Here is a 113302-nt window from a genome sequence, read left to right on the forward strand (position 1 = left end):
TTCACCCGCACCGTCCGCCGTGTCGTCCTTGCACAACTGGTCCATCAGCACATGCAGCATGCGCCCACAGGCTTTGGTCGAAGAGATCTTGCCGAAGGCATGGGCATCGCCGCCCAGGTGCTTGCACACATCAGGGCGCGACAGCGACAACGAGGCATGTTCAATGAGGCCGAAGGGGGTGATTTCGATAGAGCCCACAGAGTCCATCAACAGCATCTCGCCGGGCGCCAATTGCAGGGTCTGGCCGTTCTGCACGATCTGCGAGTAACCACTGCGCTGGCTGACGAGGAAACAATCCTGGTCATTATCGTGGTCGGCGTGGTGCGCCGGGCGCTTGATCAGCCCGGCATTGGTGCGCAGGATCGCCAGGCCACGCGGCAATTTGTTGATCTCGCCGATAAACAGCGAGCGGTTGAACGCCAGTTCAGTGTCGAAATGACCGCACGCGGCGCGCAGCTCGTGGTTCCAGCTGTCCAGCCCGTCGTGTGCATGCTGTGGGATGCTCATGGGGTGCCTCCGCAATGGTTTTTTTTGTTGTTCTGCTGCAATAGTTAACATGTTATCTATATGCACGCAACAACTACCTGTTTGCCATTACGAAAGCACTATTGATGCCAATCAGAGGTTCGATAACACCCGCTGCAAGCCGGCCATCGTCGCCAGTAAATGCCCGCGCTGCACCGGGCTCAGCGCGATGTAACGCCGAAACGCCGGCAGCCGATTGACCACCTCGCTGCCGCCCATATGCTCCAGGCGCAGGCACCATTGCTGGTCGTGCAGTTCGATACGCAGGCGCTTGAAATCCAGCGGCATCAGCGCCTGGAACAATGCGTCGTCGGCCAGCAAGCACGCCTGTAACTCACGGGCCAGCGCCGGGTTGCCGGAGCGGCGGCGCACGCAAACGCCCCGGCGTCGAATCGCGCCGCCATGGTGCACCTCGAAGCTCGCCGTGCCCGCTGTCGACGCGGGCACGCGCAGTACAAATTCGGTCATCACCATGTGCATCAACAACTGCGATTCGGCGCGCTCGACAATCTCCAGCGTCACCTCTCCCACACACACTTTTACCTGTGTAGCGGACAGCCGCTCGACGTTCGCCAGCCCCAAATTACGCCGCAGATGCTCCAGGGTCACGCCCGGCCGATACCCCGCCGGAGCACGATCAGCGCGAAACAGCTCAAACAGTTTTTGCCGCAAAGTCGCCATAACCATCATCTGGGAGCCCCGGTTCGTTGCTGAATTCCTTGGCCAGCACCTCCTCCACGGAGGCCGGCTTGAAGGGGTTGACCTTCTGCACCACCAGGGTCCAGAACAACGCATACGCTGCGGTGATGGCGAGCATCACGCCAAATGGCACGTAGATATCGGCCGGGTTCATGCCCGGTGGCGTGATGAACCACATGCCCAAAAGGATGCCGATACTCGACACGATCTGCGGCAGCGGGAACCACGGCGAACGGTAGGCCCGTGGCAAATCCGGCCGGCGAATACGCAGGATCACCACCGACACCGTCACCAGCAAATAGGCAAAGCTCCACGCACACACCGCCGCCAGCACCAGGTGCATGATGTTGTCGGTGTTGCCGCCCAGGTACAACGCGTGCAGGCAGGGAATCAGCATTGCCACCAGGATGCACAGCAGCGGCGTCTTGAAGCGCGGGTGCAGGTAGGTGAAGACCTTGGGCAACGCGCCGTCCACCGCCATGCCATAGAGAATGCGTGGCACGCCTGCCATCAGGGTGTTGATGGTTGCGGCGCCGGCAAACAGAAAACCGATGCCCAGCCACATCGGGCCGATCTGCCCCATCACCTGCTCGGCGAACTTGGGGATCGCCATGGGCGTGTCCAGCAAGTGCACGCCGGAAGCGGCGTCCAACACGACGTTTTCGACTTGGCGCTTCATCGCCGCGCCATAGATGAACATGCACGTGGCCACGCCCACCAGCCCGAGCATCATCGCGCGCGGCATGACCTTGGCCGACTGGCGCAGGTCCGGCGCCAGCGGCGTGACGAACTCACAGCCGACAAACATGAACATCGCCATGCCCACCAGCGACAGCACGGTAATCAGGTCGGTGCCCACCAGTGATGCACCGAACCAGCCGTCCAGTTGCACCGCCGGCGCGGCAATCAGGCCCAGCACGCCAAACACCATCAGCGTGGTCCACATGCCGAAGGTGAGGATAATCTCCGCCCGGCCAAACGCGCTGACGCCAAAGGCATTCAGCACACCGAAGACAATCACAAAGCCCACGCCAAGCAGCCACGAACCGCCGGCCGACTCAGCCAGGGTATTGAGGTGTTCGAAGTTCACCAGGGCCATCACCCCGGCCAGGATGGTCTCGGCGGTGCCGGCAAACACATGCACGATCAGGTAGGCCGACAAGGTGCCGGTGATCGCAAAAAACCGGCCCATGCCGCAGTTGATGTAGTCGTACACCGAACCGGTGGTGGGCAGGATAGAAGCGGCTTCGGCGAACGTGGTGGCCTGGGCCAGCATCATCACCACGGCGATCAGCATCGCCAGGGCAAATGCGCTGCCGCCGATGCCAAACCCCATGGTGGCGGTGAGTATCACCGGGCTGGCCATGATCAGGCCAATGGTGCTGGCCAACGCGGTGGGGAAACCTACCGTGCCCCGGTTGAGGTGCGCGGTGAGTCGGTCGTTGATCGACATGGTGGGGTCCTCGAAAGCGGTTTTTTTTAATGTGTCGGCACTGTGCGCCCCACCCGAGTTGATCGTCTTGCCCCTGTCTGCCGCCGGTTTTGTTGCTCCCTGCCACGGCGAACCGCCTGGCGGCCAGGGTCAATTCCCTGGCACGCAAATGAAAGACTTGGGCGCCCACCGCTCGCCCTAATGCGCCCTCACTCTTAACCAAGATGGGGACAATAACAATGGAGCACACACTGAAAAATCGCCGCCTGCGCCAAGCGGTCGGCCTGGGCATGGCATTGCTGGTCTGTAAGGTTCAGGCGATCGAGCTGTATGCCGATGCCGACACCAAAGTCACCGGCAACTTCCTCGCCGTGTACGGGATGTTCAACAGCCCGAAAAACTACGATGGGCGTAGCGGCGGCTCGACCTGGCGCGAGGCGTTCATCAAGTACGGCCTGAGTGTCGAACACAGCCTGGGCAGTTTTGGCGGCGTGTACGGTACGGCCAACCTGGTGAGTTCCGGCACCTGGGGCGATGGTGATGCGTCCGGGGTCACCAACGGCACAGAGCGCACCACCAAGTTTGACGAAGCCTTCGCCGGCTGGCGCTCCGGCGACCTGTTCCCAGGGTTGGGCAAGGACGGCGTAGACCTGTCGTTCGGCCGGCAGATCATCATGCTGGGCGATGGTTTCATCATCAACGACGACGGCCCCAACCTCGGCAAGGGTGTGGGCGACGGTGAGTTCAATCGCGGCGGCGCCTACTACATCGCCGCACGCCATGCCTTCGACCAGACGGCGGTGATCCGCCTGGGCGGCAAGGACGGCGTGCATGGCAGCCTGATGTGGATAAAATCCGACAACCCGGCACAGGCCATGACTGAAATGGCCGCCGGCACCCTGGAATACAGCGCCGCACCGGGTACCCTGGGCCTGACCTACATTCACGGGATCGACGTGGATGAGCGCTTCGCTACCGACCTGCAGCGCCAGCGCAAAGGCATGAACCTCTACAGCCTGCGCGGCGCCGGCAATGCCGGCATCGACAGCGCGCACTTTGCCTTTGAACTGGCACGCCAGGACCGTCGCGACGCCCAGGAAAATGCCGGGTACGCCGAAGCCGGCTACACCTTCACTGACCTGCCGTGGTCACCGGACCTCACCTACCGATATGCGCGATATTCAAAAAACTGGGACGCCATGTTCTCAGGCTTCAATCGCGGCTACGGCACCTGGGTTCAAGGCGAGGTGGCGGGCAACTATTCCGGCCCGTACAACAGCAACACGGCGGTGCAGCACGTGGCGCTCAAGGTCAAGCCGCTGGACAACCTCACCCTTGGCGCGCTGTTCTTCGACTACAGCACGGTCAGCACCCGCGGCCAGTTGAACCTGGATGGCCGCGAGCTGGACCTGTATGCCGAATGGGCCGTCAACGAACACCTGATCATCACGCCGCTGCTCGGCCTCTACAAACCCAACAAGGATGCAGAGACCGGCGGCAACCAGGTCGGCGGCGACGGCACCAACGTCTACAGTCAGTTGGTGGTCGCCGTACCGTTCTGAATCGCCTCGGGCGCGCAGGGACGCAGCGCCCGAACCTCGGCATAGGCGCCTTGATGATAGAGCAACGGTGCGCGGCCGAAGTCATCGAAGGCCACCACCTTGCCGATCATGATCCAGTGGTCGCCGCCGTCCACCTGCTGGTACTTCTCGCAGTGAAACCGCGCCGAGCAATCGGCAAAGACCGGCGAGCCACCCTCCCCCGGCTCGTATTCGATCAAGGCGAAGCGGTCTTCACGCGGGCGCGCAAAGTTATTGGACAAGTGCACCTGATCCGCCGCCAATACATTCACTGCAAAGTGACTGGCTTCCTCAAACACTTCATGGCTGTTGGAGCGTTTGTCGATGCTCCACAGCACCAGCGGCGGATCGAGTGACACCGAGTTGAAACTGTTGGCGGTCACGCCCACCTTGCGCCCGGAGGCAGTGGCGGCGGTGACCACGGTCACGCCGGTGGCGAAGTTGCCCAGGGCGCGGCGAAAGGCCCGTGGGTCGAAAAGGCTGCTGTCAGACATGCAAGACTCCCGGGCGACCGCGCACGGTCACCCTGATGGTTATTGTGGAAGAACCCGTCACACCATGCTCGGGTCAGGTTCAAGGCCCATCAGCTCACGGCCGAGGATCTGCGCGCAGACATCGTAGTCGGTGTAGGCATGAGCGCCGGTCATATGGGAATCGCGGAACAGGCGCTGCATCTCGTTGTGTTCGAACCAGGCATTGCCACCTGCGGCAGCGAACAGGCGATCCACGGCTTCGATGCACATTTTGGTCGCGTAGGCCTGGTTAGTGCGCCAGAACGCCAGCGTCTCGCGGCTCGGGTAACGGTGCGCGGCGCTGTGCTCGGCGTGCTCCTGCCAGGTTTTTTCGAGGAATGCGCGGGCTGCCGCCACCTGGTGGGTGGACTCGGCCAGGCGCATCAGCGCAGGGGTAGCCGCGCCCACGGCGGCGCCGGTGTAGGCGCGCACGCGGGTTTTGGTTTTTTCGCGAAAGACCTCCAGCATGCGTTCGGCCACGCCCAGGCTCACGGTCGAGAAGCCGCTGGCGAAATACGGCCGGTACGGTGCGTAAAAGATCTTGCTGTCGGGATAGAGACCAAAGCCTGCGGACTTGCCTTCCATCATGTCCTTGGCCTTCTGGATCCGGTGTTCGGGCACCCAGGCGTTGTCGATGATCAAGGTCTTGGTGCCACTGCCTTTCATGCCGGCGGCGTACCAGTCGTCACGGATCTGGTAGTCACTGCGCGGCAACACGGCAAAGCAATAATCCTGGGTGCCTTCGGTGTTCTGCCGACGACAGCCGACAATCGCCCACTCGCCATGGTCGCAGCCGCTGCTCCAACCCATTTCACCGCTCAAATGCACACCGCCATCGCCCTCCACCACTCGCCCGAACGGCGCAATACTGCTGCTGGCCGTGGCATCCGGGTTGGCGCCCCAGATTTCCTGCTGCAAGGTTGCCGAGAACAACGCCAACTGGTGACTGTGGGTGCACAACAAGCTCATGGCCCAGGCGGTGCTGGCGCAACTGCCGGCGAGCAAGGCAATGCAGTCGGCGAACTCCGGCAGCGACAGCTCCAGGCCACCAAAGGCCTTGGGTTGAAAGGCACGGTGCAGGCCAATGCTTTTGAGCCAGGCGATGTTTTCATCCGGGACCTGGCGCTGCTGTTCGGCGCGCGCGGCATTCGCGGCGATGGCGGGCAGGAGGGGCTTGAGGTCTTCGAGGAGCGGGTTTGGCTTTTTCATGGACGGCCCTGCTTATTATTGGAGGTCCGGCAGGTGCGCCACGTACAGGCACGGCGCCGGATGCAGGGCCAGTATCGAACGCATTGCACGGGCGCAAAATGCACATTCGGCAGGCAAGGTTGTACTTTTCATAGACGTGGCAGGCACAGACATAAGGCGCGGCAGGCACAGTCAAGCGCTGCCTTCGCGCGTTGGCTACCCTCGGGTTTTCCTTTGTGAACTGCCAGGAACCTGCCATGAGCGATATCCCGCTGCTGCCCCAAGTCGAAGCCTTTTTGCGTCGCCAGCATGGGCTGTTTATTGACGGCGCCACCGTGCACAGCCATGCCAGCCAGACGTTGACAGTGACCAACCCTGCGACCGGCCAGGTGATCGCCGAGTTCGCCGATGCGGACCTTGCGGATATCGACGCAGCCGTGGCCTCCGCCAACCGAGGGTTCCAACGATGGTCCCAGGCCGCACCGGCCACACGCGGCAACGTGCTGCTGAAACTCGCTGACCTGCTGGAACACAATCGCGAAGAACTGGCGCAGATCGAAACCTGCCAGTCGGGCAAAATCATCCAGATTTCCCGCGCGTTCGAGGTCGACCAGGCCGCGCACTTCCTGCGCTATTACGCTGGCTGGGCCACCAAGATCAGCGGCCAGACCCTCACACCGTCGTTGCCCTCCTTCAACGGCGAGCGCTACACCGCATTTACCCTGCGCGAGCCGGTGGGCGTGGTGGTCGGTATCGTGCCGTGGAATTTCTCGACCATGATCGCCATCTGGAAACTCGCTTCAGCGCTGGTGACCGGTTGCAGCATCATCATCAAACCCAGCGAATTCACCCCGTTGACCATCCTGCGCATCGCCGAACTGGCCATTGACGCCGGGCTACCGGCGGGCGTGCTCAATGTGCTGACCGGCGGCGGGCACGTCGGCAAAGGCCTGGTGGAACACCCCGGCACCCACAAAGTGTCGTTCACAGGTTCCGTACCCACCGGTATCGCCGTGGGTCGCAGCGCCATGGGCGCCGGCCTGACCCGCGCGACCCTGGAACTGGGCGGCAAAAACGCCGCCGGTTTCTTGCGTGACATGGACGCGGACAAGGCGGTGGACGGGATTATCGAGGCAGGCTTTTTGCACTCCGGGCAAATCTGCGCGGCGGCCGAACGCTTCTTCGTGCACCGCTCGCAGATGGACGCCGTGTTGGAGAAGCTCAGCCAGCGCCTCAGCCGACTGACGATTGGCTCGCCCCTGGACGAACGCACCGAATTCGGCCCGGTAACCCACCAGCAACACCAGCAGAAACTGCTCGGCTACTTCAAGCAGGCCCGCGCCGAAAACAACACGATCATTCACGGCGGCAAGCTCATCGACCGGCCCGGCTGCTACGTCGAGCCCACCGTGATCCTGGCCAACAGCGTCAACGACACCCTGCTCAACGAAGAAACCTTCGGCCCCATCGCCACCTTCCTGCCCTACGACAGCGAAGACGAACTGCTCGCGCTGATGAACAACAGCCCCTACGGGTTGAGTGCCAGCCTGTGGACCCACGACCTCGGCAAGGCATTGCGCATGATACCGGCCATTAACGCGGGCACCGTGTGGGTGAATATGCACACCCTGCTCGACCCGGCTGTGCCGTTCGGGGGCAATCGTTCTTCGGGGGTTGGACGGGAGTTCGGCAGCGCGTTTATCGAGGATTACACCGAACTTAAGTCAGTGATGATTCGGTATTGAGGCTGCTTGGCATCGCCACCTGCGCCTCAATATCGATCAACCACTCCGACGCCGACAACCGATTGACGATAATCCACGAAGACGGCGGCGGGTTGCGTGGGAAACGCTGGCACGGGGCTTGCGCTATCGGCTCCTGCCGATCGCGAGCGTGCTAGGCGATATACAGCCGCAGCATGATCATATGGGCAAGCTCGCCGCCGAGCGCGGCCAACACCTTTTCGCTATTGTCCAACGCGGTGGCGGTTTGCTCAGCGATGCCAGGCCCGACGGTTCGCACTTCGGCGATGTATTACGACCCGATGCCTGCCCAACGTTTTTCGGCCCACTGCTTGCCGAGGGCCAGCATGGCGTACTCGTCCTCGACTGTGCCGCTGACAAGCACTGATCAACGTGCGCCGTCAGGGGTAAATGAGGCATTACATCGGGCGTGTTCGCTAGGCTGGAGTTAATGCCCCATCGCCAGGTTATAGGGCGAAAACCCCGCAAAATTCCACCTCAACGCCAATGCCGCCGGGCGGCGCACCACCTGCTCCACGGTCACCGTCCACAACCGCTGCGCGCCCTCAAACGCCGCCACTTCGGGGCCGCCGAGAATCAGCGAAGTGCGCCCGGCCACCTGCATCACGTCGCCCGATTCGAAATCGATAAACAACAACCCCGCCACCGGGTTCGCCAAAAGGTTGCCCAAGGTATTGAAGAATAGATTGCCGGCGAAGTCAGGGATGGTCAGCACGTTGCCGTCGACACGCACAAAACCGGTATTGCCGCCGCGATGGGAGACGTCCACCGAACGTTGGCCTTCCACGTCCACAAAGCTTGCGACGAAGAAGGTGTCGGCGTTGCGGATCATGGCCCGCGCCGTATCGTCCAGACTGTTGGAGCACTCGGCCAGGGTGCCGGGTTTGCGCGCAATCGCATCGATCGGGCGCAGTTGGATGTACTTGGGGCAGTTTCCGAACGTGTGCACGACGTCGACCGAGAAACCCTCCCGATCGAGGCGGTCGATGCAGCCATTTATACGGTTGCGACGCCGGGTGTTGAGGTCAATGCCCAGCAGGCCCACCGACGCGCCACTGAGTATTGCAGGCAACGCCGGGTCACCCTTGGACGGCATGCTGTCGACCTGTAACGCCTGCGGATTCGGTGAATGGGCAAACCCCGGCGCGCCTTCCAGCAGTGTCGCCCACGGGATGCCCTGTTCGTCCACCACACCGAGCACCAGATAAGGCAGCAACGGATAAAAATCCCGATGCTGCTCCGGCAAATGATCACGGATCACCTTGGGCCCGACCACTGCCATGCGCTCGGCAACGCCGGCACTTTCCTGCATCTGCCGTTCGCCGGCATGCCAGGGGGACTGTTCGATCAGGTTCATCGCGATCACCTCATAGTCGATGTGCAGAGGCTAAGCCCAGCCACCCATCGAGAGAATACCCACGCCAGGCAATCCACTATTACGCCAACTGAAATGCCGGATGTTCACGCAGCGCTTCCACGCAGTGGTCGACAAAACTGCGCACGCGCATCGGCGCATTGCGGCCCTCGCGGTAGACCACGTGCACCGGCAACGGCGGCCCTTCAAAAGCTGGCAACACGCGGCGCAATTGGCCGCTCACCAGATGTTCATGAACCGAGTAGCTCAGGCAGCGTATCAATCCTGCACCGTGCACGGCCGCATTGATCGCCCCTTGTACTGTGGCGCAACTCAAGCGCGCGTGCGCCTTGAGTGAATAACCTTGAAAGGCCCAGGGGTGCATCGGCTCACCATTAGTGGCGAGGTAGCCGGGGCTGGCGCAGAGGATAGGCCGCACCCGCCCCACCAACCGGGCGATCAGCGACGAGCTGGGCAGCTCGCCCACCAGCACCGCCACGTCCAGCCCCTCTTCGTGCAGGTTGGGGTAATAGTCGTGATAGTGGGCGACGAGGCGCACGCCAGGGTAACGGTCCATGTAAGCCGCCAACACCGGCGCCATCACATAGTGGCTGAACAGCAACGGCAAAAATACCTGCAGATTACCCTGGGGCTGCACATGCAAGCCTTTGGCCGAGGCCTCGGCGGCGTCCACGGCGGCCAGTAGGCGCACGCAGTCGGTCATGTAGGCGTTGCCCGCATCGGTCAGGCTCACACCCCGCGTAGTGCGCAGCAGCAGCGGCACGTGCAGGCGGGCTTCCAGGCGGGCAATGGCGCGTATCAAGGTTGGAGCGGAGACTTGCGCATAACGCGCCGCCGAAGCCAGGCTGGGTTGCCCGGCCAACGCCGCAAACAGTTGCATGTCGCGATACCGTTCCATCAGCCGCGCCGCTTCATCGCCGGGTTCAGGGCCGTGTCCTGCCCGAGGCGTTGGGTGAGGAAGTCGACAAAGGTGTGGATCTTGGCCGGTACGCGGCCGCTCTTGTGAAACACCACCTGGATCGGCAGCGGCGCCGGTTCAAAATCCGCCAACACTATCTCCAGCTCCCCCGCCGCCACCGAAGCCGCGACCTGGTAGGACAGCACCCGCGTCACGCCCCAGCCCAGCCGCGCCAGGTTAATCGCGGCATTGTTCGCCGTGACCACCAAACGCGGTTCGATCGGCACTGTCAGCGGGTGACCCGCGTCGACAAACCGCCACTCACTCACCAACTGGCTGGAGGACGAGGTGACGACCTTCGCTTCGCGCAGTTGCTCAGGCCGCGACGGGCGCCCGTGCTGGTCGAGATAACCGGGCGCGGCGCACACCACTCGGCGCACTTCGCCGACCTTGATCGCCTGCTGCCCCGATTCCTGCAAATGGCCGATGCGTACGGCCACGTCGACGCCTTCATCGGTCATGTTGACCACGCGGTCGACCAGCAAGGCGTTGATATTCACCTGGGGAAAGCGGTCCAGGTAATCGCCAAGCACCGGTGCCACATACAGCTCGCCGAATAGCACCGGCGCGGTCACCGTCAAGTGCCCACAGGGGATGGAATAACTGCCCGCCGCGGCTTCTTCAGCTTCATCCAATTCGGCGAGGATACGCCTGCAATCTTCCAGGTAACGCTGGCCGGCCTCGGTCAAGTGCAGGCTGCGGGTAGTGCGTGCCAGCAGTTGGGTGCCGATGCGTTGTTCCATGGCGGCGATGGCCCGGGTCACGCTCGGCGGCGAGGTGTTCAAGCGGCGCGCAGCAGCGGCGAAGCCCTCCTCCTCGGCCACCGCGAGAAACACCTGCATTTCATGAAATCGGTCCATCGGCGTTCACTCTAATAGGCACAGGGTGTTCACATTACTGTGATTGCAGGCCAACGGCCGTGCGCGGCATGCCCACAAAGCCCGGCAATGCTTCAATGCTGGCAAGCCAAGCGCGCACTTGAGGGTAGTCGGCCAGTGACACATTGCCTTCCGGCGCATGGGCCACGTAAGTGTAAAAGGCGATATCGGCAATGCTCGGTTGTTCGCTGGCCAGGAAGCGACTTTGGCTCAGTTGCTGCTCCACCAACTTCAACAGGGCGTGAGAGCGGTTGATCGCGGTGACGGTATCAACATCGGCGCCAAACACCACGGCCAGTCGCGCCGCAGCCGGCCCGGCGTGAAGTTGCCCGGCGGCGGCCGACAGCCAACGCTGCACGCATGCTTGGTCGACAGGATCGGTCGGCAGCCACTGGCCGTTGCCATAGGTGTTCGCCAGGTAGATCAGGATCGCATTCGAATCGGCCAATACCGTGCCATTGTCGTCAATCACAGGCACCTGGCCAAAGCTGTTGAGGGTGGCGATAAAGTCTGGGGATTTTTGGGCGCCCTGCTTGAGGTCCACCAGGATAAATTCCGTGGGCAGGCCCAACAGCGACAACATCAGCTCAACCCGATGAGAGTGGCCGGACAGCGGAAAACCATAAAGTTTGATCGCAGACTGGGACATGCAAGACTCCAAAGGTGGGGGTGTCGGTGCCAGGGATGGTCTACCGCTGCCCCGAACAATGGAATCACCAGGATTTACAATCCAGTATTTCACCGAATGAAACAATCATTCGCCGAACAATTCCACGATCAGATCGAACACCGTGGTCTTCACTGCACTGTCCAGCTCGGTCCAGGCCAACCCTGTACTGGCCTGGAAGCCGCCCAGCTGCAGATGCCGCGACACGCAATTGGCGGGCAACGCCCGCGCCGCCTGCTGCGGCAACACCCCAATGCCCAACCCGGCGGACACCAGCGCGAGCATGGTGGTGAACTCACCCAGTTCGCTGGCGATAGCCAGCGTGATGCCCAGGGCCTGGATAAACTCGTCATAGAACCCCGGCGCGTAACGTCGCGCCAGAATGTAAACCGGCAGATTGAGCAGGTCGCCAGGCCGGATGAAATCCTGGGCCGCCAGTGGGTGATCAATTGGCAACGCCACGCAAAAATGCTCATGCAACACCGCGCGGGTCTGCACGCCGGGGTGGGCGGCCGGCAAGCGCATCAGGCCGAAATCCAGCTGGCCGTTCTTCAAGGCAGCCGCTTGATCAGGGCCGGCCATGTCCTTGAGCTCCAGTTCGATACGCGGATAGCGCTGGTGTACTGCGCGGATCAACTCGGGCAATAACTGTGGCAACACCGACGACACAAATCCCAAGCGCACCCGCCCGATTTCACCACGGTTGGACGCCCGTGCCGTATCGGCCGCCCGAGCGGCCTGGTGCAAGGTGGCCTGGGCTTCCGGCAGAAACACCCGGCCGGCGTCGGTCAGCGTCACCGAGTGGCGGTTGCGATCCAGCAGGCGTACGCCGAGACCGCTTTCCAGTAGCTTTATTTGCATGCTCAGCGCTGGCTGCACGATCGACAACTGTGCCGCCGCCCGCCCGAAATGCAGCTCCTGGGCCAGCACCACAAACGCGCGCAAGTGCTTGAGCTCCATCCGCCCCCCTTGGTTATCACCAATATTGATCAGCCGATCATAAATGAACATTGGACCTACACCCTACACTGGGATGAAGTAAGCGCCATTGGACTCAACGCTTATCACCATACGCACGCCAGGAGAGACAACCCCATGCAAAACGTTTTGGAAACGTTCCGCCTCGACGGTCGACTCGCTCTGATCACCGGTTCCAGTGCCGGTATCGGCCTGGCCATCGCTCGCGGCCTGGCCCAGGCCGGGGCGCGAGTGGTGCTCAATGGGCGCAACCGCAGCACTTTGCGCGATGCGGCCGCAATGCTGACGCTGGAAGGCCTGGAGGTGCATACACAGGCGTTTGATGTGACCGACAGCGCGGCCATCCAGGCCGCCGTCGCCGATATCGAAGAGCGCCTTGGCCCGCTGGACATCCTCGTAAACAACGCCGGCATGCAACGCCGTGGGCCGCTGGAAGACTACAGCGAGCAACACTGGCGCGAGCTGATCAGCACCAACCTCGACAGCGCTTTCCTGGTGGGCCAGGCCGTGGCACGGGCGATGATCCCGCGCAAACGTGGGCGCATCATTAATATCTGCTCGGTGCAAAGTGAACTGGGCCGTCCGGGCATCGCACCGTATGCGGCGAGCAAAGGCGCACTGAAAATGCTGACCAAGGGCATGGCCATCGATTGGGGCCCCCATGGGTTGACGGTCAACGGCATTGGCCCCGGCTATTTCAAGACCGAGCTGAATGCAAACCTGGTGGCCAACCCCGAATTCAGCGACTGGCTGGTGCAGCGCACGCCGAGCCGCCGCTGGGGTGACGTGGCCGAACTGGCCGGCGCCGCCGTCTTCCTCGCCAGTGACGCGGCCAGCTTCGTCAATGGCCACATCCTGTATGTCGACGGTGGCATCACCGCCTCGCTGTAAACCGGAGAACCTTATGCACGCTATCGTCTGTCACGCCTCGAAAGACCTGCGGGTCGATCCCCAGGATGAACCGCAAGCCCTCGCGCCCGATCAACTGCGCGTACGCATAGCCCGTGGTGGTATCTGCGGTTCGGATTTGCATTATTACCAGCACGGCGGCTTCGGCAGCGTGCGCCTGCGCGAGCCGATGGTGCTCGGCCATGAAGTGTCGGCGGTGATCGACGCGGTGGGCAGTGACGTCGGTTCGTTCAAGGTCGGTCAACGCATTGCCGTTTCACCATCGCGCCCTTGCGGCGGTTGCCGGTATTGCCATCAAGGCCTGCCCAACCATTGCCTGAACATGCGCTTCTACGGCAGCGCCATGCCCTTCCCGCATATCCAGGGCGCGTTTCGCCAAAGCCTGGTGATCGAGACGCATCAGGCCCATCGCCTGGCCGACCACGTCAGCCTCGCCGAAGGTGCGTTGGCCGAGCCGTTGTCCGTGGGTTTGCATGCGATCCAACGCGCCGGCACGGTGTTCGGCAAACGCATACTGGTGACCGGCTGCGGTCCGATCGGCAACCTGCTGATCGGCAGCCTGCGCGCCGCCGGTGCCGCTGAGATCGTCGCCGTGGACCTGTCCGCCAGCGCCCTCGCCTGCGCCGAAAAAATGGGCGCCACGCGCCTGCACAACCTGGCCGACAGCACCGATGCACTCAAGCGCTACACCGCTGAAAAAGGTTACTTCGACGTGATGTTCGAAGTCTCCGGCAGTGCCCAGGCCCTGCGCAATGGCCTGGAATGCATCGCCCCACGCGGTGTGCTGGTGACGGTCGGGCTGGGTGGCGATGTGTCGCTGCCGCTGAATGTGCTGGTCAGTCGCGAGATTGAATTGCGCGGCACCTTCCGCTTCCACAGCGAATTCGCCCAGGCGGTGGACTTGCTCAACCGCCACATCGTGGATGTGCGCCCGGTGATCTCCCACACCGTGCCGTTTGGCGACGCGGTGCAGGCATTTGAGTTGGCGGCGGATAAGACCCAGGCGATGAAAGTGGTGCTGGACTTTGGTGTGCCGGACTTGGGCTGACCGTCAGCGTTCTTCCAATCGGTCGCGCAAAAACCGGTGGCTCCTGGAGAACAGCCGCCGGTAGGTGAGCAGTACCGCACCGACCGTGCCCAGCGCCGACGACGCGGCGATCAAGAACATGATGACGATCTGGTAGCGCACCGCATCCACCGGGCTCTCCCCCGCCAGCACCTGGCCAGTCATCATGCCCGGCAAGCTGACGATGCCCACCACGGTCATCTGGTTCAGCGTCGGGATCATCCCGGCGCGCACCGCCTGGCGGATGGCTTCCTGCGCCGCTTCCCAACGCGAACCGCCCAGGGCCAGGATCATCTCGATGGTGTTGCGCCCCGAGGTCAGCTCCTGAGTCATGCGCTCGATCCCCAAGGACACACCGGTCAGGGTATTGCCGAGGATCATCCCCAAAATCGGGATCGCATATTGCGGCTCGTACCACGGGTGGATCCGGATCACCGCAAACAAACCCACCGCCGTCACCAGCCAGGAACTGCCCCACACCGAGAGGATGCTGTCGACCCGCTGCCCGCGATAGGTCCTGCGCCCACGCCCCGCCGCCGACAGCCCGGCAATCAAGGTCATCGCACACATCAGTGGCAGCACCACATACCAGTACGCGAACTCGAATACCCAACCCAGCAAGTAACCGATGGCCAACAGTTGCACCACCGTGCGCACCGCCGCCCAGAGCAATTGGCGACCGAGGCCCAGGCGCAACAGCAATGACAGCGCGCCGTTAATCAGAATCAGCGAGGCGGCGATGCCCATGTCCAGCGCGGTGAGGTTTTGATAGTTCATGGTTGGGCCGCTCCACTCAGGACACCGGCATTCATGTGCAGGTGGATGGCGCTCATGCGTTGGGCCTGGTCCAGGTCGTGGGACACCCAGATATAGGCGCGGGCGTTATCGGCGGCATACCAGGCGGTGATCAGCGCTTCGACATCACGCGAGGATGTCGGGTCGAGTGCGGCAGTCGGTTCGTCCAGCAACAGCACTTCGGGGTTCAGTTGCAAGGTCCGAATCAGTGAGACCACCTGGGACTCACCGCCTGACAAGTCACCGGCAATCTTGGCCAGGAAGTCCGGTGTTTTACCGGCGTGCCCCAGCAGTGTGGTGACCGCCGCCAGATCAAAGCTGCGCTTGCGCAACGTCTTGAGGCTGAAGGGGAAACGCAGGTTGTCTTCCACCGTGCCCTCGATCAGCGCGGGGCGTTGTGAGAGGTAGCTGATGTGGCTGCGATAGTGGGGAATCTGCGCGTCGGCGATGGGCTGGCCGTTCCACAGGACCTGCCCGCGGGTCGGCGCATCCAGCAATGCCAGCGCACGCAGGAACACGCTTTTACCGGAACCCGAGGAGCCGGTGATGGACACGCGGTCGGCGCGGTTCAAGCAGAAGTCCGTCGGTTGCAGCAACGCCACTTGGCGGCGCTCGTCCCTGCGCGTAAGGCCGCGGGTTTCTATCAGTGCGCTCATGAACGCGGGGTTCCTCTTAAACCGTGTTGGGTGCAATGGTGAGGCACGCGCAGGAAGATTTCATGAAAAAATTCAAACTATCGCCACCCCTGTCGTTCACACGTTCACGTGCAACGTAAAACAGGAGGCGACATGCAATACCGTCAACTGGGCCATTCGGGCCTGCTGGTATCCGAAATCATCCTCGGCACCGTACCGTTTGGGGGGCGCGCCGAGTTTGCAAAATGCGGCGCGGTGGACGTGCCCCAGGCCAAGCGCATGTTCGACATCGCGTTTGACGCCGGGGTGAATATGGTCGACACCGCCGACCTGTATTCCCACGGGCTGGCCGAGGAAGTCGTCGGTAAAGCCTTGGGTGACAAACGTCACGACATCCTGCTGGCCACCAAGGGCCGCAGCCCCGTGGACAAAAACCCGAACAACTCCGGCTCATCGCGTTACCACCTGATCCGCGCCTGCGAAGCCAGTCTGAAGCGGCTGGGCACCGATCATATCGACCTCTACCAGCTGCATAACTGGGACGGCGTGACGCCCATCGAGGAAACCCTCGAAGCACTGCGCCTGTTAGTGGGCTCCGGGAAAATCCGCTACTTCGGCACCAGCAACTTCACCGCCTGGCAGATGATGAAAACCCTGGGCAAAGCCGAGCTGCACGGCATGCTCAAACCCATCACCCAGCAGATTTACTACACCCCGGAATCTCGCGAAGCCGAGTACGAATTGCTGCCGATGGCGCTGGACCAGTCCATCGGCACCCTGGTGTGGGGCCCGATGGGCGAAGGCCTGCTGACCGGCTCGACCCGGCGCGGGCACAAGCCGCCGGCCAACACCCGGCAGGGCAGCGACTGGCCGGAACCCTATGTGCATGACCCGGAACGTGCGCTGGATATCATCGAGACCCTTGCCGCCGTGGGCGATGAGCTGGGTGTGTCGGTGGCGCGCACCTGCCTGGCCTGGCTCAAGGATCGCCCGGGGATCACCTCGCTGATCGTCGGCGCCCGCACCGAAGCGCACCTGCGCGACAACCTGGCGGCGACCGAACTGAAACTTACCGAGGCACAAACTTCGCGCATCGAGGCGGTCACGCGCCGACAGCCGCTGTATCCGTACTGGCATCGATTCACCGCCGGGATTGATCGCTTTGATCCAGCGGAGCAGCCCTTCCTGGCGGAACATCAAAAGACCATGGATGCCAGAAAAGATAAGTAAAAGGTCACGCAAATCCCAATGTGGGAGCGCGCTTGCCCGCGATAGCGGTGGATCAGCTAGTGAATCTGGTGACTGACACTGCGCAATCGCGGGCAAGCCCGCTCCCACAGTTTTGAATTGCACTGAACAGCAATCCTGCCTATATTTCCCGCCTGGCGCTCTCTACGCCACCTTCCGCGGAAAGGGCTGCGCCCAAGATACTCAAGCACTACCTCATTTCTACGACTCCCAACCTTAAAGCGGAAAAGGTTTGTACAAGGAGATCGTATGTCGCCACGCCCCGCATCCTCGACCCATCACGGCCGTATCAACCTTGAGCAGCAGCGCAAGCGCGCCAAGGAGCTATTGGCGCAGCTGAAAAGCCAGGACCCCAGTGCCACCTTGTCGCAAGCCCAATGGCAGGTTGCCAGACAGCTCGGTTTCAGCAGCTGGCCCAAGCTCAAGGCCCATGTCGACGCCCTCGATTTCGCCGCCCGCCACCCAACGTTCGATGCCTGCGATGAAGCCCACACCACCCACTGGCGCTGTGGCAGTGACATTGCCCACAGCCTGCAACTGGCGGGGTTCAAAGGCCAGTTCCGGATGCTCACCGATCCGTTGTGCATGGGGCCGGTTCGCGACCTGCCCAGCGAAGATTTCCGCGCCCTGCGCAGTGCCTTTATCAGCCAGGCCTTTGCGCTGGACTGCGTTGATGTCGCGCGCCGCGTTGACGATGAATATAACCAACTGGACACCTTGGCCAGCGCCGACCACAGCGTGCTGTGGTGCGAGGCGGATGCCTACGATCAGCTGTTTCTGATCCGCGCGCTGGCCGGTCTTGAGCAGGCACCGCACAGGCTGGAGCTGATTGAGGTCGACCGTATTCCCGGGGTCGAGCGCTTTATCGGCATCGGCCAACTGGCACCCGATGTCCTGGCATGGCTATGGCCGCAGCGACGGGTGATCAATGATGCAGCAGTGCAGTTGGCCCAACAGGCCTGGGCGGCTTACTGCGACAGTTCACCGGTCAAGCTCGCGGAACTGGCGCACAACACGCATGCGTCGCTGCCCTTTCTCGCGCCAGCGCTACTGCGCCAGTTACAGGAGTTGCCAGGTATTCTGGATGGCCTGTCACTCACCGAGCGCCTGTCGCTAAGGTACATCGCCGAGGTTGGACCGGTGCCCTTCGGCAGGGTATTCGCCGAGCTGATGGCCAAACGCGAGCCGCTGCCGTTCCTGGGCGACATGATGTTCCATGCCCTGCTGCGGCCATTAATCGATGGGCCGAACCCCTTGCTGATCGAATCCGAAACCGACCGCGAATGGCCACGCCGCGAGCTGGTGTTGACGCCTTTGGGCGCTCGGGTTCTGGACGGTGATGCCTATTGGCTGGACCACGCCAGCCATGAGCGTTGGGTCGGTGGTGTGTGCCTCAAGCCCGGCCAACCGCATTGGACTTTGGGCAGCGATTGCCACCCCGTCTGGCGTGACTGACCCCAGTTTACCGCTTGGGCGATAACCCGACGGCGCACGCCACCACCGCCGGGTCGCCCAAAGGGATCGCCCGCGGTGCCACCGAGGGTGGCTGGGTCCGGCTGTCGACGGCGCGCAGTATCGGGCGCTCAACGGTCGGCAGACTATGGTCGGGGTCGACAATCTCCATGCAACGGCGCAGCGAGTTGAAGTCCGGCGACTGCGACAGCGACAGGTGCAACGTCTGGCTCACCGATACCGACACCACCGAACTCTGTGCGCATTGCCCGTCATAGATCAGCGTGTGGCGAATCAGCGGATTGTCATGGCAATACTTCAACAGGTTGACTTGCCTGGATCGCACCAGCGCTGTGTTGATGATCAACAAGTCGAACGCCACGCAACCTGAGCGCGTCAACGCCTGCAACTCCTCGAACGAACTCAAGGGGGCGATACGGTGATAGCCCAGCTGGTTGAGCATTTTCTCGATCTTGATCCGTTGCAACAAGTCTGCATCAGCAATCAGAAGGCGTAACGCTTTATTGGACATAGGGTAAACCTGACAGTTGGGCATCAGCGTCGATCATTCAACGCTGAACACGGTAACCGTCAGCGGGAAACCTGACTTTAAGGCGATTCTGAAACGGTCACCGGGTGCACCGGCCAACTTTTAAGAATCGCCTGAAAGCCCTCGCATCACCTCGCCCCTACCATGGCCTGCGTCCTCTTACGCTTCCATGGAATTCGTCTGTGCTCATGTTTTTACTCAGAATGGTGCTGATTGCCTGCGGGCTGCTGGTCCTCGCGCCGCCGCCTGCCAGCGCGGCACTGAAGATCGAAGGCACGCGCTTGATCTATTTCGGCCAGGACAAGGCTGCCAGCATCAACGTGGTCAACCAGGCGTCGCGCGAGGTGGTGGTGCAAACCTGGATCACCGGCGATGACGACTCAACCGGCGGCGCGGTGCCGTTTGCCGCCACCGAGCCGCTGGTGCAACTGGGCGCAGGGGAGCATCACCCACTGCGCATCCTGTATGCCGGCGAAGGCTTGCCCACCGATCGCGAATCGCTGTTCTGGCTCAACATCATGGAGATTCCGCTCAAGCCGGAAGACCCCAACAGCGTGCAGTTCGCAATTCGCCAACGGCTCAAGCTGTTCTATCGGCCGCCCACGCTCAAGGGCGGCTCGGCCGAGGCGGTGCAGCAGTTGGTCTGGAGCAGCAAGGACGGGCACACCATCACGGTCCGCAACCCCAGCGCGTTTCACCTGTCGCTGGTGAACGTACAGACCGACAGCGTGACGCTCAGTGACTACCTGCTGCTCAAGCCTCAAGAGAGCAAAACCCTGACCGCACCGAGCGCCTTGCCCAAGGGCACCACCCTCCATTTCACCGAAATCACCGATATCGGCTTGCAGGCCCGCCATAGCGCGGCGCTCAAGTGATAGATCGCGGGGTATTTACACCTATGTCACTCACCAAACGCTGCTTACCAATACTGCTGTGGATCTGCGCGGCCCTGCCCGCCACCAGCCATGCGCTGGCTTGCCGTGAGGACGGCACCGGCTCGATCATCACCCAGGAAGCGCTGGGCACCGCGCTGGCCGTCGCCGCCGATGCCCCCAACGGCAGTATTATCTGGGAGTCGGGCCCACGCTCGACCAATGTGATCTGCAAGGACGACTACAGCGTCGGCCGCGAAGAGGTGTATTTCTATGTCAACCCGGCCGGCGTGAGTATCGGCACGGGCATTCGTGTTGGCATTCGCTATAACAATCAGCCGATTACCCAAAGCACTGGCAAGGTCGGCACCGGGTTCTTTTCCGACCGGGGCTGCACCTCCAACTGCGTCGGTTGGGACAAGGCGCGCTTTACCCTCAACTTCAGTGTCTTCATCGAGAAGTACGACCCCACGCCACCGAGTGGCCAAGCCAGTACGTTGACCTCGTACCGCGTATTCCAACTGGACGGCGTGCGCGGGCTCAACTCAAGGCCCAACAGCAACTTCAACTACGTGGTCACCGGCATGAACGGCATCCGCCTCGTGCCTTGCACCCCCGAACTGACCATCACCCCCAACGTGGTCAAATTCCCCACACCGTCGCGCAAGGCGTCGATCGGTGAAGTCGCCAGCAGCGCGAACTTCAGTTTGAACCTGCGCAAGGGCTGCGACACGCCCTACACCGTCAGCGCACGCTTCGCCAGCACATCGGGGGGCGGCAGCGTGATCAACGGTTTGCTGGTGCCGGATAACAACAATTCGGTGGGCATCTCGTTGTCCCGCGCCGAGAGCGAGCAGCCATTGCCGTTCAACGATTGGTTCACCCTGCAGCAACTGATGGGGCTGGGCCAGAGCCACGATGAATTCCGCGCCGACCTGAAATGGCGCACCCTGCCAAAACCCGGCGCGTTCGACGCCGCCGTGGTGGTGGATATGTATTACAAGTAGATGATTTTTAAGGATCGTCTTATGCCACGCGCAACGGCCCGCGCTTAAAGTCTGCCGATGCGATTGAAAAGTTATCTGCTCCAGATCAACCCCGTCCTCTCCCGACCCGAAGCAGCCAGAAGGCTGCTTCGTATTTTTGCGACCGTGTTGCTCGTCGGCATCCTGAGCGGGGTCTATACCTTTCTGCTGTCCACCTTCAACAACGACATTTCCCAGCGCCGCGGCTACATGAGCAGCGCCATCGCCGAAGCCCATACCTTTTTCACCAACCGCCAGGCCTTGCTTGAAAGCCTGAGCCTGTCGGCGGTGCGCAAGCAGTCCAGGCTTTACCCTTCCTCGCAGGAAGAACAACACCTGGAGCTGGGCAATACGCCCGGCAACCAGTGGAGTATCTGGCTGACCGCGCGCATGCGCGACTACCTCAAAGCCAAGCAACTCAACCTGCTCTATGTGAGCCCCGACCCCATCCCGCAGGTGACGCGGCTGTACGACGCGACCGCACAGGTATTGCCGATTTCCAAGTGCATGCTCAACCGCCTCAAGGCCCTGCAACACAGCGACCCGGCCACGCTCAACGAGCTGTGGCTGAGCGACAACACCGAACACCACTCGCACCTGTACATCTTCATCCGCCTGGACGACCGCGATGCCAATTCCGGCTGGCTCGGCCTTGAGATGGAGAGCCGCGAGGTGTCCTCGACCCTCAGCGACCAGAGCGCCGGGGAGTTCATGATGCTCAACTCCCAAGGCATGCTGGTCTTTACCAACAGCCCTGATACCCCACTGAGCCGGCAACACCTCAAGCCCGACGAAGAGAGCTTCTTCGGTTTCGTCGGCAGCGGGCTCTTGCCCGACCACCTGGTAATTCGCAAGCACTTGAAGTCTTCGGAGTGGCAACTGATGTACTCCATCGACCTGCGCGCGGTGGTCACCGGCTTATGGAAACAGCTGCTCGGTTCGCTGTTGTTCTGTCTGTTCAGCCTGATGCTGATCGGGTTGGTGATGCGCCGTGTCGACCAGCGTTTTATCATTCCCTCGATCCATCGCATCCAGGCGCTGATCGAAAGCGAGGCATTCGGCCGTGATGTGATCCAGACCGCGCCCGTCGCCCTCTGCGTACTGCGCCGCACCGACGGCCAGGTGGTGCTGGAAAACACCCTGGCCCAGCAGTGGCTGGGCAACGGCCCGGAGCGCGAAGCATTGCGCGCCGGCTGGATCGAACAAGCCTTTGCCAACGGCCCGTCCGAACGCAGTGACTACTTTGAAACCATCGACGGCCGCCACCTGTACCTGAGCAGTGCGCCGACCCGCTATAAAGGCGAGGACGTGCTGTTTTGCGCGTTCAGCGATATCAGCGCGCGCAAGCAAGTTGAGGCGGCGCTTGAAGAAGCGCGGCATTCGGCAGATGCCGCCAACGCCGCAAAGACGTTATTCCTGGCGACCATGAGCCATGAAATCCGCACGCCGCTGTATGGCGTACTGGGCACCTTGGAACTGCTGGCGCGCACCCAACTCGACAGCCAACAGAAAGACTACCTGCATGCCATCGAAGGCTCGTCCTCGACCTTGCTGCAATTGATCTGCGATGTGCTGGATGTGTCGAAGATCGAGGCCGGGCAACTGGCACTCGAGTTGAGCGAATTTTCACCGCTGGACCTGGTGCACGAAATCATCCAGGGCTATGCCGCAGCCGCCCAAGGCAAGGGCCTGCAACTGTATGCCTGCTTCGACCCGAAGTTGCCGGAACGGCTGATCGGCGACGTGACGCGCATCCGCCAGATTCTCAACAACCTGCTCAACAATGCAGTGAAATTCACCGACTACGGGCGCGTGGTGCTGCGGGTCAAAGTGCTTGGCCGCGACGGCGAACGCTCCAGCCTGCTGTGGCAAGTCTCGGACACCGGCAAAGGCATCGCCCAGGAAGACCAGGCGATGATTTTCGAGCCGTTTTACCAGAGTGAAGGCAACACCAACGTGGTCGCCGGCACCGGCCTGGGCCTGCCGATCTGCCAGCGTCTTACGGAATTGATGAACGGCAATATCCGTATGGTCAGCGAACTCGGCCTGGGCAGCAGCTTCAGCCTGATCCTGCCGCTGGAAGAAGCGCCCACCACGCCGATGACCCCGTTGCTGGCCGAGACCATTTACGTGGCCTCGCCGATCCCGGAGTTGGCGAATTCCGTCAGCGGCTGGTTGCGCCGCTGGGGCGCGCGGGCCCAGACCGGCCTGCCGACGCTGCCGGACAACCATCTGCTGCTGCAAGTGCATCCCGGCAGTGTCGACCCGTTGCTGGTGCCCGAGTGGCCGGGGCCGGTGATTCACGTGAGCAGCAACACCTGTACCGCCGTGGAAGCCGAAGCCGGCGCCTGGCACGTCAACCTCAACCATCTGGGTGCGATTCATCAGGCGGTGAGCCAGGCGCAGGGGTTGTGGGTGGCCCGTGCCGATGAACAAACGCGCCAGCGCGACCTGAATAAACTCAACCTGCACCTGCTGGTGGCTGAAGACAACATCATCAACCAGTTGATATTGCGTGACCAACTCGAAGAACTCGGCTGCACCGTGGAGCTGGCGGCCGATGGTCAGGAAGCGTTGCAGCTGTACACCGCCGGCAACTTCGACGTGGTGTTGACAGATGTGAACATGCCCCACATCAACGGCTATGAACTGGCGCGCGAACTGCGCCGCCTGGGCTCACCGTTGCCGATTATCGGGGCCACCGCCAACGCCATGCGCGGCGAGGCCGACCTGTGCCTGGCCGCCGGCATGAACCACTGCCTGGTCAAACCCTTTGCGTTGCGGGCTCTATTCAACTCCCTGGCGCCTTATGCACGGAACACTCATGAAGCCTCTTAGTATTTTGATTGTTGAGGACCATCCCCTGCAGCACATCTATCTGCAGCACTTGCTCAGTGAGTTGGGGGATTTCATGCTCGAAACCGCCGAAGACGGCAAAGAAGCGCTGGAGCGACTGCGCCAGCGCGATTTCGACCTGGTTCTGACCGACCTGCTGATGCCCGGCATGGACGGCGTGCAGTTTATTCAGTGCCTGGCCAGCCTGCGCTGCAAACCAGCGCTGGCGATCATGAGTGCGGCGTCGCGGCGCATGTTGATGGCGGCAAGCCTGGTGGCGAAAAACCTCGACGTAGAAGTAATCGGGCTGATCTCCAAACCGGTCGCTGCCGATGCCTTGCGCAGCCTGGTGGAACAGCTCAGGAACAAGGTGCGCAAGCCCTCCCCCGAATTGCCCGAACACATGGACATCGACCGTCACACGCTGGTGCAGGCCATGAGCAGCGGCCAGTTCCAGGCCTGGTTCCAACCGAAAAAATCCTTGGCCAACGGCCGAATCGTCGCCGCCGAAGCCCTGGTGCGCTGGATGCATCCGGAGCAAGGCGTGATGCTGCCTGCCGCGTTCCTGCCGGCGATCAAGGCATTTGAACTGGAGGAACGCCTGTTGTGGCTAGTGCTCAAACAGGCCATCCACGCCCAAGAGCATTGGCGCCAGCGCGGCTATGAAATCCCGGTATCCATCAACCTGCCCACCCACCTGCTCAACAGTCACGACCTGGCTGACCGTTTACTGGAGTTCGTGCTGCACCACGATGGCATCCCGGGAATGATCTGTTTCGAATTGATGGAGTGCTCGGTGCCGCAGGACATCAGTAATTTCTATGCCGGTGCATGCCGCCTGCGCATCAAGGGCTTCGGCCTGTCCCAGGATGATTTCGGCAAGGGCTACAGCTCGTACCTGAACCTGGTGTCCACGCCGTTTACCGAGCTCAAGATCGACCAGGCGCTGGTCCAGGGCAGTCACGACAACGAAGGCATCGCCCAGGCATTGGCGAGCATCATCGCGCTGGGCCGCAAACTCGGCCTGACCGTGGTCGCCGAAGGCGTGGAGACACCCCAGCAATTAGCCCTGCTGCGCAAAATCGACTGCAACCAGGTACAGGGTTTCCTGATTTCCCATGCGGTCTCTTCGGACCAATTTCAGCAATTACTGAACAATGATGGCCCCGCGACATCTCACTAGCTGGTGGCCACGGATTATCTGTTCCATAGTAAGGAGTAAGCTCCATCCAGTGCCGATTTATCCTGCGCCTGCGGAAACCCCTGATGAAGCACAACAACGCGATCCTCGAAGCCTTTACCCGCAGCTCATTGCGCCTGAACAAAGGCTTGATGGTGCTGATTGGGATCGCGTTGCTGCTGGTCCTCACCAATTACTGGTCACTGCAACGGGGGATCGAAACGCGCTACGGCGCTACGCGTTTTCACTTCGCGCGGCTGATGGAAAACCTGCAGGAGCAAGAGTCGTACCTCAGGAGCCTGACGCATCCGGGGATCCAGGCCGAACTGCTGCGTGCCACCAACGTTCAGGTCAGCCTGAAAAGCCGCATGGTCGACAACCGCCGTACGCTCTATGAAGGCCAGAAGTATTCGTTTTCAGTGCCGTTCAGCGTCAAGTTCGATGAGCAGCAAGTCAGCGCCGCCGCCAGGCCGCAGATCTTTGCCCTGGGCGCGCACCTGACCAGCTACTACAGCGCCTTCTGGTCCTCGTCACCGTACGAGGCGCCGCAGACCTTTTTGCTCAATCGGCAGACGAACTACACCATCACCATTCCATCCGTGGGTTACCAGCGGCGGGAAAGTACCGAGGAAACCGGCAACCTGGTGGCGGTGGTCAACGCGGTGCAAAACACCCTGGAGCAAACGCCGCAACCGTTGGAGCAGGATCGCGTGTATTGGCAGGCAGGTCCTGAACCCGAACACTTGCTGGCGTACATCGGCCTGCCACTCGATGGCCAGAGCCAGGTGGTGATCGGTACCTTGCTCGACCTGGCCCTGGCCGACGATGTGCAGCGTGCCCTCGACCACTCGGCGTTTGATCGCTTCACGCTGATTGCCCCCGACGGCACGCGGTTGATCGGGCCAGAAACCGGAGCGCCACTCAGCGATGGTATGCACATCACCGCGAATGGCTTCGAATTCAAGATAACCCAAGCAGGTGACCAGCCCTGGAGCGCGGTCTATGGACTTAACTACTCGCACTTCTTCCACTCCGCGTTGTGGCCGCTGAGCACCCTGGCCCTACTCTTTGCCAGCCTGATTGGCCTGGGCTGGGCCGGCAGCCGCTGGTATCGGCGCCAGGTCATCACCCCGGCGCGCCTGGCCCACGAACACATTGCCGAAAGCGTGGCGTTCAGCCGCGTGATCATCGACACCGCGCCCACCGGCTTATGCGTGGTGCGACGCAGCGACGGCAAAGTGTTGATCGAAAACCAGCGTGCCCAACAATGGCCGGGCACCGCACGCCTGGTGGCAGCCATGGCCGGTGCCCACGACAGCGCCGAAAGTGGCGAGACGCACCTGGAAATCGAAGGCCGGCACCTGCAAATCGGCTTTGTGTCGACCCGCTATCAGGCCGAGAACGTGCGCCTGTATGCGTTCAACGACATCACCCGACATATCGAAGATGCCCAGGCGCTGGAAGAAGCGCGCCACGCCGCCGATGCGGCCAACAAGGCCAAGACACTGTTCCTGGCGACCATGAGCCATGAAATCCGCACGCCCCTGTATGGCGTGCTCGGCACCCTGGAATTGCTCGGCCTCACCGACTTGGACGCGCACCAGAAAACCTACCTGCACACCATCCAGCGGTCGTCCGGCACGCTGTTTCAACTGATCAGCGATGTGCTGGATGTGTCGAAAATCGAGTCCGGGCAAATGGCGATAGAAGCCGTGGATTTCTGCCCGCTGGACCTGCTCGAAGACACCCTTCACACCTACGCGGCCTCCGCCCAGCGCAAGGGTTTGCAACTGTACAGTTGCATCGACCCGCAGTTGCCGGACTGCGTGATGGGCGACCCGATGCGCATCCGCCAGATCCTCAATAACCTGGTGAGCAACGCCATCAAGTTCACGGATGTCGGGCGCGTGGTGATCCGCGCCAGGGTCATGGAGTTTGATGCCGACAACGTTGACCTGGAATGGCAAGTCACCGACTCCGGCGTCGGCATTCCCGAGGTGCAGCAAGCCAAGCTGTTCGATCTTTTCTACCAGGCACCGGACACCGCGAGCGAAGGCGGCGCCGGGCTGGGCCTGCCGATTTGCCGGTGGCTGGCGCAAATGATGGACGGCGAAATCCGCGTGGTCAGCGAGCCAGGCCTGGGCAGCAGCTTTACCCTGAAAATGCGCCTGCCACGGTGTTGCGGCACGCTGACCAACCTGCCGCAGATCGACCCGAGCCCGACGCCGGTGTATGTGCAGGCACCGGTGCGCGAATTGGCGCAGTCGATGAGTGACTGGCTGAACCGCCTGGGCATTGCGGCCGCTCTGGCAGCGACCAGTCATGAAAAGGACAGCCGCCAGGCGGTGCTGGTGGACCTGTTGCCCAACGAGTCCGCCAAACCATGGGCCGGTCAACGTGTGCTCTGCCTGCCGGGCGCGCACAGCCCGCCACTGCACACGGCGCAAGGCTGGGTGGTGGATCTGCACGACATACGCAGCATCGCCGCCACCGTATCACTGGCGCAGCACGGCAAGCATGAGCAACCTGCGGCAGCACGCCCCCAAAGCGCCGGGCAGTTGGGGCTGCGCATCCTGGTGGCCGAGGACAACCCGGTCAACCAGGCAATCATCAAGGAACAGCTGGAAGCGCTCGGTTGCTCGGTGAGCCTGGCCGCCAACGGCGAACAGGCGCTGCAACTGTGGCAACCGCAGGCCTTCGACCTGGTGCTGACCGACGTGAATATGCCGCTGATGAATGGCTATGAACTGGCCAGGACCTTGCGCGAGCATGACCCGCAATTGCCGATTATTGGCGTGACCGCCAATGCGATGCGCGAGGAAGGTGTGCGTTGCCTGGCAGTGGGTATGAATGCCTGGATCGTCAAACCCTTGAGCCTGCAAACCCTGCGCGGCCAGTTGGTCAAGCTGTGCAAGGTCAAGCCGCCGATCGAGCCCGTCGCGGCGGTATTCGACGACAGCGTGCAGCTGTCGGACAAGATGCGCCCGCTGTTCATCAGCAGCGTGCAGCATGACTTGCAGCGCATCGGCGTGGCGCTGGCGCAGCGTGATGCCCACGGCCTCGGCCAATTGCTGCATTCGACCGCGGGCGCCCTGGGCGCAGTGCAGGCGCTGAGCCTGGCCCAGGCCTGCATCGAATTGGAAAGCGCGCTTAACCGCGGCAGCCTCGACACTACGCTTGAGCTCAAGGTGAAGGCTGTGATGCAGCGTCTGTCGGCCGTTCTGGAGACTCTCCAGCCCGGGCACTCTTCACTTACTTGAACTGGCACTACGGACGGCCCTTTATGAAAAAATTCAACGTAGTAATCGCGGACGATCACCCGATCGTGTTGCTTGGCGTTCGCGAACTGGTGGAGCGCGACACGCGCTTTCAAGTCGTCGGCGAGGCCGTGTGTTCGGCCGGCCTGATCGAGCTGTTGCAGCGCCAGGGCGCCGACATTGTGATCACCGATTACAACATGCCGGGCGACTCGCCATACGGCGATGGCCTGAAGCTGGTGGAATACCTCAAACGGCATTTCCCGCAGGTACAGATCCTGATCCTGACGATGATTTCCAACCACCTGATCCTCACTCGCCTGCAGGAGCTGGGTGTGGTCGGCATCATCCAGAAAAGCCAGTTGCACACCGAGATTCAATTGGCGCTCAAGGCGATTGCGCAGCAGAGCGCCTATCGCAGCCTGGAACCGCCCAAGACCTCAGTGATCGAGACCCTGACGGCCATCGACGAGCGCTTCACCAGCTTGTCGCCCAAAGAGTTCGAGATCCTGCGCTTATTTATTTCCGGCATGAGCGTGAGTGATATTGCGCGCAGTCAGAACCGAAGTTCCAAGACCATCAGTGCGCAAAAAATATCGGCCATGCGCAAACTTGAAGTGAGCAGCGACCAGGACCTTCTTGCCTATTGCCTGGCGCGTAACATTTTCAACTAACCACTCACTTGCAAGCCATTCCTGGACAATGGCTTCGCCCTTTATTTGCTGGCCTCCCGCCCCTTCAAAAGCGCAACTAACCTACCCGCCTCCGCGCTTATAAGAATCGTCTTATTCGCTCCCGCCGCCTCGCCGCTTACTCTTTCCTCGCAGTTCAACAACCGCATTTTCCAACTAACACTAACGGACATCATCATGAAGAAGTTTTCCCTGGCTGTTATCGCCTCGGCCATTATCGCCGCTTCCGGCAGTGCCTTTGCCGATGATCCTGCACCGACGCCAACCCTGGGCGGCAGCGGTAAAATCACCTTCACCGGCGTGATCAACAACGACGCGTGCTCGGTCGACGGCGCCAACTCCGACCGCACCATTTCGGTGGACATGGGCAACGTGTCGATCAAAGACATGGGCACCGCGGAAAACCCAACTGCCGGTCGCGTCACTGCCAAAGACTTCAACCTGAACGTCAACTGCAACCAGGGCACCAAAGTCGCGATGATCTTTGACGCCAACAACGGCGGTTCGGGCCTGGTCACCGGCAAAAAAGTTCTGGCCCTGAACCCAGGTTCGGCTACCGCGCAAAACGTGGGTATCGCCCTGCTCGACAGCAATGGCGGCCTGATCGACCTCAGCTCGCCAAGCACCGCGCGCATTGAAAGCACCATGCACGGCGCCGGCACCGCAGGCGGCGACGCCACCCTGAGCTTCGCAGCCGCCTACGTCACTACCGCTGCAGCCAACGCATCCACCGCCGGTCGCGGTGACGCGACCCTGCCGTTCATCCTGCAATACGAATAACTCGGCGCCCCGAGCACCGAACGTGCGAGGCCATACGGCCTCGCCATTCTTCTTTGACTACACCGGATAACCCTCATGCTGCCTCGTTCTATCGCCGCATGCCTGGGGCTGCTGGGCATGCTTATGGCTACCCAGGCCGCCGCCAGCATTTCACTGAATGCCACCCGTATCGTATTCGATGGCGACCACAAGGAAGCCAACATCACCGTGCGCAACGGTAACCAGGATGTGTTGATTCAATCCTGGGTCGACATGAACGATTCCAGCGGCAGCCGTGCACCATTTGCCGTCACCCCGCCACTGGCGCGGGTATTCGCCAAGGAACAACAACTGCTGCGCATTCTGTACGAAGGCACCGGCATGCCCACGGACCGTGAGTCGGTGGTGTGGCTTAACGTGCAGGAAATCCCCAAGGCCAGCGAAACTGAGAACACCTTGCAGTTGGCCATCCGCCAACGCATCAAGATTTTTTACCGCCCTGCCGGCCTCACCGGCAGCGCGCTGCAAGCGCCTGCACAGCTTGAATGGACGCTGGCCAAACACGGCAGCCAAACGCTGTTGCAGGTGAAAAACCCGACGCTGTACCACGTGTCCATGGCCGACATCAAAGTGCAGGCGCAACTGGCCAGCGACTCCACCATGATTGCGCCCGGCGAGGAAAAACAGTTCCCGCTCAGCGCGCCAATCGCCAGCGGCCCGGTGCAGTTGTCGTTTTCCAGCATCAATGACTACGGCGCGCAGAACCACTACACCGCCGCTTTGTCAGGCGTCGCTTCGCACGCTACTGAAGCGCGCCTCAAACCCTAAGCCTTTTCTCTAACCCACAGGCTCACTTCGCGTGCGTGTTTGCGTGCCCGGCTGTTCGCCAATCAGGGATGTCACAGGTCTTCGCATGTCTTTTCTTTCCAGCAACAGGCCCGCACGGGGCGCACTGAAGTTGAAGACGCTGTCGCTTGCGATCGCCGCCAGCCTGCCCGCGTGGGTCATGGCCGATGAGGCTGCGGAAACCTTCAACACCACCTTCCTGCAAGGCTCGCAGTCGCCGGTCGACTTGCAGCAATTGCTCTCGGCCAACAGCGTACTGCCGGGTAATTACCGGGTGGATCTGTACAGCAACGAGGTACTGGTGGGCCGGCGCGATATCGATTTCAAGCGCAACCCGAAAAACGGTCGCGTCGAGGCCTGTCTCACCCTCGACCTGCTCAAGCAGTTGGGTATCGACATGACCCGTTTGCAGGCCGAAGGCAAACTCGACCCGCAGCAGCCACAGGAATGCTACGCCATCGCCGAGATGATTGAAGACGCCAGTGTGCGCTACGACAGCAGCCGCCTGCGCCTGCTCGCAAGCATTCCGCAAGTGGCCATGCAGCGCGGCCTGCGCGGTTATGTTGACCCGCAGTTGTGGGACGACGGCGTACCCGCTGCGTTCATCAACTACCAGCTCAACAGCAGCCGCACGGCCGGTGACTATAAAACCCGCATCGCCAATAACCTCGGCCTGCGCAACGGCATCAACCTGGGTGCCTGGCGCTTGCGCAACGAATCGAACATGAGTAACGGCACCGGGCGCTCGAACACCTTCACCAGCAACCGCACCTACTTGCAGCATGACGTGACCGCGATCAAGGGCCAGTTCAGCGCCGGTGAGATCTTCTCCGACACCGACTTGTTCGACAGCGTGCGTTATCGCGGCCTGAAACTCGCCTCCGATGACGGCATGCGGGCCGACAGCGAACGCGGCTACGCGCCGGTAATTCGTGGTGTGGCGCAGACCAATGCCACCGTAGAGATCCGCCAGAACGACTACATCCTCTACACCGCCAACGTTGCGCCCGGCCCGTTCGAGATCAACGACATCTACCCCAGCGGCTCCAACGGCGACCTGCAAATCACCGTTATCGAAGCCGACGGCAGCCGTCGTGTGACGATGCAGGCATTTTCCAGCCTGCCGATCATGGTCCGTGAAGGCCAGGTCAAATACAGCGTCTCGGCGGGCACCTTCAAAAGCAACGCCGATGGCCTGGCGAGCCCGCAATTTATCAGCAGCACCCTGGCGTACGGCTTGACCAGCAACCTCAGCGGCATTGTCGGCCTGCAAGCCAGTGACGACTACAGCGCCCTGTCGATCGGCGCCGGCAAGAACACCTCGTTCGGCGCCTTCTCCCTGGATACCACCCATTCGTCCAGCAAGGCGCGAGGGCAAACCACCCAGGGCAGCAGCGTGCGTGCGTTGTACGCCAAGACCTTTGCCGGCACCGACACCAACTTCACCCTGGCCGCCTACCGCTACTCCACCGAGGGCTACCGCACGCTCACCGACCATGTGGAAGACAGGAGCGAAGACGTGCGCGTGCGCACCGGGCATTCGAAAACCCGCACCGACCTGACCATCAACCAGAGCCTGGGGCGCAACAATGCGCTCGGCAGCCTGTATGTGAATGCCAGCGACCAGCGTTACTGGAACCGCGGCGGGTCGCAGAGTCTATCCGCCGGCTACACCGGCAACTGGGGCGACCTGAGCTACAACGTTGGCGTGACGCGCACCAAGCAAATCGTCACCTGGGGCGAGCCCAGCAGTGACACGCAGGTGAACCTGTCCATCTCGTTCCCGCTGGGCAGCCAGGCCCGCGCCCCCCGGGCGTTTGTCACCACCAGCCATCAGCATGGCGACACCACGACGCAAGCGGGTATCAACGGCTACGTCGCCGATGCCAGCGACACGTTCTATTCGGTACAGGCGGGCCATAGCGACACCAGCGGTGATTCCGGTTCGGTGAATATCAACAGCCGCACCTCAGTGGCGGATGTCAGCGTTGGCTACAGCCAGGGCCAGGGCTACAACTCGCAGAACCTCAACCTTGCCGGTTCCGTGGTGGCCCATGCGGGCGGCGTCAACCTGGGACAAACCGTCAGTGAGACCTTCGCTCTGGCCGAGGTGCCGGGCATCGCCGGGGCGAAGATCAGCAGCTACAGCGGCGTCGAAACCGGCTACAACGGCTATGCAGTGATCCCAACGGCCCAACCTTACCGGGTGAACTGGATCAGCCTGGACACCCGTGACCTGGGTGGCGATGTGGAAATTACCAACGCCACCCAGCAACTGGTACCGCGCCGCGGCGCCGTCGTAGTGGCGCATTACAGTGGCAGCACTGGACGGCGGGTGCTGTTTGAGTTGTTTGATGCGCAGCATAAGCCGCTGTCGTTTGGGGCTTCGCTGGAGGACGCCAATGGCAAGCAACTGGCGATTGCTGATCCGAATGGGAATGCGCTGGCGTTGGTGGAACAGGATCAGGGCACGTTGATCATCAAGTGGGGCGAGCAGCAATGCAGCGCAACCTATGCGCTGCCGCCGCAGAACAAAGCGCTGAACTATGAGCGTCAGGCGCTGGTATGCGCGCCTTGATTGTGGGGGCGATTAGGCTAAGGTGCTGCCAATGCGCCTTCCTCTTCGAGACTTGCCCATGCGTAAGCTGTTATTCGCCAGTGTCTGCCTGCTGACCACTGCCCTGTCGGGCTGCCAGCAGACCCCACCGGCCAACGACCAACTCGACGCCGTGCTCTGGACCCAAACCTCCATTGAGCACGAGCTGATCTACCGTCAACTGTTTGCCAACGCCACCCGCCAGCTCGATGTGGCCCTGGCCGACCCAACCTGGGATGCCCTGCCCTTCCCGCCACGCAACTTGAACGGGCTACCTGCGGCCGTGGTGGTCGATATCGACGAAACGCTGCTGGACAACGTGCCGCTCAATGCACGTGACATCATCAATAACCAAGTGTATTCCTACGACCGATGGAACACCTGGGTCGACCAGGCCAGGGCCCAGGCATTGCCGGGAGCGGTGGCGTTCCTGCAAGCCGCCCAGCAAAAAGGCATCAAGGTTTACTACCTCACTAATCGCGAACACAGCCAGGTCGCAGCCACCGTCGCCAACCTGCGCCTGCGCGGCTTCCCAGTGAGCAGCGACGAACAAGTCCTGGCCGCCAGCACACCCACCGGTCATTGCGAAAGCGCCGGTTACGGCAAGACTTGCCGCCGCCAGTGGGTCGCCAGCCATGCCCGTGTATTGCTGATGGCAGGTGACTCGCTGGGGGATTTCGTGCAAGCCGAACACAACACCCTCGCCGCCCAACGCAAGGCGGTGGAGCCCTATGTGAGCTGGCTGGGGCAACGCTGGTTTTTGCTGCCGAATCCAAGTTATGGCAACTGGTACAGCGCGCCGTATGGGGATAATGAAAAGTTGCCGTTTGAGCAGAAGCGCAAGCTCAAGCAGCAGGCGTTGCAGCTGGAGGAGTAAGGGGTTGGCTGGGACTCAGGCTTTGATGTTTTGCCGGATGTTCCAGCCAAACTTTACCGGCCCACCGTCCTTGCCACCGTCGGCCTTCTGCGGCTGGTAGCTCCGGCGCAGCGCATCATCAAGTCAGGGCTCGATTTACCCGGCGGTTTTTCAAGTTATGTAGGCCTCTGATAGTTATCAGAACTATTGATCATCCAAAACGCTGTATTCAACGTTTGCATACCCCTTAAGCCCAAGTCCCTGACACGACCCTTGCTTAACACCACTGCTGCGATGCAGCCGGGCAGTTATCGACAATGACCGTTTTTTTGCCCAACAGGCGCGAAGCCATACAAAGCCTCGGGGTTGCTCACTAGAATCGCCTGGCGTGTGGCCTGGTCCGGTGCCCAGCCAGCCAGCAGATCAAGCAGGTGGCCATCGTTTGGCATCGCCCCCCGAATATGGGGGTGTGGCCAGTCCGACCCCCAAACCAAGCGCTGCGGGTTGGCTTGCACCAGCGCTTCGGCCAACGGCTGAACATCGGAGTACGGCGGATGATTCTGACGGATAAGGCGATAGGCACCGGACAACTTGACCCAGGCCCGACCCGTGTCGAGCAGACGCAGGAGGTTTTGGAAGCTCGGATGAGCGGCGCCCTTCTCGGCATTAAAATGGCCCATGTGATCGATCACTACCGGAACCGCCAGGTTACCCAAGCGATGGGTAAGCCGAGGAAATGTAGAGATGTCGATCAAGCATTGCAGATGCCAGTTGCGCTCGGCCAGGCGCGAGGCCAGATGCACGACATCGGCCCAGGCGATCCCCCCCTCGAACAGCAAGTTCAGGCGCACACCGCAGAACCCAATGCGCCCCAATCGGTCGAGTTCGGCATCCGTCACATTCCCCCTCACTACGGCAACGCCCCTGTAATCAAGCCCTTTTCCGCGCAAGGACACCAGTGCGTTTGCCTGGGCGCTGTTGTCATCACCGTAGACACTCGGCTGCACCAATACGCCACGGGCAATGCCGAGAGTGCGATGCATGGCGCAATAGGCTTCCAGCAAGGCGGGTGGTGGGGTGTAGCTGCGCGGCTGATGAAAAGGGAAAGCGCGCGGGTCAAGAAAGACGTGCGCATGGCAGTCCACGGCCCCGGCGGGCAAGGTAAACGTTGGAGGGCGCGGTGTCGGATCGGCAGGCGCGCACGTGCTGGGTTCGTCAGGTGGGGCTTTCATCACTCGCCTCTCGTTCGGCCACGGTTGCAGGTAAAAATACGGCCCGAAGCTTGAGCCCCGGGCCTATTCCCGACTCAGGCGAAATGCTCGTCCAACCACTGGGCAATGCGAGCGGAAAACACCTGGAACTTAGGATCTTCATCCAACATCCATTCGGTGTGACCGGCATCAGGTAGCAGGAACAGGGACTTCGGACCTGGGTAGCGCGCAAACAGCGAGCGTGCCTCTTCGACTGGGTGCAGATTGTTCTCGGCACCGTGAGCGATCAGCAACGGTGTGCCGGCAAAACGTTCGTCGATATGCGCTTCAGGGGTGAAAGCAATCAGTGAATCAGCAAATTCAAAATCCGAAGTCACCCCATAGTCCGGGTTCTTGCGTAATACATTGTCGACATAGACACGGGACTTTTCATCCAGTGGATAAATAGCGAACGGGTCGATGCCTTTAGCGTCGCCACCCTTGGCCAGCCGCAGGCGCTCGGCGTTCATGAAGTCACGGAATGCTTTCCAGCCTTCGCCGCCGCGCAGGGCTTTTTGTACCCGTACGGCGTCGAAGAAACCATTCATCGCGATCAGACCGTCGATCAAACCCTCGGCCTGGCGATAGGCATCCAGAACCAGGCCCCCACCCATGCCCCAGCCAGCCAGGACCAGCTTGCGCCCTTCAGTGCGGGCGCGTTCGGCAACCACCGCGACCACGTTGGCAATATCACGAACCTGTTCTTCGATCAGCACTTTCTCCCGGGTACCACCACTGTCGGCAAAGCCGCGATAATCGAACCCAAAGCAGAAATAACCATACGGCGTCAGGGCTCGCGCGAAACGCTCCGGATGAATGTTTTTCAGGCCAGTGAAGCCCGAGCAGACGATCACCAGCGGCGCATCGGCGCGCAGTGCGTGGTCATCCCAGAAATAGGCAGCATCAATTTTTATGCCGTCGCTCACGACCTGAACTTGTTCTGTCTGCATGGAAAAAATCCTTCGAAGTAGGCGAATTTATTGTTTGTCCGCATCGCTGTCGAAGTGGGTTCGACGGGCTTATGATGCGTCAGTCAAAACCGCTTCAATACGATAAGAACGACGTAAAAAGGCCGATTCATGACACCTGAAACGCGTACCTTTGGTTTCATGCTCTTTCCCGGATTTTCCATGCTTTCGTTTGCCGCAGCGCTGGAGCCATTGCGCATCGCCAACCGCATGAGTGGTACTACGCTTTATCAATGGGGCCTGTTGAGTCGGGACGATGGCGAGGTCCTCGCCAGCAATAATTTGCCATTTTCCCCTACGATCAAACTGCGTGAAGCAGACACGCTCGATGCGTTGTTCCTGGTGGCGGGTATCGCCGCCCATCAACTCGACTCGGAGGGTATGCGCAGCTGGTTACGCCAACGCAACAACGGCAAGCGCCTGATCGGTTCGATATCCACCGGCAGCCTGTTGTTGGCTCGTGCAGGCTTACTGGACCGTAAACGCTGCACCATTCACTGGGAGAGCCACCAGAGCCTTCTCGAAGAACACTCGGAAGCGACCGTGACGGGCGAATTGTTTGAACAGGACGGACGAATCTGGACGTGTTCCGGTGGTGTCGCCGGCCTGGACATGATGTTGCACCTGATCGGCCTTCAGCACGGCAATGCACTGATGCACCAGGTAGCCGAGCAGTGTGTACACCCAAGCATTCGCAGCTCCCACGACAAGCAGCGTATGTCACTGGAAAGCCGACTGGGCATTCATAACCCGAAACTGATCAGCGCGATCACGCTGATGCAGAACCATTTGGAAGGGCTGCTCAGTTGCGAAGACATTGCCCGCATGGTTGGGTTGTCGTACCGGCAAATGCAGCGGCTGTTCAGTGAGCAATTGCAACTGACGCCGGCGCAGTACTACTTGAAGCTGCGCCTGGAAAGGGCTCGGGAGCTTTTGCTCAGTTCATCTCTGCCTATTCTGGAGGTCGCCCTGGCCTGTGGCTTCTCCACCACGTCACACTTTGCGCGCTGCCACCGCGAGATGTTCGGGGTGACACCCCGGCAGTTACGGCAGAAGCATTGACAGGGGCAACGACTTGCAAGCATTCGGTGGTGTTTGCAGCGGTACTCAGATCAAGCGGTTGCGCTTGAGAAAATCGCTGGCGACGGTTTCGATCGCGACACCTTCAATATCGACCTGGGCATTGAGTCCAGCGATGACTTGATCATCCAACAGAGCCGAAAGACGGTTCATCTGTTCGGCCAGTTGAGGGTTCTTCGCCAACGTCGCTTCACGCACTACGGGAATAATCGCATAGTCCGGAAAGAAGTTGAGATCGTCCTGCAACACAGTAAAGTTGAAAGCCGGTATACGACCGTCAGTGGCCATGACCAGGGCGACGTCGACGTGTTTATCCTTCAGGGCCACGTAGGTCAGTCCAGAATCCATGCGCCGAATCCGGTCGCGCTCGATCACCAGGCCATAGGCCTCGGACAGGGGTTTAAAACCGTCGGCACGGGAATAGAACTCAGCGTTCATGGCAATACTTAACGATTTGCCGCCGCTGGCTTTCAATAAGGCCGCCAGTTGCGACAGCGTGGTGATACCTCGCTCCTGCGCATCGGCACTACGCATGGCCAAGGCATAAGTGTTATTGGCTTTTGACGGCGTAAGCCAGACCAGGCCCTTGGCAGCATCGAGTGTCTTCACCCGTGTATAGGTGTCCTCGGGAGACAGACGCTCCTTGACCTTGTTGTAGTTAACCAATGCAGTACCGGTGTATTCCCAATAAAGATCGATCTGGCCGTTTTCCAGTGCGCTGCGCAGCACACTGCTACCCATGCCGGCACGCTGTTTCACCTGATAGCCCAGCCCTTCCAGATATTGCCCGGTGAGGCTAGTCAGCAACTGTTGCTCAACGAAGTTCTTACCGCCTACCGTCAGCGTATTCGCCGAAGCGATCACGCCGATGGAGCCGAGCAATAAGGCGGCGATGGCCTGAAGCAACTTGAGTTTCATCGGTCGATCCTCAGCGGGTAGGTTTAAGTTGTGCTGCAACAGCGCGATGCGAATTGACGCCGCGCGAAATTGCCAGGGTTGCCAGCGCGGCGACGATGGCGTCTACCGCAATTGCCAGCATGGCGGTCGGTATGGCGCCAGCCAACATCATGACCGGCTCGTTCAAGTCGATCCCGGTAAATATCAATTCACCCAGACCGCCTCCGCCGATCAAGAAGGCCAGGGGCACCGTACCCACGTTGATCGCAAGGGCAGTGCGAATGCCAGCGAACATCGTGGGCAGTGCATTGGGCAACTCGACTTTGAGCAAACTCTGAAAGGGCGACAGGCCCATGCCACTGGCGGCCTCGAGCAGGTGCTGTGGCACGTCCAGCAAACCGGTATGGGTATTGCGGGTGATTGGCAGCAAGGTCGCGACGAACAGCGCAAACGCGGCGGGCAAGGTGCCAATTCCGAGAAGCCCCACGGACAATGCCAACACAGCCAAGGTCGGTAGGGTCGCGCCGATGTTGAGCAGTTGCATCGCTGTTTGCGAGTAACGACGCAAGCGTGGCCGACTTAACCAGATGCCCAGAGGAATGGCGGCCAGGACCGCCAGGCCACCGGACATCGCTGTCAATTGCAGGTGTTGCATACTCAGGTAGCGAATGTCCGGCCAATACGTGTAGAAAGCGTTAAACAATCCCTGGTGCCCGACCACCGCGCCGCCTACAAAAACCAAACAGAGCAGGCCCGCGTAAACTGCATCCGTGGTCGCGGCTATGCGCATATCGTCACCTCAGGCCTATTCCTGTAGCGAGCCCCCAAATGATGGGTAATGCCTTTTTGCGTGATCTCGCCACAGAAGCGGCCATCGTCGTCCACGCAAGGCATCCAGGTTGTATCGTGGGCGAACATCAGCGAGGCGACTTTACGCAGGTCATCGTTGACATGGACGACCGCATCAAGCCCAAGGTAATGGTCGCCGCAACGCCCACGCTTGGCGACTGCGGTGGAGCGCAGCACCATGCCAATCGGTTGGTGCGCGCTGTTGACTAACGTCATTGCTATGTAGGAATGCTCATCCATGACGCCGAGCGCGCGCTCCAGGCTGTCGTGCTGGAAAAGCACCGGTGTATTGGCCAGCATGACCTGGCTGACACGTACCAGGTTCAGGCGCTTCAAGGCGCGGTCTGATCCGAGAAAACTCTCGACAAAGGCATTTTCTGGCGCCGCCAGCAGGTCGTCCGGGATGCTGCACTGCACCAGCCTGCCGTCTCGGAAAATGGCGATGCGATCACCCATCTTCACCGCTTCGTCAATGTCGTGGCTGACGAACAGGATGGTCTTGTTCAGCGCCTGCTGCATACGCAGAAACTCGTCCTGAATCAACGCGCGGTTGATCGGATCAATCGCCCCGAAGGGTTCGTCCATCAGCATCAAGGGCGGATCTGCTGCCAGGGCACGGGCCACGCCAATACGCTGCTGCTGCCCACCTGACAGTTCATAGGGATAACGCTTGAGAAACAGGTTGGGGTCCAGTGCCACCATGTCCAGTAACTCGCGGGCACGTTCGCGATAGCGCTTCACGTCCCAACCAAGCAGCTTGGGCAATAGGCAGATGTTTTCTTCGACGGTCATGTTCGGGAACAGGCCAATCTGCTGAATCACGTAGCCGATATTGCGGCGTAGTTCCTGAGTGTTGAGCCCGGAAGTATCCTGCCCGTTGATCAAGACCTTGCCAGAGGTGGGTTCGATGATGCGATTGATCATTTTCAGGGTGGTGGTTTTGCCACACCCCGACGGCCCCAGCAGGATGCAGATTTCGCCGCTGGGGACTTCCAGGCAGATATTGTCCGCCGCTGTGACCAGCCCTTTGGAGGTATCGAATGTCTTGGTCAGGCAGTCGAGTTGGATCATGCAGGCAGGCTCCTGATATGAAAGAGGAAAAGCGTGTTCAGCGCGCCAAAGCCATGCCACGTGGCGTTATGCATTTCTGCAACCAGAGCAGCAAGTAGTCGGCAATAATCGCCAGCAGGCTCACTGCCGCGGCCCCCAGCACGAGTTGCCGCGAATCCGATTGCGAAATACCGCGACTGATAAATGTCCCCAGGCCTCCAGCACCAATGTAGGCAGCGATGGCCATCACCCCAATATTCAACACCACAGCGGTGCGGATGCCGGCCATGATCAGCGGTATCGCCAGGGGAATCTCAACCAGGCGCAGACGCTGGAGCGGGCTCAAGCCCATGCCCCGTGCCGCTTCCCTGAGGGCGCAATCGACATTACCGATGGCGGTGTAGGTGTTGCGGATGATCGGTAACTGGGAATACAGCAGCACAGCGATGACTGCCGGCACCGGACCGATGCCATAGCCGAAGGGAGAAAGCAGAGGAATCATCACCCCGAACATGGCGACAGAAGGAATGGTCACGAGGACCGACGCGGCGTACAGCACTGCATCGGCCACGCGTTTGTTCTGGGTAATGGCGATGCCGATGGGAACGCCGGTGACGATTGCCAACCCGACAGCAATGGAAATCAGCCCCAAATGCTCGATGGTTCGAGTCCCCAGCAACGGCAGATTTTCGATGAGATAGTGCAACCAGTCCAAGATCTGTGCTCCTTTATTATTGGAAGAAGAGAGCAGCAAGCTGACTGATCATAACCACTGGCAAGGCATCGAAACCTGATGAAAACGACGGTTTAAGACCGATTCATGACATGATTTTGGGTGAATTCGCCCATGGGCATGCCGTGCGGCCTGTCCCACCTGAGTACATCACCGCGTTGAGTGTCGATTACGTGGGGGAAGCGCCAAAGTCTGCGGGGGCAGCAGCCAGGCGCAGCTGATCCCGCAGCCGCAGAAACTGTTCGCACACCTGGGCAGTCGCTGAGTGCTAAACCGTCCTGGCGGCAACCGCCTCCACCTCCACCAACGCCCCCGGCAACGGCAACGCCACCACTTGCAACGCGGTGCGCGCCGGTTTGTTCGGCTGCTCGGGCGTGCCGAAGAATTGCGTATAACCACGCTGCAAACCGGCGAAATCGAGCTTGCCGCCGGTCTCTTCGGCGCCGACCAGGAATACCCGTAACTGCACGATATCGCCGAGGTCCAGGTCCTGCTGCTGAAGGATCTTGCGCAGCTTGTTGAACACCGACACCGTCTGCACTTCGGTATTGCCGTAGGCCGCCGGCGTCCCGGCCGGTGCGTTCGGGTCGGCAAGGTCCGGCAAGGTGCCGCTGACAAAGACCAGACTGGCGGAGGCCGGCACGGAGACAGTTTGCGAGATCGGAAAATCACCGACGCTGGTGCGTTGAATGCTGTCGCTCATGGTGTTGCTCCTTAAGACGCGGCCACGACCGCAATGTGTCGTTGTTGGGTAACCCGCTCAGCCAGTTGACCGACCACAAAGCGGGCCGAGTTGGCTGCTGACTCCTGCCAGATGCCCACACCGCTTTGCACCAAACCGTCACCGGCGAAGTACACGCGGCCATGGGCGTGTTCCAACAAGGCGCTGGCCTCGGCCGGGAAGTGTTCGCGTTGCAGCCACGGGCCTTCGCTGTAGGGAATCTGTTCCCAGGACACCGCCAGCGGGTTGCGCAAGTGTTTGGAGTAACCCGGATGCAGCAGCTCCACGGCCTCCTTGGAGGTGGCGTATTGCTGGTTGAACGGTTGCGCGCCAAACACGTCGGCGCCCTCCCCGGTGACGTAACCGGCCACCAACACACCTTCGCGGGTGTTGAGGTCATTGCTCGGGTACCACAGCAGGCGCGCCGGGTGCTCTATCCACGACAGGCCGCCGTAGGTGCGATAGTCGGTCTCCCAGAAGCGCGGGGACTGCCACGCGACTTTGGTCGCCTGATCGCTGCGGGTGCTGAGCAACGCGGCTTTGACCGGTTCGCTGAAGTCGGTGTCGAGCCTGGCCAGCAGCGGCAGCGGTAATGTCGAGACCAAATAATCGGCGCGCACCACCTGTTCGCGGCCGCTGTGTTGGTCGTGGTAAGTCACCGCCACGCCGTCTTCCAGCTGACGGATCTGCCGGACTTGAGCGCCCAACTGCACGTGCTCGCTGACGCGTTGGTAGAAGGCGTCGGTAATGCGGTCCATGCCGCCGACCGGTTGAAACATGGTCGCGGAGAACTCAGGGAATTCAGTATGCAGTAATGCGCCCCACAGCTCGGGATGCAGCAAGCGATCCAGCGCCAGCGGGCTGCGGCTGGCGGGCAATGCGCCGGGGTGCGCAGGCGAATCCAGATGACCGGCGCGCAGGCTGCCCTCATAGGCCAGTTCTTGCGACAAATCGCCGTAGACCTGCAAGAAGGCCAGCAAGCGCGTGCGTTCTTCGCTACTCAGTACATCATCGAGCGCATCGCGCTGCACGGCTTTGGCCAGCAAACCGGAGAGGTGCCCACGCGCATCGTTGATCGCCTGGCCGACGGTGAACGCCGGCTGCTGCAGGTCCGGGCGCACCTGGGCGCCATGGCTGCTGTTGACCAGCACTTCCAGCGGCACACCCAGTTCGCTGCAATAGTCGAGAATCGTGCGGTGCTGGCTGGGGATGCGTGCGGGACCTGCGTTGAAATACAGGCCCGGATCAAACGCCACGGTTTGCGTGCGGCCGTCCTTGTAGTCAACGCGATCACCATGGCGCAGTGTCCAGGTGCGTCCGCCCACGCGCTCACGGGCTTCCAGCACTTGCACGCTGAACCCGGCGCGGGTCAGCTCCAGGGCGGTGACCAGCCCGGCAATCCCGGCGCCCAGCACCAACACGCGGGTGCCCTGCCCCAGGCCGTCCTTGAGTTTCAGCGGTTGCGGCCGCCGATGTGACGAGGGCCCCAAACCCAATACCGCCAGTGCGTCCTTGACGGCCTTCTCGCCCCCTACGGCGGCGAGGCTCGACAACGCTTCACGTCGTGTCAGTCCCATGTCGATTCTCCTAGTCCGGCAAGCCCGGTGGGTTGATCAGCGACGCGTCGACGCGCTCCACATCCAGGCCCCAACGCTGCAGCACCTGTTCGTATTGGCCGCCGGCAATCGCGCCCTCCAGGGCGGTATGGATCGGCTGGACCAGGCCGTTGTCCTTGCGCGTAGTTACCGCGATATCCGCCTTCAACGGCCAGCCACCGTTCACCGTACCGACTCGCTTGATGCCGCCTGTAATCGCCGCCGAATAGGCGTACACCGAGTTAGGCCCGAACAGCGCATCGCTGCGACCCGACTGCACCGCCAATTGCGCGGCGGCCTGGTCGTCGAAGTACTGCAACAGCGCAGGCTTGATGCCAGCCTTTTCGTTGGCCTCGTTCCACGCCAGCAGGACCTTTTCCTGGTTGGTGCCGGAGCCGACGATGATCTTCAGCCCGGCAATGTCCGAAGCCTGTTTGATCTCGGTAATTTTGCTGGTGCTCTTGACGTAAAACCCGAGCACATCCTGGCGATAGGTGGCGAAGTCAAAGCGCTTCTTGCGCGCCTCGGTCACGGTGACGTTACTGATCACCGCGTCGTATTTGCCCGAGCTCACGCCCAGCGGCCAATCCTCCCAACTGGTCTGCACCACGTTGAGTTGCAGCCCGAGGCTGTCGGCCACCAGCTGCGCGGTGTCGGCCTCACTGCCGATAGTGGTCTTGTCGTCATTGGCCAGCAGTGCCAGCGGTGGCCCAGCCACACCGGACACCGCCACCGTGAATTTGCCCGGCTGGGCGAACTTGAAGCCCGGCGGGATTTGCGCGATGGCCGCCTCGTTGCGTGGCACATGAATGCGTGCGCGGTCAGGGCTGAGGTCAACGGGCTGCGTGGCGGCGAAAGCCGTGTGCGCGGCACTGACAGCAAGCGTCAGCAAAGCCACACGGGCGGTATTGATGAACATGAGCAATCACTCCTTGAACTAAAGCACCTTGCCGAGAAAGGCCACGGTGCGGGGATGTCGGGGTTGGCGAAAAATCTGTTCGGGCGGGCCCTCTTCGATCAGTTGGCCGTCGCAAAGAAACACCACGTGGTCGGCCACTTCGCGGGCAAACCCGATCTCGTGGGTGACGATCACCAGGGTCACGCCCAATTGGGTCAGGCCCTTGATCACGTCGAGCACCTCGCCCACCAGCTCCGGGTCGAGGGCCGAGGTAGGCTCATCGAACAGCAACACCTTGGGGTCCAGCGCCAGGGCCCGCGCGATGGCCACACGTTGTTGCTGGCCGCCGGAAAGCTGGCGCGGGTAGGCATCGAGCTTGTCCGCCAGGCCGACCTTGGCCAGCAGTGCGGACGCCTTGGCTTGAGCCTCGGCCTTACTCCAGCGCTTGTGCGCCAGCGGTGCTTCGGCGATGTTTTCCCAGGCCGTGAGGTGCGGGAACAGGTTGAAGTTCTGGAACACGAAACCTACGTCGATACGCCGCTTGAGAATCTCGCGTTCCTTGAGCTCGTAGAGCAGGTCGCCCTTGCGGCGGTAGCCAACGTATTCACCGTCGATGGTGATATGCCCGCTGTCGATTTTCTCCAGGTGGTTGATGGTGCGCAGCAAGGTGGATTTGCCCGAGCCGGAGGGGCCGAGAATCACCGTGACCTTGCCCGGGTCGATGGTCAGGTCGATGTCTTTCAACACCTGCTGGTTGCCAAAGCGCTTACCCACGCCCTGGATCTGGATGCGCCCGGCGCGTGCTTCACTCATGGGTTTTCTCCTTGAGCCAGCGGCCTATGCGTTGCAGCGGTGTCGGCGGCAGCACGCGCGCAGTGCCTCGGGCGAAATAGCGCTCGACGTAGTACTGGGCGCTGGTCAGCACGGTGGTGATGATCAGGTACCAGACGGTGGCGACGATCAGCAGCGGAATGACCGCCTGCGTGCGGTTGTAGATGACCTGCACGGTGTAGAACAGCTCCGGCAACGCCAGCACGTAGACAATCGACGTGCCCTTGACCAGGCCAATGATTTCGTTGAAACCCGAGGGCAGGATCGAGCGCAAGGCCTGGGGCAAGATGATGCGGAAGATGCGTCGCGAGGCCGGCAACCCCAAGGCTGCCGCGGCTTCGTGCTGGCCGGCGTCGACGCCGATCAGGCCGCCGCGAATGATCTCCGCCGCGTACGCCGCTTGCATCAGGCTCAAGCCCAACACCGCCACGGTGAATTGGCTGAGTACATCCACCGTCGACCATTCGGCGAACACCACACGGGTGAAGGGCACGCCGAGCACGATGTGGTCATACAGATAGGCAAAGTTGTACAGGATGATCAGCACCAGCAGCGCCGGCATCGAGCGGAAAAACCAGATATAGCCCCAGGCCAATGCCGCCAGCAGCGGCGAGCCCGACAGCCGCGCCAGGGCCAGCGCAGTGCCGAGAATGATGCTGAACACCGTGCTGAGCAGCGTCAGCAACAGCGTCTGGCCCAGGCCGCGCAGCACCGACGGCGAGAAGAACCATTGACCGAACACCCCCCATTCCCAGCGTGGGTTGGTGGCCAGGGAATGCACGATGGCGAGCAACACCAGCGCGGCAAAGATCGAACCCGCCCAGCGCCAGGGGTGTCGGGCCGGGACCACGTGTAGAGCCTTGATCGGCGTGGAGACACGGCGCTGGCGAACCGGGTAGTCGGTGACCTCATCGATCAGGTCATAGGTTTTGGCGACAATGGGCATGTTCTATTCCTCGCGGGTAGCGGCCTTAGAAGGCGTAAGTCAGCCGGGTGTAGTAGTACCCGCCGGTAAAACCGTAGGGCGAATAGGTGCGGTAGCTGGCGAGCATGGTGCTGCTCGGCACGCCTTGTTTCTTGGGGTAGAGGTCAAACAGGTTCTTGGCGCCGACGGCGATGTTCAGGGCTTTGGTGAGGTTGTAGCCAAGGTCGAGGTCGGTGATCCATTTGGCGCTGTAGATTCGGTCCAGGCTGCGGTCGGCAGAGACGTTGACTTCCTTGTAGGTGCCATAGCGTGTCAGGGCCAGGTTGAGGTTGAAGCGGTCGATGCTCCAGTCGCCACCGAGAATCAGCTTGGTGCTGGGCTGGACGCCGGTGATCAGGTTGCGCGCCTGGCGGTCCATCAGGTCATAGGAAGTGCCCAGGATGTTTGTGGACGCCTTGTAGTTGAGGATCTGGGTCTGGTTCCAATTGAACGCCGCCGTCCACTTCAAGGTGCCGTACTGGCCGATGTCCTGGTTGTAGTTGCTGACCAGATCAACACCTTTGGTGCGGGTGTCGGCGCCATTGATGAAGTATTGGCCGCCGGAGGTTGAGTTGATGCCGTTGTTCTGCAGCACTTGGGTGACTTCAGGCCCGAGCAAGGTACCGGTCAGGGTGATGCGGTCGCGCAGGTTGATCACGTAGGCGTCGGCCGTGAAGTTCAAACGGTCGGTGGGCGTGAGGGTGAAACCCAGGCTGAAATTGGTCGAGCGCTCGGGTTTCAGCTCTTGGGCGCCGAGGGCCTTGGCCGCCGCCGAATCCACCGGCAACACGCCGTAGTTGATCGACTGGTACACCCCGTCGACCACGCCATAGGTGGTGGAGCGCGCACTGAACAGGCTGTTGGCCAGGGACGGCGCGCGAAAGCCATTGCTGACCGTGGCGCGCACGGCAAATTGCGGGGTGAAATCGTAGCGCGTGGTCAACTTGCCGCTGCGGGTAGCGCCCACACCTTCGTTGTAATGCTCATAACGAAAGGCGGTGCCCACGTACCAATCCGGTAGCGGGTTGAAGCCCACATCAACATAGCTGGCCAGGCTGTTGCGCGAGGCGCTGGTGGCTTCGTCCGGTGAAATACCATTGGTGACCTGGGCCCCGGATGAAGCGCAGTTGCCCGGCGCCACGCAATAACCGCCGTTGGCATAAGACGCATAGTCACCGGCCTGCACCTCATAGGTGTCGCGTCGATGCTCGAAGCCGTAGGACAGGTCCAACGGTTTTTGCAGGCCGACGTCGAAGCCGCGTTTGAAGTCGAGGTTGGTGGTCAACTCGGTGGAAATCCAGGTGCCGGAGGTGAAGCTGTTCGGCGTGTACTCGCCCAGCGACGGGTTCTGGTTGTGGGTGGTGCCCTGCTCCGCTTCGTTGCGCCCGTAGGTGGTGGACAAGTCCCAGTCCCACGCGCCGACGGTGCCTTTGCCGCCGAATGCGGCCTGGAAATCATCCTCGTCGATGGACCAGGTTGGCGTATAACCGGCCGGGTAGCCGTTCGGCCCGGTAGTAATGGTGTTGGTGATGGTGGGCAGGCGGTAGTTCTGCCCCTGCTCGGCTTTGCGTCGTGAGTAAGTGGTGAAGGAATACAGGCTGAGACTGTCATCGATCGGCAGCTCGGCGTTGTAGCCCAAGGTCAGCAGGTTGGTCTTGGGCGTACCATAACCGCCATAGGTGGCCCTGCCGGCCTGGTTGTAGGCTTGCTCATAGGTGTAGCCGTTGGCGCTGGCCTTGTTGTCGTCATTCTGGCTGCGCGCATCCAGGGCCAGTTGCACGATGCCGCCGTTGCCGATTTCAAAACCCTTGTTGAGGCTCTGTTGCACGGTCTGTTTCTTGCCGTCGTAACCCTGGCCGATATTGGTCACTGCGGTGCCGCTGGTGTCGGCCTTGAGGATCACATTGATCACCCCGGCGATGGCATCCGAACCGTATTGGGCGGCGGCGCCATCGCGCAACACTTCCACGTGGTCGATGGCGCTGATGGGAATTAAGTCGAGATCGGCCGGCGCCGCGCCCGTATTGATGCCGTTGATGTTCAGGGTGGCACTGGTGTGGCGACGTTTGCCATTGACCAGCACCAGCACTTCGGCGGCGCTCAGGCCACGCAGGTTGGGTGCGCGGGCAATGCCGCTGGCATCCCAGCCGGTTTTTTCCGGCAGGGTCAGCGACGGGATCACCGCGCTCAAGGCTTCCATCAAGCCGGGCTTGCCGGTGTTTTGCAGTTGCTTGGCGCTGACCACATCGATCGGTACCGGGCTGCTGGTGACGGTGCGCTGTTCGGCGCCACGGTTGCCGGTGACCACCACGGTGGACAGGGTGCTGTCGTCCTGGGCCTGTGCGGTGCCGGCAAACAGGGCCAGCGCCAGTGCGGCGGTGGGTTGTAAAACTTGCTTCATGGCCACTCCAAACTTTCCGGATCGCGAAGTCGGGCAGTCACGCTGTCGTCGGGACGGCGCGGGGTGCACGGTTTTCAGGGAGGTGTAAGCGATCTGTAACTAGGTGTGGGGCGAGCGAGGGCTTTGAAATGGCAACATACGTTGAACTCCGTTCCAACGATTCTGCCGCGGGGTTGTTACCCGGTTATGGCGCGCAGAATCTGAATCACGCTGGGTACCATCCGAGGTCAGGGGTAGGCTGTTGCGATCAAACATAACGGAATGGATTTTAAAAATATAATGCTATTTGGGCATAAGCTAATATTCTCTACTTTCATTATTTATAAATAACTTTATTCATATAAATAATGTTTTTGCAGGACAGAACGCGATTAGGGAGCAAGCCCTTCGCGGATTTTTGCCCACATCAGGCACGTGTACGGGTGCTTTTTTCCACCAGGCACATGGGCGTGCCGGCCAGCGGCTCCTGCATGACCTGCACGTGCACATCGAACACCTGGCGCATCAGTTCGGCACTGATCACCTGGGCGGGCGCGCCATCGGCGACCAGCTTGCCGCCCTGCATCACCGCCAGATGATCGGCATAGCGGCAGGCCTGGTTGATGTCATGCAGTACGGTGATGACGGTTTTGCCTTCGGCGGCCAGTTCGCCCATCAAGTCGAGCAGCTCGACCTGATGGCTGATGTCGAGGTAGGTGGTGGGTTCGTCGAGCAGCACCACTGGCGCGTTTTGCGCCAACACCATGGCCAGCCAGGCGCGCTGGCGCTGACCGCCGGACAAATCCGCCAGCGCACGGTCGGCCAGGCTGTCCAGTTCCAGGCGTTGCATGGCTTGGGTCACATGGGATTGATCGTTGCCGCTCAGGCGCCCCCACAGCGAGTTGTGCGGGCTGCGACCGTAAGCGACCAACTGGCGCACACTGACGCCCTCCGGCACTGGCAACACCTGGGGCAAGAACGCAATTTGCCGGGCCAACTGGCGGGCGGACAGGCTGGCGTAGGGCTGGCCATCGAGGGTCAATGCACCTTGGGTGGGTTTAAGGATGCGCGCAAACGCCTTGAGCAAGGTGGACTTGCCGCAGCCGTTGGGGCCGATCAGCGCGGTGACGCGACCCGCTGGCGGCGCGAACGACAACCCCTGCACGATACGCGTCGCACCGTAGCCAATGTCGAGCTGTTGTGCCTGAAGAATACTCATGTCATCAGCCCTTGAACCGTGCCAGCAACCAAAGAAAATACGGCGCACCAATCACCGCCGTGAGAATGCCCGCCGGGATTTCGCTGGGTGCGATCAACGTACGCCCGAGGGTGTCGGCCAGCACCAGCAGCAGCGCGCCAATCAGCATCGCGGCGGGCAGCAAATAGTGGTGATGCCCGCCCACCAGCCGCCGCGCCATATGCGGCGCGACCAAACCGATAAAGCCAATCGGCCCGATCACGCCGACACCCAGGCTGGTGAGCACCACCGCGCAGGCCATCGCCAGCCAGCGCGTGCGGCCAAGGGCGGTGCCCAGGCTGTGGGCGGCTTCGTCGCCGAGGGCGATCAGGTTCAGCGGTTTGGCCAGGCACAGGCCCAGCGGGATCAGCAGCAGAAACGGCAGCACCAACACCACGTGGTGCCAATTGCGGCTCCACAGGCTGCCGGTCAGTGCGAGCAACGCGGTATTGATATCCAGCGGGTGGGACAGGATTAAAAACTCGGTGACGCTGGACAAGGTCACCGCAATCGCCACGCCCGAGAGCGCAAAACGCACCCCGGAAAAACTCACGCCGGTGTTGTACAACGCCAGCAGCAAGGCGCCGCCCGCCCCGCCCAGGCAGGCTACCAGCGGCAGCCAGGCAATCGGCAGTTGCGGCCAGCTGATGATCGCCACCGTCAGCGCCAGCCCTGCACCCTGCGTTACGCCGAGAATTTCCGGCGAGGCCAGCGGGTTGCGAATCACCCCCTGCACAATCGCCCCCGCCAGACCGAACGCACACCCGGCAAGCATGGCGATCACGCTGCGCGGCAGGCGGTGGTTCCACACTTCAAAATCGAGGGCGTCGTGAGCCAGCAGGCGATCCAGCACGGTTGCGGGCTTGAGCCACACCGTACCGGCGCTGAGGCTCACCAACAGCGTCACCAGCAACAGGCCCAGCAGCAGCCATAAGCGCAATCGTGGCCGGGTCATAGGGCGCGCCTGGCAAGGAACAAAAAGAACGGCGCGCCGATCAGCGCGGTCACCACGCCCGCCGGGGTTTCCACCGGAAAGGCCACGGCGCGACTGAGCAGGTCGGCGCCGAGCACGATCACCGCGCCCAATGCCGCACTCAACGGAATCAGCCAGCGGTAGTCGTTACCGAGAAATTGCCGAATGATATTCGGCGCGATCAGCCCGACAAACCCGATGGGGCCGACCGCGCAGACGCTGGCGCCCACCAGTAACAAACTGGCCAGAAACACCTGCAAGCGCAGGCTGGCGATACCCACGCCCAACGAGCGCGCAGCGTCTTCGCCGAGGTTGATCAGATTCAAGCGCGGGGCGCACCACAGCGCCCACAGGCCGCCGATCAACGTGCACGGCCAGAGCAATTGCACCTGGGCCGCCCCGACGTTCGCCAGCGAACCGGCCAGCCAGTTCAACACGCTTTGCGCCTGCGCCTCGACCAGAATCACGGTGAGCCGAGTCAATGCCGCGCACAGCGCCGCCACGGCCACACCGGCCAATACCAGCCGACCTTGCGCGGTGGTTGGCGACCAGGCGCCGCCCAGGCTGAATACCGTTATCCACGCCAGCGCGCCGCCCAGGCACGTCATCAACAACGCACCACCGGCAAACGGCGGTGCAACCAATCCGGTCGAGAACAACGCCAGCCCCAACGCTGCGCCCGCCGTCACGCCAAACAGCGAAGGCGACGCCAAACGGTTACGGGTGATGCCCTGCATCAGCGCACCGGCCAGCCCCAGGCAGGCACCGACCAACGCCGCGCACACGGCTCGCGGCACCCGCAACTGGGCGACGATGTAGGCCATATTGCCGCCTTCGTGGCCTTGGTGAACCAGCCCATTCCATGCGTCCGTCGGGGAGATCACAAACGGCGACCAGCTGTACAGCGAGAACCAGAACAACACGGCCCCCAGCAGCACAATGCTTGTCGCCGCGAAACTGCGCTGCACGGTTATTGGCTCAATACGGCATGGCCGCCTTTAAGAATGGCGAGGGCGTCTTCTGCGATCTGCTCCGAGGCCAATACGCCACGATTACGCGCCCAGCTGTCGCCATCGACTTGCGCCACGTGGTGATTGCGTACCGCACCGAGCACTTGCCACAGCGGCTGCTTGCTCCAGGTATCGACGATACTGGGGCGACGGTAGTGCCCCACCAACAACCAACCCGGGTCCAGGGCGAGCAATTGTTCCAGGCTGACAAACTCGGTTGGCGCAGCCTTGGCGCGTACCGACGGCACTTTCAAGCCGATGGCCTCCAGCACACTGCCGGCGTAGGAGTCCGGGCCGTGCACGGAAAAGCTGTCCTCACGTGCAACGCCGAAGAGCACGCTGGCACCGGCGGGAATCTGCTGCGCAATCGCCTTCAGGTGCTCACGATTCTGCGCGATACGCGCCTGCATCTGCGGGCTTTTGCCCAAGGCCTTGCCGATCAGTTCGGCGGATTTCAGGCTGCCCTGGTAATCCTCACCGCGTGATGGCAGGAGCAAGGTTGGCGCGATGCTCGCCAAGTCGCTGTAGAGCGCCTGGTGGCGATTGAGGTCAGCGACGATCAGGTCCGGCTTGAGCCGGGCGATTTCCTCGATACTGGGTTGCGAACGCAGGCCCACTGACTTCCATTGGCCGATGGCCTGGCGCACACGCGGCAATACACGGTTGGCATCGCCATCGTCGGCGGCCCCGACTGGCGTGACGTCAACGGCAGCCAGGCTGTCGAGAAAAGAAAACTCCAGCACCACCACGCGCTTGGGCGCATCCGGCAGGTGCACCGCATGCTGGCCGTCATTGAGGTCGATGGGGGCCGCGTTCAATACGCTGCAGGAGAATGCCAGGAGGCAGGCGGCAAGGGTCGGGATGGAGCGCAGCATTCGCATGACAAAGACCTCGGCGTTAACACACCCAGGCGGGAGAGGCCTGGGAAAACGGCGGGTACTATTCCATATCACGGCGATGCAATCAAAAAACATTCTTATTAACGTTGCGAGTCTGGGGTGTGCCCTGGGCTATGTGGGAGCTGGCTTGTGTGGGAGCTGGCTTGCCTGCGATAGCATCGACTGGGTCTTACTGACAGACCGAGGTGCCTGTATCGCAGGCAAACCAGCTCCCACATTGGCCTTCCCCATATTGCCCCTGTGCTTAGAAGTCCACCGTGGCCGAGAGCAAGTAGGTACGCGGCGTCGACAGCGTCAAACCCGGTTCGCTGTCGTCAGACGCCCCGGCAGAGCTCCAGTAGCGTTTATCGGCGACGTTCTCGACATTCGCTCGTAAGGTGATGTGCTTGTCGTCGACCTTGAAAGCGTATCGCGCGCCCAGGTCGAGGCGGGTCCACGCATCGATTTGCTTGACGTTGGACGTGTCGAGGTACTGTGAGCTGGAATAGAGGCCCCGGCTGGTCAGGGTCAGGCCCTCAAGCGTCGGCACATCCCATTCTGCGCCCAGGTTGACGTTGTATTTGGGCGTGGCCGGTGCGCGATTGCCGTCAAAGGTGCCGTGGGTGGTGTTCGTCAGTTCGCTGTCGATATACATCACGCCGCCGAGCAGACGAAAGCCTTTGAGCGGCTCGCCGAATACGCTCAGCTCCACGCCGTCGTTCTGGCGTTTGCCGTTGGGGCCGAAAACCCGTGTGGTCGCGTTGGTTTCGTAGGCGGGCTGCTTGATACGAAACACGGCAGCGGTCACGGCAAAGGCACCGGCGTCGTATTTGGCGCCTACTTCAACCTGGCGGCTGATAAATGGCGGGAAGATTTCATCTTCGTTGATCGAGGTCGAAGGCGCGATTTTGCCCTGGCTCAAGCCTTCCATGTAGTTGGCATATAGCGACAGTTTGTCGGTGGCTTTGAAGAGGATGCCGCCCGATGGCGAGACTTTTTCCTCGTCATACGCCGTGTCGCCCTTGACGTTGTCGGTCCAGTCATCGACCTTCACCCGCTGCCAGCGCGCGCCGAGGGTGAGCAATAAACGATCCTCGAAAAAACCCAAGGTGTCGGACAGCGCCACGCCGCTGAAGCGGTTCTCGGTGTAGACCCTGGAGTCGAAACGCGTAGGCCGCGAAGGCGACGGGGTTTGTACGGGATCATAGAGATTGCTCGGCGCCGCCGCGTACCGCGCACCACCGTTTTCAAAGTCCATGTAGAAGTAGCTGGCGGCCAGGTTGAGCTCATGGCTGACCGGGCCTGTATGCACCCAACTGCGCACCCCGGCTGTGGCGGTGCGCACGTTTTCATCGCGGGTGAAATCCCGTGGCAATACGCTGAAATCCCCGGCGTTGTTGGTGACGGAAACCGCGTGACGCAAGAAGTCGTGGTTGCTTTTACGCGCGCCCACACCGCCATAGAGCATCACGTTGTCACTGAGGTCGAACTCGCCGTTAACAGTGCCGAAGGTGTCATCGGTGCGGGCTTTACTCCAGGGCTGTGCGTAGTTATGGCGCACATCGTTGGCGCTCGGCACCCTGGCATTGGCGCCGACTTGTACACGTTCTTGCGGCGCGTCGGTGTCGCGCTCGGTGTGGCCTATATCCGTGGAAAGGCGCAAACGCTCGCCGCGAAAATCCAGGCCCAACACGGCCATTTCACGGTCGACACTCTGGTGATCCCATTCGGTATCGCCGGACTGCTTCACGCCGTTGAAACGGATGCCAAATTTGTTGTCCTCACCAAAGCGCCGTCCCACATCCACCGCGCCACCGGCCTGGCTGCCGGATGCCCACGTGCCGGTCAACGAGGTGATGTCCTTGTCGGTGGCGCGCTTGGGCACCACGTTGATCCCGCCGCCGACGCTACCGCGTGGCGAGATACCGTTGATCAACTGGCTCGGGCCTTTAAGGATGTCGACCCGCTCGGCCATTTCCATGTCGATGGTGTAGGTCGGCAGCACGCCATAGAGGCCGTTGTAGGCCACATCACTGTTGAACAGGCTGAACCCGCGAATCGTGAATTGCTCATAGCGCCCACCCGCCGGGTTGGTGGCGCGCACCGACGGATCGCTGGCAACCAGGTCTCCCAGTGTGCGCGCCTGCTGGTTCTTCACCGCATCAGCGGTGTAGGTGGTCATGCTGAACGGCGTTTCCATAAAGTCGCGCGAGCCGAGCAGGCCTTGCGAACCACGGCGCGCCACTTGGCCACCGGCATAGGTATCCCCATCGGCCTGCCCGGTGATGCCGAGGATAGACGTGGGCGCCAGTTGCAGGCTGCCACCCTCCGGCACCGACACCAACCTGTACGCCTGCTCGCCCATCGGTTGCAGCTGCAGGCCGGAGCCCTGCAACAAGCGAGCAAACCCCTCCTCCACCGCGTACTCGCCGGACAAGCCACTGCTGTTGTGACCGCTGACCAGCGCCGGGTCCACGGACAGGTTGACGCCAGCGAGCCCGGCAAAGCGGGTCAATGCGGCGCTCAGACTGCCGGCCGGCACTTCGTAGCTGCGGCGCTCTGTGCTGTCTTCGGCATAGCTGAGCGGGACGAATAGCGGGCTGGCACTGAGGCTCAGCATCAGGCTCAGGTTCAGCAACGGGCGCAAGCGCAAGGGTGAGACTGCGGGCATTAGGGGAAGCTCTCGATTTTATTCACTTGCCTGGAATGACAGGCGAGGTGAAAAAAAGGGACAGGCTTCGACGACTATTTTCAGACAATAAATAAACCGCTCTACCTTCGTCTTGCATAGACGGCACCCATTCATCACGATGTCGCCTGATTTCAATCTCTGCAAGAAGGCTCACCCCATGAAGCTATTGCGTAAATGGCGCGAACATCAAGCGCGCAAGGCATTACGCGCGCTCTCCCCGCTGGAGCGCTCTACGCAAAAACTGCGCAACCGTTACCCCGATTACAGTTTTGGCATCGGCACGTACGGAGACTTGAAGGTTCATGACTGGCATGAGGGCACGACCCTGCGTGTAGGCGCCTACACCTCCATTGCCGGCAATGTCGAAGTGTATTTGGGTGGCCACCATCGTACTGACTGGCTCAGCTGCTACCCGTTCCCGGCCAAGGTTAAAAGCCTCGCCCACATTACTGACTTCGGCGGTAGCAAAGGTGACGTCACCATCGGCAATGACTGCTGGATCAGCTCGCATGCGAAGATTCTGTCAGGCGTGACCATCGGCAATGGCGCGGTCGTTGCCGCCGGCTCGATCGTCACCAAGGATGTAGCGCCTTACGCCATTGTGGGCGGCAACCCCGCCAAACATATCCGCTGGCGCTTTGACGAACCCACGCGCCTGATCCTTGAGCAATCCGCCTGGTGGGAATGGCCGGAAACCGAAGTCTGCGCGATCGCGCATTTGCTCTGCAGCCCGGATATCACCCTGTTTGTGGACTACCTCAAGCAGCGCGAACGCACGGCTGGCTGAAGCCACCTGAAAGTGTGACGCATGAAAAAGCCCAACCTTTTCAGATTGGGCTTTTTCAAAGAAGAATATGGTCGGGACGGAGTGATTCGAACACTCGACCCCTAGCACCCCATGCTAGTGCGCTACCGGACTGCGCTACGCCCCGACTAGGCGTGTTACTGGGTTCGCTTCGCAATGAAGCGATCAGGAATATACCGCAAGCTTTTGAAATGTGGAAGTATTTTAAAAGCCTGAGTTATTTCTTCAAAACCACCAGCACATCTTCGAGTTCGGAGATCATTTGGCGGATCAATTGCTTGTATTGGGTGGTGTCGTCTTTGGCTTCATCACCGGACATACGCTGGCGCGCGCCGCTGATGGTGAACCCCTGATCGTACAGCAACGCACGGATCTGCCGGATCATCAGCACATCCTGGCGCTGATAATACCGACGGTTCCCGGTGCGTTTGACGGGGTTGAGTTGAGGAAACTCCTGCTCCCAATAGCGCAACACGTGCGGTTTGACCGCACAGAGCTCGCTGACTTCACCAATGGTGAAGTAGCGTTTGCCTGGGATGACGGGTAGCTCGTCGTTATGACTTGGTTCCAGCATAAGCCTCAACTCGGGCCTTCAACTTCTGCCCTGGACGAAAGGTGACCACACGGCGAGCCGTGATCGGGATTTCTTCTCCCGTTTTTGGATTGCGGCCAGGCCGCTGGCGTTTGTCCCGCAGGTCAAAATTGCCGAAACCGGACAATTTGACCTGTTCGTTGTCTTCCAGAGCGTGCCTGATTTCTTCAAAAAACAGCTCGACCAATTCCTTGGCCTCGCGCTTGTTCAGACCCAACTCTTCGTACAGACGTTCCGCCATCTCAGCTTTCGTCAAAGCCCCCATACGTCACTTCCTTAACGTGGCGTTCAACCTTTGTTCGAGCGAGGTGAGGATATTTTGTGTCGTGGTATTCACCTCATCGTCATTAAGAGTGCGCGATGGATGCTGCCAGGTCAAGCCAACTGCAAGGCTTTTTCTATGCGGATCAATGCCTTTACCCTGATAGACGTCAAATAGCCTGAGGTCTGTCAGCCATTCCCCTGCATTTTCACGGATTACATCCAGAACAGCAGTGGCTGCCACGTCACGGTCGGCGATCAGGGCCAGGTCACGACGCACTTCAGGGAAGCGCGACAACTCGCTGAATTTAGGCATTTTGCCCGACGCCACTTCGGCCAGCACCAGCTCAAAAACGAACACAGGACGGTCGAGACCGAGGGTTTTCGACAGCTCGGGGTGAATGGCACCGACGAAGCCCACCAAGCGCCCTTCGCGCTCGATACGCGCAGTCTGGCCCGGGTGCAACGCTGGATGGCTGCCTGGCACAAACGTGAAGTCGTTCAGTGCGCCGGCAAAGCCCAATACCGCTTCCACGTCAGCTTTAACGTCGAAGAAGTCCACGGCGTCACGGCCCTGCGCCCAGCCTTCCGGCAGACGGCTACCGCAAACCACACCGGCCAGCATCGGCTCTTGCTTCAGGCCGTCGAGTTGGCCGACGAAACGCAGGCCGCTTTCGAACATGCGTACGCGATCTTGCTGACGGTTCAGGTTGTGGGAAAGCGCCTTGACCAAACCTGGCCACAGCGACGAGCGCATGGCGGCCATGTCGTTGGAGATCGGGTTAGCCAACAGCAACGGCTCAACGCCTGGGTTGAATAGCTCGAACTGCTTCGGATCAATGAAGCTGTACGTCACTGCTTCCTGATAGCCTCGGGCAACCAGCAGACGACGCAACTCTGGCAGGTGCGCACGCGCTTCGGCCTTGGGTTGCGGTGCCAGGCGCGCTTGCGGGTAGCGTACCGGCAGACGGTTATAGCCATACAGACGGGCCAGCTCTTCGATCAGATCAACTTCCAGGCTGATATCGAAGCGATGGCTTGGCACGTCAACGTGCCACTGCCCTTCCTCGCCAGCGGAAATGCCAAGGCCAAGCGCCGACAGCAATTGCTCGATCTGAGCAGGCTCGATCACCAGGCCAAGCATTTGCTCGACGCTTTTGGCGCGCAGCGTAATAGGTGCAACGGACGGCAGGTACTGTTCGTTGACGGTTTCGGTGATCGGGCCAGCTTCGCCACCCGTGATTTCCAGCAGCAGGCCAGTGGCGCGCTCCATGGCTTCACGGGCCAGCTTCCAGTCCACGCCACGCTCGTAGCGATGCGAGGCATCGGTGTGCAGGCCGTAGGAGCGGGCCTTGCCGGCGATGGCGATCTGATCAAAGAACGCGCTTTCGAGGAAAATATCGCGAGTGGTCGCGGACACACCGCTGTGCTCGCCACCCATCACGCCGGCAATCGCCAGGGCGCGGGAATGGTCGGCGATGACCAGGGTATCAGCGCGCAGGCTGACTCCCTGGCCGTCGAGCAATACCAGCTTCTCGCCTTCTTCGGCCATGCGTACGCGGATGCCGCCATTGATTTCGGCGAGATCGAAAGCGTGCAACGGTTGACCCAGCTCCAGCATCACGTAGTTGGTGATGTCGACGGCAGCGTCGATGCTGCGCACATCGGCGCGACGCAGGCGCTCAACCATCCACAGCGGGGTTGGCCTGGAAAGGTCGACGTTACGGATCACGCGGCCGAGGTAGCGTGGGCAAGCGTTTGGCGCCAGCACTTCGATCGGGCGTACTTCCTCGTGCACGGCAGCTACTGCGGCAACCACGGGACGAGTGACTGGCGCGTTGTACAGCGCGCCTACTTCGCGGGCCAGGCCAGCGAGGGACAGGCAATCGCCGCGGTTCGGGGTCAGATCAACCTCGATGCTGGCGTCTTCCAGCTCCAGGTAAACACGAATGTCCTGGCCTGTTGGCGCGTCGGCCGGCAGTTCCATCAGGCCGTCGTTGCCCTCGCCCACTTGCAGTTCAGCCTGGGAGCAGAGCATGCCGTTGGACTCAACGCCACGCAGCTTGGCTTTCTTGATCTTGAAGTCGCCTGGCAGTTCGGCGCCGATCATGGCAAACGGAATCTTCAGGCCCGGGCGCACGTTTGGCGCTCCGCATACGACCTGGAAGGTTTCGGAGCCATTGCTGACCTGACACACGCGCAATTTATCAGCATCAGGGTGCTGCTCGGTGCTCAGCACCTCGCCCACGACCACGCCGCTGAAAACACCGGCGGCCGGCGTTACGCTATCGACCTCAAGGCCGGCCATCGACAGACGAGCAACCAGCTCGTCGCGATCTACCTGCGGGCTTACCCAGCCACGCAGCCATTGTTCACTGAATTTCATCCTGCTCTCCTAAAGATTCGTTACGACTAGCGAAATTGCGCGAGGAACCGCAAGTCGTTGTCGAAGAACAGACGTAAGTCGTTCACGCCGTAACGCAGCATGGCCAGACGCTCAACGCCCATGCCGAAGGCAAAGCCCGAGAACTCTTCCGGGTCGATCCCGGACATGCGCAGCACGTTGGGGTGCACCATGCCGCAGCCCATCACTTCCAGCCAGCCCGTCTGTTTGCAGACGCGGCAGCCTTTACCGCTGCACATCACGCACTCCATATCAACTTCGGCGGATGGCTCGGTGAACGGGAAGAACGAAGGACGGAAACGCACCGCCAGCTCCTTCTCGAAGAACACCCGCAGGAATTCTTCGATGGTGCCTTTGAGGTCGGCGAAATTGATGTCGCGATCAACCAGCAGGCCTTCGACCTGATGGAACATCGGCGAGTGGGTGATATCCGAGTCGCTACGGTACACACGGCCGGGGCAGACGATGCGGATCGGCGGCTTGTTCGCTTCCATGGTGCGGACCTGTACCGGCGAGGTATGGGTGCGCAACAGCATGTTCGCGTTGAAATAGAAGGTGTCGTGCATCGACCGGGCCGGGTGATGGCCTGGGATGTTGAGCGCCTCGAAGTTGTGATAGTCGTCTTCGACCTCAGGGCCTTCGGCAATGCCGTAGCCGATATGGGTGAAGAACTGCTCGATACGTTCCAGAGTCCGGGTGATCGGATGCAGACCGCCCGAGGCCTGGCCACGGCCAGGCAAGGTTACGTCAATGGACTCGGCGGCGAGCTTGGCCGCAAGATCGGCCTCCTCGAGCGACGCCTTGCGCGCATTGAGAACCTCTGTGACACGCTCCTTGGCGACGTTGATCAGCGCACCGACTTGCGGACGCTCTTCAGCCGGCAAATTCCCCAGGGTCTTCATCACCTGAGTCAATTCACCCTTTTTGCCAAGGTAGTGAACCCGGATTTGCTCCAGGGCATTGATATCTTCAGCGCTTTGCACAGCCTCAAGAGCTTGAGCGACGAGCGCGTCCAGGTTTTCCATGTACAGACTCCAGATACAAAATAGGGGAAGAGCTTGAAGGCTCTTCCCCTATTTATGACGTTTACCACCTTGGGCTGCAGGAGCAACCCAGGGTGACTGTCGGGGGTACTTAAGCCAAAGTGGCTTTAGCTTTCTCGACAATCGCAGCAAACACCGCTTTATCGTTCACGGCCAGTTCAGCCAGAACCTTACGGTCGATTTCGATGGACGCTTTTTTCAGGCCAGCGATGAAACGGCTGTAGGACAGACCGTTAACACGTGCACCAGCATTGATACGAGCGATCCACAAAGCGCGGAACTGACGTTTTTTCTGACGACGGTCACGGTAGGCGTATTGGCCTGCCTTGATTACCGCTTGCTTGGCAACACGGAATACGCGCGAACGCGCGCCGTAGTAGCCTTTAGCAAGTTTCAGAATTTTTTTGTGACGCTTACGGGCAATGACGCCACGCTTTACACGAGCCATGAGTTACTTCCTCTATTCTTGACTAAATTAACGAAGGCGCAGCATGCGCTCGACTTTTGCCACGTCACACGGTGCCAGCAAGCTGCTACCGCGCAGTTGACGCTTACGCTTGGTCGACATTTTAGTCAGGATGTGGCTCTTGAAAGCGTGCTTGTGCTTGATACCGTTAGCAGTTTTCAGAAACCGCTTAGCAGCACCACTTTTAGTTTTCATTTTTGGCATGTTCGGATACTCCGCATTCAGTTGATAAACATAATCAGAAGGCCTGCCGTGCCCTGTTGATTACTTCTTCTTTTTCGGGGCGATGACCATAATCAGCTGGCGTCCTTCCATCTTAGGATGCTGCTCGACAGAACCGTACTCCAACAGGTCAGCTTCAACCCGCTTGAGGAGTTCCATCCCCAGCTCCTGGTGGGCCATCTCACGGCCGCGGAATCGCAAGGATACCTTGGCCCTGTCCCCATCACTCAGGAAACGTACCAGGTTGCGCAGTTTTACCTGGTAATCCCCTTCCTCCGTCCCTGGACGAAACTTGATTTCTTTTACTTGAATCTGCTTCTGGTTCTTCTTCGCTGCGGCAACCTGCTTCTTCTTCTCGAAGATCGATTTGCCGTAGTCCATCACCCGACAAACAGGTGGGATTGCGTCGGCGGAAATTTCCACCAGGTCCAATTTGGACTCTTCAGCAATACGAAGCGCTTCATCAATAGAGACGATGCCAATCTGCTCGCCATCAGCGCCAATTAACCGAACCTCGCGTGCCGAGATATTCTCATTGATCGGCGCTTTCGGTGCAGCTCGTTTATCTTGTCTCGGTTCACGCTTAATAATAATTACTCCGAATCTGGGCGACCACGCCGGGAAACCGCTTGCGCGAGGAACTCAGCGAACTGGGCGACGGGCATCGAGCCCAGGTCAGCACCTTCACGAGTACGCACAGCGACAGTCTGCATCTCGACTTCCCGATCTCCGATAACCAAAAGATAGGGAACCTTGAGCAAAGTATGCTCGCGGATTTTAAAGCCGATCTTTTCATTTCTCAAGTCGGACTTGGCACGAAATCCGCTTTCGTTGAGAGTTTTTTCAACTTCAGCGGCAAAATCGGCCTGTTTATCAGTGATATTCATGATCACTGCCTGAGTCGGAGCCAGCCACGCGGGGAACGCACCCTCGTAGTGCTCGATCAGGATCCCGACAAACCGTTCGAACGAGCCGAGGATCGCCCGGTGCAGCATAACCGGGTGCTTACGGCTGTTGTCTTCGGAGACGTATTCAGCCCCCAAACGGATCGGCAGGTTAAAATCGAGCTGCAAAGTACCACATTGCCACACACGACCAAGACAATCTTTCAGCGAGAACTCGATTTTCGGACCGTAGAAGGCGCCCTCACCCGGCTGCAAATCGTACGCAAGGCCCGCATTGTCTAGCGCGGCGGCCAGTGCAGCTTCGGCGCGATCCCACAGCTCGTCGGACCCGACGCGTTTTTCCGGACGAGTGGACAGCTTCATTTCGACTTCGGTGAAGCCGAAATCGCGATAAACATCCATGGTCAGCTTGATGAACGCCGCGGATTCAGACTGCATCTGCTCTTCGGTGCAGAAGATGTGGGCATCATCCTGAGTGAAGCCACGCACGCGCATGATGCCGTGCAGCGCACCCGACGGCTCATTACGGTGGCAGGCACCGAATTCGGCCAGACGCATCGGCAACTCGCGGTAGCTCTTCAGGCCTTGGTTAAACACCTGCACGTGGCACGGGCAGTTCATCGGCTTGATGGCGTAGTCGCGGTTTTCCGACTGGGTGGTGAACATGTTGTCAGCGTAGTTGGCCCAGTGCCCGGATTTCTCCCACAGGCCGCGATCAACGACCTGCGGAGTCTTGATTTCCAGGTAGCCGTTATCGCGCTGAACCTTGCGCATGTACTGCTCGAGCACCTGATACAGGGTCCAGCCGTTCGGGTGCCAGAACACCATGCCCGGCGCTTCTTCCTGGAGGTGGAACAGGTTCAGGCGCTTGCCGATCTTGCGGTGGTCGCGTTTTTCGGCTTCTTCGATGCGCTGGATGTAGGCTGCCAGCTGCTTCTTGTCAGCCCAGGCAGTGCCATAGATCCGCTGCAACTGCTCGTTCTTCGCATCACCGCGCCAGTAGGCACCGGACAGCTTGGTCAGCTTGAACGACTTGAGGAAGCGCGTGTTCGGCACGTGCGGACCACGGCACATGTCGACGTATTCTTCGTGGTAATACAGGCCCATGGCCTGTTCGTCCGGCATGTCTTCCACCAGACGCAGCTTGTAGTCTTCACCACGAGCAGTAAATACGTCGATCACTTCGGCGCGCGGCGTGACTTTCTTGATGACGTCGTAATCTTTTTCGATCAGCGCGTGCATGCGCGCCTCGATAGCAGCCAGGTCGTCCGGAGTGAATGGACGCTCGTAGGCGATATCGTAATAGAAGCCTTCGTCAATGACCGGGCCGATGACCATCTTCGCGGTCGGGTACAGCTGCTTGACCGCGTGGCCAATCAGGTGCGCACAAGAGTGGCGAATGATCTCCAGCCCCTCTTGATCCTTAGGCGTGATGATTTGCAGGCTGGCATCGGCGGTGATCAGGTCGCTGGCGTCAACCAGCTTGCCGTCGACCTTGCCGGCCACAGTGGCCTTGGCCAGGCCGGCACCAATGGATGCGGCGACCTCGGCTACGGAAACCGAATGATCGAATGAACGTTGACTGCCATCGGGAAGAGTAATAGTTGGCATGGCGCCTCCTCTCCTAGTGGTGACCCCTACCAAAGGTCACGTGGGTTGGGATGAGCCAGTACAAGATCCAACACCAGGCCGTTCAGTGATGAACGCCTGCCTTACAGCGGCAGGAGCCTTTCGGCCAACCGATAATCGAACCAGAGTGACTGGAGTGAACTAAAAAGAACATGGCAAGGCGGCTATTGGCACGCCTGTAAACAGCCAGGTTGCGGATGCTAGCACAGATGAACGGTCGTCGCGCCGACACGGCCTTAGGAAATACAAATTCCAGCGTTTATAGCGGCAAAAGTGAACTTGAGCTGTACGACAGGCCTCAAACGCACCGAGAATCGCCGTTCGTCCTCACGACTTTAGGAGCCTTTAACTATGCGTTTTTCCTCGACCTTCGCGCTTGCTGCATCGCTGGCCTTCCTCTCCTTCGGCGCACAGGCTGCAGCCCCATCGAACTGGCCTTCGGCCGGCGACCGGGACAACTTCGTCAAAGACTGCACCTCAGCCGCTCAGCAGAGCGTTGACGCCAAAACCGCCAAAGACCATTGCGAATGCGGCGCCGACAAGATCAACGCGGAATTGAGCACCGCTGAAATCAAGGAGCTCATGACCAACCAGAACGCCAAGCAGGAGCTTAAAAACAAAGCGGTTACGGCTATTTCGTCCTGCAAAGTCGTGAAGAAAAAGTAAGACCGACCACTGATCAGGCAGCCTTTTAGCGGAAAAAAAAGCCTGAAAACTGCCATTTCTCACAAATTACGCAGCTTTTACGGCTTTTTTTAACAGCTGATATTTCGCGCCAAAGCCCCGTAGATCGGGGCTTTCAGCCGAACAAGGCACTAAACGCAACGCCATTGAGTAGCAAACAATGCCTTGGGGGGGCTCCCAAGTCGAACATTTCGACTATGATAGCCAAGTGTGCCCAGTTGGCCTGAGCAGCACAGCACTACTGAAAATATATGTTTCTTGGAGATACACCATGTCTAATCGCCAAACCGGCACCGTTAAATGGTTCAACGATGAAAAAGGCTTCGGCTTCATCACTCCTCAAGGTGGCGGTGACGACCTGTTCGTACACTTCAAAGCTATCGAAAGCGACGGTTTCAAAAGCCTGAAAGAAGGCCAAACCGTTTCCTTCGTGGCTGAGAAAGGCCAAAAGGGTATGCAAGCTGCACAGGTTCGCGGCGAGTAATTCTCCGCTGAGCTAAAAAAAACCCCGTCCATGTGACGGGGTTTTTTATGGGCGCTGCAAAAGCCGGGACGCTGTCAGCCGCAGTTGACCCGCGTAATCACCAGGTTGTCGTCGGTGTTCAGGTTCAAGCGGTCGGAGCGGTATTCCAGCGTGATCATGTCGTTAGGCTTGAGGATCCGCGCGTTCTGCGCGCCGGCACGGGTACGCGCCTGATCCAGCAGTTGAGGCGAAGCTTTCTGGCCGATGGCGAATTCGGCAGCCTTCGACTCACAACGGCTATGGCCTGCGTCAGCAACGGCGACGTCTTTGCCTGGCTCAGAGGCACCCGGGGTGCTGCAACCCGCCAACGCGAGTGCTGCCAACAAAGTGCCGAATGATGCGAGCTTCCAAGGCATGAAGCCTCCTATGATAAAAAATGGACAGAGATCGTGCGACAGCGATCTGGCCGTTTGGTTTCAAGACGTAAATCGCCCGACGGCAAGTCTGCCTGACTCAGGGCGAGCATTCGCCAAGTCAATCGTCACCAGATATGAACGCACTCAGTAGATGTCGATGTAGTCAAACGGTGGGTTTGGCCAATTCTGCGTGAGCGCATTGAAAATCTGCATGACCCAGACTTCATCACTGGCCGCGACTTTACCGACATAACCCGAACCTTTCGCCCAGGTTTCCAGGCGAAACAGCAAGCCATCGATCTCGACACCGCCTACGGCCTTCCCGGAGGAGATATACGCGATACCGGCCTTGGTCACCCGTAACTGGGTATGCTCGTCATCACTGGCACTGGCGAGCAACTGACGGACAGCCTCCAGCGTGACGTTATCGGGGTTGTTCAAATCGATCTGCACCTGGTGTTCCCCGGCAATTGAATTGAGCAATAGTGTCGCACAGCGCCTGCCTCAACCCGAAGCGCCTCATGCCTAAGTAGCAGTGCCAAACACCCTGCAAAAATGGTTAACTGCCGCGACTAAAACCGCGTGCCAGCGCACTGCCCAGCACTTCAAACCCCGCGAGCCCCCCATGACCACTGTAACCCTCCAAGCCGACATCAAAGCCAAGTGGCCTCAAGGACAGAGCTCCTACAGCCCCGGAAGCCCGGAGGAGTTGGCAATCATCGGAATCGACCTGCTGGTCAAGGAACTCGGCACTCAGGCCGCGCAAGCCTTCATCGGCCAGATATTCGAGAAATACCCGGCCGATCACATGGGCGCACACAAGCCCGAGCGCGAATAAGAACCGGCCGGCGAGCGCCGACCGGCAAACACATTACTTCAGGCGCGCCAAGCGCTCGGTCAGCAGATCGAAGAAGCCTTGGGCGTCGCCGTTCTCAACCCAGAACGCGTTCTTCGGCTGCTTCAAGCCGTCATACCAATCGACGATGGTCTGGCCGAAGGTCGGGCCTTCGCGACTGTCTACCACCACGTTAACCTCACGCCCACTGAACAGTGCCGGCTTGAGCAGATAGGCAATGACGGTAGCGTCGTGTACCGGACCGCCCGGGATGCCGTAGTGCTCCATGTCGCCTTTGACGTATTCATTGAGAATGTCGCCAACCACTTTGCTCGCGTTGTTGTTAATCGCCGCGATTTTCTTCAGGCGCGCTTCGCTGGTCAGCACCTTGTGGGTCACGTCCAGTGGCAGGTAGGTCAGCTTGACGCCACTTTTGAGCACGATTTCAGCGGCGATAGGGTCGGCGAACAAATTGAATTCGGCCACCGGTGTGATATTGCCGCCATTGAAGTGCGCACCGCCCATCACCACCACTTCCTTAATGCCTTGGGTGATTTCCGGGGCCTGGGTCAACGCCAGCGCCAGGTTGGTTTGTGGGCCGAGCATGGCGATGGTAATGCTGTGTGGCTTGGCAGTGCTGAGCGTTTTGATCAGGTAGTCGACAGCATTGCCTTCAGCCAGGCCGTTTTTTGGCTCGTGTACGGTGACACCGGAAATACCTTCTTTGCCGTGAATATTCTCAGCGTAAATCGGCGTGCGCAGCATCGGTTTTGGCGCGCCTGCGTACACAGGAATTTCCTCACGCCCTGCCCACTCACGAGCCAGGCGTGCGTTGCGGGAAGTCTTGTCCAGGCGCACGTTACCGGCAACGGTGGTCAGCGCACGAATGCTCAGTTCCTCCGGAGAGGCCATGGCAAACAGCAAGGCTACTACGTCATCGGCACCTGGGTCGGTATCGATGATCAGGTCGATTTTTTCCGCCGCTTGGGCGCTGGCTGCTGTGAGCGCGGACAAAAGCAGGACACTCCGAAACAGGTTTTTCAGGGTTGGAAGACCACGTTGCATGAAACACTCCTTGTCGTAGGAAAACTCTAGAAGGTTACGCCGGACACCAGCGCGATATTGCAATAAGGCTGGCACTCGCCAGTGCGCACTACGGCGCGGGCCTTGCGGCTGAGCTGCTTGAATTCTTCGTGGCTGAGCAGGCGGCGCTCGCCGAGGGCAGCCTGCTCAGTCAGGGTGTTGAGTGCCGTGAGCGCAGGTGGCTGCTTGAGCAGGATTTCTTCCGCCAACACGTGGCTTTCCACCTGCATTTCGCTCAGCACAATGCGCAGGGTACTGATGAAATCAGGAATGCCCTGGGTCAGCGCCAAGTCGATCAACTCGACGCCCGGCGGCACCGGCAGGCCGGCATCGCCAATCACCAGGATGTCACCATGACCGAGGGACGCGATCACGCGCGACAGGGCGATATTGAGCAGAGGTGTCTTTTTCATGAGGGTATAAAACCTTGAACGTCCTGCAATACAGGGATAGAGGGTTGCGCGCCGGCGCGAGTGACCGACAGCGCTGCGGCGACCTGACCAAAGCGAATGGCCTCGGCTTCGCTTTTACCGTTGGCGAGCGCGGCGGCAAAACCACCCACGAAGGTGTCACCGGCAGCCGTGGTATCCACTGCCTTGACCTTTGGCGCCACCAGGTGCTCAAAGCCGTTGCCATCGGCAAACAGCGCACCCTGCGCCCCCAGAGTGATGATCACTTTGCCGGCGCCCGCCTTGATCAACTGCGTCGCAGCGACCTTGGCGCTGTCGAGGGAATCGACCGTCACGCCACTTAATGCGCCGGCTTCGCTTTCGTTGGGAATCAGATAGTCGATCGAGGCGTACCACTGCGCGGGCAACGGGCCACTGGCCGGTGCTGGATTCAGGATCACCGTCTTGCCCAGTTCACGACCGCGCTTGAGAGCATGGCCCACGGTGTCCATGGGTACTTCCAATTGGCAGACGATCACATCGGCCGCCTGCAACACCGAATCGGCCAGCTGCAACGAAGCGGGCGTCAGCTCACCGTTGCTTCCCGCAACGATTACAATCGCGTTCTGGCTGCTGTCATCCACCACAATCAATGCCACGCCGCTTGAGCCGTCGACCGAGCTGACGGCCTGGCAATCAATGCCCTCCACCAGCAACGCGTCGCGCAATTGAGTGCCGTAGGCGTCCGTGCCGACGCATCCAATCATCGCCACATCAGCGCCCAGGCGCGCCGAAGCGACCGCCTGATTGGCGCCCTTGCCGCCCGGGACGGTGGAAAACGTTTGGCCAATCAGGGTTTCACCGGCGCGCGGCAAGCGACTGGCGCGGGTGACCAAATCCATGTTCAAGCTGCCTATTACCACTACTTTTGCTGGCATACATCAGTACTCATCAATTCGGTTCAGCGGTATTGGGCGAACACACCCGCAAACGGCGCCGTCGACTCACGTAAAACAATGCTTGGCGTCACGATGCGCTGATCGATCGGCAGTTGGGGTGTCGCAATTCGTCGCAATAAGAGTTCGGCGGCCGTCTCGCCCAATTGCACGATTGACTGCCCGACCGTGGTCAGCGCGGGGTAAACGTAGCGGCCCATTTGAATGTCGTCAAAACCGATCACCGACAGCTCACCCGGCACACGAATATTGCGCTCGGCTGCCGCACGTAATACACCGAAACCGATCATGTCGTTACTGGCGAAAATCGCACTTGGCGGGTTTTCCGACAGCAACTGTACCGCAGCGGCATAACCACCGGTGCTGGTGAAGTCACTTTCCAGGGTGCGACTGGCCGCTACATCCACGCCCGCCTCACGCAGCGCGCGGTGATAGCCCGCAAGCCGCATTTGCGCCACACGGGTGTGACCGGGGCCACCAATGCAGGCGATGTCCCGGTGACCCAGTTCAAGCAAGTGCCGGGTCGCCAGGTAAGCGCCCTCCTCGTGGTCGATACGCACCAGGTCGACATCAATGCCATCCAGCGCACGGTCGACAATGACCATGGGCGTGCGCACCGCACTCAAACCCGCAGCAAGGCCACTGTCGTCACCACCCACCGAGGTCACGATCAAGCCGTCGATGCGCTTCTCGAGCAATACGCGCAAGTAGCTGCGCTGCTTCTCAGCGTTATCGTCGGAGTTGCAGAGGATCACGCAATAACCATTACGCTCACAGTAATCCTCGATGCCCCGGGCCAGTTCGGCAAAATACGGGTTAAGGCTATTGGGCACCAGCAGGCCAATGGTGGCAGTGGTCTTGGCTTTGAGCGAGCGCGCAACCGCACTTGGCACATAGTCCAACTGCTTGATCGCTGCTTCAACCTTGATCCGCACAGGCTCGCTGACCGGCCGCGTCTTGTTAACCACATGGGACACGGTGGTGTAGGAAATACCTGCGAGCGCCGCCACATCCTTGATCGTTGCCATGGTTCAGCCCCGCCGACTGGCGCGCTGGCTGCGGTAGGTGTCGAGGACCACGGCAATCACGATCACGGCACCGGTGATGATGCGTTTGGTAGGCTCTGTAGCACCGATCTGCGCAAGGCCGGCCGCCAGCACCGAAATAATCAACACACCGAAGAACGTACTGATGACCGAGCCGCGCCCGCCCATCAGGCTGGTACCGCCGATCACCACCGCCGCGATCACCTGCAACTCAAGGCCGGAGCCGGCATTCGGGTCCGCCGCTTCCAGGCGCGAAATCTGGAATAGTGCCGCCACGCCAGCCAACAGCCCCATCAGGCTGAACACCAGGATCTTGTAGGGCTTGGGATTGATCCCGGCCAGGCGCACCGCCTCTTCGTTAGTGCCGATACCGATCAGGTAACGGCCGAATACAGTACGGGTCAACACCAACTGAGCGGCAACGATTACCAGCAAAGCAATGATAAACGATGGCGAAATACCGAAGGCAACCGGGTTGGACAACCAGGCAAACGAATCACCGATATAGGCGGTGCGCGAACCGGTCATCTGGTAAGCCACGCCACGGGCCATTTCCAGCACGCCGAGAGATACGATAAATGACGGAATGCGCCAGGCCACGGTAATCGAACCGGTGATGGTACCCGCCAATGCTGCGCAGCCCATGCCCAGCACCGCCGCTGGCAATACGCCCCAACCCCAGCTGAGAATCGCCACGCTGACTGCCGATGCGGCCAATGCCAGCACCGAGCCCACCGACAGGTCGATACCGCCGATGATCAGGATGAACGTCATGCCGACCGCCAGCACCATCAGGTCCGGAATCTGGTTGGCCAGGGTGCTGAAGGTGTCATAGGACAGGAAGTGATCGCTGAGTACCGAGAACAGCGCAATCATTGCGAGCAAGGCACCGGCCAGTCCCAGATAAGTACCCAGGCCGTAGAAGTTGCCGCCGGTTTTACCCGGGGAGTTTGTTGTTTTCATGGGGTATCCCTAAGCGCTGCGTCGTTCAGCAGCGCGTCACGTTTTTGATAGCCGGCAAAGGCGGCGGCGAGCAACTCGTCCTGGGTCCAGCTGTCGCGCTCGAAGGTCTCGATCAGGCGCCCGGCAGACAGCACGCCGATGCGGTCGCAGATCAGCATCAGCTCCCGCAGGTCGCTGGACACCACTACCAGCGCTTTGCCCTGGCGCGTCAATTCGCCGAGCAACGCATAAATGTCGAACTTGGCGCCGACGTCGATACCGCGGGTTGGCTCGTCAAAGAGCATCACCGCGCAATCGCGCTCCAGCCAACGGCCGATCACGACCTTCTGCTGGTTGCCGCCCGACAGCTCGGACACCAACTGTGCGGGGCTTGAGCTGCGGATGCGCATGGCGTCAATCTGGCGCTTGGCCAGGGCAGTTTCGTCCCGGCTGTTCACCACGCCGCCGCCGGAAATTTCCGGCATGTTGCCCAGAGCGATATTGGCGCTGATGGATTGGGTCAGCAGCAGGCCTTCACCCTTGCGGTCTTCGGTAATCAGAGCAATGCCATGAGCCACCGCGTCGACCGGCGAACGGATACTCACCACCTGCGCTGGCGCCCCCAGGGCCACCGTGCCACTGTCGGCCAGGTCGGCACCGAAAATCAGGCGTAACAATTCGGTACGGCCCGCGCCGATCAGGCCGGAGATGCCATAGATCTCCCCGGCACGCACTTCAAAGGACACATCGCGGACCTTGTCCGAGCGGGTCAGCCCTTTCACCGTCAGGGCCGGACCGCCAATGGTGCGTGGCCCCAGGTCGATCTGTTCACCCAGCTCACGACCGACCATCAAGGTGACCAGTTGCTCACTGTTGTAATTGGCCATCGGCTCGACGCAGACCAGCTTGCCGTCGCGTAAAACCGCAATACGCTGCGCGACACGAGCCAGTTCTTCGAGCCGGTGTGAAATATAAATGATCGCCACGCCCCGGGCCTGCAGGCGGGTGATTTGCTCAAACAGCATCTCGACTTCACGGGCGGTGAGCATGGCCGTGGGTTCGTCGAGGATCAGTACATGGCAGTCGCCGATCAGGTTGCGGGCGATTTCGACCATTTGTTGATGGCCGATGCCCAGGCTCCCGACGAGGGTGTCCGGGTCGATCGCGTCGAGGCCGACTTGGGCCATCGCCTCGATCGCAGCCTTGCGCAGTTGCGTGCGGTTGATCCAGCCACAGTTTCTGGGCAGGTTATCCAGAAACAGGTTTTCGGCCACGGTCAGCGTTGGCAGCAGGTTGAGTTCCTGCATAACCATGCGCACGCCCAGCTCTTCAGCCTGGGTGCGACTGCCGGGGCGGTAATCCTGGCCATTGAACTGCATGTGCCCGGTGGTCGGCGTGACCAGCCCGCCGATAATTTTCGACAACGTGCTTTTACCAGCGCCGTTCTCACCAGTCAGCGCCAGCACTTCCCCGCGATTGAGCGTAAGGGTGATGTCGGACAGAACCGGTTGGGCATAGGTCTTGCCGATACCGCTGACCGAGAGGACAGCGTTCGGGGCGGAAGATGACATAAGAAAAATCTCCAGGCGCCCGCTCAGGACGAGCGGGCGCTGTTGGGTGCTACCAGGATTACTTCTTGAGGACGAGTTCGACCGGGGTTTCGATCACTCCGTCTTTGGCATCGACTTGCTCACCCTTGACCAGCTTGAGCGCGTTCTGGATACCGAACACAGCTTGCTGAGCAGCGGCTTGGTCGGCAGTCGCCAGGACACGGCCGTCCTGCAGCATAGGTTTAATGGCTTCGATGTTGTCGTAGCCCACCACCAGCACTTTGCCGGCCTTGCCTGCCGCACGTACCGCGGAGACTGCACCCAGTGCCATGTTGTCGTTACCGGCCAGCAGCGCCTTGAGGTCCGGGTATTCGCTCAACATGGCGGAGGCCACTTTCTGGCCCTGGTCGATTTCCCAGTTACCCGATTGGGTGGAAACGATCTTCATGCCGGCGGCGTCCATCGCATCCTTGTAGCCTGCGGTGCGCTGCTGGGCGTTGGTGGTGGTCGGCACGCCTTCGATGATGCCGACCTTGTCACCCGAGGTCAGTTGCTTGGCCAGGTAGTCACCCACCAGCTTGGAGCCTTTGCGGTTGTCCGGGCCCACAAACGGGATAGTGAGGTTTTTGCTTTTCAGTACGTCCGGATCAAGGCGGTTGTCGATGTTGACGACCTTGATGCCAGCATCAGAGGCTTTCTTCAGCACAGTGACCAATGCCTTGGAGTCGGCGGGGGCGATCACGATGGCGTTTACTTTGGCGAGGATCATCTGGTTGACGATATCGATCTGCGCACTGGTATCGGTTTCGTTCTTGATCCCGTTGGTGATCATGTCGAAATCAGCGGAATGCGCCTTCTGGTATTCCTTGGCGCCGTCCTGCATGGTCACGAAAAATTCGTTGGCAAGGGATTTCATCACCAGGCCGACCTTGGGTTTGGCGGCGGCGTCATCAGCGAATGCAGAGGAGAGAGGTAGAGCAGCGGATGCGGCAGCAAGCACAGCGACAGCAAGAAGACGTCCAGCAAATGGCAGCTTCATGGGTTCACTCCGATCTTATGATTATTGTAAGCAACGCTTGCACCGAAGAACGCTTCGGCAGCCCTCCCACCCGGGTGGCTGATACGAGTTTTCACGATACTCAGGGAGCGCTGCGTGAAACATCTCGCAAACGTTTGCGTTAGTCAAACTATGAGAACCTTGCCGAGATTTGTCAACGACGGAAATCTGCCTTTCATCTGGCCCGGGCCTTTCATCGTACCGCTGATGTGATTAAACATTGCCTTTGCCCGACCGCTCTCCAAAACGACAGGCAGTGACACCACCGTCATACACGCCTCCATGAATATTCCATCATGGTTTTCGGACAACCGAACGCAATAGCCCCTCACTGTTCGGAAAGCCGGACAACCGCCCCTCATCCCCCTCTAAAAAATCAATTTAAGTTGTTTTAAATCAACACGTTAATTTATATGTTCGGCCACCATCAGCCTGGTACAAATCCTGCTCTTTCTCAGCACCTCGCGGCATTCAGAATCGCCCGGGTGTTCTAGATGAACCTGCTACCGCACTCATCAAAAACCAGAGAGAAAAATAATGAAATCTGCACTGAAAACCTTCGTTCCGGGCGCTCTAGCCCTACTGCTGCTGTTCCCCGTTGCCGCCCAGGCAAAGGAAGTTGAAACCAAGACCAAACTGTCCAACGTGGTGATTCTCGCCACTGGCGGCACCATTGCAGGTGCCGGCGCCAGCGCCGCCAACAGCGCCACCTACCAGGCGGCCAAAGTCGGTATCGAGCAATTGATCGCTGGTGTTCCTGAGCTTAGCCAGATCGCCAATGTACGCGGCGAGCAAGTGATGCAAATTGCGTCCGAAAGCATCAACAACGAAAACCTGCTGCAGTTGGGTCGCCGCGTTGCCGAACTGGCTGACAGCAAGGACGTGGACGGCATCGTAATCACCCACGGTACCGACACCCTCGAAGAAACCGCTTACTTCCTGAACCTGGTGGAAAAGACCGACAAGCCAATCGTAGTCGTCGGCTCAATGCGTCCAGGTACCGCCATGTCGGCTGACGGCATGCTCAACCTGTACAACGCCGTGGCTGTCGCCGGCAGCAAAGACGCTCGCGGCAAGGGCGTACTGGTCACCATGAACGACGAAATCCAGTCGGGTCGCGACGTCAGCAAAATGATCAACATCAAGACCGAAGCGTTCAAAAGCCCGTGGGGCCCGTTGGGCATGGTCGTTGAAGGCAAATCCTATTGGTTCCGCCTGCCTGCCAAGCGCCACACCATGGATTCAGAGTTCGACATCAAGACCATCAAAAGCCTGCCGGACGTGGAAATCGCCTACGGCTACGGCAACGTGAGCGACACCGCCGTCAAGGCCCTGGCCCAGGCCGGCGCCAAAGCCATCATCTATGCCGGTACCGGTAACGGTTCGGTGTCTTCCAAAGTAGTCCCTGCCCTGCAGGAACTGCGCAAGCAAGGCGTGCAAATCATTCGTTCTTCCCACGTGAATGCCGGCGGGTTCGTTCTGCGTAATGCCGAACAGCCTGACGACAAGTACGACTGGGTTGCCGCACATGACCTTAATCCACAGAAAGCCCGAATTCTGGCAATGGTTGCCCTGACCAAGACTCAGGACAGCAAAGAATTGCAACGGATGTTCTGGGAATATTGATTGCTAGCGACACCTGTAGAGGCGGGCTCGCCTGCCTCTACCTCCCCGCTCGCCCCTCCGGTACAGATTCTCCTCGCTACAGCCCTCTGCCTGAATGACCGTCAAACGAACTTCCTGAATATTAAGCAGTTGCGAAATTCGTAACAGTTAAATACTGTATGCACGTACAGCACACTAAGGAATACTCCGTGGCAACGTCTACTTCTGCAGCGCCAACCCCGCCTGACGCCTATGCACGCCTCGCCGTTCGTGTGCAAAAAATCATCAATTCGACCAACGCCCAAAAAGCCAAGGCCGCCCTGATCTTCCGTTTGCCGGACGAGCCGGAGGAGGAATGGGAGCGCTTGCTGGAAGAAATCGCGGAGAACGACAACGTCACCCTCGCCTATCGGGATGATGGCGGCGTGCAGATTTTCTGGGTTGTGCCGAAGGAAGATTGATTCAATGAGTGCCCGTTTTATTGCTGTTTTTTGCTTGTTTTTTGCCGCTACTGCTCATGCTCAGGCGCCTCGAACATTCGGCGAGGCGAAGAAAGTCGCCTGGAAGCTCTACGCACCACAATCCACGGAGTTCTACTGCGGCTGCAAATACAACGGCAACCGTGTGGATTTGAAAGCCTGCGGTTACATCCCACGCAAAAATGCCAACCGCGCTGCACGCATCGAATGGGAACACATCGTTCCAGCCTGGCAAATCGGGCATCAGCGCCAGTGTTGGCAAACCGGTGGGCGCAAAAACTGTACGCGCTACGACGACGTGTTCAAGCGCGCCGAGGCGGACCTGCACAACCTGGTGCCGAGCATCGGCGAGGTCAATGGCGACCGTAACAACTTCAGTTTTGGATGGCTGCCGGCGCAACGCGGGCAATACGGCTCGTGCCTGACCCAGGTGGATTTCAAGGCCAAGAAGGTCATGCCCCGCCCGTCCATTCGCGGGATGATCGCCCGAACGTATTTCTATATGAGCAAACAATACGGCTTGCGCCTGTCAAAACAGGACCGCCAGCTGTATGAAGCCTGGAACAAGACCTACCCCGTGCAACCTTGGGAGCGTCAGCGCAACCAGACCGTGGCGTGTGTAATGGGGCGCGGTAACGAATTTGTCGGCCCGGTGAACCTGAAAGCCTGCGGCTGAAAATGGGCGGGACTGCCGCCCAACCTGCCGGTCACTGCGCAGTCTTGTGCTCGATGACCTGCGACTCGGTATCATTTTTCTTGGCGCGTGCCAGCTTTTCGGTCAACAGGGCCTGCTTGGCTTCAGCTTCGGCCTTGCTGGCGAATGGGCCCAGCAATACCTCGTCCTTACCGTCTGTCTTCACGATATAAAAATTGAAACCATGTTCCAGCAGCCAGGCGGTCAAGTCGGTGAGCGCCTGCAGTTTGTGGTCTGGCGGGCCTACCCATACGTCCCACTCCTGAGCGGCAATCACCCCGGTTTGAGGCTGGCTCTCGGTCACGGCAGGCTTGGCCTTGGGGGCGTCGACCGGTTTACCTTCACCGCAACCGGCCAATGCCAACACCGCAATTGCCATCGCTACTTTACGCACTGCCCTGCTCCTTTAAGGATAAAGAGGCAACTTTATCATTCACTGTCTATTCTGGCCGTCATAAACGTTGGCTTAAACAATGCGAATGATGTACCGCAGACCTGTATGATGCCGCCATGGGAATTAATGTCGCCTCTATGCGTCCTAAAAGAGGCAGTCACAGGGAAGCGCTTAGCAGTAAGCTACACACATCCGACACGTGCCCTGTCTGAAACATGTGCCCTTAAAAGTAATCAAGGAGAAGTCCATGCTGATACTCACCCGAAAAGTTGGTGAAAGCATAAACATCGGTGATGACATTACGATCACCATCCTGGGCGTCAGCGGCCAGCAAGTACGAATCGGCATCAACGCCCCCAAGGACGTTGCCGTGCATCGCGAGGAGATTTACCAGCGCATCCAGGCCGGCCTCACGGCTCCGGACAAAAACCAGACTCCTTGACGCCCCACTCAGTAGCCAGCCTTTTCGTTCACTGTAACGGCTGGCGAAATCCCTTCAGACTGTTCGCGCTTTCTTGCGCGATCCGCGCGCTTGACACGTTCAGCGTCGCTGCAAGATGAAACTGTCTTGGCGCCTGGAACTTGTTGCTTAATTCGCAGCCGAATCTCCTGACTATTATCCTGCCATCCGAGTGCGTTCAGGAGCACGTCGATGAGGCCAACCGCAAAGCAGCCACTTGTTTCCAAGTCCTGGGGGATCGCCCTGCTGATAGGGCTGGTCTTCGTGGCGTTGGGATATGGCGTGAGGTTCGAAATTGAAGGCATCAGCGACCCCGGCAAACGTTCGTGGCTGGACCTGGCGCTCTTCTTGTCTGGCTACCTGTTCGCGTTCTGCCTTCAGCCCCTCCAAAAGGCCATTTTGCGCAAATTGTGCCAACGCGCCGCGCAACGTCTCCCGCAGAAAGCCGCACGATGAGGGCCGGTAATCCGCTATCGGATCGCCGGTATTTACAGCCTTGCAGCAGGATCTATGCTTGGCTTGCACGGTCAGTCAAAGGCGTTAAAGCAGATGGACAGCCTCAGCAAATGCCAAATCGAATCGGCACTGGCAGCGCGCCTGCCCAGCTACAAGATCACGTGTACGTTGCACGCTGACGGCACCCTTTCTGCCATCCTCAGTGGCCCGGAAACCGACCATTTCGCGATTACCGGAATCGTGCGGGCGAATTATCGCGGTGCCGAAGCGATTGCCCGGCTTGCCAATGAAATCCTCAGAGAAATGGTGATGTCCCGCCAGGGAATGAGAAGCAGCCGGCTACAGGCGCCGCCTGATCACATCCCTCGCGAATAAGGCCGAGACCGGTAACGGCTCGGCTTTTTCATTTCAGCCCGCCAGACCCTGCAAACTCAGCAGGCCCTCACCGTCGCGCCGGACCTGCAACTGCTCATAGTCGTGGATGGTGGCATGCGCGGTGGCCATGGGCGTCAGGTGAGTAGAGGTCACCACCATTACATCCGCACCGGCCGCCTCCCCGGCTCGAATACCCACGCTCGCATCCTCGAACACCAGGCACTCCCGCACCGGCACCCCCAAACGCTGCGCCCCCAGCACATAACAGGCGGGGTCAGGCTTACCGCTGACAACATCTTCAGCCGTCACCAACACTGCCGGCGGTGCAATGCCCGCAGCAGTCAGGCGGCGCAACGCCAGTTCCCTGGGTGCAGAGGTGACCAGCGCCCATTGATCGCCAGGGAGGCCGTTCAGAAACTCGACAGCGCCGCAAATCGCCACGACCCCCTCGACATCGTTGATTTCCGCTTCGGTGATCCACTGCGCTTCAACTTCAGGGTCCACACCTGGCAATGCTTGACGGGTGATGGTGTCAATAGCGCGTGCGCCATGGATGGTGGTCAGGAAGGCCGCCACATCCAGCCCGTGGCGCTCAGCCCAAGTGCTCCATACACGCTCGGCGGCCGCAATAGAGTTGAGCAGGGTCCCATCCATATCGAACAGAAAGGCGCGGTAACGTTGGGCAAATACGGCTGAACCTCGGACGGACACGGCGTGGATTCCTCTTGGGCATTAACAAATAATCGACCCGATGCAATCTACGGATCACCTCCTCGCTTGTAAACGCCAGCGCCGCGCTGCTAACCAAGCGATTGCATTACAGGTTTGTCATCAACCTGTAAGTCTTGTCAGCACCCTCACTTCCTACAGTGGCGTCGTCAGTCACCCACATCGGGTGGCACAACTTCCCACTGAAGATGAAGGGCCGCACGATGAAACCTGCAAGCAAACTCTGCCTGATTGCCGCCAGCCTGTTGATGCTGGGTACCGGCACCGCCATGGCCGGCACCGTCGCACCGGTCAAAGCCGACAACGTGGTGCTGGTGCACGGTTCCTGGGCTGACGGCTCAAGCTGGTCAGAAGTCATCACCCGCCTCCAGGCCGCCGGCCTGCACGTGACCGCCGTACAGAACCCGCTGACATCGGTTGTCGATGACGTCGCCGCGACCAATCGCGTGCTGTACCAACAGGACGGCCCTACCGTGCTGGTCGGCCATTCCTACGCCGGTACCGTGGTCAGCGACGCCGGGGCGAACCCGAAAGTCAGCGCCCTGGTGTATGTGGCAGCCCGTGCACCGGACGCCAACGAAGACTTCGTCGCCCTTGCTGCCAAGTACCCGAGCATGCCCGTGCGAGCCGGTGTTGTTGAGCACGACGGCTACCTCATCCTGAACCAGGACGCCTTCCTGAAGTACTTCGCCGCCGATGTACCGCACGCCAAGGCGCTGCAGCTGTACGCGGTACAACAACCGATTGCCAAGACCCTTTTCAGCGGCCGCACCGTCAATGCGGCCTGGCACACCAAGCCGTCCTGGTACGCCGTGTCGAGCAATGACCAGACCATCAACCCGGACCTGGAGCGATTTCTCGCCAAGCGCATGAACGCCACCACCATCGAGCTGCCGTCGAGCCACTTGTCGCTGGTGTCCCACGCCAAGGAAATCACTGACCTGATCCTCGAAGCGTCCGGCCGTCAGCCTTAAACCGTTCATTACGAACTTGTCATGATCCTGTTGGTTGGCTGTTTGAGGTGCCTGGTTACTGTGAACTCACTGCCAGGAGCTGGCAGCCAACCCTTTAAAGAGAGAGACCACCATGAAACTGTTTATCCTCGGCTTCAGCGCCTTACTTGCCACCGGCTCAGCGTTCGCAGCCGACACAACCCCCGCCACCAACGTGATCCACGACAAGACCGGCTTCTTCGTGCACCTGGATGTCGACAAAGTCCTGTCGAGCACCGACACCTACGGCCAGTGCGGTATCGTCCCCGCCCGCCTCGATTACCTGGACCATCAGGGTCGCGAGCATGTGCTGGACTATCAGGTTCAGGGCATTGGCTGCGCCAGTGACAATTGATCGGGCTACACTTGCGCAACGCTTAGAACCAGGGCACTTCCCATGAACATCCTCGTAGTCGAAGACGAACCCAAGGCCGGCAATTACCTGCTCAATGGCCTGCAGGAACTGGGTTACTCGGTGAGCCTCGCCCGTGACGGCGTGGACGGGTTGCACCTGGCGCTGGAAACGCCATTCGACGTGATCGTGCTGGACGTGATGATGCCAAAAATGGACGGCTGGGAAGTGCTGCGGCGCCTGCGCAAGGAGGCTGACACGCCGGTACTGTTCCTGACTGCCCGCGATGACATTGCCGACCGTATCAAGGGCCTGGAACTGGGTGCTGATGACTACCTGATCAAACCCTTCTCCTTCGCCGAGTTGGTCGCGCGTTTACGCACCCTGACCCGCCGCGGCCCGAGTCGCGAAGAAGAGCAACTGCACATTGCCGACCTGCAAATCGATGTACTGAAACGCCGGGTCACCCGTGCGGGTACACGCATTACCCTGACCAACAAGGAATTCGCCCTGCTGCACCTGTTCGCCACCCACCAGGATCAGGTGTTGTCACGCTCGATGATTGCCTCGCGGGTCTGGGACATGAATTTCGACAGCGACACCAATGTGGTCGACGTCGCCGTACGACGCCTGCGTCTGAAAATCGATGACCCATTCCAGCTCAAGTTAATTCACAGCGTGCGGGGCATCGGCTACCGCTTCGATATACAGCCATGAACCGCCGCCGGCACTACTCGCTGACTCTGCGCCTGGCGCTGATCTTCGCTCTGCTCGCCTTCGCCCTGCTGGCCACCCTGGGCGTTGCGCTGTATCGCGAACTTGAGCGTGAACTGATCAAACGTGACGATGCTGCCCTGATCTATCGCGCCGACCAGTTACGCAACCTGCTCAACGACAGCAATACCCTGGACCTGATCAAGACCAAGCCAGAGCTGTTCAAGAACATGCTGGGCAACAGCGAGTCGGTGCTGAGCATCGCGGCGCCGGGGCAAAAGCCGTTGCTGTTGGTCAACCCAGGCAACATTGAAATGCCGTCCGTGCCCCCCGTACCAAAAGACCACGAGCTGGGCTTTTCCGACGTGCACCATTTGCCCGGTGTAAATGGCGTGCCTTTCGCCACCGTGGCCGCATCCATCGACTCCGGTGACCTGGGCAGCCTGCAAGTCACCACCGGGCGCCTGATGACTGAACGCACCGCCATGCTCGCCAGCTATCGCCTGAGTGTGTTTATCCTGGCAACCGTTGCGGCAATCATCCTCGCATTGGTGGGGTACCTGCTGGTGCACCGCGGGCTTTTGCCGTTGCGGCGCCTGGCCAAACACGCCCAAGGCATCGGCGTGGGCAACCTGGCTGAACGACTCGACAGCCACGGTGCGCCGAAAGAACTGCTGCCGATGATCGACGCCTTCAACACCATGCTCGAGCGACTGGCCAAAGGCTTCGTGCAGCTGGGCCAGGTGTCCACCGACATGGCCCACGAACTGCGTACGCCGATCAACAATCTGCTGGGCGAAACGCAAGTCGCCCTGCAACAGAGCCGCAGCATCGAAAGCTACCAGCAACTGCTGGCCTCCAATGTCGAAGAGCTCGAACGCCTGGCGCGGATGCTCGACAACATGCTGTTCCTCGCCCGCACCGACCCGGCCAGCGCCCTGCGCCAGCGCCAGGAGCTGAGTGCGGCGGAGGAAGTGGAGCGTATGGCTGACTACTTCGAAGGGTTGGCGAGCGACGTGGATATCAGCATTCTCGCCGAGGGTGACGGTGTGATCTGGGCTGAACCGATGTTATTGCGTCGTGCACTGGCCAATCTGTGTGCAAACGCTATCAAGTACGGCGCCCCCCGTTCAGAACTTTTGATTCAGGCGGTTCCAGATGCCGATGGCATCAACCTGCGGGTCAGCAATCGGGGTGAAAACATACCCGCCGAGCATTTGCCGCGCCTGTTCGAACGGTTTTACCGAGTGGATGAGTCGCGGGAACGCTCGGCCCAGTCCAACGGGTTGGGGCTATCGATTGTCGCAACGATCATGCTGCTGCATAACGGTCGCTACAGCGTTACCAGTGAGGCAGGGGTGACGTGTTTTGAGTTGTTCTTTCCACGGCGGGAAGCCTGACCTCCCAGGCGAGAACCTTGGTGGTATTTTGCAAAGGTTTGTCGCTCACGGTCGGCCCGAACTGGTACTAATCTTCGTTCCCAAGCGCTCTCTCACTTCAACCAAAAAAGGTGTCACGCTTTGGAGAAAAAACAATATCGGCTAGGTTGGGCGAACACACTGAACATCCCGGCTCAAGGTAGAGCCGGTGGAGGCAATGACGGAGGTTCGGGCATGGAAAAACGCTTGGGTTTACTGGAAAAAGGGCTGGCTGAAATGAAAGAGAAGCTATTCGCCGTTTCGAGCAGGGCAGACTCCATGGAAAAGCACTTCGCCACCAAGGCGGACCTGGCGACCACAGAGCTGAATCTCATCAAATGGTACGTCGCTACCGCGTTCGCAATGACCGGGCTCGCGTGCGCCATTACCGTCGGCCTGACCCGACTGTTGAACGGCTAAGGCAGATCAACTGATCTGCCCACCGGTTTGCACCCAATCAACCTGAGTGTTCCATGCCGCACGTACGGCTACGCGCAGCCCCTCGACTGTCGTCACTAACGGCATCGAAGCCTGCCCACTGCCTGCGACTTGCTCCGGCAGGTTCGGTACATGAATAAACCCGCTGCGAACGTCCGTACCGACCAGCGCGTGCTGCAGCAGGTAAAACACCTGATTACACACAAATGTGCCCGCCGTCTGCGAAACCGACGCCGCAATCCCAGCCTCGCGCATCGCCTTGACCATAGCCTTGATCGGCAGCGTGCTGAAGTAGGCGGCCGGCCCGTCGACCACGACCTCCGTATCGATAGGTTGCTCACCCAGGTTGTCGGGGATGCGCGCGTCGTTAACGTTGATCGCGACTCGCTCCACGGAGATATCACTACGCCCAGGCCCGAGACCCGTGGCAATCACCATCGCCGGGCGCAATTCGGCGATTAGCCCAGCCAGGCACTGCCCCACCGTGGCAAACGCACAAGGCAGCAGACGCGCAACAATCTGCACACCCTCGCCCAGTTGCACGCCATCCAACTGGCGCACCGCCTCCCAGGCCGGGTTGACCGGGTCTTGATCAAAGGGCTCGAAGCCCGTCAGCAGTAAAGTTTGCATCTTGGCCTCACATCAACAGGTAGAGCAGGACAATATTGACGACCAGCATCATTAAGGCGGTCGGCAGTTGCGCCTTGATCACTGCGTTCTTGTCCGGCAACTCCAGCAACGCCGCCGGCACGATATTGAAGTTGGCCGCCATAGGCGTCATCAGCGTACCGCAATAGCCGGAGAACATACCGATCGCCGCCATCACCGCCGGGTTACCGCCATAGATACCCACCAGTACCGGCACGCCAACACCGCCTGTCATGACCGGGAAAGCCGCAAAGCCATTGCCCATGATCACGGTGAACAGGGCCATGCCCAGTACATACACCATCACCGCAACCAGTTTGAAATCCAGGTTGATGTAGGTGGTAGTCACATGCGCAACCGCCGTGCCGACCCCGGCCTCATTGAATAAAAGCCCGAGCATCGCCAGCATCTGCGGGAGCACCATGGCCCAGCCCAAGGCTTCGGTCAGGCGCCGGGATTCGCGCAAGGCTTGCACAGGCGTATCGCGGGTCAACCAGCAGGCCAGGCCGAGGGCGATCAGGCAACCGACACCGAGGGATACAAAGGTGGTGTTTTTCGGGTCCAGCAGTGGCACGCCACCGATTTCGGTGTGCTTGAGCAACACCGAACCAATCACGGTAGTCAGGGGAATGGCCAACGCCGGGATAAACAGCTTGTGGCCCAGTCGACCAGCACTGGCACGGGCAGACTTGTCATGCAACTGGGCATGTGCGCCTCGACCGACGCCGCCAAAACCTGCGATCAACGCCATCACTACGACGCCAATGCCAATGAGTATCGGCGGCAAGTGCTCCCCGACCAGGAATGGTATAGCGAACAGCAGCCAAAATGCGGCGCTGGACCAGCGCTTGGGGTGGGTTCGATCCATCAGGATCATGCCTGCGGTAATCAGCAACAAAATGCCGGCAAGCCAGTACAGGTATTCAATCGAGATGATCATTGCGCGGCCTCCACGGGCGTGACGGCGGGCGTCATCTCGCGGGTGAGTCTTCGGTCAAACCGATGCAGGCGAATCGCGTGGATGATAAAGGCACAAATCGCTGTCGGGATGCCCCACACCGCAATGTGCAACGGCTCCACATCTATGCCCGAACCCAGCAGGAAGGTATGCATCAGCGCAATCGCACCGAAGGCGACAAAGATGTCTTCACCGAAAAACAGCCCGACGTTATCGGTTGCCGCACACATGGCCAGTACCTTGTGACGCAGCGTGTCCGGCAGCTTGCCATAGCGCTTTTCGGCGGCGCCCTCGGCCATCGGCGCCAACAGCGGCCGCACCATTTGGGGATGCCCACCCAGGCTGGTGAGCCCCATCGCCGCCGTGGACTCGCGTACAAACAGATAGATGATCAACAAACGCCCGACGGTGGCGCGTTCAAAGCGAGCGATCCAGTTCTGCGCGTGCAGGCGCAAACCATGGCGCTCCAACAGGCCAATGACTGCCAGGGGCAATAACAAGATCAGTTGCAGGGCGCGCGTTTGAAGAAAACCTTCGCCCATGCTGGCGAGGATTCTGTCCAACGGAAAGTGGGCGGCAAGCCCTGTGGCGATGGAGGCGGCGGTGACTACTAACAGTGGATTGAAGCGCAAGACGAAGCCAACCACGATGACAAGTACGCCGATCAACGGCCATAGGTTCACAACAGTTTGCATGACGATGAGGTCCTTGAATGCGCGCTGCGGCGCCATTACAGCAGGATGTGAACAAAGGGTTCACAGCATGAAAGTAGCGTGCAGCCCGGCGCGGTTTTTATTGTTGACCTGGAAGGTCGAGCGTCAGTGGCGGCAACTGTGCTGCTTGGGGGCGGGGGGTGTCCAACAAGAAAAATTGTTGCTGCAAACCAATAAATTTTGTGGGTGATTGGCGCCAGATGATCCGGCGCCGTGCAGGGATTTAGCGCAGGCGTTTTTGAAAAAAGTGCCGTTGATGACCCGGCGGATAATCAGCGATATGACCAAACTCACTGAAGCCCAGCTTGCGATAAAAGTCCGGCGCCTGGAAGCTGAAGGTGTCCAGCCAGATCCCGGCACATCCGCGTTCACGCGCCAGATCTTCAGCGGCGCCCATCAAACGCGTGCCGGTTCCTTGAGTACGCATCTGGTCCGGAATGCTCAAGAGTTCAACGAACAACCATCCGTAGGAAATCTTCCCATATAGACCGCCCACCACCTCTTGAGAAGTGGGATCACGTAGCAAAATGCCGACGGTTTCAAATGCCATTGCACCGGTATGGCTGAGGTTATACGCCCTCAGCGGTTTGAGGATGGCCTCACGCTCCTGCGCCGTCACGTCGAACGACACTTCCATTGCCAATTCCATCGTTTGCTCCCTGGGCTGAATTCAATCATCCGTCAGTATGCAGGGTCACTGCGGCTTGCGCAGCACCTCACAATCGGTGCAGATTGACTACAGGCCTCTTAATGCTGCGGCCCCACAGGCAATGCCTCCAGCGCTGCGGCACCCATTTGAAAGCGCGGTATTGATCCACGCAGATCGGTTCGACAGCGAAATCCTGTTCCAGACCTATACTCAATAACGCGGTCACGCGTTGCGCGCACCGCTCACGGTACTTTGCCAACGAAGAGGGAGCCACTATGTACGCCGGACAAATAGGTATGGCGACAACGAATGGTGAAATACGGTGCCAGTTGGTTGTTCAAATCATCTGCCTGTTATCGGTCGCTACCCTGTTCTGCTGATCAGTCAGTAACAGCCGCCTTCCACATCTGCCGCTGGAGCCCATGCGGCGGACATCTTCGCGCCCGACACTTAAATAATATGCCTGAAGGGCTTGAACTGGCGCGCAATAAATATAGGTGCCAGCGTCATGATGAAGATAGCGAAAACCAGCGCAGGAATAACCCAGAGCATCGAATGGCCTTCAATGAAGGGGCCATAAACGATACTCAGCCTGTTCATCACAAAGATATGTAAGCAGTACACGCCCAGGGTAGAGCCTGCCAGCACATTTAATGTTTTAGCGTATCTGGACAGTCGCGTCCCTAGCCCCATCAATAGCCGAAACCCGAAAACAGCCCCCGCCACGACAAAAGGCGAAAGGTAAGAAAAAAACAGTTGATTGGGCGTGCCGTCTCGCAGAGATAACCAATAGGTCGCCAACGCGGTGCACACGGCGCTCGTGATAAAACCTGCGGCATCCGCCAGAAGCGATTGCTTCACCTGCGTTTTGATCCGATCAAACACATAAGCGCCAAGAAACACAAACCCACTTAACCCGACAAACGATGAAAGACCGTACACAGAGGCTACGTCACCCATCCCCGGATAAAAGTAAGCGACTAAGGGAATCACGCAGGCAACGACGAACCAAATAGAGAGGTAGGTGATCTTCTCCGCGTCTGTGGAATGTCGATAAATCTTCGACATGAATGGAATAAACAGATAAATCCCCACCAAGGCATACAGGTACCACAGGTGAAAATAAGCAGGCCCCTTGAGCACGGAAAACAATGAGGCACTTAACCCACTGTAATCACCACTCAACCTGGCCTTCCACAGCACGTAGAACACCGACCAAAATATAAGTGGCGGGAAGATGCGTAAAAATCGCTTGGTGTAAAACTGCGTCACCCCTTCTTCCCTGCCCAGCAACAGTGCACCCGACAACATCAAGAAGAGTGGAACACACGCCCGAACAAGTGAGTCATACGCATTAAAATAAACCCAGTCATGACTAAATTCGGCAACGCCCGTTGCGGACACATGAAGAACAACGACCATTAAGCAAGCGATGATTCGTGTGAAATCCAATCCAACACTAAGGTCTTTTCTCATTGTTCCCTTCGAGCCCCTATCACGCGACATTCGAGTTTTATTTTATCTCGCAGCCTTTTCCTTAGGCTGACTTCACCAAAACATTCGTTATAACAGTAGCGTGAAAAGCGCCCGTACGGGTATAGGCTATTTTGTCGATCCCTCATAACACCTGCGCTGATTGCCCTCATGCCGGCTTGAATCCAACGCTATTCAGCACTGCACGAAGGCGCTCAAATTGGATGCCTAGTCAAATCGAGGACAACAAAAAAGGGCCCACCTTTCGGTGAGCCCTTCTAGACCGCCCAGCAGAGCGGATTTTGTTTGGTAGGCGCGATTGGACTCGAACCAACGACCCCCACCATGTCAAGGTGGTGCTCTAACCAACTGAGCTACGTGCCTGCTGTGAGGCGGCATTCTACGGAATTCCGAAGGGGTGTCAACATCTTTTTTGCAGCTAACCCTATGAATATGCGAATTATTTATTCGCGCAGGGCAGACCCGAGGTTTTCGGGTGGCTGGCAGGCAATTTTCAACTCAGGTAGGATCGGCGCACTCGTAAAAAATATAAAACAGAGGTTCCAGGATGGCGAACACCCCCTACCCCCAGTCATATTACGCCGCATCCGCGAATGCGGTTCCGCCGCGCCCGGTACTGCAAGGTGAAGTCGAAACCGATGTGTGCGTGATTGGCGCTGGCTACACCGGCCTTTCAAGCGCGCTGTTTCTGCTGGAGAGCGGTTTTCGCGTCACCGTGCTGGAAGCCGCCAAAGTGGGGTTTGGCGCCTCGGGCCGTAATGGCGGGCAGATCGTCAACAGCTATAGCCGCGACATCGACGTGATCGAACGCAGCGTCGGCCCCAAGCAGGCGCAACTGCTCGGGCAGATGGCGTTTGAAGGCGGCAGGATCATTCGTGAACGCGTGGCAAAGTACCAAATCCAGTGCGACTTGAAGGACGGCGGCGTGTTCGCTGCACTCAACAGCAAGCACATGGGTCATCTGGAGTCGCAGCAACGACTGTGGGAGCGCTACGGCCATACGCAGCTGGAGTTACTGGACGAGCGCCGTATCCGCGAAGTGGTTGCCTGTGACAACTATGTCGGCGGCCTGCTGGACATGAGTGGCGGACACATTCATCCGCTCAACCTCGCGCTGGGCGAGGCGGCGGCTGTGGAGTCGCTGGGCGGCACAATCTACGAGCAATCGGCGGCAGTGCGCATCGAGCGCGGCGCCAACCCAGTGGTGCACACCGCCGAGGGCAAGGTCAGGGCCAAGTTCATCATCGTCGCGGGCAACGCCTACCTCGGGAACCTGGTGCCGGAGCTGGCGGCCAAATCGATGCCATGCGGCACACAGGTCATCACCACCGCACCGCTGGGCGATGAGCTGGCCAGGACGTTGCTGCCGCAGGATTACTGCGTCGAGGACTGCAACTACCTGCTCGACTACTACCGCCTTACCAGCGACAAGCGCCTGATCTTCGGCGGCGGCGTGGTGTATGGCGCGCGTGACCCGGCAAACATCGAAGCAATCATCCGCCCGAAGATGCTCAAAGCCTTCCCGCAGCTCAAGGATGTGAAAATCGACTACGCCTGGACCGGTAATTTCCTGCTGACCCTGTCGCGCCTGCCGCAGGTTGGTCGCCTGGGCGACAACATCTATTACTCCCAAGGCTGCAGTGGCCACGGCGTGACGTACACGCACCTGGCTGGCAAGGTGCTGGCAGAAGCGTTGAGAGGCCAGGCAGAGCGTTTTGATGCGTTTGCCGACCTGCCGCACTACCCGTTCCCGGGTGGGCAACTGTTGCGCACGCCGTTTGCGGCGCTGGGCGCGTGGTACTACGGGCTGCGGGATAAGTTGGGGTTCTGAGCCTACCTGATTGTGGGAGCGGGCTTGCTCGCGAAGGCGGTGTGTCAGCCACTGAATATGTAGCTGACAAACCGTATTCGCGAGCAAGCCCACTCCCACATTTCTGACCGAGGAACAGCCGGAGCCAAATTGCAGACACAAAAAACCCCGGTCTTTCGACCAGGGTCTTTGCTATCGGATCAAAGAAGCTTAACGCTTGCTTTGTGCTCCAAGGCGTTCAGTGGGCCTTGAGGCAGATATGGCGCAGCGGACGGGACTCGAACCCGCGACCCCCGGCGTGACAGGCCGGTATTCTAACCGACTGAACTACCGCTGCGTATCGCTTGACCGGCTGCGCGTAAACGCTCAACCGTCTTTAAACATCTGATCGTTCAGCCTTGGCTGTTCGATCTCAAGCCCGACAAGTCGAACCTGGAAATATGGCGCAGCGGACGGGACTCGAACCCGCGACCCCCGGCGTGACAGGCCGGTATTCTAACCGACTGAACTACCGCTGCGCGTCGGTGCAACCTTTAACGTTGCGTCTTGCCCTGAAGCAAAACTCTCAAGAAGTGGTGGGTGATGACGGGATCGAACCGCCGACCCTCTGCTTGTAAGGCAGATGCTCTCCCAGCTGAGCTAATCACCCTTTGCTTCGTTGAGGCCGCGAAATTTACGCAGGTAGCGGACCTAAGTCAATAGCCCGCTTGAAGTTTTTCTGAAAAAGACAAAATTGCTTCAAGACGGCTACCGGTCCTACTCGCTGTAAATCATCTTCTTGCTCATGCCACCGTCCACCACAAACTCCTGCCCGGTGACAAACCCCGCCTGACGCGACAGCAACCACGCCACCATCGCCGCCACGTCTTCAACCGTACCCACCCTGCCCGCCGGATGCTGGGCGTGATCGGCATCGGTCAATGGCTCGGCACGCCGAGCAGCAGGATCACGCGCATCGATCCAACCAGGGCTCACGGCGTTAACCCGCACCTCTGGCCCCAGACTCATGGCCAAGGCGTGAGTCAGGGCCAGCAGGCCGCCCTTGCTCGCCGCGTAGGCTTCGGTGTCGGGCTCCGACTGGCGGGCGCGGGTCGACGCCAGGTTGACGATGGCACCGCCGTGGGCACGCAGATACGGCGCACAGTGCTTGGCCAACAGCATCGGCCCACTGAGGTTCACCGCCAGTACCCGGTTCCAGTAAGCCAGGTCAAGGCTCTCCAGGGTGATATTGCGCGGGTCGGCCACTGCCGCGTTGCACACCAACGCATCCAGGCGCCCGAACTGGCCCAGCACTTCGGCGACGCCCTGGGCGACTTGTTTCTCATCCGCCACGTCCATGGTAATAAACCAGGCATTGTCACCCAGCACCTTGGACACCTTGGAACCGCGCTCGCGGTCAAGGTCTGTCAACACCACTTGCCAGCCTTCACTGATCAGCCACGCGGCGATACCGAGGCCAATGCCGCGCGCCGCGCCCGTCACCAGTGCAACGCGGCCGTTACCGGTCGCTGCAGCGTCCATGGACCACTCGATCACAAGGCAGCCAGCCCGCGGGCCAGGTCAGCCTGCAAGTCAGCCACATCTTCCAGGCCCACGGCGATGCGAATCAGGCTGTCACGGATGCCCGCCGCTTCACGCTCTTGCGGGGTCAGACGACCGTGGGAAGTGGTGCCCGGGTGAGTAATAGTGGTTTTGCTGTCACCCAGGTTGGCGGTGATGGAGATCAAGCGCGTCGCATCGATAAAGCGCCAGGCGCCTTCTTTGCCACCCTTCACTTCAAAGCTCACCACACCGCCGAAACCACGCTGCTGACGCTGAGCCAACGCATGCTGCGGGTGGCTCTTGAGGCCAGCGTAATGAACCTTCTCGATACCGTCCTGCTGCTCCAGCCACTCGGCCAAAGCCTGCGCATTGGCGCAATGGGCTTTCATGCGCAGGCTGAGGGTCTCCAGACTCTTGAGGAAGATCCAGGCGTTGAACGGGCTCAGGCTCGGGCCAGCGGTACGCAAGAAGCCCACCACTTCCTTCATCTGTTCGCTGCGGCCAGCAACCACGCCGCCCATGCAACGGCCCTGGCCATCGATGAACTTGGTGGCCGAGTGCACAACGATGTCTGCGCCCAGCTTCAACGGCTGCTGCAAGGCAGGCGTGCAGAAGCAGTTATCGACCACCAGCATCGCGCCTTTAGCATGAGCTATTTCGGACAAGGCGGCTATATCCACCAACTCGGCCAGTGGGTTGGAGGGCGACTCGACGAACAACAGCTTGGTGTTGGCCTTGATTGCCGCCTCCCAGCCGGAAAGTTCGGCCAAAGGCACGTAGTCCACTTCAACACCGAAGCGCTTGAAGTACTTCTCGAACAAGCTGATGGTCGAACCGAATACGCTGCGCGACACCAGCACGTGGTCACCCGCGCTGCACAGGCTCATCACCACGGCCAGAATGGACGCCATGCCGGTTGCCGTGGCGACTGCCTGCTCAGCACCTTCCAGCGCCGCGATACGCTCTTCGAACGCTCGCACGGTCGGGTTGGTGTAGCGCGAATAAACGTTGCCCGGCACTTCACCGGCAAAACGCGCAGCGGCGTCGGCAGCAGTGCGGAACACATAGCTTGAGGTGAAGAACATCGGGTCACCGTGCTCACCTTCCGGGGTGCGGTGCTGGCCGGCGCGCACAGCCAGGGTATCGAAAGCTACGCCATCGAGGTCGCTGTCCAACCGACCGGCATCCCATTCCTGACTCATGCTGCGACTCCTCACTCAATTCTTTATTTAAGATACAAAACCGGCCCCTCAGGGCCGGTGTTTACTCAGTTGTTGTACAGATCGATGATCGCGCTGACCGCCTGGGTCTTGATCTTCGACGAGTCGTTACGCGCCTGCTCGATCTTGTTCAGGTAAGCCTCATCGACATCACCGGTCACATACTTGCCGTCGAACACGGCGCAGTCGAACTGCTCGATCTTGATCTTGCCACCGCCGACCGCTTCGATCAGGTCCGGCAGGTCCTGATAGATCAGCCAGTCGGCGCCAATCAGGTCGGCCACGTCCTGGGTCGAACGGTTGTGGGCGATCAGTTCGTGGGCGCTCGGCATGTCGATACCGTACACGTTCGGGTAACGCACGGCAGGCGCGGCGGAACAGAAGTACACGTTCTTCGCACCGGCTTCGCGGGCCATCTGGATAATCTGCTTGCACGTGGTGCCGCGTACGATGGAGTCGTCCACCAGCATCACGTTCTTGCCACGAAATTCCAGCTCGATGGCATTGAGCTTCTGGCGGACCGACTTCTTGCGCGCTGCCTGGCCCGGCATGATGAAGGTACGGCCGATGTAGCGGTTCTTGACGAAACCTTCGCGGAACTTGACGCCCAGATGGTTGGCCAGCTCCAGCGCAGCGGTACGGCTGGTGTCCGGAATCGGGATCACCACGTCGATATCGTGCTCTGGACGTTCGCGCAGGATCTTCTCGGCCAGCTTCTCGCCCATGCGCAGACGCGCCTTGTAGACCGAAACGCCATCAATGATCGAATCCGGACGCGCCAGGTAGACGTGTTCGAAGATGCACGGGGTGAGTTTCGGCGCCACAGCACACTGACGGGTATGCAGCTTGCCATCTTCGGTGATGTACACCGCTTCGCCCGGGGCCAGGTCACGGATCAGGGTGAAGCCCAGCACGTCCAGGGACACACTTTCGGAAGCGATCATGTACTCGACGCCCTCGTCGGTGTGACGCTGGCCGAACACGATCGGGCGGATGCCGTGGGGGTCGCGGAAACCGACGATGCCATAACCGGTGATCATGGCCACCACCGCGTAGCCACCGACGCAACGGTTGTGCACATCAGTGACGGCAGCGAACACATCTTCTTCGGTCGGCTGCAACTTGCCACGCTGGGCCAGCTCGTGAGCGAACACGTTAAGCAGCACTTCCGAGTCGGAGTTGGTGTTGACGTGGCGCAGGTCAGATTCGTAAATCTCCTTGGCCAGCTGTTCAACGTTGGTCAGGTTACCGTTGTGCGCCAGGGTGATGCCATAAGGCGAGTTGACGTAAAACGGTTGAGCTTCGGCCGAAGTCGAGCTACCGGCAGTCGGGTAACGCACATGGCCAATGCCCATGTGCCCGACGAGGCGTTGCATGTGACGCTGATGGAACACGTCACGCACCAGGCCATTGTCCTTGCGCAGGAATAACCGGCCGTCGTGGCTGGTCACAATACCGGCAGCGTCCTGGCCGCGGTGCTGGAGGACGGTTAGCGCGTCATACAGCGCCTGATTGACGTTCGACTTACCGACGATACCGACGATGCCACACATGCGACGCAACCCCTACTTAATGAATCTTGACTGAACACAGCTTACTGAGGCGTTTTGGCCGGTAAAAGGTGTTCCTTGAACGGAAGATCAGCGGGTACGCTGATTCCGCTGGCCAGCCACTGACTGCTCCACCCCAGAATGAGGTTCTTGGACCAGTCTGCAACCAATAGAAATTTTGGCACGAGTACCGACTCCTGCCACCACGAATCCTGCTGTACCGGCCCCAGGCTCAACAGCCCGACCGCCACAACCACCAGCAGGCCGCCACGCGCGGCGCCGAAGGCCATGCCGAGAAATCGATCGGTCCCGGAGAGGCCGGTGACACGTATCAACTCGCCAATAAGATAATTGACCATTGCCCCCACCAGCAGCGTGGCGATGAACATGATGGCGCAGCCCGCGATAACGCGGGCCGAAGGTGTTTCGATATACCCGGCCAGGTAAACCGACAGTGAACCACCGAACATCCAGGCTACGACTCCTGCGATGATCCAAGTCAGCAACGACAGTGCTTCTTTTACGAAGCCGCGGCTTAGACTGATCAAAGCGGAGATGGCGACGATTGCAACGATCGCCCAATCAACCCAGGTAAATGGCACAGTGCAGCCTACGTACGGATAAGGCGGCGCATTTTAGCAGAGCGCCGGGCTATCGGTAAGCTGTGATTACGGGTGCTTTGCAAATCAATGGGTTGTGAAGAGCGAACGCTATCTTAAGACCACTAAAAAACCAATGTGGGAGCGGGCTTGCTCGCGAATGCGGTGCGTCAGATACACATTCAGTGACTGACACTCCGTATTCACGAGCAAGCCCGCTCCCACATTTGAACCGCATTCCCGCTTAAAATCAGCCGCGCTCAGGCTGGAAACGCACCACAAAACCATTGAGATTCTGCTGCCGGCCCAACAAGTCCCGCAGGCGATCCGCCTCGGCACGCTCGATCAGCGGCCCGATAAACACCCGGTTCTTGCCGTCGGCGCTACGGATATAGGCGTTGTAGCCCTGGGTACGCAGCTTTTTCTGCAAGGCTTCGGCGCTCTCGCGGTTGGCCAGGCTGGCGAGCTGGATCGACCAACTGATCGGCAAGCCATTCGGATCGATACGGCTCTGCCCCACATCAGGCTTACCCGGCGCAGCCGGTTGCGGCGCTACTGGCTTGGGCGCAGGCGCGGGCGCAACAGGCTTGGCGGCAACGACCGGGGCCGGAGCAGGCTTGACCACAGGAACACTCGGCTGTATCGGCTGGGTCGGCGCCTGCTGCGCAGCGATTTCCTCGTCGGTCGGCACCGGCTCTTGCGGCAGCGCCTGCGGCTCGGGCACCACCACCGGCTCAACCTGAACCTGAGGGACCGCAGGCGCCTGGGGCGCGGCCGGCGCCTCGACGACTATCTGGCGCTGTTCGTCCTGACGGGAAAACAGCATCGGCAGAAAAATCACCGCCAACGCCACCAACACCAGGGCCCCAACCATTCGCTGCTTGTATGCGCTATCCAGTAATGCCATGTGCAGCTTCCTCCGTGGAGCGCCGGGCCAACCACTCGAGCGCCTCGGCAACACAATAAAATGATCCGAACAACAGAATTTCGTCCTCGGCCGTGGCCACCGCGCATTGCGCTTCAAGTGCCGCGGTGACGCTTGCATACGACGCCACCGATGCGCCAAGGTTCTGCAAGGCGATTTCCAGCTCGGCGGCCGGACGAGTGCGCGGCGTATCCAGCGGCGCTACCGCCCACGCCTGGACATTGCTCAGCAACGGCGCGACCACGCCGTCCAGGTCTTTATCGGCCAACAGCCCGAACACCGCCAAACGGCGACCAGCCGGTGGCGTGCGCGACAGGCGCTGTGCCAGGTATTCGGCAGCGTGCGGGTTGTGCCCCACATCCAGCAGCAGATTCAAACGCTTGCCCGCCCACTCGAACGTGCGGCGATCCAGACGCCCAACCACACGAGTCGCCTGCAATGTCGCAGCAATCTGCTCGGCATTCCACGGCAAATCCATCAGCAAGTAGGCTTGCAGCGCGAGCGCAGCGTTTTCCATCGGCAGGTTCAGCAGCGGCAAATCACGCAACTCTACAACTTGCCCACGCACATCACGCCCGCGCCATTGCCAATGCTGGTTGCCAATCTCGAGATTGAATTCGCGCCCCCGCAGGAAAAACGGGCAATCCAGTTCACGCACCTTATCGAGCAAGGTATGCGGCGGGTTCAGGTCGCCACACAGCGCAGGCTTGCCCTGACGGAAGATACCAGCCTTTTCATAGGCTACTGACTCGCGGGTATTACCCAGGTAGTCGGCATGGTCAACGCCAATGCTGGTGACCAGCGCGAGGTCGGCATCCACCACGTTGACCGTGTCCAGACGCCCACCCAGGCCAACTTCCAGGACAACCACATCCAACTGCGCACGCTCGAACATCCAGAACGCCGCCAAGGTGCCCATCTCGAAGTAAGTCAGGGATATCTCACCACGCCCGACGTCCAGCGCGGCGAAGGCTTCGCAGAGCTGCTCGTCAGTGGCTTCGACGCCATTGAGCTGCACCCGCTCGTTGTAACGCAACAGGTGCGGGGAGTTGTACACGCCCACCTTCAGCCCTTGAGCCTGCAGCAGCGCCGCGACAAAGGCGCAGGTAGAGCCTTTGCCGTTGGTGCCGGTCACCGTGACCACGCGCGGTGCCGGCCGGCCCAACCCAAGGCGGGCCGCTACCTGTTGCGAGCGCTCCAGGCCCATGTCGATGGCGGACGGATGCAATTGCTCAAGGTAGGCGAGCCATTCGCCCAGGGTACGCTGGGTCATAGGTTTGCAGGCACCGGCGGCACGACGATTGGCTCGACTTTAGGCGCGATGTACACCGGTGTCGGCAGGCCCATCATTTGCGCCAGCAGGTTACCCAGGCGTGGACGCAGCTCGCCACGGGCGATGATCATGTCGATGGCGCCATGCTCAAGCAGGAATTCGCTGCGCTGGAAACCTTCCGGCAGCTTTTCGCGAACGGTTTGTTCAATCACGCGCGGGCCGGCAAAGCCGATCAGGGCCTTCGGCTCACCGACGATCACATCACCCAGCATCGCCAGGCTGGCGGAAACGCCGCCGTAGACCGGGTCGGTCAGCACGGAGATGAACGGAATGCCTTCTTCGCGCAGACGCGCCAGTACCGCGGAGGTCTTGGCCATTTGCATCAGGGAGATCAGCGCTTCCTGCATACGCGCGCCACCTGAGGCGGCGAAGCAGATCATCGGGCAACGGTTTTCCAGGGCGTAGTTGGCGGCACGTACGAAACGCTCACCCACGATGGCGCCCATGGAACCGCCCATGAAGGAGAACTCAAACGCGGACACGACAACCGGCATGCCCAGCAGCTTGCCGCTGACCGAAATCAGCGCGTCCTTCTCACCGGTCTGCTTCTGCGCAGCGGTCAGGCGGTCCTTGTACTTCTTGCCGTCGCGGAACTTGAGCCGGTCAACCGGCTCCAGGTCGGCGCCCAGCTCGTTACGGCCATCGGCGTCGAGGAAAATGTCGATGCGGGCGCGGGCGCCGATACGCATGTGATGGTTGCACTTGGGGCAAACGTCCAGGGTCTTTTCCAGCTCGGGGCGGTACAGCACCGCGTCGCAGGATGGGCACTTGTGCCACAGACCTTCAGGAACCGAGCTTTTCTTCACCTCGGAACGCATGATCGAAGGGATCAGTTTGTCTACTAACCAGTTGCTCATGCTTTCTTTCTCCAGTACCGGTGGCTTGAACACAGCCCCGCGTATGCCCTTGAGCTAAATTCATATGTGGCGATGACACATGCTGGACGGGGTCAGACGTTCGACCGGCCATTTCCCGCATGCCTCCTCAGCCTTCCAGACAACCTGCCAGCGCAGGGTTGCCACTTCATTTCCGGGCCTCCCGCAGGCGGCGCCGGTGCTGTTCTACACAGTGGTAGTTATGGACGGCGGCAGACTGTCAGCCGTCACATCGCGCCACTGCTGTTGCGCACGGCCTGCATGAATGCGCGAATCTTCTGGTGATCCTTGATGCCCTTGCCCTGCTCCACCCCACCACTCACGTCCACCGCGTACGGCCTGACCTGCTCGATGGCCGCCCCGACATTGGCCGGGTTGAGGCCACCCGCGAGGATGATCGGCGTCTTCAAGCCTTCGGGAATCAGCGTCCAGTCGAAGGCCTCACCCGTTCCGCCGGGCACACCTTCGACATAGGTGTCCAACAGAATCCCGCGAGCACCAGTATAGGCCGCACAGGCAGCGGCAATGTCATCCCCCGCCTTGACCCGCAGCGCCTTGATATAGGGGCGCTGGTAGCTTTCACACTCGTCGGGGCTTTCATCGCCATGGAATTGCAGCATGTCCAGCTGCACGGCATCCAGGGTTTCGTTGAGTTCGCAGCGACTGGCGTTGACGAACAGCCCCACGGTGGTCACGAACGGCGGCAGCGCGGCAATGATTGCCCGAGCCTGCAACACATTCACCGCCCGTGGGCTTTTGGCATAAAACACGAAACCAATGGCATCCGCCCCCGCCTCGACTGCCGCCAGCGCGTCTTCTATGCGGGTAATCCCGCAAATCTTGCTGCGAACGGCTGACATGTCGTAGAAACCTCAGGGTTGGACCGAGAAAGTCCCGGATGGTAACAAAAGCTTTTCCGGGCGTCAGCCGCCAAGTTCGCTGAAACCTGTGAGGAAGTGTGGCCCGATGAAGCGATCCGGCAACTCGAACTCATCGCGGTATTCCACATCCACCAGGTACAGGCCGAACGGATGCGCCGTCACCCCGCCAGTGCGGCGGATGCGGCTTTCCAGCACTTCCCTGGCCCACTCCACCGGACGCTCGCCGGTGCCGATGGTCATCAGCACACCCGCAATGTTGCGCACCATATGGTGAAGGAAGGCGCCGGCACGGATGTCCAGCACGATCATTTTGCCGTGGCGGGTCACCCGCAGGTGATGGACTTCCTTGATCGGCGATTTGGCCTGGCACTGGCCGGCACGGAAGGCGCTGAAGTCATGCACACCCACCAAATGCTGTGCAGCCTCGGCCATGCGCTCGGCATCCAGGGGACGGTGGTTCCAGGTAATTTCCTGATTAAGGTGCGCCGGGCGGATCTGATCGTTATAGATCACATAGCGGTAGCGCCGGGCAATCGCCTTGAATCGCGCATGAAAATCCGCAGGCATGACCTTGGCCCAGGTGACGCTGACGTCGTGGGGCAAATTGATATTGGCGCCCATCACCCACGCTTTCATCGTGCGCTCGGCCTGGGTATCGAAGTGCACCACCTGGCCACAGGCGTGCACACCCGCGTCGGTACGCCCGGCGCACATCAGCGACACCGGCGAGTCAGCGACTTTCGATAAAGCGTTTTCCAGGGTTTCCTGCACCGTCAATACGCCGGAGGCCTGGCGCTGCCAGCCGCGATAGCGCGAACCTTTGTATTCCACGCCCAGGGCGATGCGGTAAAAGCCTGCGGCCGCCATTTCGGCGGCCGCGTTATCTATATTTGCCAAGAACTGAGAGCCCGATGAGTTGCGCAAAGGCGCCCATTATAAAGGCGGCAGGCGTATGAGGGGCGCTTTTGTTGCACGAGCGTACGCAGTCCTGATGTGGGAGCGGGCTTGCTCGCGAAAGCGGTGGGCCAGCCAACTAATGCATCGACTGACACTCCGCTTTCGCGAGCATGCCCGCTCCCACTCTGGATTTGCATCTTCCTTCAGATTTTGCCAAGCATTTCCTTGGCTTCACCGCGCTGGATTTCATTGCCCTCGGTCAGCACCTCGGAAAGGATGTCCCGCGCGCCGTCGGCATCGCCCATGTCGATGTAGGCCTGGGCCAGGTCCAGCTTGGTGGCGACCTCATCGGTACCGGAAAGGAAGTCGAATTCCGGCTCATCACCGCCCAACGCCGCCTCTTCAGCAGTGAAGGAAGGCTCGATCGGCGGATGCTCCAGGCTCTGGGACAGGCGATCCAGCTCAGCGTTGACGTCATCGAGCTCCGAGGCGAATACCTCGGGCTTGCCGGCGGCAGGCGCTTGCGGCTCATCCGCCAGGGACAGGTCGAAATCTTCCGGCAGGTCAAAGTCGTCCAGCGCGGCAGGCGTCAGGGTCGGCGGCTCAACGGCCGGAACGTCCTTCATCTGGTCTTCAAGACCGGAAAGGAAGTCGTCATCCGACTGCGTGGACGCCGGAGCCTCCAGTTGCAGGTCCAGATCAAAGTCCGACAAATCGTCCGGGCTGGCCTTGGCTTCAGCCTGCTGTTGCAACACAGACTCGAAGCTCAGCTCGTCTTTCGGGTTGACCACGGCCGGTGAAGCGGCTTCCAGATCGTCCAGGCTCAGGTCGAAATCCGTGTCGAACGCCTCTGGCTCCGGGGCCGGAGCAGCGGGTTTGTCTTCCATCAGGTTCTTGACGTATTGGGCGTCCAGGGCTGCTGCAGCCACCGCAGCACTGACGCCCGCCGCCAACACAGCCATGGCCGGGAAGCGGCTTTTGAGCTGCTCGACCTGGGCATGGTTCTCACCATTGGCCACCAGTTGACGCTCCTGGGTAACGAAGCCGTCCTTGTCGCTCTGCAGGCCGTAAACTTCCATCAACTTCAAACGCAGATCGCTTCGCTTGGGCTCGCGCTTGATCGCCTGCTCCAGCACATCGGCCGCCTGGTTCAGGTGACCACGGTCGATATGAGATTGAGCTTGCGCCAACGCATCACTGGAATTTTCCGGAGCGACGGCAACCGCCAGCGGCGAGAGTACCGAGGCAACCGTCGGCGCAACCACGACCGGCTCAACCACCGCAGCGGGCGCAGGCGCAGCAGCCAACTTGACGTTCGGTGGCGTTACTTCAAGGCCTTCGAAGCTGTCTGGTGGCAGGTCGTGATCAATGCTAGGGGAAAATTGCGGTTCTTCGGCCAAAGCCCGCGCCATACGCAGGTGCTTTTCTTCTTCAAGGCGCGCATTGCGATGACGTGCCCACAACAACAGAAGCAACAACACCAGCAAGCCAGCCGCACCGCCGATCACACCCAGGACGATCGGATTAGTCAGCAGATCGTTGAATTTACCTTCGGTGGTGTCAGGCGCGGCATCCGGCTTGATCGGCTCGGGTGCAGCCGGTGCCGGTGCCGGTGTCGGTGCAGCCGCAGCAGGCGCAACTTCGGGCGTTGCTGGAACAGCAGCCGGCGCAGCGGCTGGCTCGCCGGCCAATTGAGCGGGCATCGCCGCAGTCGCCGGCGCCGCCGGGGCGCCGTTTGCTGCCTGCAACCTGGCAAGTTGATCGTTTTTCAGTTGAATCAGCTTTTGCAGCTTGTCCAACTGGCTTTGCAGGTCCGCCGCGCGGCTTTTCAGTTCGGCATTGTCGCGGCGAGTGGTATCCAGTTGTTCCTGGGTCATCGCAAGCTTGTCGTTCAGTGCCCGACCGTCACCCGCCTTGCCCTTCGCGCCTTTCTTGGCAGATTCGGCAGAGACCAGGCTCAAGTTATCCTTCGCGTCGGTGCTCGACGGCGCATTGCCCGCCTGGGCGCGCTTGGTCGCGTCCAGTTGCTGCTTGCCCGCCGCTTGATTGTTGGCCGTGCGACGCCCCTGGCGCCAGGCCGCATTTTGCGCGGTCACTTCGGCAATCGCCTTGGGCTGCGCCAAGGCGGAGGCTTGCTGGCGGTCCGGCAGGCGCAGGACATGGCCAGTTTTCAGGCGATTGATGTTGCCGTCGACAAAGGCGTCAGGGTTGAGCGCCTGAATAGCCAGCATGGTCTGCTGGACCGACGCACCATTACGGTTCTTTGCGGCAATTTCCCACAGGGTGTCGTGAGAAGTCGTGGTGTGCTGAGCGGGTTTGCTGACAGTCGGCGCAGTGCCGGTCGGCGCGCTCAAACGCGGCGCGGGTGCGCTGGCAGTCGGCGTCGGCGTCGGTGCCGACTGCTCAAACTTGGCCGGGTCGAGCAGCACACTGTAGTCGCGCATCAGGCGGCCATTGGGCCATTGCACCTGCAGCAGGAAACGCACATAGGAATCCGGCAGCGGCTTGCTGGACGTGACGCGCACCACGCTGCGGCCGCTAGGGTTGATCACCGGGGTAAACGTCAGGTCATTGAGGAACGCCTGGCGATCAACGCCTGCGTCTACAAACGCCTGGTCGGAGGCCAGGCCCGGGGTAATCTCGGAAGCGGTGAGGCCACCGACATCAAGCAATTCGATTTCCACCGACAACGGCTGGTTCAACTTCGACTTGAGGGTCATCTCCCCAAGCTGCAGCGCCTGCGCCATACCGGAGGACAGCGCCGAGGCGGCCGCTATTGCTAACACCAGTTTGCGAACTTGAACCATAGCCTCATCCTTTGTTTGAACACTCCCCGGCCTGCGAGAAGGTTGGTAACCGCTGCCATAAGGCATGGCGAGCCGATAGGTTACCGACGCGCTTCTGTTCCGCTAGGGACCAAGCATAGCGCTTGGCTAGAATCAATCTACAAATTGCCGCCAAGTATCTTTTACGCAAGGCCTTTTATCAACAACTGCGCCAGTTGCACGGCATTCAATGCGGCGCCTTTGCGTACGTTATCTGACGTCAGCCATAGATTTAGTTCCGCCGGGTCATCCACGCCCGCACGCACTCGACCCACGTAGACCACGTCCTGGCCGACCGCATCGCCCACGGCCGTGGGGTAATCTCCCTCTTCGACCAGCTCAATGCCCGGTGCCGCATCGAGTGCACGGTTGACCGCCGCCAGATCGACTGCCGCGCCCAATTGCAAAGACACAGTCAGGCTATCGCCAAAAAACACCGGCGCTTGAACGCAGGTTGCGGAAATCTTCAGTAAAGGAGTTTCCAGTACCGCACGCAGTTCGTGGACCAGGCGTCGCTCCAGGGCTGTATGACCTTGAGCGTCCGGCGTGCCGACTTGTGCCAGCAAGTTGAAGGCCATCTGCCGATCGAAGAACTTGGGCTCCAGCGGGCGTACGTTCAGCAGCTCTGCGGTTTGTCGAGCCAACTCGCTGACAGCCTCACGGCCCTGGGCAGAGACGGCCAGGTTGGCGGTGACGCTAACGCGCTGAATGTCCAGCAAACGGCGCAGCGGCGCGAGGACTACCGCCAGGTTGGTAGCGGACGGGCTTGGGCTGCCCAGCTGGAAGGGCTTTTTCAGATCGTCCAGCACATGGGCGTTGGCTTCCGGCACCACTTGAGGTGCCTGCTCGGCCGGCAACGCGCCTGAGAGATCGATCACCGAGCAGCCGGCGGCCGTGGCGCGCGGGGCGAAACTCAGGGTTACCGCCGGACCGGCTGCGAAGAACGCCAATTGCGCCTTGCTGAAATCGAATTCATCGACTTCCTTTACCCGCACGTTTTTGCCGCGAAACGGTACTGACGCACCGGCCGAGTTGCTGCCCGCCAGCAGGTACAAGGTGCCCACCGGGAAATCCAGCTCTTCGAGAATCTGCACCAGGGTTTCGCCCACGGTGCCGGTGGCGCCGATCACTGCAATTTCAAAAGTCTGGGTCATGGGGGCTGCCTCGGGCATTGCGGGGGGAGCGGCACTTTACCGGGTGGCTGGGGGTGAGGCAATTAACCTGGGGGTTTGTGCTGTGGCTGCTGGCCCCATCGCGAGCAAGCCCGCCCCCACATTCGACCGCATTTTAACGCTGGAACTCGGTCAAGTGTGGGAGCTGGCTTGCCGGCGATGAGGGCCCTAAAGAACAACAAAAAACCCGCGCCTGTCACCAGAACGCGGGTTTCTTACTTACCAGCAGCGATTACCGCTCCAGCAAAATCCGCAGCATGCGGCGCAGTGGCTCGGCCGCGCCCCACAGCAGTTGGTCGCCAACGGTGAAAGCGCCCAGGTACTGGGTGCCCATGTTCAGCTTGCGCAGACGGCCAACCGGCACATTCAGGGTGCCGGTAACCTTCGTCGGGCTCAGCTCCTGCATGCTGATTTCGCGGTTGTTCGGCACCAGCTTGACCCATGGGTTGTGCTGGCTGATCAGCCCTTCGATATCGGCGATCGGCACGTCTTTGTTCAGTTTGATGGTCAGCGCCTGGCTGTGGCAGCGCATGGCGCCGATACGCACGCAGATACCGTCCACCGGGATCGGGCTCTTGAAGCGGCCCAGAATCTTGTTGGTTTCGGCCTGGGCTTTCCACTCTTCGCGGCTCTGGCCGTTCGGCAGTTCCTTGTCGATCCACGGGATCAGGCTACCGGCCAATGGCACACCGAAGTTCTCGGTCGGGTAGGCCTCGCTGCGCATGGCTTCGGCCACACGGCGGTCGATGTCGAGGATCGCGCTGGCAGGGTCGGCCAGTTGATCGGCAACGGCCGCGTGGGTCGCGCCCATTTGCTTGATCAGTTCGCGCATGTTCTGCGCACCCGCACCGGACGCCGCCTGATAGGTCATGGCGCTCATCCACTCGACCAGGCCCGCTTCGAACAAGCCGCCCAGGCCCATCAGCATCAAGCTGACGGTGCAGTTGCCGCCGACGTAGTTCTTGGTGCCCGCATCCAGTTGCTGGTCGATGACCTTGCGGTTGACCGGGTCGAGGATGATCACGGCGTCGTCCTGCATGCGCAGGCTGGAGGCGGCGTCGATCCAGTAACCCTGCCAGCCGGCTTCGCGCAGCTTGGGGAAGACTTCGCTGGTGTAGTCGCCACCCTGGCAGGTCAGAATCACATCGAGGGTTTTCAGCTCTTCAATGCTGTAGGCGTCCTTGAGCGGGGCGATATCCTTGCCCACGGACGGCCCTTGGCCACCTACGTTCGAAGTGGTGAAAAACACCGGCTCAATAAGATCGAAATCCTGCTCTTCCAGCATCCGCTGCATGAGCACGGAACCGACCATACCGCGCCAACCGATCAGACCTACACGTTTCATCGCAACTACACCTTGTTAAAAAGTGGGCCGCCTTGCAGCAACAACTGCAAGCGGGCCCGAGAGATTACAGATTCCGTAGCGCGGCGACTACTGCGTCGCCCATTTCTTGCGTGCCGACTTTGGTGCAACCCTGTGACCAAATGTCACCGGTGCGCAAGCCTTGATCCAACACCAGGCTTACGGCCTTCTCGATGGCATCGGCCGCGTCGCTCAGGTTGAAGCTGTAACGCAGCATCATCGACACCGACAAAATGGTCGCCAACGGGTTGGCAATGCCCTGCCCAGCGATGTCCGGGGCCGAACCGTGGCAGGGCTCGTACATGCCCTTGTTGTTGGTGTCCAGGGACGCCGACGGCAGCATGCCGATGGAACCGGTGAGCATCGAGGCCTGGTCGGACAGGATGTCGCCGAACAGGTTGTCGGTGACGATCACGTCGAACTGCTTCGGCGCACGCACCAGTTGCATCGCGGCGTTGTCGACGTACATGTGGCTCAGTTCGACGTCCGGGTAGTCCTTGGCCACTTCTTCGACGATTTCGCGCCACAGTTGGCTGGAGGCCAGTACGTTGGCTTTGTCGACGGAGCAGACCTTTTTGCCGCGCACGCGGGCCATGTCGAAACCGACACGGGCGATACGGCGGATTTCGCTCTCGCTGTACGGCAGAGTGTCGTAGGCCTGACGCTCACCATTCTCCAACTCGCGCACGCCACGCGGCGAGCCGAAATAGATACCACCGGTCAGCTCGCGCACGATCAGGATATCCAGGCCCGCCACCACTTCCGGCTTGAGGCTCGACGCGTCGGCCAGTTGCGGGTAGAGGATGGCCGGACGCAGGTTGCCGAACAGGCCCAGTTGCGCGCGAATTTTCAGCAGGCCGCGCTCAGGGCGGATATCACGTTCGATCTTGTCCCATTTCGGGCCGCCCACGGCGCCGAGCAGCACAGCGTCAGCAGCACGGGCACGGTCCAGCGTCTCGTCGGCCAAGGGCACGCCATGCTTGTCGATCGCGGCGCCGCCGATCACGTCGTGGCTCAGTTCGAAGCCCAGGCTGTACTTGGTGTTGGCCAATTCCAGGACTTTGACCGCTTCGGCCATGATTTCCGGACCAATACCGTCGCCAGGAAGAATCAGAATCTGCTTGCTCATGCGTTCCTCATTTCATCAAGCGACCTGCCCGTGGGCAGGTCGGGAAAATTAATCAACGTTCGGCGAAAACCACCAGCACGTCGGTGCTGAAGGTGCCGTCGGCCTGAATCTCGTAGTAATCACGCACTTCCTGGCCCATCGCCTGCTGCAGCTCAAGGATCGCGGTGCGCAAGGCCTGTGGTGTGCGCATGCGTTCGACCCAGGAGGTGTATTCCAGGCGCAGGCGTTGGCGACTGCTGGTGCGCACATGCAGCCCGGCCTCGCTAAGTTGACGCATCCACTCGGCGGCGGAGTAATCGCGCACGTGGCTGGTGTCGCGCAGCACTTCGACGGTTTGCAGGTAAGTGTCCAACAGCGGGCTGCCCGGTGACAAGACGTCGACAAAGGCCGCCACGCCACCTGGCTTGAGTACGCGGCGCACTTCACGCAAAGCCAGGCCGAGGTCGCTCCAGTGGTGGGCCGAGTAACGGCTGAACACGAAGTCGAACTCGCCATCGGCGAATGGCAGGTGTTCAGCGGCGCCGCATACGGTGCGGATGTTGTTCAGGCCGCGATCTACAGCGGCGGCCGCTACCACGTCGAGCATTTGTTGGGACAGGTCGTAGGCCACCACTTCTTTTACCAACGACGCCACTTGGAAACTCACATGCCCGGCACCGCAGCCTAAATCCAGCAGTCGTGCAGCGCCCTGCCCGGCCAGTTCGGCCTGGAGCACCGCGAATTCGGTGCCTTGGGCGTGCACGGCACTGCTCAGGTAGGCCGAGGCTTGCTCGCCGAATTGTTTTTGCACGACTTGGGTGTGGGCGTTGCTGGTCATGGTGAGCGTCCTTGAGACTTGTGTTGTTTGTACTGCCGTCTTCGCGAGCAAGCCCGCTCCCACATTCAACCGAGTTCCTTCAGTTGAAATGCGATCAAATGTGGGAGCGGGCTTGCTCGCGAAGGGGCCAGTCCGGTCTACATAGAATCACGCGTCGCGAAACAACCAGGGCTGGCTGGCCCGGTGCTTGGTTTCAAACGCGGCAATCGCATCGCCGTCCTGCAAGGTCAGGCCGATGTCATCCAGGCCATTGAGCAGGCAGTGCTTACGGAAGGCATCGACTTCAAAGTGATACACCTTGCCGTCCGGGCGCGTAACGGTCTGCGCAGCCAGGTCGACGGTCAGTTGGTAGCCCACATCGGCTTCCACTTGCTTGAACAGCTCATCCACTTCGGCGTCGCTCAAGATGATCGGCAGCAAGCCGTTCTTGAAGCTGTTGTTGAAGAAGATGTCGGCGTAGCTCGGCGCGATGATGCTGCGAAAGCCATATTCTTCCAGGGCCCACGGCGCGTGTTCACGGCTCGAGCCGCAACCGAAGTTCTCGCGGGCCAGCAACACGCTGGCGCCTTGATAACGTTCGGCGTTGAGCACAAAGTCCTTGTTCAGCGGGCGCTTGGAGTTGTCCTGGTAGGCGTAGCCCACGTCCAGGTAGCGCCACTCATCGAACAGGTTGGGGCCAAAACCGGTGCGCTTGATCGACTTCAAGAACTGCTTGGGGATGATCTGGTCGGTGTCGACGTTGGCACGGTCCAACGGCGCTACGAGACCTGTGTGTTGGGTAAAAGCTCTCATCGGGTTTTCCTCAGATCAATTCGCGAACGTCGATGAAACGACCGTTGACGGCAGCTGCAGCGGCCATGGCCGGGCTGACCAGGTGAGTACGCCCACCGGCGCCCTGACGCCCTTCGAAGTTACGGTTGGAGGTGGACGCGCAATGCTCGCCCGATTCCAAACGGTCCGGGTTCATCGCCAGGCACATCGAGCAGCCCGGCTCACGCCATTCAAAACCAGCCTCGAGGAAGATCTTGTCCAGGCCTTCGGCTTCGGCTTGCGCTTTGACCAGGCCCGAGCCTGGCACCACGATGGCTTGTTTGATGGTCGAGGCGACTTTACGGCCTTTGGCGATCACCGCCGCGGCGCGCAGGTCTTCGATCCGCGAGTTGGTGCAGGAACCGATAAACACGCGGTCCAACTGGATGTCGGTAATCGCCTGGTTGGCTTTCAAGCCCATGTATTTCAAGGCGCGCTCGATGGAACCGCGCTTGACCAGGTCGGCCTCTTTAGCCGGGTCCGGCACGTGCTGGTCGACGGCCAGGACCATCTCCGGCGAGGTGCCCCAGCTGACTTGCGGCTTGATCTGCGCAGCGTCGAGCTCGACCACGGTGTCGAACACCGCATCGGCGTCGGAGACCAGGTCTTTCCAGGCTTCGACGGCGGCATCCCAATCGGCGCCTTTCGGTGCGAACGGACGGCCCTTGACGTATTCAACGGTCTTTTCGTCCGCCGCCACCATGCCCACGCGGGCACCGGCTTCGATGGACATGTTGCAGATGGTCATGCGACCTTCAATGGAGAGGTCGCGAATCGCGCTGCCGGCGAACTCGATGGCATGGCCGTTACCACCGGCGGTGCCGATCTTGCCGATCACGGCGAGCACGATGTCCTTGGCAGTCACGCCAAAGGGCAATGTGCCTTCGACCAGGACCAACATGTTCTTCATTTTTTTGGCGACCAGGCACTGGGTGGCGAACACATGTTCCACCTCGGATGTGCCGATGCCATGGGCCAACGCGCCGAACGCACCGTGAGTAGAGGTGTGGGAGTCGCCGCAGACAACAGTCATGCCGGGCAACGTCGCGCCCTGCTCCGGGCCGATCACGTGAACGATGCCTTGGCGCACGTCATTCATCTTGAATTCGGTGATGCCATATTCGTCGCAGTAATCGTCGAGGGTCTGCACCTGAAGGCGCGACACGGTGTCGACGATCGCGTCGATGCCGCCCTTGCGCTCAGGGGTCGTCGGTACGTTGTGGTCCGGGGTGGCGATGATCGAGTCGACGCGCCAGGGCTTGCGCCCGGCCAGCCGCAGGCCTTCGAACGCTTGGGGCGAGGTCACTTCATGGATGATGTGACGGTCGATATAGATCAGCGACGAGCCATCGTCGCGCCGTTTCACTTCATGGGAATCCCAAAGCTTGTCGTAAAGCGTTTTGCCGGCCATCAGTCGGTCCTCATCATCGGTCTTTCTATGCCCCGGGCCTTGAGACATTCAATAACCCTTTGGCTTGTGAGGCTGATGGTATGGCGCTACATTAAATAACTCAAATTCATATTTTTTATGCTTTGGATTACCAACTGGAATACCACAATGGACTTGGCCAACCTCAACGCTTTTATTGCCATCGCCGAGACCGGCAGCTTCTCCGGCGCCGGTGAACGCCTGCACCTGACCCAGCCGGCCATCAGCAAGCGCATTGCCGGCCTGGAGCAACAATTAAAAGTGCGCCTGTTCGATCGCCTGGGCCGTGAAGTCGGCCTGACCGAGGCCGGGCGGGCTTTGCTGCCGCGCGCCTATCAGATTCTCAACGTGCTGGACGATACGCGCCGTGCCCTCACCAACCTGACCGGCGAAGTCAGCGGTCGGCTGACCCTGGCCACCAGCCACCATATCGGCCTGCACCGCCTGCCACCGATCCTGCGCACCTTTACCCGCCAGTACCCCAACGTGGCGCTGGATATTCAGTTCCTCGATTCGGAAGTGGCCTACGAAGAGATTCTGCATGGCCGCGCCGAAGTGGCGGTCATTACCCTAGCGCCTGATCCGCACAATTTAGTCCGCGCCACCCCGGTGTGGGATGACCCCCTGGATTTCGTGGTGGCACCGGAGCACAGCTTGACCGGCAACGGCACTGTCAACCTGGCCGATATTGCCAGGCACCCGGCGGTGTTTCCGGGCGGCAACACCTTTACCCACCACATCGTCAGCCGTCTATTCGAGGCTCAGGGCCTGACGCCGAACATCGCGATGAGCACTAACTATCTGGAAACGATCAAGATGATGGTGTCTATCGGCCTGGCCTGGAGCGTTTTGCCGCGCACCATGCTCGACGATCAGGTGGCAAGCATCGCTTTACCGGGCATACAGCTCAGTCGCCAGCTAGGCTATATCGTGCACACCGAAAGGACGCTGTCGAACGCTGCGCGGGCTTTCATGAGCCTATTGGATGCACAGGTCGATCTGCCAGGGATACCGGCATGAAGCTGTGCGACCCCAAGGTCTGAAACACGCCGCGCCGACCGCCCATTGAGCCAAGGCCCTTTGATAATGCGCAACCCCGTCGACTCCGTGCCGCCCCTGCCCCGCATTTACGCCCTGGACCCTCAAGAGGCGGAACAAAGCTGGGACAATGCCCCGCAATTGCTGGCAGCCCTCAATGCTGCCCGGCTGGGCGCGTGGAGCTGGGAAATCGACACCGGCAGAATCAGTTGGTCAAGGGGCACTCAGGCGCTGTTCGGCTACGATCCTCGGCAACCTTTGCCCAAGGACCTGGAATACCTCGACCTTCTCGCCCCACAGGATCGTGAGCGGGTCGTGCGCGCCTTTCATGCGGTGCTGGCGGGAGAGCCGTTCGAGCAGGCCATGCACCACCATATACAGTGGCCGGATGGCAGCGATCACTGGCTGGAAATCAATGGCAGCCTGATGCCGGACAAGGCCGGTCGGCGCCGCATGATCGGCGTGATCCGCGAGACCACCCGCCAGCGCGAGCGCGAGCGCGCCCTCATGCAGTCGGAAAAACGCTTCGCCACGCTGTTTCACCTGTGCCCCAACATGGTCCTGCTGACCCGTCAATCCGACGGCCTGATCAGCGAAGCCAACCAGTATTTCGAGATACACTTCGGTTGGCCCGTGGCCCACGCGATCGGCCGCACCACGCTGGACCTTGGCCTGTGGCGACAGCCTGAACAACGTGCGCTGTTGGTCAAGGCCACGCAGCGCAAGGGCGAACCCATCACCATGGAAGTGCAGTTCTGCGCCAGCAACGGCCAGATCCACGATGGCACCCTCAGCGCGCAGAAAGTCGAGCTGGAGGGCGAGGCTTACCTGATCAGCACCTTTCTCGACACCACCGAGCGCAAAAACGCCGAGCAAGCCCTCAAGGACAGCCAGGAGCGCCTCGACCTCGCCCTGGATTCGGCGCAACTGGGCACCTGGGACTGGCACATCCCCACCGGCATGCTCTACGGCTCGGCCCGCGCCGCCCAATTGCACGGGCTGCCGCCCGAACCCTTCCACGAGTCGTTCGATGCGTTTTTTGATGGCATGTCGGATGACGACCGCGAAGGCATGCGCAATGCCTATCGCAGCTTGCGTGAAGGCCAGGACGGCAACTATCAGTTGACCTACCGCGTGCTGACGGAGGACGGCAGCCCTCGCTACCTGGAAAGCCGGGCACGCCTCTATCGCGACGAATCCGGCAAACCGCTGCGCATGGCCGGCACCTTGCTCGATATCACCGACCAGGTGGAGCGCGAACAACGCATCACCGCGTCCGAAGAAAAATTCGCCAGCCTGTTCCAGGCCAGCCCCGACCCGATCTGCGTCACGTGCCTGGACAGTGGCGCCTTTATCGAAATCAACCCCGCCTTCACCCAGACCTTTGGCTGGACAGTTGCCGAGGTCATCGACAAAAGCGCTGAGCAGATTGGCCTGTGGGATGAATCGAGCAAGCGCTTGCAGCGTATCGAACGGGTGATCCGCGAGCAGGCGCTGAGCAATGTGGCCATCGTGGTGCACCACAAGAATGGCCAAAGCTTGACCTGCATGATCTCCAGCCGGCTGATCACGGTCGGAGCCCAATCCTGTATCGTCACCACCCTGCGCGATATCACCCAGCAACAACGCTCGGAGGCCGCGCTAAAGGCCAGTGAAGAAAAATTCGCCAAGGCTTTCCATTCCAGTCCCGACGCCATTTCCATTACCGAACGTGACACTGGCCGCTATGTCGAAGTCAACGACGGCTTTTGCCGCCTCACCGGCTATCGCGCCGAAGAAGCTATTGGCCTCACGCTTTACCAGATTGGCATCTGGGCCGATGAAAACCAGCGTGCTGCGCTCTTGGCCGAACTGCAGATCAAAGGTCGTATCCATCATCTGGAAATGCTTTGGCACAACAAACGTGGCGAGGTGCTGGCCGTCGAGGTTTCGGTAGAACCGATCACCCTGAATGAAATGCCGTGCCTGCTGCTGACCGCGCGGGACGTGAGCCTGCTGAAAAACGCCCAGGCGCAGATTCGTCACCTGGCCTATCACGACCCGCTGACCAACCTGCCCAATCGCGCATTACTGATGGATCGCCTGAGCCAGCAGATCGCCCTGCTCAAGCGCCACAACTTACGCGGCGCGTTGCTGTTCCTCGACCTTGACCACTTCAAGCACATCAACGATTCCCTCGGCCACCCGGTGGGCGACACCGTGCTGAAAATCGTCACCGCGCGCCTGGAAGCCAGCGTGCGCATGGAGGACACGGTAGCGCGCCTGGGCGGGGATGAATTTGTGGTACTGCTCAGTGGCCTGGAGGGTACGCGGGCGCAAGTCAGCGCCCAAGTGCAGGAGCTGGCCGATACCCTGCGCGAATTGCTCTCGGAGCCGATGTTCCTCGATGGGCACCGCTTGCAGGTCACGCCCAGTATTGGCGTGGCGCTGATTCCCGACCATGGCTCCACGCCGGCCGACCTGCTTAAACGCGCCGATATCGCGCTGTATCGCGCCAAAGACTCGGGACGCAACACCATACAAATGTTCCACAACAGCATGCAGAAAACCGCCAGCGAGCGCCTGCGCATGGAGACCGACCTGCGCCTGGCCCTGTCACGCGGAGAGTTCAGCGTGCATTACCAGCCCCAAGTGGATGCGCGCGGTAACAAAATCGTCGGCGCCGAGGCGCTGGTGCGCTGGCAACATCCGCAGCTGGGTGCGCAGTCACCGTCCGAATTCATCAAGGTCCTGGAAGACAGCGGCTTGATCCTGGAAGTCGGCACCTGGATTCTCGATCAAGCCTGCGGCGCATTTGCGCAACTGATTGCCGACGGGCTGGTGGACCCACTGAATTTCAGCCTGTGCGTGAACATCAGCCCCCGGCAGTTTCGCCAGAACGACTTTGTGGAGCGGGTGGAGCACAGCCTCAAGCAGTACCATCTGCCCCACAGCCTGCTCAAACTGGAAATCACCGAAGGCATCGTGATCCAGAACCTGGACGATACCGTGGCCAAGATGCGCCGCCTGAAAAAGCTCGGCGTGAGCTTTGCGATGGATGACTTCGGCACCGGCTATTCGTCGTTGACCTACCTCAAGCGCCTGCCGGTGGATGCGCTGAAGATCGACCAGTCCTTTGTGCGCGACGCCACCCACGACCCCAACGACGCAGAAATCATCCGCGCCATTGTGGCCATGGCCCGTAGCCTGAACCTGGACGTGATCGCCGAGGGCGTGGAAACCCCGGAACAACTGGCGTTTCTGCAAAAGCTGGGCTGCCATTTGTACCAGGGGTACCTGCACAGCCGGCCGTTGCCGATCGAGGGGTTCAGGCGTTTGTTGATGTGAGGCATATCCGCCAAGGCCCGTATCGGTTAATACGGGGCCGTCAAACTATCCAGCGGCAACCGGAGCGGGCACGCCCAACAAACGGCCGACCTGTTGCAAGTCGGTTTCCCGACGCATCGCGGTGAACAGCTCCACGGCCTCGGGATAATTGCGTGTCAGCATGGCCAGCCACTGCTTTAAACGACCCGGCGCCTGCTTTTCGGTCAACTGCGCCACCGATTGGCGCCAGAACTCGTGGAGCATCGGCTGCATTTCTGCCCAGGTCATTTCCACCACCTCTTCACCCGCCTTCGCCGCCACAATCTGCCGCGCCAGGTCAGGGCGCGCCACCAGGCCACGGCCGAGCATGATGTCGTCGGCCCCGCTGATTTCGCGGCAACGCTTCCAGTCTTCGACGCTCCAGATATCGCCATTGGCGAACACCGGCACCTTGACCACGTCCTGCACGCGCGGGATCCACTCCCAGTGAGCGGGCGGTTTGTAACCATCGGCCTTGGTCCGTGCATGCACCACAATATGTGCCGCACCGCCTTCTGCCAGGGCCGTGGCGCACACCAGCGCACCGTCCGGGCTGTCGAAACCGAGGCGCATCTTGGCGGTGACCGGAATATGCGCGGGCACTGCGCGGCGTACATGCTCGACAATCTGGTTAAGCAGCTCCGGCTCCTTGAGCAAGACCGCACCGCCACGGGATTTGTTGACGGTCTTGGCCGGGCAACCGAAGTTCAGGTCGATCACCTGCGAACCCAGCTCACAGGCCAACGCGGCGTTTTCCGCCAGGCAGACCGGGTCGGAACCCAGTAACTGCACGCGCAACGGCACACCCGCTGCGGTGTGGGCACCGTGCAGCAGTTCCGGAGCGAGCTTGTGGAAATAGGCCGGAGTGAGCAGGCGGTCGTTGACGCGAATAAATTCGGTCACGCACCAGTCAATACCGCCCACGCGGGTCAACACGTCCCGCAGGATGTTGTCGACCAACCCCTCCATGGGCGCCAAAGCAATTTGCATGGAAAACACTCAACAAAAATCGTGGCGCAGTTTACTGGGTTTCCCAGCGTAACCGTTAACCCCCTGTCAGGGCGGGACCATAGCCGTCGAGAAACTCAGCCGGCATGCGCTTGGGCTTGCCGCTGGACAGCTCGATGCAGACAAAGGTGGTTTGCGCCCGCAGCAAGGTCGCGCCGTCGCGGGGGCGAACCAGTTGGAAGCGGCGGGTCATTTTCAGGCGCTGGTCCCAGTCGACGATCCAGGTAGCCAGTTGCAGCTCATCGCCCTCATAGCCTGCCGCCAGGTAGTCGATCTCATGGCGC

The 113302-nt window shown here is 60.3% G+C and carries 107 protein-coding genes, 5 tRNA genes and 2 pseudogenes (2 of these 114 only partly in view); 36 read left to right on the forward strand and 78 right to left on the reverse strand.

The window, feature by feature from the left end:
• The 3 genes from feaR to ACDZ94_RS21845 all read right to left on the reverse strand — a co-directional run.
• On the reverse strand, nt 1–507 hold the 5' portion of the coding sequence (gene feaR / locus ACDZ94_RS21835) for a transcriptional regulator FeaR (RefSeq protein WP_432750819.1). Its footprint begins 435 nt before the window's first position; 507 of the gene's 942 nt are visible here — the first part of the coding sequence; its start codon is at nt 505–507; the stop codon falls past the left edge of the window.
• A 111-nt stretch (nt 508–618) separates the two neighbouring features.
• On the reverse strand, nt 619–1215 hold the full coding sequence (locus ACDZ94_RS21840; RefSeq protein ID WP_432750820.1) for a DUF3156 family protein: 597 nt from the start codon (nt 1213–1215) through the stop codon (nt 619–621).
• Nucleotides 1178–2677 (reverse strand): APC family permease, encoded by a 1500-nt coding sequence (locus ACDZ94_RS21845; protein ID WP_221295190.1) that lies wholly within the window; start codon nt 2675–2677, stop codon nt 1178–1180. Before ACDZ94_RS21845 ends, ACDZ94_RS21840 begins: the two co-directional genes overlap by 38 nt.
• A gap of 218 nt (nt 2678–2895) precedes the next feature.
• Here ACDZ94_RS21845 and ACDZ94_RS21850 point away from each other — a divergent pair, with 218 nt between their 5' ends.
• On the forward strand, nt 2896–4218 hold the full coding sequence (locus ACDZ94_RS21850) for an alginate export family protein (RefSeq protein WP_221295191.1): 1323 nt from the start codon (nt 2896–2898) through the stop codon (nt 4216–4218).
• A 32-nt stretch (nt 4219–4250) separates the two neighbouring features.
• Here the strand turns inward: ACDZ94_RS21850 and ACDZ94_RS21855 are convergent.
• Together ACDZ94_RS21855 and ACDZ94_RS21860 are read right to left on the reverse strand one after the other, a co-directional pair.
• A pseudogene (locus ACDZ94_RS21855) lies at nt 4251–4730 on the reverse strand (flavin reductase family protein); the annotation flags it as partial.
• Nucleotides 4731–4787: 57 nt separating this feature from the next.
• Nucleotides 4788–5957 carry a p-hydroxyphenylacetate 3-hydroxylase oxygenase component gene (locus tag ACDZ94_RS21860; RefSeq protein WP_064453105.1) on the reverse strand — a complete coding sequence of 390 codons (1170 nt, stop codon included), beginning with the start codon at nt 5955–5957 and terminating at the stop codon, nt 4788–4790.
• Nucleotides 5958–6193: 236 nt separating this feature from the next.
• Here ACDZ94_RS21860 and ACDZ94_RS21865 point away from each other — a divergent pair, with 236 nt between their 5' ends.
• Nucleotides 6194–7681 carry an aldehyde dehydrogenase family protein gene (locus ACDZ94_RS21865; RefSeq protein WP_432750821.1) on the forward strand — a complete coding sequence of 496 codons (1488 nt, stop codon included), beginning with the start codon at nt 6194–6196 and terminating at the stop codon, nt 7679–7681.
• A 181-nt stretch (nt 7682–7862) separates the two neighbouring features.
• Nucleotides 7863–8066 carry a hypothetical protein gene (locus ACDZ94_RS21870; RefSeq protein ID WP_432750822.1) on the forward strand — a complete coding sequence of 68 codons (204 nt, stop codon included), beginning with the start codon at nt 7863–7865 and terminating at the stop codon, nt 8064–8066.
• A gap of 60 nt (nt 8067–8126) precedes the next feature.
• Here ACDZ94_RS21870 and ACDZ94_RS21875 read toward each other — a convergent pair whose 3' ends face one another.
• The 5 genes from ACDZ94_RS21875 to ACDZ94_RS21895 form a co-directional block, all read right to left on the reverse strand.
• A complete protein-coding gene (locus ACDZ94_RS21875; protein WP_432750823.1) occupies nt 8127–9056 on the reverse strand; it encodes a pyridoxamine 5'-phosphate oxidase family protein in 930 nt (309 codons plus the stop codon).
• A 79-nt stretch (nt 9057–9135) separates the two neighbouring features.
• The gene (locus ACDZ94_RS21880; protein WP_432750824.1) at nt 9136–9972 is read right to left on the reverse strand and encodes a LysR family transcriptional regulator; all 837 of its coding nucleotides are present in this window, start codon (nt 9970–9972) and stop codon (nt 9136–9138) included.
• Nucleotides 9972–10892, reverse strand: coding sequence for a LysR family transcriptional regulator (locus ACDZ94_RS21885; RefSeq protein ID WP_064453109.1), 921 nt, complete (start codon nt 10890–10892; stop codon nt 9972–9974). The genes ACDZ94_RS21880 and ACDZ94_RS21885 overlap by 1 nt, the downstream gene beginning before the upstream one ends.
• A gap of 34 nt (nt 10893–10926) precedes the next feature.
• Nucleotides 10927–11559 carry a glutathione S-transferase family protein gene (locus ACDZ94_RS21890; protein ID WP_221295197.1) on the reverse strand — a complete coding sequence of 211 codons (633 nt, stop codon included), beginning with the start codon at nt 11557–11559 and terminating at the stop codon, nt 10927–10929.
• A gap of 105 nt (nt 11560–11664) precedes the next feature.
• Entirely contained in the window at nt 11665–12537 is an 873-nt protein-coding gene (locus ACDZ94_RS21895; protein ID WP_259763611.1) for a LysR family transcriptional regulator, read from the reverse strand.
• 135 nt (nt 12538–12672) lie between these two features.
• Between ACDZ94_RS21895 and ACDZ94_RS21900 the strand changes: the two genes are divergently transcribed.
• On the forward strand, nt 12673–13446 hold the full coding sequence (locus tag ACDZ94_RS21900; protein ID WP_064453111.1) for a glucose 1-dehydrogenase: 774 nt from the start codon (nt 12673–12675) through the stop codon (nt 13444–13446).
• Between the two features lie 13 nt (nt 13447–13459).
• Nucleotides 13460–14512 (forward strand): L-idonate 5-dehydrogenase, encoded by a 1053-nt coding sequence (locus ACDZ94_RS21905; RefSeq protein WP_432750825.1) that lies wholly within the window; start codon nt 13460–13462, stop codon nt 14510–14512.
• A gap of 3 nt (nt 14513–14515) precedes the next feature.
• Here ACDZ94_RS21905 and ACDZ94_RS21910 read toward each other — a convergent pair whose 3' ends face one another.
• Together ACDZ94_RS21910 and ACDZ94_RS21915 are read right to left on the reverse strand one after the other, a co-directional pair.
• Nucleotides 14516–15307 carry an ABC transporter permease gene (locus ACDZ94_RS21910; protein WP_053257023.1) on the reverse strand — a complete coding sequence of 264 codons (792 nt, stop codon included), beginning with the start codon at nt 15305–15307 and terminating at the stop codon, nt 14516–14518.
• On the reverse strand, nt 15304–15981 hold the full coding sequence (locus tag ACDZ94_RS21915; protein WP_262665459.1) for an ABC transporter ATP-binding protein: 678 nt from the start codon (nt 15979–15981) through the stop codon (nt 15304–15306). The genes ACDZ94_RS21910 and ACDZ94_RS21915 overlap by 4 nt, the downstream gene beginning before the upstream one ends.
• 132 nt (nt 15982–16113) lie before the next feature.
• Here ACDZ94_RS21915 and ACDZ94_RS21920 point away from each other — a divergent pair, with 132 nt between their 5' ends.
• Together ACDZ94_RS21920 and ACDZ94_RS21925 are read left to right on the forward strand one after the other, a co-directional pair.
• Nucleotides 16114–17190: an aldo/keto reductase gene (locus ACDZ94_RS21920; protein WP_064453114.1), complete on the forward strand. Its 1077-nt coding sequence runs from the start codon at nt 16114–16116 to the stop codon at nt 17188–17190.
• Nucleotides 17191–17457: 267 nt separating this feature from the next.
• Nucleotides 17458–18663 carry a DUF1835 domain-containing protein gene (locus ACDZ94_RS21925; protein ID WP_432750826.1) on the forward strand — a complete coding sequence of 402 codons (1206 nt, stop codon included), beginning with the start codon at nt 17458–17460 and terminating at the stop codon, nt 18661–18663.
• A gap of 7 nt (nt 18664–18670) precedes the next feature.
• Here the strand turns inward: ACDZ94_RS21925 and ACDZ94_RS21930 are convergent, their stop codons facing one another.
• Entirely contained in the window at nt 18671–19192 is a 522-nt protein-coding gene (locus ACDZ94_RS21930) for a hypothetical protein (RefSeq protein ID WP_064453116.1), read from the reverse strand.
• A gap of 206 nt (nt 19193–19398) precedes the next feature.
• Here ACDZ94_RS21930 and ACDZ94_RS21935 point away from each other — a divergent pair, with 206 nt between their 5' ends.
• The 10 genes from ACDZ94_RS21935 (at nt 19399) to ACDZ94_RS21980 (ending at nt 34149) form a co-directional block, all read left to right on the forward strand.
• Complete coding sequence (locus tag ACDZ94_RS21935; protein WP_259746293.1) at nt 19399–20085, forward strand: fimbrial biogenesis chaperone; 687 nt, start codon at nt 19399–19401, stop codon at nt 20083–20085.
• Between the two features lie 23 nt (nt 20086–20108).
• The gene (locus tag ACDZ94_RS21940; RefSeq protein ID WP_432750827.1) at nt 20109–21089 is read left to right on the forward strand and encodes a fimbrial protein; all 981 of its coding nucleotides are present in this window, start codon (nt 20109–20111) and stop codon (nt 21087–21089) included.
• A 57-nt stretch (nt 21090–21146) separates the two neighbouring features.
• A complete protein-coding gene (locus tag ACDZ94_RS21945; protein WP_064453119.1) occupies nt 21147–23945 on the forward strand; it encodes an ATP-binding protein in 2799 nt (932 codons plus the stop codon).
• Nucleotides 23932–25125 carry an EAL domain-containing response regulator gene (locus tag ACDZ94_RS21950; RefSeq protein WP_053257031.1) on the forward strand — a complete coding sequence of 398 codons (1194 nt, stop codon included), beginning with the start codon at nt 23932–23934 and terminating at the stop codon, nt 25123–25125. Before ACDZ94_RS21945 ends, ACDZ94_RS21950 begins: the two co-directional genes overlap by 14 nt.
• Before the next feature lie 83 nt (nt 25126–25208).
• Complete coding sequence (locus tag ACDZ94_RS21955; RefSeq protein WP_432750828.1) at nt 25209–28382, forward strand: response regulator; 3174 nt, start codon at nt 25209–25211, stop codon at nt 28380–28382.
• A gap of 23 nt (nt 28383–28405) precedes the next feature.
• Nucleotides 28406–29053, forward strand: coding sequence for a response regulator (locus ACDZ94_RS21960; RefSeq protein WP_053257033.1), 648 nt, complete (start codon nt 28406–28408; stop codon nt 29051–29053).
• 195 nt (nt 29054–29248) lie between these two features.
• Nucleotides 29249–29851, forward strand: a complete 603-nt coding sequence (locus ACDZ94_RS21965) for a fimbrial protein (protein ID WP_064453121.1) — start codon at nt 29249–29251, stop codon at nt 29849–29851.
• A gap of 75 nt (nt 29852–29926) precedes the next feature.
• The gene (locus ACDZ94_RS21970; RefSeq protein WP_407016134.1) at nt 29927–30658 is read left to right on the forward strand and encodes a fimbrial biogenesis chaperone; all 732 of its coding nucleotides are present in this window, start codon (nt 29927–29929) and stop codon (nt 30656–30658) included.
• A gap of 85 nt (nt 30659–30743) precedes the next feature.
• Nucleotides 30744–33254 (forward strand): fimbria/pilus outer membrane usher protein, encoded by a 2511-nt coding sequence (locus tag ACDZ94_RS21975; protein ID WP_432750829.1) that lies wholly within the window; start codon nt 30744–30746, stop codon nt 33252–33254.
• Nucleotides 33255–33312: 58 nt separating this feature from the next.
• Complete coding sequence (locus ACDZ94_RS21980; RefSeq protein WP_432750830.1) at nt 33313–34149, forward strand: 5'-nucleotidase, lipoprotein e(P4) family; 837 nt, start codon at nt 33313–33315, stop codon at nt 34147–34149.
• Nucleotides 34150–34164: 15 nt separating this feature from the next.
• On the opposite strand, the pseudogene ACDZ94_RS21985 reads toward ACDZ94_RS21980, so the two are convergent.
• From ACDZ94_RS21985 to ACDZ94_RS21995, 3 genes and pseudogenes are all read right to left on the reverse strand, one after another.
• Nucleotides 34165–34248: pseudogene (locus ACDZ94_RS21985) on the reverse strand (type VI secretion system tube protein Hcp); the annotation flags it as partial.
• A 188-nt stretch (nt 34249–34436) separates the two neighbouring features.
• Nucleotides 34437–35360 (reverse strand): amidohydrolase family protein, encoded by a 924-nt coding sequence (locus ACDZ94_RS21990; RefSeq protein WP_432750831.1) that lies wholly within the window; start codon nt 35358–35360, stop codon nt 34437–34439.
• Nucleotides 35361–35434: 74 nt separating this feature from the next.
• The gene (locus ACDZ94_RS21995) at nt 35435–36328 is read right to left on the reverse strand and encodes an alpha/beta hydrolase (protein WP_262665478.1); all 894 of its coding nucleotides are present in this window, start codon (nt 36326–36328) and stop codon (nt 35435–35437) included.
• A gap of 180 nt (nt 36329–36508) precedes the next feature.
• Here ACDZ94_RS21995 and ACDZ94_RS22000 point away from each other — a divergent pair, with 180 nt between their 5' ends.
• Nucleotides 36509–37408 carry a GlxA family transcriptional regulator gene (locus ACDZ94_RS22000; RefSeq protein WP_208604439.1) on the forward strand — a complete coding sequence of 300 codons (900 nt, stop codon included), beginning with the start codon at nt 36509–36511 and terminating at the stop codon, nt 37406–37408.
• Nucleotides 37409–37453: 45 nt separating this feature from the next.
• Here ACDZ94_RS22000 and ACDZ94_RS22005 read toward each other — a convergent pair whose 3' ends face one another.
• The 15 genes from ACDZ94_RS22005 to ACDZ94_RS22075 all read right to left on the reverse strand — a co-directional run bounded on the left by ACDZ94_RS22005 (nt 37454) and on the right by ACDZ94_RS22075 (nt 55113).
• Entirely contained in the window at nt 37454–38344 is an 891-nt protein-coding gene (locus ACDZ94_RS22005; RefSeq protein WP_064453128.1) for a glycine betaine ABC transporter substrate-binding protein, read from the reverse strand.
• Between the two features lie 10 nt (nt 38345–38354).
• Complete coding sequence (locus ACDZ94_RS22010; protein ID WP_064453129.1) at nt 38355–39113, reverse strand: ABC transporter permease; 759 nt, start codon at nt 39111–39113, stop codon at nt 38355–38357.
• Nucleotides 39104–40243: an ABC transporter ATP-binding protein gene (locus ACDZ94_RS22015; RefSeq protein ID WP_064453130.1), complete on the reverse strand. Its 1140-nt coding sequence runs from the start codon at nt 40241–40243 to the stop codon at nt 39104–39106. The genes ACDZ94_RS22010 and ACDZ94_RS22015 overlap by 10 nt, the downstream gene beginning before the upstream one ends.
• A 37-nt stretch (nt 40244–40280) precedes the next feature.
• The gene (locus ACDZ94_RS22020; RefSeq protein WP_407016130.1) at nt 40281–40937 is read right to left on the reverse strand and encodes an ABC transporter permease; all 657 of its coding nucleotides are present in this window, start codon (nt 40935–40937) and stop codon (nt 40281–40283) included.
• Between the two features lie 286 nt (nt 40938–41223).
• Complete coding sequence (locus ACDZ94_RS22025) at nt 41224–41658, reverse strand: RidA family protein (RefSeq protein ID WP_064453132.1); 435 nt, start codon at nt 41656–41658, stop codon at nt 41224–41226.
• Nucleotides 41659–41669: 11 nt separating this feature from the next.
• Nucleotides 41670–43253 carry a flavin monoamine oxidase family protein gene (locus tag ACDZ94_RS22030; RefSeq protein ID WP_432750832.1) on the reverse strand — a complete coding sequence of 528 codons (1584 nt, stop codon included), beginning with the start codon at nt 43251–43253 and terminating at the stop codon, nt 41670–41672.
• Between the two features lie 10 nt (nt 43254–43263).
• The gene (locus tag ACDZ94_RS22035) at nt 43264–44190 is read right to left on the reverse strand and encodes an ABC transporter substrate-binding protein (RefSeq protein ID WP_432750833.1); all 927 of its coding nucleotides are present in this window, start codon (nt 44188–44190) and stop codon (nt 43264–43266) included.
• 18 nt (nt 44191–44208) lie between these two features.
• Nucleotides 44209–44982, reverse strand: a complete 774-nt coding sequence (locus tag ACDZ94_RS22040) for an amino acid ABC transporter ATP-binding protein (RefSeq protein WP_064453135.1) — start codon at nt 44980–44982, stop codon at nt 44209–44211.
• Nucleotides 44975–45946: an amino acid ABC transporter permease gene (locus ACDZ94_RS22045; RefSeq protein WP_064453136.1), complete on the reverse strand. Its 972-nt coding sequence runs from the start codon at nt 45944–45946 to the stop codon at nt 44975–44977. The genes ACDZ94_RS22040 and ACDZ94_RS22045 overlap by 8 nt, the downstream gene beginning before the upstream one ends.
• A gap of 25 nt (nt 45947–45971) precedes the next feature.
• On the reverse strand, nt 45972–48365 hold the full coding sequence (locus tag ACDZ94_RS22050; protein WP_432750834.1) for a TonB-dependent receptor plug domain-containing protein: 2394 nt from the start codon (nt 48363–48365) through the stop codon (nt 45972–45974).
• Between the two features lie 406 nt (nt 48366–48771).
• Nucleotides 48772–49563, reverse strand: a complete 792-nt coding sequence (fecE, locus tag ACDZ94_RS22055) for a Fe(3+) dicitrate ABC transporter ATP-binding protein FecE (protein WP_259763606.1) — start codon at nt 49561–49563, stop codon at nt 48772–48774.
• A 4-nt stretch (nt 49564–49567) separates the two neighbouring features.
• Nucleotides 49568–50536, reverse strand: coding sequence for a FecCD family ABC transporter permease (locus ACDZ94_RS22060; RefSeq protein WP_432750835.1), 969 nt, complete (start codon nt 50534–50536; stop codon nt 49568–49570).
• Nucleotides 50533–51522 (reverse strand): iron-dicitrate ABC transporter permease FecC, encoded by a 990-nt coding sequence (gene fecC, locus ACDZ94_RS22065; protein ID WP_221295209.1) that lies wholly within the window; start codon nt 51520–51522, stop codon nt 50533–50535. Before fecC ends, ACDZ94_RS22060 begins: the two co-directional genes overlap by 4 nt.
• A gap of 2 nt (nt 51523–51524) precedes the next feature.
• Nucleotides 51525–52439 (reverse strand): Fe(3+) dicitrate ABC transporter substrate-binding protein FecB, encoded by a 915-nt coding sequence (locus ACDZ94_RS22070; protein ID WP_407016151.1) that lies wholly within the window; start codon nt 52437–52439, stop codon nt 51525–51527.
• A gap of 268 nt (nt 52440–52707) precedes the next feature.
• Nucleotides 52708–55113 carry a TonB-dependent siderophore receptor gene (locus ACDZ94_RS22075; protein WP_432750836.1) on the reverse strand — a complete coding sequence of 802 codons (2406 nt, stop codon included), beginning with the start codon at nt 55111–55113 and terminating at the stop codon, nt 52708–52710.
• A gap of 178 nt (nt 55114–55291) precedes the next feature.
• Here ACDZ94_RS22075 and ACDZ94_RS22080 point away from each other — a divergent pair, with 178 nt between their 5' ends.
• Nucleotides 55292–55921, forward strand: a complete 630-nt coding sequence (locus ACDZ94_RS22080) for a CatB-related O-acetyltransferase (protein ID WP_432750837.1) — start codon at nt 55292–55294, stop codon at nt 55919–55921.
• 68 nt (nt 55922–55989) lie between these two features.
• Here ACDZ94_RS22080 and ACDZ94_RS22085 read toward each other — a convergent pair.
• From ACDZ94_RS22085 to thrS, 9 genes are all read right to left on the reverse strand, one after another.
• Nucleotides 55990–56066: transfer RNA gene (locus ACDZ94_RS22085), tRNA-Pro, on the reverse strand.
• A gap of 90 nt (nt 56067–56156) precedes the next feature.
• The gene (locus tag ACDZ94_RS22090) at nt 56157–56513 is read right to left on the reverse strand and encodes a MerR family transcriptional regulator (protein ID WP_003174972.1); all 357 of its coding nucleotides are present in this window, start codon (nt 56511–56513) and stop codon (nt 56157–56159) included.
• Nucleotides 56494–56796 carry an integration host factor subunit alpha gene (ihfA, locus tag ACDZ94_RS22095; RefSeq protein ID WP_002553164.1) on the reverse strand — a complete coding sequence of 101 codons (303 nt, stop codon included), beginning with the start codon at nt 56794–56796 and terminating at the stop codon, nt 56494–56496. Before ihfA ends, ACDZ94_RS22090 begins: the two co-directional genes overlap by 20 nt.
• Nucleotides 56797–56799: 3 nt before the next feature.
• Nucleotides 56800–59178 carry a phenylalanine--tRNA ligase subunit beta gene (pheT, locus tag ACDZ94_RS22100; RefSeq protein WP_221295240.1) on the reverse strand — a complete coding sequence of 793 codons (2379 nt, stop codon included), beginning with the start codon at nt 59176–59178 and terminating at the stop codon, nt 56800–56802.
• A gap of 26 nt (nt 59179–59204) precedes the next feature.
• Nucleotides 59205–60221, reverse strand: coding sequence for a phenylalanine--tRNA ligase subunit alpha (gene pheS / locus ACDZ94_RS22105; protein WP_034099107.1), 1017 nt, complete (start codon nt 60219–60221; stop codon nt 59205–59207).
• 109 nt (nt 60222–60330) lie between these two features.
• Complete coding sequence (rplT, locus tag ACDZ94_RS22110) at nt 60331–60687, reverse strand: 50S ribosomal protein L20 (protein ID WP_053257052.1); 357 nt, start codon at nt 60685–60687, stop codon at nt 60331–60333.
• Nucleotides 60688–60714: 27 nt separating this feature from the next.
• On the reverse strand, nt 60715–60909 hold the full coding sequence (rpmI, locus tag ACDZ94_RS22115) for a 50S ribosomal protein L35 (protein WP_008145659.1): 195 nt from the start codon (nt 60907–60909) through the stop codon (nt 60715–60717).
• A 60-nt stretch (nt 60910–60969) separates the two neighbouring features.
• Entirely contained in the window at nt 60970–61521 is a 552-nt protein-coding gene (infC, locus tag ACDZ94_RS22120) for a translation initiation factor IF-3 (protein WP_064453217.1), read from the reverse strand.
• Nucleotides 61521–63443 carry a threonine--tRNA ligase gene (gene thrS / locus ACDZ94_RS22125; protein ID WP_053257053.1) on the reverse strand — a complete coding sequence of 641 codons (1923 nt, stop codon included), beginning with the start codon at nt 63441–63443 and terminating at the stop codon, nt 61521–61523. Before thrS ends, infC begins: the two co-directional genes overlap by 1 nt.
• Nucleotides 63444–63812: 369 nt before the next feature.
• Here thrS and ACDZ94_RS22130 point away from each other — a divergent pair, with 369 nt between their 5' ends.
• Nucleotides 63813–64127: a hypothetical protein gene (locus ACDZ94_RS22130; protein WP_064453218.1), complete on the forward strand. Its 315-nt coding sequence runs from the start codon at nt 63813–63815 to the stop codon at nt 64125–64127.
• A 289-nt stretch (nt 64128–64416) separates the two neighbouring features.
• Nucleotides 64417–64629, forward strand: coding sequence for a cold-shock protein (locus tag ACDZ94_RS22135; protein WP_003234260.1), 213 nt, complete (start codon nt 64417–64419; stop codon nt 64627–64629).
• A 74-nt stretch (nt 64630–64703) separates the two neighbouring features.
• Here ACDZ94_RS22135 and ACDZ94_RS22140 read toward each other — a convergent pair whose 3' ends face one another.
• Both ACDZ94_RS22140 and ACDZ94_RS22145 read right to left on the reverse strand, forming a co-directional pair.
• Entirely contained in the window at nt 64704–65024 is a 321-nt protein-coding gene (locus tag ACDZ94_RS22140; RefSeq protein ID WP_064453219.1) for an I78 family peptidase inhibitor, read from the reverse strand.
• Between the two features lie 144 nt (nt 65025–65168).
• Complete coding sequence (locus ACDZ94_RS22145) at nt 65169–65477, reverse strand: hypothetical protein (RefSeq protein WP_221295241.1); 309 nt, start codon at nt 65475–65477, stop codon at nt 65169–65171.
• A 172-nt stretch (nt 65478–65649) separates the two neighbouring features.
• On the opposite strand from ACDZ94_RS22145, the gene ACDZ94_RS22150 reads away from it, so the two are divergent.
• Nucleotides 65650–65862, forward strand: a complete 213-nt coding sequence (locus ACDZ94_RS22150; RefSeq protein ID WP_064453220.1) for a hypothetical protein — start codon at nt 65650–65652, stop codon at nt 65860–65862.
• 33 nt (nt 65863–65895) lie between these two features.
• Here the strand turns inward: ACDZ94_RS22150 and ACDZ94_RS22155 are convergent, their stop codons facing one another.
• The 7 genes from ACDZ94_RS22155 to ACDZ94_RS22185 are packed head-to-tail and all read right to left on the reverse strand — an operon-like array spanning nt 65896 to nt 72864.
• Nucleotides 65896–66924, reverse strand: coding sequence for a nucleoside hydrolase (locus tag ACDZ94_RS22155; protein WP_064453221.1), 1029 nt, complete (start codon nt 66922–66924; stop codon nt 65896–65898).
• Nucleotides 66925–66950: 26 nt separating this feature from the next.
• The gene (gene rbsD / locus ACDZ94_RS22160) at nt 66951–67355 is read right to left on the reverse strand and encodes a D-ribose pyranase (RefSeq protein ID WP_221295243.1); all 405 of its coding nucleotides are present in this window, start codon (nt 67353–67355) and stop codon (nt 66951–66953) included.
• Nucleotides 67352–68269 (reverse strand): ribokinase, encoded by a 918-nt coding sequence (gene rbsK, locus ACDZ94_RS22165; RefSeq protein ID WP_064453223.1) that lies wholly within the window; start codon nt 68267–68269, stop codon nt 67352–67354. Before rbsK ends, rbsD begins: the two co-directional genes overlap by 4 nt.
• Before the next feature lie 23 nt (nt 68270–68292).
• The gene (locus ACDZ94_RS22170; protein ID WP_064453224.1) at nt 68293–69315 is read right to left on the reverse strand and encodes a LacI family DNA-binding transcriptional regulator; all 1023 of its coding nucleotides are present in this window, start codon (nt 69313–69315) and stop codon (nt 68293–68295) included.
• A gap of 3 nt (nt 69316–69318) precedes the next feature.
• Nucleotides 69319–70296, reverse strand: coding sequence for an ABC transporter permease (locus tag ACDZ94_RS22175; RefSeq protein WP_053257061.1), 978 nt, complete (start codon nt 70294–70296; stop codon nt 69319–69321).
• Entirely contained in the window at nt 70293–71846 is a 1554-nt protein-coding gene (locus tag ACDZ94_RS22180) for a sugar ABC transporter ATP-binding protein (protein ID WP_221295245.1), read from the reverse strand. Before ACDZ94_RS22180 ends, ACDZ94_RS22175 begins: the two co-directional genes overlap by 4 nt.
• A 58-nt stretch (nt 71847–71904) precedes the next feature.
• Nucleotides 71905–72864, reverse strand: a complete 960-nt coding sequence (locus tag ACDZ94_RS22185) for a sugar ABC transporter substrate-binding protein (RefSeq protein ID WP_128587341.1) — start codon at nt 72862–72864, stop codon at nt 71905–71907.
• 555 nt (nt 72865–73419) lie between these two features.
• On the opposite strand from ACDZ94_RS22185, the gene ACDZ94_RS22190 reads away from it, so the two are divergent.
• The 3 genes from ACDZ94_RS22190 (at nt 73420) to ACDZ94_RS22200 (ending at nt 75642) form a co-directional block, all read left to right on the forward strand.
• Nucleotides 73420–74508, forward strand: coding sequence for an asparaginase (locus tag ACDZ94_RS22190; protein WP_064453228.1), 1089 nt, complete (start codon nt 73420–73422; stop codon nt 74506–74508).
• A gap of 188 nt (nt 74509–74696) precedes the next feature.
• Nucleotides 74697–74948 (forward strand): DUF1654 domain-containing protein, encoded by a 252-nt coding sequence (locus ACDZ94_RS22195; RefSeq protein ID WP_208604440.1) that lies wholly within the window; start codon nt 74697–74699, stop codon nt 74946–74948.
• 4 nt (nt 74949–74952) lie between these two features.
• On the forward strand, nt 74953–75642 hold the full coding sequence (locus ACDZ94_RS22200) for an endonuclease (protein ID WP_407016120.1): 690 nt from the start codon (nt 74953–74955) through the stop codon (nt 75640–75642).
• Nucleotides 75643–75673: 31 nt separating this feature from the next.
• On the opposite strand, the gene ACDZ94_RS22205 is transcribed toward ACDZ94_RS22200, so the two are convergent.
• Entirely contained in the window at nt 75674–76039 is a 366-nt protein-coding gene (locus tag ACDZ94_RS22205; RefSeq protein ID WP_064453231.1) for an SPOR domain-containing protein, read from the reverse strand.
• Between the two features lie 262 nt (nt 76040–76301).
• On the opposite strand from ACDZ94_RS22205, the gene csrA reads away from it, so the two are divergent.
• The 3 genes from csrA to ACDZ94_RS22220 all read left to right on the forward strand — a co-directional run bounded on the left by csrA (nt 76302) and on the right by ACDZ94_RS22220 (nt 77345).
• Nucleotides 76302–76496: a carbon storage regulator CsrA gene (csrA, locus tag ACDZ94_RS22210; protein ID WP_003192511.1), complete on the forward strand. Its 195-nt coding sequence runs from the start codon at nt 76302–76304 to the stop codon at nt 76494–76496.
• A 210-nt stretch (nt 76497–76706) separates the two neighbouring features.
• Complete coding sequence (locus ACDZ94_RS22215) at nt 76707–76970, forward strand: hypothetical protein (protein ID WP_432750838.1); 264 nt, start codon at nt 76707–76709, stop codon at nt 76968–76970.
• A 93-nt stretch (nt 76971–77063) separates the two neighbouring features.
• Nucleotides 77064–77345, forward strand: a complete 282-nt coding sequence (locus ACDZ94_RS22220; RefSeq protein ID WP_221295247.1) for a hypothetical protein — start codon at nt 77064–77066, stop codon at nt 77343–77345.
• Between the two features lie 33 nt (nt 77346–77378).
• On the opposite strand, the gene ACDZ94_RS22225 is transcribed toward ACDZ94_RS22220, so the two are convergent.
• Nucleotides 77379–78056 (reverse strand): HAD family hydrolase, encoded by a 678-nt coding sequence (locus ACDZ94_RS22225; RefSeq protein ID WP_064453233.1) that lies wholly within the window; start codon nt 78054–78056, stop codon nt 77379–77381.
• 221 nt (nt 78057–78277) lie between these two features.
• On the opposite strand from ACDZ94_RS22225, the gene ACDZ94_RS22230 reads away from it, so the two are divergent.
• The 5 genes from ACDZ94_RS22230 (at nt 78278) to ACDZ94_RS22250 (ending at nt 81970) form a co-directional block, all read left to right on the forward strand.
• Nucleotides 78278–79048, forward strand: a complete 771-nt coding sequence (locus ACDZ94_RS22230) for an alpha/beta hydrolase (protein ID WP_432750839.1) — start codon at nt 78278–78280, stop codon at nt 79046–79048.
• A gap of 112 nt (nt 79049–79160) precedes the next feature.
• A complete protein-coding gene (locus tag ACDZ94_RS22235; RefSeq protein WP_407016118.1) occupies nt 79161–79421 on the forward strand; it encodes a DUF2790 domain-containing protein in 261 nt (86 codons plus the stop codon).
• Between the two features lie 42 nt (nt 79422–79463).
• Nucleotides 79464–80135, forward strand: coding sequence for a heavy metal response regulator transcription factor (locus tag ACDZ94_RS22240; RefSeq protein WP_064453235.1), 672 nt, complete (start codon nt 79464–79466; stop codon nt 80133–80135).
• The gene (locus ACDZ94_RS22245) at nt 80132–81532 is read left to right on the forward strand and encodes a heavy metal sensor histidine kinase (RefSeq protein WP_432750840.1); all 1401 of its coding nucleotides are present in this window, start codon (nt 80132–80134) and stop codon (nt 81530–81532) included. Before ACDZ94_RS22240 ends, ACDZ94_RS22245 begins: the two co-directional genes overlap by 4 nt.
• 213 nt (nt 81533–81745) lie before the next feature.
• Complete coding sequence (locus ACDZ94_RS22250; RefSeq protein WP_064453237.1) at nt 81746–81970, forward strand: hypothetical protein; 225 nt, start codon at nt 81746–81748, stop codon at nt 81968–81970.
• 6 nt (nt 81971–81976) lie between these two features.
• Here the strand turns inward: ACDZ94_RS22250 and pcp are convergent, their stop codons facing one another.
• From pcp to ACDZ94_RS22280, 6 genes are all read right to left on the reverse strand, one after another.
• Complete coding sequence (pcp, locus tag ACDZ94_RS22255; protein ID WP_064453238.1) at nt 81977–82618, reverse strand: pyroglutamyl-peptidase I; 642 nt, start codon at nt 82616–82618, stop codon at nt 81977–81979.
• 7 nt (nt 82619–82625) lie between these two features.
• Entirely contained in the window at nt 82626–83576 is a 951-nt protein-coding gene (locus ACDZ94_RS22260) for a DUF979 domain-containing protein (RefSeq protein ID WP_262665551.1), read from the reverse strand.
• Complete coding sequence (locus tag ACDZ94_RS22265; protein WP_064454981.1) at nt 83573–84289, reverse strand: DUF969 domain-containing protein; 717 nt, start codon at nt 84287–84289, stop codon at nt 83573–83575. The genes ACDZ94_RS22260 and ACDZ94_RS22265 overlap by 4 nt, the downstream gene beginning before the upstream one ends.
• A 241-nt stretch (nt 84290–84530) precedes the next feature.
• Nucleotides 84531–84956: a GNAT family N-acetyltransferase gene (locus tag ACDZ94_RS22270; protein ID WP_262665553.1), complete on the reverse strand. Its 426-nt coding sequence runs from the start codon at nt 84954–84956 to the stop codon at nt 84531–84533.
• 450 nt (nt 84957–85406) lie between these two features.
• A complete protein-coding gene (locus tag ACDZ94_RS22275) occupies nt 85407–86432 on the reverse strand; it encodes an acyltransferase (RefSeq protein ID WP_167353708.1) in 1026 nt (341 codons plus the stop codon).
• 304 nt (nt 86433–86736) lie between these two features.
• Nucleotides 86737–86813: transfer RNA gene (locus tag ACDZ94_RS22280), tRNA-Val, on the reverse strand.
• 184 nt (nt 86814–86997) lie between these two features.
• Between ACDZ94_RS22280 and ACDZ94_RS22285 the strand changes: the two genes are divergently transcribed.
• On the forward strand, nt 86998–88281 hold the full coding sequence (locus ACDZ94_RS22285; RefSeq protein ID WP_064453240.1) for an NAD(P)/FAD-dependent oxidoreductase: 1284 nt from the start codon (nt 86998–87000) through the stop codon (nt 88279–88281).
• A 239-nt stretch (nt 88282–88520) separates the two neighbouring features.
• Here ACDZ94_RS22285 and ACDZ94_RS22290 read toward each other — a convergent pair.
• From ACDZ94_RS22290 to leuC, 19 genes are all read right to left on the reverse strand, one after another.
• Nucleotides 88521–88597, reverse strand: a tRNA-Asp gene (locus tag ACDZ94_RS22290).
• 104 nt (nt 88598–88701) lie between these two features.
• Nucleotides 88702–88778 (reverse strand) — tRNA-Asp (locus ACDZ94_RS22295).
• Between the two features lie 55 nt (nt 88779–88833).
• A tRNA-Val gene (locus ACDZ94_RS22300) sits at nt 88834–88909 on the reverse strand.
• A 107-nt stretch (nt 88910–89016) separates the two neighbouring features.
• Complete coding sequence (locus ACDZ94_RS22305; protein WP_082895925.1) at nt 89017–89781, reverse strand: SDR family oxidoreductase; 765 nt, start codon at nt 89779–89781, stop codon at nt 89017–89019.
• A gap of 11 nt (nt 89782–89792) precedes the next feature.
• Complete coding sequence (locus ACDZ94_RS22310; protein WP_221295250.1) at nt 89793–91004, reverse strand: O-succinylhomoserine sulfhydrylase; 1212 nt, start codon at nt 91002–91004, stop codon at nt 89793–89795.
• Nucleotides 91005–91069: 65 nt separating this feature from the next.
• Nucleotides 91070–92575, reverse strand: a complete 1506-nt coding sequence (gene purF, locus ACDZ94_RS22315) for an amidophosphoribosyltransferase (RefSeq protein ID WP_064453243.1) — start codon at nt 92573–92575, stop codon at nt 91070–91072.
• Between the two features lie 41 nt (nt 92576–92616).
• On the reverse strand, nt 92617–93174 hold the full coding sequence (locus ACDZ94_RS22320; RefSeq protein ID WP_003212681.1) for a CvpA family protein: 558 nt from the start codon (nt 93172–93174) through the stop codon (nt 92617–92619).
• 247 nt (nt 93175–93421) lie between these two features.
• Nucleotides 93422–94078, reverse strand: coding sequence for an SPOR domain-containing protein (locus ACDZ94_RS22325; protein WP_432750841.1), 657 nt, complete (start codon nt 94076–94078; stop codon nt 93422–93424).
• Entirely contained in the window at nt 94062–95369 is a 1308-nt protein-coding gene (gene folC, locus ACDZ94_RS22330; protein WP_432750842.1) for a bifunctional tetrahydrofolate synthase/dihydrofolate synthase, read from the reverse strand. Before folC ends, ACDZ94_RS22325 begins: the two co-directional genes overlap by 17 nt.
• Nucleotides 95366–96286 carry an acetyl-CoA carboxylase, carboxyltransferase subunit beta gene (gene accD, locus ACDZ94_RS22335; RefSeq protein ID WP_064453246.1) on the reverse strand — a complete coding sequence of 307 codons (921 nt, stop codon included), beginning with the start codon at nt 96284–96286 and terminating at the stop codon, nt 95366–95368. The genes folC and accD overlap by 4 nt, the downstream gene beginning before the upstream one ends.
• A 245-nt stretch (nt 96287–96531) precedes the next feature.
• The gene (locus tag ACDZ94_RS22340; protein WP_064453247.1) at nt 96532–97164 is read right to left on the reverse strand and encodes a phosphoribosylanthranilate isomerase; all 633 of its coding nucleotides are present in this window, start codon (nt 97162–97164) and stop codon (nt 96532–96534) included.
• A 63-nt stretch (nt 97165–97227) separates the two neighbouring features.
• Entirely contained in the window at nt 97228–98052 is an 825-nt protein-coding gene (truA, locus tag ACDZ94_RS22345) for a tRNA pseudouridine(38-40) synthase TruA (RefSeq protein ID WP_064453248.1), read from the reverse strand.
• Between the two features lie 233 nt (nt 98053–98285).
• The gene (locus tag ACDZ94_RS22350) at nt 98286–100889 is read right to left on the reverse strand and encodes a FimV/HubP family polar landmark protein (RefSeq protein WP_432750843.1); all 2604 of its coding nucleotides are present in this window, start codon (nt 100887–100889) and stop codon (nt 98286–98288) included.
• A gap of 161 nt (nt 100890–101050) precedes the next feature.
• Nucleotides 101051–102061, reverse strand: coding sequence for an aspartate-semialdehyde dehydrogenase (locus ACDZ94_RS22355; protein ID WP_432750844.1), 1011 nt, complete (start codon nt 102059–102061; stop codon nt 101051–101053).
• A 250-nt stretch (nt 102062–102311) separates the two neighbouring features.
• Nucleotides 102312–103424, reverse strand: coding sequence for an aspartate-semialdehyde dehydrogenase (gene asd / locus ACDZ94_RS22360; RefSeq protein WP_053257089.1), 1113 nt, complete (start codon nt 103422–103424; stop codon nt 102312–102314).
• Nucleotides 103425–103488: 64 nt separating this feature from the next.
• Nucleotides 103489–104571, reverse strand: coding sequence for a 3-isopropylmalate dehydrogenase (gene leuB / locus ACDZ94_RS22365; RefSeq protein ID WP_064453251.1), 1083 nt, complete (start codon nt 104569–104571; stop codon nt 103489–103491).
• A gap of 52 nt (nt 104572–104623) precedes the next feature.
• Nucleotides 104624–105388 (reverse strand): class I SAM-dependent methyltransferase, encoded by a 765-nt coding sequence (locus tag ACDZ94_RS22370; protein WP_432750845.1) that lies wholly within the window; start codon nt 105386–105388, stop codon nt 104624–104626.
• A 147-nt stretch (nt 105389–105535) separates the two neighbouring features.
• Nucleotides 105536–106180, reverse strand: coding sequence for a 3-isopropylmalate dehydratase small subunit (gene leuD, locus ACDZ94_RS22375; protein WP_053257092.1), 645 nt, complete (start codon nt 106178–106180; stop codon nt 105536–105538).
• 10 nt (nt 106181–106190) lie between these two features.
• Entirely contained in the window at nt 106191–107609 is a 1419-nt protein-coding gene (gene leuC, locus ACDZ94_RS22380) for a 3-isopropylmalate dehydratase large subunit (RefSeq protein WP_064453254.1), read from the reverse strand.
• 147 nt (nt 107610–107756) lie between these two features.
• Between leuC and ACDZ94_RS22385 the strand changes: the two genes are divergently transcribed.
• Both ACDZ94_RS22385 and ACDZ94_RS22390 read left to right on the forward strand, forming a co-directional pair.
• On the forward strand, nt 107757–108647 hold the full coding sequence (locus ACDZ94_RS22385) for a LysR family transcriptional regulator (protein ID WP_064453255.1): 891 nt from the start codon (nt 107757–107759) through the stop codon (nt 108645–108647).
• Between the two features lie 66 nt (nt 108648–108713).
• Entirely contained in the window at nt 108714–111992 is a 3279-nt protein-coding gene (locus tag ACDZ94_RS22390) for an EAL domain-containing protein (protein WP_064453256.1), read from the forward strand.
• 45 nt (nt 111993–112037) lie between these two features.
• Here ACDZ94_RS22390 and ACDZ94_RS22395 read toward each other — a convergent pair whose 3' ends face one another.
• Together ACDZ94_RS22395 and ACDZ94_RS22400 are read right to left on the reverse strand one after the other, a co-directional pair.
• Nucleotides 112038–113000 carry a tRNA dihydrouridine synthase gene (locus tag ACDZ94_RS22395; protein ID WP_432750846.1) on the reverse strand — a complete coding sequence of 321 codons (963 nt, stop codon included), beginning with the start codon at nt 112998–113000 and terminating at the stop codon, nt 112038–112040.
• Nucleotides 113001–113055: 55 nt separating this feature from the next.
• Nucleotides 113056–113302, reverse strand: the 3' portion of a protein-coding gene (locus tag ACDZ94_RS22400; protein WP_221295254.1) for an acyl-CoA thioesterase. 188 nt of this gene lie beyond the right edge of the window; only the last 247 of its 435 coding nucleotides appear in the window; its start codon lies beyond the right edge, outside the window; it ends in the stop codon at nt 113056–113058.

The organism is Pseudomonas sp. UBT (assembly GCF_050915955.1).
GTDB lineage: Bacteria > Pseudomonadota > Gammaproteobacteria > Pseudomonadales > Pseudomonadaceae > Aquipseudomonas > Aquipseudomonas antarctica_A.

Bases quoted from the DNA above. Each gene is read 5' to 3' on its own strand.
- csrA (WP_003192511.1), top strand. From the start codon at position 76,302: ATGCTGATACTCACCCGAAAAGTTGGTGAAAGCATAAACATCGGTGAT.
- ACDZ94_RS22155 (WP_064453221.1), bottom strand. From the start codon at position 66,924: ATGCAACGTGGTCTTCCAACCCTGAAAAACCTGTTTCGGAGTGTCCTG.
- ACDZ94_RS21845 (WP_221295190.1), bottom strand. From the start codon at position 2,677: ATGTCGATCAACGACCGACTCACCGCGCACCTCAACCGGGGCACGGTA.
- ACDZ94_RS22140 (WP_064453219.1), bottom strand. From the start codon at position 65,024: ATGCCTTGGAAGCTCGCATCATTCGGCACTTTGTTGGCAGCACTCGCG.
- ACDZ94_RS22130 (WP_064453218.1), top strand. From the start codon at position 63,813: ATGCGTTTTTCCTCGACCTTCGCGCTTGCTGCATCGCTGGCCTTCCTC.
- ACDZ94_RS22340 (WP_064453247.1), bottom strand. From the start codon at position 97,164: ATGTCAGCCGTTCGCAGCAAGATTTGCGGGATTACCCGCATAGAAGAC.
- rbsD (WP_221295243.1), bottom strand. From the start codon at position 67,355: ATGAAAAAGACACCTCTGCTCAATATCGCCCTGTCGCGCGTGATCGCG.
- accD (WP_064453246.1), bottom strand. From the start codon at position 96,286: ATGAGCAACTGGTTAGTAGACAAACTGATCCCTTCGATCATGCGTTCC.
- ACDZ94_RS21895 (WP_259763611.1), bottom strand. From the start codon at position 12,537: ATGGAGCTCAAGCACTTGCGCGCGTTTGTGGTGCTGGCCCAGGAGCTG.
- ACDZ94_RS22325 (WP_432750841.1), bottom strand. From the start codon at position 94,078: ATGGCATTACTGGATAGCGCATACAAGCAGCGAATGGTTGGGGCCCTG.
- ACDZ94_RS22025 (WP_064453132.1), bottom strand. From the start codon at position 41,658: ATGAGCGACAGCATTCAACGCACCAGCGTCGGTGATTTTCCGATCTCG.
- ACDZ94_RS22250 (WP_064453237.1), top strand. From the start codon at position 81,746: ATGGAAAAACGCTTGGGTTTACTGGAAAAAGGGCTGGCTGAAATGAAA.
- ACDZ94_RS22045 (WP_064453136.1), bottom strand. From the start codon at position 45,946: ATGCCCATTGTCGCCAAAACCTATGACCTGATCGATGAGGTCACCGAC.
- ACDZ94_RS21850 (WP_221295191.1), top strand. From the start codon at position 2,896: ATGGAGCACACACTGAAAAATCGCCGCCTGCGCCAAGCGGTCGGCCTG.
- ACDZ94_RS22215 (WP_432750838.1), top strand. From the start codon at position 76,707: ATGAGGCCAACCGCAAAGCAGCCACTTGTTTCCAAGTCCTGGGGGATC.
- ACDZ94_RS21915 (WP_262665459.1), bottom strand. From the start codon at position 15,981: ATGAGCGCACTGATAGAAACCCGCGGCCTTACGCGCAGGGACGAGCGC.
- ACDZ94_RS22395 (WP_432750846.1), bottom strand. From the start codon at position 113,000: ATGCAAATTGCTTTGGCGCCCATGGAGGGGTTGGTCGACAACATCCTG.
- ACDZ94_RS22205 (WP_064453231.1), bottom strand. From the start codon at position 76,039: ATGGCAATTGCGGTGTTGGCATTGGCCGGTTGCGGTGAAGGTAAACCG.
- ACDZ94_RS21890 (WP_221295197.1), bottom strand. From the start codon at position 11,559: ATGTCCCAGTCTGCGATCAAACTTTATGGTTTTCCGCTGTCCGGCCAC.
- ACDZ94_RS21880 (WP_432750824.1), bottom strand. From the start codon at position 9,972: ATGGAACGGTATCGCGACATGCAACTGTTTGCGGCGTTGGCCGGGCAA.
- ACDZ94_RS22010 (WP_064453129.1), bottom strand. From the start codon at position 39,113: ATGCGCATAGCCGCGACCACGGATGCAGTTTACGCGGGCCTGCTCTGT.
- ACDZ94_RS22060 (WP_432750835.1), bottom strand. From the start codon at position 50,536: ATGACCCGGCCACGATTGCGCTTATGGCTGCTGCTGGGCCTGTTGCTG.
- pheS (WP_034099107.1), bottom strand. From the start codon at position 60,221: ATGGAAAACCTGGACGCGCTCGTCGCTCAAGCTCTTGAGGCTGTGCAA.
- ACDZ94_RS22030 (WP_432750832.1), bottom strand. From the start codon at position 43,253: ATGGGACTGACACGACGTGAAGCGTTGTCGAGCCTCGCCGCCGTAGGG.
- ACDZ94_RS22240 (WP_064453235.1), top strand. From the start codon at position 79,464: ATGAACATCCTCGTAGTCGAAGACGAACCCAAGGCCGGCAATTACCTG.
- ACDZ94_RS22310 (WP_221295250.1), bottom strand. From the start codon at position 91,004: ATGAGTCAGGAATGGGATGCCGGTCGGTTGGACAGCGACCTCGATGGC.
- ACDZ94_RS21870 (WP_432750822.1), top strand. From the start codon at position 7,863: ATGGGCAAGCTCGCCGCCGAGCGCGGCCAACACCTTTTCGCTATTGTC.
- ACDZ94_RS22080 (WP_432750837.1), top strand. From the start codon at position 55,292: ATGAAGCTATTGCGTAAATGGCGCGAACATCAAGCGCGCAAGGCATTA.
- ACDZ94_RS22370 (WP_432750845.1), bottom strand. From the start codon at position 105,388: ATGACCAGCAACGCCCACACCCAAGTCGTGCAAAAACAATTCGGCGAG.
- ACDZ94_RS22135 (WP_003234260.1), top strand. From the start codon at position 64,417: ATGTCTAATCGCCAAACCGGCACCGTTAAATGGTTCAACGATGAAAAA.
- ACDZ94_RS22150 (WP_064453220.1), top strand. From the start codon at position 65,650: ATGACCACTGTAACCCTCCAAGCCGACATCAAAGCCAAGTGGCCTCAA.
- ACDZ94_RS21930 (WP_064453116.1), bottom strand. From the start codon at position 19,192: ATGTCCAATAAAGCGTTACGCCTTCTGATTGCTGATGCAGACTTGTTG.
- ACDZ94_RS22000 (WP_208604439.1), top strand. From the start codon at position 36,509: ATGCTTTCGTTTGCCGCAGCGCTGGAGCCATTGCGCATCGCCAACCGC.
- leuC (WP_064453254.1), bottom strand. From the start codon at position 107,609: ATGGCCGGCAAAACGCTTTACGACAAGCTTTGGGATTCCCATGAAGTG.
- ACDZ94_RS21950 (WP_053257031.1), top strand. From the start codon at position 23,932: ATGAAGCCTCTTAGTATTTTGATTGTTGAGGACCATCCCCTGCAGCAC.
- asd (WP_053257089.1), bottom strand. From the start codon at position 103,424: ATGAAACGTGTAGGTCTGATCGGTTGGCGCGGTATGGTCGGTTCCGTG.
- leuD (WP_053257092.1), bottom strand. From the start codon at position 106,180: ATGAGAGCTTTTACCCAACACACAGGTCTCGTAGCGCCGTTGGACCGT.
- ACDZ94_RS21935 (WP_259746293.1), top strand. From the start codon at position 19,399: ATGTTTTTACTCAGAATGGTGCTGATTGCCTGCGGGCTGCTGGTCCTC.
- fecE (WP_259763606.1), bottom strand. From the start codon at position 49,563: ATGAGTATTCTTCAGGCACAACAGCTCGACATTGGCTACGGTGCGACG.
- ACDZ94_RS22050 (WP_432750834.1), bottom strand. From the start codon at position 48,365: ATGAAGCAAGTTTTACAACCCACCGCCGCACTGGCGCTGGCCCTGTTT.
- rplT (WP_053257052.1), bottom strand. From the start codon at position 60,687: ATGGCTCGTGTAAAGCGTGGCGTCATTGCCCGTAAGCGTCACAAAAAA.
- ACDZ94_RS22230 (WP_432750839.1), top strand. From the start codon at position 78,278: ATGAAACCTGCAAGCAAACTCTGCCTGATTGCCGCCAGCCTGTTGATG.
- ACDZ94_RS22075 (WP_432750836.1), bottom strand. From the start codon at position 55,113: ATGCCCGCAGTCTCACCCTTGCGCTTGCGCCCGTTGCTGAACCTGAGC.
- truA (WP_064453248.1), bottom strand. From the start codon at position 98,052: ATGGCGGCCGCAGGCTTTTACCGCATCGCCCTGGGCGTGGAATACAAA.
- ACDZ94_RS22200 (WP_407016120.1), top strand. From the start codon at position 74,953: ATGAGTGCCCGTTTTATTGCTGTTTTTTGCTTGTTTTTTGCCGCTACT.
- ACDZ94_RS22090 (WP_003174972.1), bottom strand. From the start codon at position 56,513: ATGCTGGAACCAAGTCATAACGACGAGCTACCCGTCATCCCAGGCAAA.
- pcp (WP_064453238.1), bottom strand. From the start codon at position 82,618: ATGCAAACTTTACTGCTGACGGGCTTCGAGCCCTTTGATCAAGACCCG.
- ACDZ94_RS21965 (WP_064453121.1), top strand. From the start codon at position 29,249: ATGAAGAAGTTTTCCCTGGCTGTTATCGCCTCGGCCATTATCGCCGCT.
- folC (WP_432750842.1), bottom strand. From the start codon at position 95,369: ATGACCCAGCGTACCCTGGGCGAATGGCTCGCCTACCTTGAGCAATTG.
- ACDZ94_RS21995 (WP_262665478.1), bottom strand. From the start codon at position 36,328: ATGCAGACAGAACAAGTTCAGGTCGTGAGCGACGGCATAAAAATTGAT.
- ACDZ94_RS22180 (WP_221295245.1), bottom strand. From the start codon at position 71,846: ATGTCATCTTCCGCCCCGAACGCTGTCCTCTCGGTCAGCGGTATCGGC.
- ACDZ94_RS22270 (WP_262665553.1), bottom strand. From the start codon at position 84,956: ATGGAATTGGCAATGGAAGTGTCGTTCGACGTGACGGCGCAGGAGCGT.
- ACDZ94_RS22385 (WP_064453255.1), top strand. From the start codon at position 107,757: ATGGACTTGGCCAACCTCAACGCTTTTATTGCCATCGCCGAGACCGGC.
- ACDZ94_RS21960 (WP_053257033.1), top strand. From the start codon at position 28,406: ATGAAAAAATTCAACGTAGTAATCGCGGACGATCACCCGATCGTGTTG.
- ACDZ94_RS22070 (WP_407016151.1), bottom strand. From the start codon at position 52,439: ATGCTGCGCTCCATCCCGACCCTTGCCGCCTGCCTCCTGGCATTCTCC.
- rbsK (WP_064453223.1), bottom strand. From the start codon at position 68,269: ATGCCAGCAAAAGTAGTGGTAATAGGCAGCTTGAACATGGATTTGGTC.
- leuB (WP_064453251.1), bottom strand. From the start codon at position 104,571: ATGAGCAAGCAGATTCTGATTCTTCCTGGCGACGGTATTGGTCCGGAA.
- ACDZ94_RS21885 (WP_064453109.1), bottom strand. From the start codon at position 10,892: ATGGACCGATTTCATGAAATGCAGGTGTTTCTCGCGGTGGCCGAGGAG.
- ACDZ94_RS22260 (WP_262665551.1), bottom strand. From the start codon at position 83,576: ATGATCATCTCGATTGAATACCTGTACTGGCTTGCCGGCATTTTGTTG.
- ACDZ94_RS22275 (WP_167353708.1), bottom strand. From the start codon at position 86,432: ATGAGAAAAGACCTTAGTGTTGGATTGGATTTCACACGAATCATCGCT.
- ACDZ94_RS22170 (WP_064453224.1), bottom strand. From the start codon at position 69,315: ATGGCAACGATCAAGGATGTGGCGGCGCTCGCAGGTATTTCCTACACC.
- ACDZ94_RS21955 (WP_432750828.1), top strand. From the start codon at position 25,209: ATGAAGCACAACAACGCGATCCTCGAAGCCTTTACCCGCAGCTCATTG.
- ACDZ94_RS22015 (WP_064453130.1), bottom strand. From the start codon at position 40,243: ATGATCCAACTCGACTGCCTGACCAAGACATTCGATACCTCCAAAGGG.
- ACDZ94_RS22190 (WP_064453228.1), top strand. From the start codon at position 73,420: ATGAAATCTGCACTGAAAACCTTCGTTCCGGGCGCTCTAGCCCTACTG.
- ACDZ94_RS21900 (WP_064453111.1), top strand. From the start codon at position 12,673: ATGCAAAACGTTTTGGAAACGTTCCGCCTCGACGGTCGACTCGCTCTG.
- ACDZ94_RS21910 (WP_053257023.1), bottom strand. From the start codon at position 15,307: ATGAACTATCAAAACCTCACCGCGCTGGACATGGGCATCGCCGCCTCG.
- purF (WP_064453243.1), bottom strand. From the start codon at position 92,575: ATGTGTGGCATCGTCGGTATCGTCGGTAAGTCGAACGTCAATCAGGCG.
- ACDZ94_RS21920 (WP_064453114.1), top strand. From the start codon at position 16,114: ATGCAATACCGTCAACTGGGCCATTCGGGCCTGCTGGTATCCGAAATC.
- ACDZ94_RS21940 (WP_432750827.1), top strand. From the start codon at position 20,109: ATGTCACTCACCAAACGCTGCTTACCAATACTGCTGTGGATCTGCGCG.
- ACDZ94_RS22235 (WP_407016118.1), top strand. From the start codon at position 79,161: ATGAAACTGTTTATCCTCGGCTTCAGCGCCTTACTTGCCACCGGCTCA.
- ACDZ94_RS22245 (WP_432750840.1), top strand. From the start codon at position 80,132: ATGAACCGCCGCCGGCACTACTCGCTGACTCTGCGCCTGGCGCTGATC.
- ACDZ94_RS22035 (WP_432750833.1), bottom strand. From the start codon at position 44,190: ATGTTCATCAATACCGCCCGTGTGGCTTTGCTGACGCTTGCTGTCAGT.
- ACDZ94_RS21875 (WP_432750823.1), bottom strand. From the start codon at position 9,056: ATGAACCTGATCGAACAGTCCCCCTGGCATGCCGGCGAACGGCAGATG.
- ACDZ94_RS22005 (WP_064453128.1), bottom strand. From the start codon at position 38,344: ATGAAACTCAAGTTGCTTCAGGCCATCGCCGCCTTATTGCTCGGCTCC.
- ACDZ94_RS22040 (WP_064453135.1), bottom strand. From the start codon at position 44,982: ATGAGTGAAGCACGCGCCGGGCGCATCCAGATCCAGGGCGTGGGTAAG.
- ACDZ94_RS22220 (WP_221295247.1), top strand. From the start codon at position 77,064: ATGGACAGCCTCAGCAAATGCCAAATCGAATCGGCACTGGCAGCGCGC.
- ACDZ94_RS22185 (WP_128587341.1), bottom strand. From the start codon at position 72,864: ATGAAGCTGCCATTTGCTGGACGTCTTCTTGCTGTCGCTGTGCTTGCT.
- ACDZ94_RS21970 (WP_407016134.1), top strand. From the start codon at position 29,927: ATGCTGCCTCGTTCTATCGCCGCATGCCTGGGGCTGCTGGGCATGCTT.
- ACDZ94_RS22265 (WP_064454981.1), bottom strand. From the start codon at position 84,289: ATGCAAACTGTTGTGAACCTATGGCCGTTGATCGGCGTACTTGTCATC.
- ACDZ94_RS21925 (WP_432750826.1), top strand. From the start codon at position 17,458: ATGTCGCCACGCCCCGCATCCTCGACCCATCACGGCCGTATCAACCTT.
- pheT (WP_221295240.1), bottom strand. From the start codon at position 59,178: ATGAAATTCAGTGAACAATGGCTGCGTGGCTGGGTAAGCCCGCAGGTA.
- ihfA (WP_002553164.1), bottom strand. From the start codon at position 56,796: ATGGGGGCTTTGACGAAAGCTGAGATGGCGGAACGTCTGTACGAAGAG.
- ACDZ94_RS21990 (WP_432750831.1), bottom strand. From the start codon at position 35,360: ATGAAAGCCCCACCTGACGAACCCAGCACGTGCGCGCCTGCCGATCCG.
- ACDZ94_RS21980 (WP_432750830.1), top strand. From the start codon at position 33,313: ATGCGTAAGCTGTTATTCGCCAGTGTCTGCCTGCTGACCACTGCCCTG.
- ACDZ94_RS21975 (WP_432750829.1), top strand. From the start codon at position 30,744: ATGTCTTTTCTTTCCAGCAACAGGCCCGCACGGGGCGCACTGAAGTTG.
- ACDZ94_RS22285 (WP_064453240.1), top strand. From the start codon at position 86,998: ATGGCGAACACCCCCTACCCCCAGTCATATTACGCCGCATCCGCGAAT.
- ACDZ94_RS21945 (WP_064453119.1), top strand. From the start codon at position 21,147: ATGCGATTGAAAAGTTATCTGCTCCAGATCAACCCCGTCCTCTCCCGA.
- ACDZ94_RS21865 (WP_432750821.1), top strand. From the start codon at position 6,194: ATGAGCGATATCCCGCTGCTGCCCCAAGTCGAAGCCTTTTTGCGTCGC.
- ACDZ94_RS22305 (WP_082895925.1), bottom strand. From the start codon at position 89,781: ATGGACGCTGCAGCGACCGGTAACGGCCGCGTTGCACTGGTGACGGGC.
- thrS (WP_053257053.1), bottom strand. From the start codon at position 63,443: ATGCCAACTATTACTCTTCCCGATGGCAGTCAACGTTCATTCGATCAT.
- ACDZ94_RS22175 (WP_053257061.1), bottom strand. From the start codon at position 70,296: ATGAAAACAACAAACTCCCCGGGTAAAACCGGCGGCAACTTCTACGGC.
- ACDZ94_RS21905 (WP_432750825.1), top strand. From the start codon at position 13,460: ATGCACGCTATCGTCTGTCACGCCTCGAAAGACCTGCGGGTCGATCCC.
- ACDZ94_RS22355 (WP_432750844.1), bottom strand. From the start codon at position 102,061: ATGACCCAGACTTTTGAAATTGCAGTGATCGGCGCCACCGGCACCGTG.
- ACDZ94_RS21860 (WP_064453105.1), bottom strand. From the start codon at position 5,957: ATGAAAAAGCCAAACCCGCTCCTCGAAGACCTCAAGCCCCTCCTGCCC.
- ACDZ94_RS22350 (WP_432750843.1), bottom strand. From the start codon at position 100,889: ATGGTTCAAGTTCGCAAACTGGTGTTAGCAATAGCGGCCGCCTCGGCG.
- ACDZ94_RS22390 (WP_064453256.1), top strand. From the start codon at position 108,714: ATGCGCAACCCCGTCGACTCCGTGCCGCCCCTGCCCCGCATTTACGCC.
- rpmI (WP_008145659.1), bottom strand. From the start codon at position 60,909: ATGCCAAAAATGAAAACTAAAAGTGGTGCTGCTAAGCGGTTTCTGAAA.
- ACDZ94_RS21840 (WP_432750820.1), bottom strand. From the start codon at position 1,215: ATGATGGTTATGGCGACTTTGCGGCAAAAACTGTTTGAGCTGTTTCGC.